Origin of the sequence: Gordonia sp. UCD-TK1 (assembly GCF_001691435.1) — a bacterium.
Taxonomy (GTDB): Bacteria; Actinomycetota; Actinomycetes; order Mycobacteriales; family Mycobacteriaceae; genus Gordonia; species Gordonia hongkongensis.
Genome location: NZ_LZMP01000014.1, coordinates 1 through 94,711 on the forward strand (window position 1 = coordinate 1; position 94,711 = coordinate 94,711).

The following is a 94,711-nucleotide window of genomic DNA, read 5'->3' on the forward strand; positions in this document are numbered from 1 at the left end:
CGACCACCGACGCGACCACCTCGCGTAGCGAACCGGTGCGACGATGCACGTCACGCTGCCGCTGATAGCTCGCGCCCTGGGCGATGATGCGCTCGACGCCGGCCAGCTCGTCGACGCAATCGAGTTCGCGCGCAATCGGTTCGAGACGTTCGAGCAGAGCGGTGAGGTCCTCGGTCACGAGTTTCTCGGTGCAGTCGGAGTCGAGGATGACGATGGCGTCGAGTCCGTAGCGGGCTGCCCGCCATTTGTTCTCCTGGACGAGCCAGGGCGCCATCGTCGGCAGCTTCTCGCCCGCCGAGAACCGCCGGTCCAGGTCGACGACCAGGCAGTGGATGAGTGCCACGATCGCCGACAGCTCGCCGAGGTTGGTCATGCCGTCGCACACGCGGACCTCGATGGTCCCCAGATGCGGGGAAGGCCGGATGTCCCAGCGGATCTCGTTGAGATGGTCGATGATCCCGGTCGTCTTCTGGTCTGCGACGAAAGCCTCGAACTGCTCCCAGGTCTCGAACTGGAACGGCAGCCCGGCGGTCGGGAGTTGCTGGAACATCATGGCGCGATTGCTCGCGTATCCGGTGTCCTGACCGGCCCACATCGGCGACGACGAGGACAGTGCGAGCAGGTGCGGATAGTAGTTCAGGAGCGCGTCGAGAACGGGTAACACCTTGTCGCGGTGGCTGATCCCGACGTGGACGTGCACGCCCCAGATCAGCATCTGCCGCCCCCACCACTGGGTGCGCTCGATCAGCTCCGCGTATCGGTGACCCTCGGTGAGCAGTTGGGTCGAGTACTCCGCGAACGGATGCGTACCGGCGCCGTACAGATCGACGCCGAGGTCCTCGGTCAGCCCCCGCACCACGCCGAGCGTGCCCGTGAGGTCGGCGATCGCCTCGCCCGCGGTCCGGCAGATGCCGGTCACCAACTCGACGGTGTTGCGCAGCAGCTCCTTGTGGATTCTGCCCGCGAAGTCGGGATGGTGTTCGCCGACGGCGGCGAAGAGCGCCGCCGCCGAGTTCGACAGATCGCCGGTTCCCTTGTCGGTCAGGGCGAACTCCCATTCGACCCCGAGGGTGGGGGTCGGTGACCCGTCGAACTCGATCGGTGTCATGTGCTCAGGTGGCGTCGGACGGCGCCAGAACCCCTAGCTCTCCTCTTCGATGACACCGCACGCGATGCGTGCGCCGGCGTCGCCGGTCCGCAGGGTGTCGGGGTTCGGGCCGCCCGGGTACTTGTCAGCCGGGATGTTCCCGAAGTTGTCGGGCTTCTCGTGGATCATGATCGACTTGCCGATCAGCTGCTGGATGGTCACCGCGTCGGTCGTGGTGACCGTCCGGCCGGTGTGGTCCTCGAGGATGTTGATCGAGATCAGATCTCCGCTCGAGGGATGATCGGTGTTGCCGTCCACCTGCAGATGTCCGCCCGCTGAGGTGAACGCCTGCGAGCCGCCGGCGCCCGCGTCACAGGTGCCGGTCTCGTGGATGTGCATGCCGTGGAACCCGGCCGGCAGCTCACCGGCGGTGACGCGCACGTTGATGGTGACCGGCTCGGCGGTTTCGGTGGCCGCGGTGAAGGTTGCTTGGCCCACGACCTCGCCGGAGGTGTCCTTGATCTCGGCGACGGCGATCTGGCCGCTGGGCTCGCCGTCGACGTCGTCCTCGGCGCCCGGCGGGAGCGGCGCATCGCTGACGACGGGCGGCGTCGTGCCCGGGACGTCCGTGGGTTCCTGGTCGGGGCTGCACCCGGCCAGTGTCACGCCGATCAGTCCTGCGGAGAACAACGCGGCGAGAGCGCGGGGCGCGGCGAGTGTGGAACGTCCGGACATGTCACTCCTTGGTTGGCGGACAGTGGTTTTCGGTAATTCTCGGTTCAGCTGCTTCGTGATTCAGAGGTTCGCGGCTCGGCCCGGGTCATGCGCCGCTGACCGCGGTCACCACGACCACCGGGATGCCGCCGCGGCACCGGGTGAACGAGGCCGGCCGCTCCTCGACCGCGACCTGGCCGCCGAGTGCCTCGGCGACCTCGTCGGCCTGGGCCTTGTCCGTGTCGTCCTCGTGGAAGACCGTGTTCTCGCTGAACCCGCCCGCGGTGTAGTTGCCGGGCTCCGCCATCTGGTAACCCCTGGCCTCCAGCAGATCGGTGACGTCCGAGGCGAGGCCCGCGACCTGGCCGGCGTTGATCACGCAGAGCCGCTTGTCGGTCGACGCCGCACTCGTCGACGCCGGCGTCGACGTGGGCGACGAACTCACGGTCGTCGCGGCCTCGGTCGTCGGGGCGTCGTTCCCGGCGGTCGCCGCGGAATGCCAGCCGAGGCCGATGAAGACCACGGCGACTGCGAAGAGCATCATCGCCCCCGCACGAAGCGGCAGGCGATTGGGCTCACGATCTGCATTCATCACCGACGACCTTAACGCACCGCGCGAGGGCGACCGGGTTCAGCGTCTCAGGTGATCTCGAAGCCCAGACGGCGCGCCGCACGGGCCTTCTGACGGGTCGCGCGCAGGCGCCGGAGCCGCTTGACGAGCATCGGATCGGCCGCGAGCGCCTCCGGCCGGTCGACCAGCGCGTTGAGCACCTGGTAGTACCGGGTCGCCGACAAACCGAACAGCTCTTTGATCGCTTCTTCCTTGGCGCCGGCGTACTTCCACCACTGGCGCTCGAACGCGAGGATGTCGTGTTCGCGGCGGGTCAGACCGTCCGCACCGACCTCGTGCGGATCGACCGGCCGGCCGGCCGCCCCGGCCTCTGCGTCCTGGCCGGGGGTGGTTTGATCGCCCTGTTTCTGGCTACGCGCAGCTGCGCCGTCCATCTCACTCCCTCAGATACCAGTCGACGACCTCACACCACCGCTGACGTGCACCTATTCGCGACGCGACGCGGGCGCGGACGTCTCCTCACGGAGACGAATGACAGCGGTGTGGTTCGCAGCCAATCTAACCACGGCGGGCCGGTCCGATCGCGGTGTGACTCGCCACGGCGCGCATCACGACCATTCCGTCGGACGGCGGCCACTGTTAGGCTGCCCTCACCCATCCCCGTCCGGGATGGGTCGAGGCGGGGGACAGAGATGACGACGGTCGGGATGACGACAACCGGATCCGGGGTGGCGAGGACCCGGCGAGCAGTGTTGGGAGCCATCGCGGCGCTGGCCTCCACGGCCGCCGGCGCGACCGCGGCACTCGCCGCGCCCGCTGCCGCCGCGCCCGCCGAGCGCGTCGTGGTCATCGTGCCCGGCCAGCAGCTCTACGCCGGCAACGCACAGAACGAGGAGACGTTCCGTCCGCTGGCCGAGGCGATCCGCGCCGACGGGAACACCGTGGTGTACGCGCACGCCGGGGGACGCGACGTGGCGTCCGACGCCCGGCTGATCCAGCGGACGATCGCACCTTTCGCCGGCACCGCGAAGTCGATCGGGCTCGTCACCCACAGTGCGGGCGGGCTCGGCGCCCGGCACTACCTGAAGTTCCTCGGCGGGTCCGACGTCGTCGACGAGTACGTCGCGATCGGGACCGCCCAGTACGGCTCGCCCGGCGGTTGCGCGCAGCCGCGCGACGGCGGTTACGACACCTGCATGTACGCCGACGCGGTCACCGAGCTCAACCGTGGTCCCGACGCCCCCGGCCCCACCCGGTACTCGGTGGTGCAGAGCGACGGCGAATGGACCGACGGTCGCCTCGACGGAACCGCACAGTGCCGCGCATACTCCCCCGTCCCCCTGGCGAACACCGGGTACGACCACGTCATCGAGATGCGCGACCCGACGATCATCGCCAACGTGCGGACGTCGCTGCGCGGGTCGTGCGCGGGCTCGGTGGTGACCGAGCCGGTCGACAGCTTCGACTGGCAGTCGACGCTGTTCCCCGGCATTCCCGGCCCTGCCGGTGACGCCATCCGCGACGCCGTACCCGGCGTCGTTCCTGCGCCCTGAGCAGCGCTAAGGTGATCGCCATGGCGATTCTCCCGATCTGCATCGTGGGCGAGCCGGTCCTGCACCAGCCGACCACTCCGGTCCCCCTCGACGCGGACGGCCGTCCGTCCGATGAGGTCGTCGGCCTCATCGACGACATGTACGAGACCATGGACGCCGCCCACGGTGTGGGCCTGGCCGCCAATCAGGTGGGCGTCGGGTCCCGGGTGTTCGTCTACGACTGCCCCGACGGCGACCGCTCGGCGGCCCGCCGCCGCGGCGAGGTCATCAACCCGGTCCTCGAGACCTCCGAGATCCCCGAGACCATGCCGGATCCCGACGACAACGACGAGGGATGCCTGTCGGTGCCGGGTGAGCAGTTCCCCACCGGCCGTGCCGACTGGGCCCGCGTCACCGGCACCGACCGGACCGGCGCCGAGGTCGTCATCGAGGGCCAGGGGTTCTTCGCCCGGATGCTCCAGCACGAGGTCGGCCACCTCGACGGCTTCCTCTACGTCGACGTGCTCGTGGGGCGCAACGCCCGGGCCGCGAAGAAGGCGATCAAACGCAACAAGTGGGGGGTCCCCGGTCTGACGTGGACGCCCGGCGAGGTCGCCGACCCGTTCGGGCACGACGACGACTGATCTCGCTTCCGCGTGGAGGTCTCATTGTCGGGTGCCGTCGCGGGCGACCGCGTCGTCGTTCGCTATCTGCTGGGCGATGCGACCCCCGCCGATTGGCGGGGAGATCCCGCGGCCGCCCGGTCGGACGTGACGGGCGTCCTGCTCGACGACTCCGACCCGCTGCGGATACGACGCGACGACGAGGAGTTGTCGATCCCGTTCGCGGCGATCACCTCGGTCCGTCTGTTGTCCGCGAAACCGGTGCGCAACAGCGAGATCCGCGCGCTCGAGCACGCCGTCGCCCTCGCCTGGCCCGGTGTCGAGACGGAGTGGGTCGACGGCTGGCTCCTGCGGGCCGGTCACGGATTCAGCAGACGCGCCAACTCGGCTGTGCCCCTGGCACGCCACGCACGTCCCGACGCCGCGACCCTGCGACATATCGGTGAGTGGTACGCCGACCGCGGCCTCCCTCCGCTCCTCGCCTCCCCGGATCGCCTCATCCCGTCGGGCTCCGTTCCCGGAGACCCCGGGGTCGAGGTACAGATGCTGACCGCCGACCTGCCGGGGCTCCGCGCGCGCACCGGCGAGATGCACGGACGGACAGTACAACTCGATCCGCAACCGGACACCCGCTGGTTGAGCGCATACGCCGGTGGGCGCCCGTCGCGCGGACTCGACACCGTGGCCGGCGTCGTGACCGCCGGGGACGGCCCGATGACCTTCGCGACCGTCGACGACGCAGCAGCGATCGGGCGGGGTTCGGTGACCGAGTCGCCGGACGGACACCGGTGGCTGGGGTTGACCGCGCTGTGGACCGACCCGGGCCGGCGCGGGGGCGGGCTCTCCTCCGCGGTGGTCGCGGCGCTGACGGCGTGGGGGGTCGAGCAGGGCGCCGACTCGGTCTACCTGCAGGTCGAGTCCACCAACCGGTTGGCCGGATCGTGGTATCGCCGCCTGGGTTTCGGGCTGCATCACACCTATCGCTATGTGACACCGCACGTGCCGGCCGCGTCGGAGGACATCCGATGAGGATCGCCACCTGGAACGTCAACTCGATCCGCGCCCGGTCCGAGTCCGTCGTCGCCTGGGCGGAGAGCGCCGGCGTCGACGTGCTCGCGATGCAGGAGACCAAGTGTCACGACGACGCGTTCCCGCTGATGAGTTTCCTCGCCGCCGGTTACGACGTCGCGCACGTCGGGCAAGGCGCCTACAACGGTGTCGCGATCGCCTCACGGGTCGGGCTCGACGAGGTCGAGATCTCCTTCGACGGCGTACCGACGCACCCGGTCGACGGCCAGCCGATCCGGGAGGCGCGGTCGATCTCCGCGCGCTGCAACGGTGTTCGCGTCTGGAGTCTCTATGTACCCAACGGCAGGACACCCGACGACCCGCACTACACCTACAAGCTCGCCTGGCTCGACGCGCTGCGGAATCACATCACCCTGCGGCTGGCCCACGACCCCGCCGCGGACATGATGCTCGCCGGCGACTGGAACGTCGCCCAGACCGACGACGACGTGTGGGATCGCGAGTACTTCGAGGGACGCACACACGTGACCCCACCCGAACGCGCCGCAGTGCAGGGGTTCCTGGAGGCCGGCCTCGTCGACTCGGCCCTTCCGTACGCCCCGGGGTACACCTTCTGGGACTACACCCAGCTGCGGTTCCCCCGGAACGAGGGCATGCGCATCGACTACGCGTTCTGCTCGCCCGCTCTCGACACCCGCATCATGGGCGCCGTCGTCGATCGTGCCGCGCGAAAAGCGAAGGGCGCCAGCGATCACGCCCCGGTGGTCTTCGACATCGCCGACTGACCGCGGCTGCGCAACACAACTACTCCCTCAGGTGCGAACCTCCCCATGCTCCCTGAGGTGCGAGGAGCGATAGCGACGAGCCACGAAGGGCGCGGCGAGATGCGTCGCGAGGCCCTTCGAGGCTCGCTTCGCTCGCACCTCAGGGAGCAGGGGCGCCGTCAGGCGAACGACTTCCCGACGATCCAGTAGGCCTGCGACTTCACCGACTTCTTGGGAATCCCATAATCGTTCCTGAACAATCCGGCGACCGTGCGGGTGCTCGTGGAATCGAGTGCAACCCAACCGAAGTGGTCGGCGGCGTCGAAGGCGGCGGATCGGACCGCGTCGACGAGGGCCGCGCCGTCGCGCTCACGCGGAAGCCAGTGCACCGTATCCTGCGCGCGGGCGCGCAGCGGCAGCGACCTGTCGCTCTCGTGCTGATACTCGAACCAGATCGTCGCACCCGCCCCGGAGTCGCCGAGCGAGTCCAGCAGCGAGTTGATCGCCGGTAGCGAGGCGGTGTCACCGGCGACGAGCCATCCCGCCGGCGCGGGGTCGGGGATCGCGAACTTCGAGCCCATCAGGGTCGCGCCGATGGCGTCACCCACATGTGCGTCCTGAGCCCATCGGGCGGCGGTGCCGTCGTGGATCGCGAACTCGATGTCGAAGGTGTCCGTCGCCGGGTCGGGATCGACGAGCGTGTAACCGCGCTGATGCAGCTTGCCACCGTCGGCGAACCAGAGGCGCACCCACATGGTCGGGTGGATCGCGGAACCGGTGAGGAGCCCGCCACCGTGGAAACGCAGTCGCAGATAGTGATCCGTCACCGCCTCTTTGCCGGTGAGGGTGAAGGTGAAGTCGTCACCGCCAAGGATCTTCATGACGGCGCCCTGCCAGCCGCGCCCCGTCGTGGATACTTCGCTCATGTCTGAACCTCTCTACAGTGCCTCCCCGGCCCGGGGTCCGGGCCGGGGAGACACTGTCATTCTCGTGACCGTCGGCATGACACGACGCACCACGGAAAACCGGACCTACTGGAAGGTGCCGTTCTCGACCATCTGACGGGTCTCGAGGCGACGGATCTTGCCGGATGTGGTGCGCGGCACCGAGTCCGGCGCGACGAAGATGACCTCGGCGGGCATGATCCCGCACGCCGACGCGACCTCGGAGTTGACCTCTGCACGCGCCTGGTCGGGATCGGACCCCTTGTACTCGGCGAGGATCACCAGGCCCGGCCGGGCCGAACCCTCCCCCCGCGCCATGGCGACGACGCCGCCGCGACGCACACCGGCGACTTCGGCGGCCGCGCGCTCGATCTCGATCGGGAACAGGTTGCGGCCCGCGACGATGATGACCTCCTTGGCCCGGCCGCAGATCACCAGCCGATCGTCGATCAGGTAACCGAGGTCGCCGGTCGAGAACCATTCGCCCGCACCGAGATCGGCGTCGCCCAGGTAGCCGCGCATCATCGACGCGCCGCGGATCTCCACGTGTCCGACGTTGCGCCCGTCGATGACCGGGACGTCGACATTCGGCTCGACGATGCGAACCTGCATGCCGCCCAGCGGCTTACCGAGGATCGCGTACCGGCGGCGAATGGGCTCGCCACCGCCGGGCGGGGTCACGGTGACCTCGTCGTAGTGCACCCCCTCGCCGACCGCGGGCATCGTCACCGCGCAGGCGGATTCGGCCATACCGTAGGCGGGTGCCGCGGCGGAACGATCGAATCCGAACGGCGCGGTCGCCTCGAGGAACTTGTCGAAGGCATCGGCGTCGATCGGCTCACCGCCGCTGATCGCGACGCGCAGGTGTGAGAGGTCGATGTCGCGCAGCAGTTTGCCGTAGCGGCCGAGGATGTCGTAGGCGAAGTTCGGCGCCGCGGTGACGGTCGTCTTGGTCTCGGTGAGCCACTGCATCCACTTGAAGGGCGCCGCCGCGAAGGCGGTGTTCGGCACGATGTAGGCGGGGATGCCGGTGGTCATCCCGGCGAGCAGGAACATCAGACCCATGTCGTGGTAGAGCGGCAGCCAGCTGAACCCGGTGTCGCGGGTGCGGTGGAGGCCGAGCCGGCTGACCAGTTCGATGGCGTTCGAGTAGACGGCCGAGGCCGTCAGGGCGACGGTCTTGGGGTCTCCGGTCGATCCGGCGGTTCCCTGGAGGACGGCGATGGTGTTGCCGTTGACGTTACGGGCGACGAAGTCGGTGGTGTCGGCGCCGAGGCCGTACTCGCCCACTCGCGCGATGTGCAGCCGTCCCTCGACCTTCGACAGCAGGTCGAGCTGGGCTCCGCTGCCGAGGACGGTGCCGACGCCGATCGACACGTACCGGTGGTAGGTGTTCTGCGCCCATCGCTCCTCGTCGGCCCCCCGGATGGGGCCCGGCAGGATGGTGACCGGAACACCGGCGAGCCACGCGCCCTGGATGGCGGCGATCAGGTCCACCGTGGGGTCCCCGATGAGGCCGAGCGCCTGCGGCTCGTGCAGTTCGCTGTCGGCCAGCAACTGGACCGCGATCTGCTCCGCGCGGGCATGGACCTCGCGCCACGGCGCCGTCATCCACTCGCCGGTGTCGGAGTCCAGGACGGACAGACTCGTATCCCCCGCCAGCATCGCCTCACGAACGGTGGCCGCCAACGCATTGGTCGAGCCCGCTTCCTCCAGGATCACGCTGTTCTGCGACATTCTCGTTTCCCGTTCTCGCCAGCACCTGGCGTCGGTCGTCTGATCGTCTTCCGGTCGTGTGAGCGACCGAGTGGTCATACCGCGGGTCGTCCCCGACCGCTGGTCTCGGCGAACACAACTGCTCGCACCATTTGGGTAGGGTAGCCTAATCTTTCTCGGACACAAGACCCCGAGTCTGTCATCGCGACTACGTGATCCGCGTCATCCGATGAGACCAATACGTGAAACTTAGGCTAACCTAATTCGCGTCGGCTCGCGGGGCCCTCGCCGACATTGCCCAGAGATTGGGCGGAGCGGTTAGTTAGTATAACCTACCCTAAGTGCGGGTTCCCCGGACTGAGTAAACATCTCACCGAACTGCGAGAGGCACGCCGGCTGATGGCCACGAATTCCCAGACCACGGATCTTGTCACCGCGGCCGACATCGTCGCCGAGGTGTCCGAGGCCCTCGGCCTGACGCCCGAGTCGATAGACCCGGAGCAGGACCTCATCGCCCAGGGACTCGACTCGCTGCGGATGATGCGACTGGCCGGCACCTGGCGCAAACGCGGCCTCGACGTCGACTTCGCCCGCCTCGCCGCACAACCCACGGTCACGGCCTGGGCGGCACTTCTGCGCTCCTCGGCCGGTCGGCCGAGCGACGCGAACCCGGCCGGTGCCGGCGCGGCCGCCGCCGCGACTTCGGACATCCGCGACCAGGTGGCCACGGCGCTCGGCGTGACCCCCGAGTCGATCGACCCCGAGCAGGACCTCATCGCACAGGGACTCGACTCGCTGCGGATGATGCGACTGGCCGGCACCTGGCGCAAACGCGGCCTCGACGTCGACTTCGCCCGCCTCGCCGCGCAACCGACCATCACCGCGTGGGCGGCGTTGCTGGGCGGCACGCCCGCGCCGACCACCGACGACCTCGCACCTTCGTCATCGGAACCGACCGAAGGACCGTTCCCCCTCGCTCCGATGCAGCACGCCTACTGGATCGGCAGGTCGGACAGCCACGCGTTCGGCAATGTCGCCGCTCACCTCTACATCGAGTTCGACGGTTCCGACGTCGACCGCGACCGCTTCACCTCGGCGATGGCCGCGCTGCTGGAACGCCACCCGATGCTGCGCGTCCGAGTGCTTCCCGACGGCACCCAGGAGATCGGCCCGGCACACCCCGAAGCCATTGCGGTGCACGACCTTCGGGAACACTCACCGGAGACGGTCGAGCAGGTCCTGGCGGCCCGCCGCGCGGACGGCACCCACCGCGCCCTGCCGGTCGACGAGGGAGCGGTGATCCGCGCCGAACTGAGTCTGCTGCCGGGGAACTCGACCCGTGTCCATCTCGACGTCGACATGATCGCCGCCGACGCGATGAGCTACCGCGTCCTCGTCGACGACTTCGCTCGCCTGTACCGCGGCGAGTCCCTGCCGGAACTCGGCGTCACCTTCGCGACGATCACCGCGGATCGCACGTCGCGGGAGATCCGCGACGACGACGTGACCTGGTGGCGCGAAAGGATTCCCACACTCCCCGGCCCGCCCGAACTCCCGCTCGACGAACGTGCGATGCGCGGCGATGTCGAACCGCACAGCGTCCGCCTCCACCATTCGGTGTCCGCGTCGGACTGGAAGCGACTCGAGGAGCACGCGCACCGGCGCGGCGTCACCCCCGCGGCCGCGGTGGCCGCAGTCTTCGCCGAAGCCGTCGGAACACATTCGGCCACACCGCGATTCCTGCTCACGGTACCGTTGTTCGATCGTCCACAGGTCCATCCGGACGTCGAGAGGGTGGTGGGCGACTTCACGTCGTCGATCCTCGTGGGCGTCGACCTGAGCGAGCCGGCGACGCTCGCCGAACGTGCGCGATCGATGCGGGCATCGATGCACGAGGCCGCCGCGCACGGTTCGATGAACGGACTGGACGTGCTTCGCGAACTGAGTCGCCACCGCGGCGAACCGGTGGTCTCGCCGATCGTGTTCACCAGCGCGCTGGGACTGGGAGACCTCTTCTCGCAACAGGCAACCGACGTGCTGGGTGATCCGTCGTGGATCGTCTCGCAGGGCCCTCAGGTACTGCTCGACGCACAGGTGACCGAGGTGGCCGGCGGACTGCTCCTCAACTGGGACGTCCGTGCCTCCGACCTCGAACTCACCACCGCACGTTCGATGTTCGACCACTATGTCCGTCTGCTCGGGCTCCTCGTCGACGGTGAGTGGGATGTGCCCGCGCCGGCTCCGATCACGGCCGAGGTTCGAGCACAGCGTCTTTCGGTGGAGAGTCCGCTCCCGGCCACCGACACCTTCGACGGCACCCTGCACGGAACCTTCTTCGCCCGCGCCGCCGAGCGTGCCGGGGCACCGGCAGTCGTGTCCGACGCACGCATCTGGACCCACGCCGAATTGGCCGACAAGGCCCGCCGAGTCGCCGGAGCCCTGGTCGCAGCCGGGGTCACACCGGGTGACACGGTCGTCGTGCACCTCCCCAAGGGCGGCGACCAGGTCGTCGCCGCACTCGGAGTGCTCGCCGCCGGCGCGGCCTACGTCCCGATCGCCCCCACCCAGCCCCGGGCGCGCCGCGAGCGCATCGTCGACGTCGCCACCCCGGCCGCAATTCTCACCTCCGAACCCGCCGCCTGGACCTCTGCCGAAGCCACCGTGCTCGAGGTGAACGACGCCCGACGCACCGATCCGGTCGACCCGGTCGCGATCGGCGGCGACGCCCTCGCCTACGTCCTGTTCACCTCGGGCTCCACCGGATTGCCCAAGGGCGTCCAGGTTCCGCACCGGGCCGCGGTCGCCACGATCACCGACCTCGTCGACCGGTATGCGATCGGAGCCGACGATCGCAGCCTGCAGGTGTCCTCGCTGGAGTTCGACCTCTCGGTCTTCGACATCTTCGGCCTCCTCGCCGTCGGCGGCGCCGTCGTCGTGCCCGGCGACGACGAGCAGACCAAGGTCGACGACTGGGCGCGGCTGCTCACCCAGCACTCGGTGAGCGTGCTCAACTGCGTGCCGTCGATCCTCGGCATGCTCCTCGATCTCAACCCCCTGCCCGCGTCGCTACGGATGATCATCATGGGCGGCGACAAGGTCGACGTGTCGCTGCTCGAGCGTGTCGGGGCACAGCTGCCCGATTGTCGCGTGGCCGGCCTCGGCGGGACCACCGAGACGGCGATCCATTCCACCATCTGCGAAGCGGATGCCGTCCCGGCCGGAATGGCGTTCGTGCCGTACGGGATTCCGCTCCGCGGCGTCCGCTGCCGGGTCGTCGACGACGCCGGCCGCGACCGTCCCGACCTCGTGCCAGGTGAACTGTGGATCGGCGGAGCCGGCGTCGCCGACGGTTACCGCGGCGACCCGGAGCGCACCGCTGATCGTTTCGTCGAGCACGAGGGACAGCGTTGGTACCGCACCGGCGATCTCGCGCGCTACCTTCCGGGTGGCTTCCTCGACTTCCTGGGCCGCGCCGACCACATGGTGAAGATCCGCGGGTACCGCGTCGAACTCGGTGAGGTCGAGGCCGGGTTGCTGGGTCTGACCGGGGTGGGCTCGGCCGTCGCCTGGTCCGACGGTCGCGACCTGCGTGCCGCGGTGGTACTCACCGACGGATCGACCGAGGACGACGCCGACCTGCGCGCCCGGTTGTCGGAAGCCCTTCCACCGCACATGGTCCCGCGGTCCATCACGGTCCTGGACCGGTTCCCGCTGACGCCGAACGGCAAGCATGACCGCAAGGCCATCGCCGCCGGCGTCCGGTCCGACGACGACGCCGTCGAGGCGGTCGCGCCGCGCGGCCCGGTCGAAGAGGCCCTCACCCTGATCTTCGGCGAGGTCCTGCCGACCCCGCCCGGGAACGTCACCGAGGACTTCATCTCCCTAGGCGGCGATTCCGTCCAGGCCACCCGGGTGGTCGCACTGACGCGCCAGTGGCTCGACGCACCCGGCCTCTCGGTCGCCGACATCTTCTCCCGGCGGACGATCGCGGGGCTCGCCGGACGGCTCACCGAACTCGGCGGGGAACGCGCTGAGTTCGTGGCACAGACCTTCCTCGACGTCCTGCAACTCACCGACGAACAGGTGGAGGCCGAGATCGCGCGCGGCTGACCGCATCCGGCACCTTCTCCGGCACACCAACCGACCACCTCCAGAGCAAAGGCATCATGACCATTTCCTCCGCCCCGACCTACGACCTGGCCTCGGTCGACCTCGACGACGTATCGCACGCCGCGACGGTCCACGGATGGCTCACCCATCCCAAGGCCAAGTACTGGGACATGCTCGACAGCTCGGTTGCCGACGTGGAGAAGATGATTCGCGAGTCGGCCGAGGCCACCGCCGGCACGCCCCACGGAATGCGCCTGGGCTACCACGACGGGCGCCCGCAGTTCCTGTTTGAGCTCTACGACCCGGCCACCAGCGAACTCGCCGATCCCGCCAGCGGTTACGTACCCGCCGACGGTGACATCGGCATGCACCTGCTGGTCGCCCACGCCGAACAGTCGCTGCCGGGCTTCACCGGCGCGGTGATGTTGCACATCATGCGGACCGCGATCCTGGAGGTCGGCGCCGCGCGCGTCGTCGTCGAGCCCGACGTCCGCAACAAGGCCGTGCACCGCCTCAACGCGAGTGTCGGCTTCCGCGTCGACGGCGACTACCCCGTCGGGAACAAGACCGCGCACCTGAGCTACTGCACCCGAGCCGACTTCCTCGAGGTGACCGACAACGGCAAGTCCGTCGGACCCGTCGAGGTCACGGACCTGGGGGCGTAGATCGTTGACTCTCCAGGACATCGGGACCACTCCGGGATTCGCGACGCGCACGGCCGGGGGGTCGGGTGCGCGAAGCCATCGCCAGACGTATCACACCAGGATCGCGAAGAAGATCCTCGCCGAGTTCTCCCACGAGCGGGCACTCGCCCCGGTGGCGAGTGGCGACGGGTACGTCGTCTCCTCCGCCGACGGCCGCACCGACTACTACTTCCGCGCCGACCGACTCGCCCTGGACAGCTGGGCGATCGACGAGTCGACGCTGCGTCGTGTGCGCGACGGCGCCGAACTCCCAGTCGACGCGGTGGCGATGATCGTCGACCTCGCCCCGTTCCTGGGGATCGGTCCCCAGGCGCTGCCGGAGTACCTCGAGGAGTTCATCAACACCCTGACGATCAGCGCCGACCGTCCGGACGAACGACGCATCCCGGCAACGGATCTCGCTCACGCCGACTTCCAGACCATCGAGGCGACGATGACGGAGGGGCACCCGTGCATCGTCGCCAACGCCGGCCGTCTTGGTTTCAGCGCGGACGACATCGAGCGCTACGCCCCCGAGGTGGGCAACCACTTCAGGCTCGTCTGGCTCGCCGTCCGTCGCGAGGACTGTGACGTCGCCACGGTCAGCGACGTCGACTACGGCGCGCTGCTCCTCGACGAGCTCGGACCCGAGACGCTGTCCGACTTCGGGGACGCCCTGCGCGAAGTCGGTTGCGACCCGGCCGATTACCGGTACCTCCCGGTGCATCCCTGGCAGTGGGTCGAGAAAGTACGCAAGCTCTACTCCGCCGACATCGCCGACCAGCGCATCGTCGAGGTCGGCACGAGCCCCGACCTCTATCAGGCACAGCAGTCGATCCGCACGGTGTTCAACGCGACCACCCCGACCCGCAACTACGTCAAGGTCGCACTGTCGATCGTGAACATGGGTTTCACACGCGGGATGTCGGCCGACTACATGCGGACGACGCCGCTGATCAACAACTGGGTCCGTGGACTCGTCGCCGACGACCAGTACCTCGCGGCGATCGGCTTCGAGATGATCTTCGAGGTCGCGGCGATCGGTTACCGCAGCCCGACGTTCACGCCGATCACGCAGCCGGGGTCGGAGTACCGCAAGATCCTGTCCGCGCTGTGGCGACAGAGCCCGGTGCCGCTGGCAGCCGCCGACGAGCAACTGTCGACCATGGCCGCGCTGCTTCACATCGACCACCTGGGGGAGCCACTGGTCGGCGCGTTCATCGACCGTTCGGGTGTCCCCGCGACCGAGTGGATCCGTCGCTACCTGCGCACCTATCTACATCCCATCGCCTACCTGCTCTACCGATACGAGCTGAAGTTCTCGCCGCACGGGGAGAACCTCATCCTCGTTCTCGCCGAGGGCATCCCGGTGCGAGCGATCCTCAAGGACATCGGCGAGGAGGTCTCGGTGTTCGGCGAGGCGGACGGACTCCCGGAGAGCTGCGCCCGCGTCCGGACCACCGGACCGGACGAGATCCGCAACCTGGGTGTGCTGTCGGACGTCTTCGACGACTTCCTGCGTCCACTCGCCGAGATCCTGCACACGCACGGCATCATCGGCGACGACGAGTTCTGGTCGCTGGTGGCCGAGAGCCTGCGTGAGTTCGTCGCGGCCCACCCCGATCTGGAAGACAGGTTCGCTCGCTGGGATCTGTTCGCACCGGAGTTCGGGGCGGTGCACATGAACGGGCTGCAACTGCGCAACAACAAGCGCATGGTCGACATCGAGGACTCCTACGCATCGCTGATCGACGCGGGTCACCGGCTCGTCAATCCGATTGCGCCGCCGAGGGACCGGTGAGGGAGATGACCACCACCCGCACCCACGCACCCGACGACGCGGAGATCCTGCGTGATGGCCACGGCATCCCGCACGTCCTCGCCTCGACGCCGCGCGGCGCACTGTACGGACAGGGCCGGGCATGCGGCGAGGACCGGCGCTGGCAGATCGAGTTCATGCGGCTGCGCGCCGAGGGACGTACCGCCGAGGTCTTCGGGGCCGGCTGCGTCGAATGGGACACCTTCGCCCGCCGCGCCCAGCTCGACGTGGCGGCGAAACGCATCTTCGACGCATCGTCCACCCGGACCCGCGAGCTCGTCACCGCCTACGCCGACGGCGTGAACAGCACCCTCGGCGACCTCCAGAAGTACTCTGCTGCATTGGAACTCGAGGCGTTGGCGCATCGCCCGCTGCCGTGGCGGCCGTGGACGCCGATCTCGGTGTTCATCATGCACCACGTGCTCTTCGGGCGGTTCACCACCAAACTCTTCCGCCTGCACGCCTGCCTCACGCTCGGTCTGGATGCGCTGCGGTTCTGGGACTTCGAGACGCGGGAGACCGACCCCACGGTGCCCGCGATGCCCGATGAGGCGTTCCTGGAGGAGATCCTCGCGATCACCCGCCCGGCGTCGCCCGAGCAACCCGCCCCGGCGGTGGACCTCGGCGATCCGATGTCGGGCAGCAACGCCTGGGGTGTGTCCGCCGAGCGGAGCTCGACCGGTGCACCCATCGTCGCCGGCGACCCGCATCGATTCCTCGAACTGCCGGGCATCTATCAGCAGTTCCACCTCGCCTCGACCGGTCCGCACGAAGCATTCGACATGGCCGGGTTCGCCTTTGCCGGCGTCCCGGGAGTCCCGCACTTCTGTCAGGGCGACGACATCGCCTGGGGCACGACGAATGCCATGGGTGACTATCAGGATCTGTACCTCGAGCGATTGACGCGCGACGAGGCCGGCACGCTCCTGGTCGAGGTACCGGGCGGCGGGCGGGTGCCGGCCGGGGTGAGCACCGAGACGATCCTCGTCCGGGATGCCGAACCCGTTGCCGTGCAGCTCCTCACCACCCCGAACGGTGCCGTCGTCTTCGGCGGCCCCGACGAGTCGTTCGCGATGAGCATCCGGTCCCCGCTGCTCACCGAAGAGGTCACCTTCGACGCGCCGATCGACCTCCTCTTCGCGCACACCGTCGCCGATGTCGAAGCAGCCCTGACGAAGTGGGTCGAGCCGGTCAACCGCGCGGTCGTCGCCCACGCCGACGGCACCGTCGCCACCCACGTGGCCGGCCGGGTGCCGGTCCGCGCGCCCGAGAACTACTGGTTGCCGGTCCCGGGCTGGGACGAGCGCTACCAGTGGCGCGGATACGAGACGGGTTCGCTCCGTGACCCCGCCTTCGACGCGACCCTCCGCTCCCTGAGGAACCCGGAGCTCGCGGAGGCCACCCCCCGCTCCCTGAGGAGCCCGGAGCTTGCGGAGGGCGTCTCGAAGGGTCCCGCCTTCACCGTCACCGCCAACCAGCGGATGTCCGATGTGCCTGCGTTGCAGCCGCTCACGAGTGAGTGCGTCGAACCGTTCCGTGCCGACCGGATCACCGCGCGGCTCGACGGTCTCAATTCGGTGAGTCCGGCGGATTGCGCCGAGATCCACACCGATGTCAGGCTCGAGCAGGCGTCCGTCGTCCAGGAGTTGCTGTCACGCGTACGCGGCGCCGACGCCGAAGCCGAGGGCATCCGGGAGCGCCTAGTGGCGTGGGACCGGTCGATGACCGCCGACAGCACCGACGCGTACCTCTATGCCGAGTTCCGTACCCAGTTGGTCCTCGGGGTCGCGAGTACCGACGTGCTCGCGCCGCTGCGCGGGCCGCACGGGTTCCCGGCGGTGTTCCAGCCGTGGTTCGTGCCCGAGCCCCGTCTCGCGACCGCGCTGACCTCCGTCGTCGCCAACACGGCGGGGATCGGCATCGACATCGAGGCCGTGGCGGTCGCCGCCCTCGATGCCGTGGTGGCCCGGATCGGGACCTTCGGTTCGACGCCCACGTGGGGCAGCGTCCATCGCCTGGCACCGATCCACGGATTCGACCTGGTCGGCGCGTCGCCGCAGCACCCGGATCTGTTCGCCAACCTTCGTCCGACTCCCCTGCCCCTGGCGGGGGACGCCGAGTGCGTCTTCGCCAACGCCGCGGCGGTCGGCACCCACCTGTGCATCACGGGTGCCGCCGCACGCTACGTGTGGGACCTCGCCGACCGCGGGGCGAGCCGCTGGATCGTCCCGCTGGGCGTGAGCGGTGATCCCCGTTCCGATCACTTCCAGGACCAGGCGCCGCGGTGGGCGGCGGGCGAGCTGATCGAGGTCGTCCGCGATTGGGATGTGTTGCGTGGCACGACCGCAGCAGCGTCGACGCCGTCCACCGCCACATCGACCGAGAGGGAGCCATGCCCGCGTTGACCGAAGCGCGACTGACGCTCTTGCGTCGTCGAATCGCGCAGACCGGCGAACCCGCCCGCACGGCCGCAGCTGACGAACCAAGGACCTCCGTGCCGTTCGGCGAGTTCGGCACTGCCGAACGGCGGATGTGGCGGATCTACGACCTGGATCCGGAATCGGTGTCGCACAACATCGGACTCGTCCTGCAGTTCGGCGGGACGCGAACGCTCCGATCGGTCGTCGACTCCGCCGAACTACTCGTCGAGCGCTTCGGGGTCCTGAGATCGGTGGTCGAGGTCGACAACGAGGGCACGCCGCGTCGCCGCGTCGTGTCGCACGCGGGATCGTGGGACGCATCGGGCACGGTGTGGACCTGGGGCCTGCCGGACGCGGAGGCAACCGGACCCGTCGACGATGCCGACGCGATCGCGACCTCGCTGACCCGCACGCCATTCGATCTGACGTCGGATGTGCCGCTCCGGCTTCGGGTCTCGGGTTCGGACGGCGACGTCACGATGATCCTCGTCGTCCACCATCTCGCCGTCGACGACACCTCATGGCCGCTGCTGCTGGGCACCCTGGTCTCGGGTTCGTGGCCCGGGGACGTCACCGCCGACTCCCGCCCGGTCACACCCGATTCCGCGGCCGTCGCGGCGGCCGCCGACGACGCGGTGCGCCACGCCCTCACGACCTGGGCCGCCGAGGACGTCCGCTATCCGCTCAGCGGCGAGTTGCCCACCGAGAGTGCCGCCGACAGTTGGCTCTCGCCGATGGACGACCGCGACGGCATCAAGGTCGCCGCCCCGGTTGCGGCCGACTCGCTGGCCGCTTTCGGCCGAGTCGCCCAGACCGTCGGGGCCACCCCGAACGCGTTGCTGATCGGCGTGTGTTCGCTGGCCGCGTATGCCCTGACCGGCGCCGCCGATCACGTCCTGGTGGTGCCGGCCGACAACCGTCGTCGGACGCAGTCACCCCAGAACGTCGGATACTGCGGCAACATCATCCCGATGCGGTTCCGCATCGACCCCGACGCCACCGTCGAGCAGGCTCTCCGGGACGCGGGCGCAGTCATCTACCGATCGATGGAACACTCCGGCACCGACTTCGGGCCGATCCTCACCGCGTTGCGACAGCAAGGCGGCCGTTTTCCCGTCATCGAGATCATGGCGTCGGTCCGGCCCGCACCGCTGCGCGGGATCCCGCAACCCGCCGACGCCCCGGTCACCTGCCGGTCGGTGTTCAACGGGATCGCCAACTACCCGCTCTCGATCGCCTTCGAGGCCGACGACGAGAGCACCCGCGTCGAGGTCGACCACCAACCGGGGATCGTCCCCGACACGGTGGCCGACCGCGCCACCGCAGTACTCACCGCACTCGTCGATCTGATTCCGACGTCGTTGCACCAGAACGTCTCCGCACTCGTCGAAACCCTCGCCGAGAGCGCACCACAGAAGGGCAGCGCCGGATGACCGGCCTGCCACCGCGCCACCGCGCACCAGAGTCAACAGGGGGGAACTCAGTGTCCGAAGACCGCCAGTCCGTATGGGGTGCCTCGCGATTCGCCCGTCCCGGCGATGGCTGGGCCGACGTCGGGCGCGGCTTGGCCGAGGTCGCGGCCGCGGTCGGCGACGATCACCACGGCGCCCCGCTGCCGAGCGGTGACCCCGTCGCGGTGCTCGGCGGGGTGACGGCACTACTCGGCCCGCACGGAGTCCCGGAGAACGGGATCGGCGAATCCGAGGCGCTCACCCGGCTCGCCCGCCTGGTGGCCGAGTTCGGACTGGACCTCACCCATCCGATGGCCGCGGCGCATCTGCAACCCGCTCCGCTGTCGGTCGCGGTCGCCGCCGACGCCCTGGCCTCGGCCACCAATGCCTCACTCGACACCTACGATTCCGGCCCGGCCACGCTGGCGCTCGAGACCTGGACCGTCCAGTCGCTGGCTCGTATGGCCGGGTTCGGCGAACATGCCGGCGGTGTCTTCAGTCCCGGTGGATCGATCTCGAATCTGCTGGCGCTCATGATCGCTCGCGACCACACCGCTGCCCGACGGGGCATCGACGTGCGGCACGACGGCGTCGGCGCGTTGCACCGCCCGGCCGTCTTCTGCTCGCGCGTGGCGCACTTCTCGGTCCACCGTGCCTGTGCGGCACTGGGATTGGGCGAAACCGCAGTCATTCCGGTCGAGGTCGACTCGCATCACCGGATGATCCCAGAGGCACTGGAGACGGCCATCCGCGAGGCCGGCGCGGCGACACCGCTGGCGATCGTCGCCACCGCGGGTACCACCGACTTCGGTACCATCGACCCGCTCGGGGAGATCGCCGACATCGCCGAGCGGCACGAGATCTGGATGCACGTCGACGCCGCCTACGGTTTCGGCTCGCTGTTCTCCGACCGCCTCGCCGGTCTGCTCACCGGCGTCGAACGCGCCGACTCGGTCACCCTCGACCTGCACAAGGTCGGTTGGCAGCCGGCGGCCGCGAGCCTCATGCTGCTGTCCGACGCCGATCGCTTCGTGTCCCTGAACCGTTCGGTGGCCTACCTCAACCCCGACGACGACGTGGAGGCCGGGTACAGCGGCCTCCTGGGTCAGACACTGCAGACGACGCGACGGCCCGACGTCCTCAAGGTCGCGGCGACCCTGCTCGCCTACGGACGCCGCACTCTGGGTGACATGCTCGACAAGTGCAACGACCTCGCGGTGTACGCCGAACAGCGAATCGCCACCGAACTGCAGCTCGAGCTCATCGCGCCGGTCACGCTGACCACCGTCGTGTTCCGGTATCGGTGCACCGATCTCGACGCGGTCAACGGCGAACTGCGGCGTCGGTTGATCGCCGACGGCAAGGCACTCATCGGCCGTACCCAGGTCCGGGTGCCCGGTGAGGAAGAGCCCCAGACCTGCCTGAAGCTGACCCTCCTCAACCCGGAGACCTCGGAGAGCGACATCGACGAGCTGTTCGACGAACTGTTGCGCGTCGCGCTCGAGGTGGAGTCGGAAGGCACCGCCGCACCCGGCGCGGAAGTCCACAGTGAAGAAATGGTGAGAGTGTCCGAATGACCCCAGAAGAGAAGACCACTGTTGAGAATGTAGACGTACTCGCGATCGGTTGCGGCCCATTCAATCTGGGCCTCGCCGCGCTCGCCTCGACGCTCGACGACGTGAACCTCCTGGTCGTCGACTCGCGAGACGAGTTCCGGTGGCATCCGGGCCTGATGTTCGACGACGCCACCCTCCAGGTGAGCTTCCTGTCGGACCTGGTGACGCTCGTCGACCCGACCCATCCGCTGTCGTTCCTGAACTACATGGCCGACATCGATCGCATGTACCGGTTCCTGGTACGCGAGGACTTCTTCCCGACCCGCATCGAGTACGAGGCCTACCTGCTCTGGTGCGTGTCCCGGCTCGACTCGCTCCGGTGGGGCACCACCGTCGACGAGGTGGCCTGGGACTCCGAGGCCGACGCGTTCCGAGTCACCGTGCACACCGGCACCACCTCCTCGACGGTCATCGCACGACACGTGGTGGTCGGCATCGGCACCGAACCGTTCGTCCCGCAGGCACTCTCGTCGGACTCGCCCGCGGTGGTCCACAGCTCCGACTACCTGTTCAACCAGGAGAAGGCGCTCGCCGCCGACACCGTCACGGTCATCGGCTCCGGCCAGTCGGGTGCCGAGATCGTCATCGATCTGCTGGAATCGAACCTACGCGGCGGCCCCGCGGTCCGATGGTGGACGCGCACACCATGGTTCGCGCCGCTGGACTTCACGAAGCTCTCGCTGGAGATGACCACGCCGGCCTACATGGACTACTTCCACAGCCTTCCCGAGGCCGCACGGGATCGGGTTCGCCCGCAGCACTGGCAGTTCCACAAGGGCATCTCCACCGACACCCTGGAGCGCCTGCACGACCTGCTGTACCGGCGCCAGTTGCAGGACAAGCTCAACCCGGTGCAGCTGCGGATCTCGGTCGATGTCGAAGGCATCGACACCCTCGCCGACGGCAAGCTCCGGGTCCGCGGCCGTCACCTCGACACCGGCTCCGAGCTGGCCCACACCACCGACATGGTCATCGCCAGTACCGGCTACCAGGCCCGCAGGGCGGACTTCCTGGCCCCGATCGAGTCTGCGCTGCACCGGGATTCGCGCGGACGCCTGGTCATCGGCGCCAACCACGAGATCGAGACCGACGACGCCCTGACCAACCGGATCTTCGTCGCCAATGCCGAGGAGCACGCGCACGGCGTCTCGGCCCCGAACCTCGACATCGGCGCGGTCCGCAACGCACGCATCCTGAACACCGTGCTGGGCCGCGAGGCCTACCGCCTGCCCAGGCACACCGCGTTCACCAGTTTCGGCGCGTCGGACGACGACGACATCGTCGCGCCGTAACCCGCTAGCCGGCTCACGGCCCGATTCGCCACGTGCGGCTCGGGCCGTTGTCGTTGTTGCGAAGTGGCTTCGACACGGCTCCTCGCTGCGCTCGTCGCCTGCTCAACCAGCGGTGGGCCCCCGCTCCCTGAGGAGCCCACGGCGACGGGCACCCCCTGCTCCCTGAGGTGCGAGGAGCGCAAGCGACGAGCCACGAAGGGCCTGGTGAGACACGTTGCGAAGCCCTTCGTGGCTCGCTTCGCTCGCACCTCAGGGAGCAGAGATGTGGATGCTGAGAGTGTTCTTTCGTAGTCCACGACGGCCGCGAGGCCGCAGATACTGAGGTGCGAGGAGCGATAGCGACGAGCCACGAAGGGTCCGGTGCCCCCGAAAACCAACTCGCCCTCCGCATTCCGCGGAGGGCGAGTTCGTTCCAGACCGAGCTCAGTTGGACGCCGCGGCGAACGACGGCTTCAGCAGGTCGAGGACGTACGGGATCGAGTTCGGCGTCGGCGCGTTGAGACCCGTGATCTGCGACTGGGTCATGAACGTGACGGCGTTGTCCTTGACCGCCTTCAGGTTCTTGTACCCGGGCAGCGACTTCAGGGTCTCCGCCTGCTCGGGGGTGGCCGTGGCCACGACGAGCACGTCGGCGTCGAGCATCGGGATGTTCTCGGTGCTCAGCCCGAACCGCGGCTGGCCGGTCCGCTGGTACTCGGCGACCAGCTTGGGAGCCATCTTCATCCCGAGCGAGGTGAACAGCTTTCCGGCGCCGTCGTTCTCGTCACCGAGCACCGACAGCTGGTCGTTGCCGTACATGAACGCGAACGCGTAGGTCTTACCCTTCAGATCCGGGTACTCCTGCGCCACCGCCGCGATCTTCGCGTTGGTGTCGTCGATGATCGACTTCGCCTTCTCCGGGTCGTGCAGCACGGTGCCCATCACCGTGACCATGTCCTGCCAGGGATCGATCTCCTGGTCGCTGATGGCGTTGACCGTCGGGGCCAGCTTCGAGATCTGCTGGAACTCCGGACTGTCCGAGGCGAAGCCGGGTGCGAAGATCAGGTCCGGGTTCAGCTTGGCGATGGTCGTCGCGTCGTCGCCCTTGGTGGGGTCGACGAACGTCGCGTCGGCCAGCTTCTCGCCGTACCACGGCTGCATCTCGCCGGTCGCCGACTTCGAGTAGTCGTAGTACCCGACCGGCGTCTCACCGAACGACAGCACGACGTCGGTCCATTGGTCTCCCAGGGTCACGATCCGTTCCGGGGTGTCCGGGATCGTCACCGACCGGCCGTCCGGCAAGTTGAGTTGAACGGTGCCACCGGCGGATTCGTCATCCGAGCTCGAGCAACCGGCCAGCAGGCCCGCGAACAGGAGTGCACTCGCGGCGAGTGCGCCCAGGCGTGGTCGTGAAATCACGTGAAGATCCCCCAATGGGTTGTCGGTGTCGTCCGGCGGACCGGACCGTGTCACCCCGCGCGGTCAGAGCGAGCAGGGCAGCAGGACGAATCCCGCGATGGTGCAGACGCTTCGGTTGGAGAGCTTCCACTTGTTGCCGCTCCACACGAACGTCATCGAGCGATTCTGGCTACCGCGGCCGACCACGCTGATCTGCAGCGGAGCGGTCAGCGTGTTGCCGCTGACCTGGACGGGTCCCACCATCTGGTAGCTGAGCCCGACATTGCCGTAGGTCGTGATCGCGCGGGCGACGAGGTCGATCTGACGGAGCGCACGCTCACCGCCCTCGAGTTCGGCGGCGCGTGCGGCGCGGCTGCCGTTGGAGTTCRTGACGATGCGGACTTTGGTGTTGAGCTGTCCGGGCGTCAGCGCGGCCGGGCCGGCGGCAACGCTCTGCTGCGGGGCGGCCGTGGTGCCCGGCGCGGGAGCAGGTGCGGGGGCCGCACCCGGAGCCGGCGCGGCTCCTTCACCGGGAGGACCGACCGGTCCACCGATCGCTCCGCCGCCTTCGGGCACGTTCTCCGTCGGGGCCGCCGCCGGCGCTCCGGCCGGTGCGCCGGCGGGTGCGGGCTGACCCGGGACGGGCTGCTGGCCGGCAATGCCCTGCTGGGGCAGCGCGGTCTGCGCGGCACCGAGGTTGACGACGGTCGGCTGTGCGGCGGTGGCGGAGTCGTTGCGCTCGCTGACCACGATGCCCACCACGCCGATCGTCACGACGATCGCGGAGATGATGGCAGCGATGCCTGCCGACGCCAGGACGGTCGGGACGCTGACCCCGCCCGATCGGCTAGACGAACCGGTGTCCGACTCGCGGTGATCGACCCCCGAGTAGTAATCGGCCCCGGCCGGGTCCTGGTAGTTGACGTCGTTGCTCATGTTGTTCTTTCTCCGTGTATGTCTTCGCCCCCGCCGGGCCGACGGCCACCTGTATATTGCAGCCCTCGGACCCCGGATTACAAGGCAAGCCTAAGCTCGCACCCCCGTCAGGTCGACGGGAGGGCCTCCTGAAGTACTTCGTCGAGCGCGGACACGAATCGTTCGGCGTATCCGGGTAGCGCCTGCGCGTCGGTGACGACGCCGAACGTGGTGGTGTGTCCGAGGATCAGGGTCGTCACCGACAGTGAGTAGCCCGCGAGCGGCGACAACGGTGTCAGGGTGACGATCGAACGCCCCAGCACCGACCGGACCCGCGAGAACCCGGGGTTGATGCCGATGTGGATGTCGGGGTGCATGTGGGACATCGACGCGTTCACGATCGCGCGTTGCAGACCCCACAGCGGGGCGCGCGGCAGATCGTCGGCGGCGGCCAGGTACAGCTCCGGCTTGCGCGTTGCTATCGTCTCGAGTTCGCTTCGCGCACGGCCGATCTGACGCGACAGATCAGGCTCGTTGCCGAGCAGGTTGAGGAGCGCCACGGACACCGCGTTGCCGGTGTGCCGGAACTCGTCGTCGAGGGTCACGGGCAGTGTCACGCGGACGACGTCGGCCTGTGGGGACGCGGGCGGGTTGAGGCTGATCGCCCGGCCGATGGCGGCGAGGAGGAACTCGTGAACGGTCGCGCCATTGCCCTTGGCAGCCTTGCGCAGCGTCCGGGTCGACGCGGACAACAGGGCGTACTCGCGCTCGCCCGACTTCGTCAGTGCGGGCCAGGCCCTTTTCTTGCCACCGCCCGCCGCGTGCTGGTCGCCATAGGCGGCCTTCGCCTCTTTGAGTTCCTCGGGATCGATGCCGCTGATCCGGAAGCGCGGGCTGGTGGCAAATCGCTCGAACTCCGCGAGATCGTCGGGCTCCCCGTCCGCGAGGAGGGCGGCGAAGGCCGCCCCCGCGATGCCGTCGGAGATGCTGTGGTGCACCCGGAGCAGGACCCACTGTCCGACACCTTCGGCACCCGCCGACGGCGTGAACAGGGTGATGTCCCAGAACGGGCGCGGACGCGGCAGCGGCGACTCGAGCAGTTTCGTCACCCGTCGCTGGAGATGGGCGCGGTCGGTGAACCCGAACTCGGTCACGTGCTCGCCGGCATCCCAGCTGTCGTCGGCGAGCACCACTTCGGGCTTGCGCCAGCGGCCGTTGCGGATGCCCAGCCGGAAGATCTCGAACAGCCCGGCCCGCTCCCGGACCCGCGTCCGCACCTCGTCGAGGCCGAGCAACGCCCCGTCGCTCTCGAGCTGCAGGATCATCGACCAGTGCATGGGCGCACTGTCTTTGTCCATGTGCAGGTAGGTGTGGTCGGGCGGCGCGAGTTCGGTGACACGCGCGTCGGCCGGTGCCTGGCTGGCTGGGCTGTTCATGGGATGACCGCCTGGGTGAGAGGGACGATGGCTCGAGCGCTTCAGGACACCGGCGAGCCGGTGCCGTGGAGTTCGGAGTCGACGAACATGGCCTGGTACCGCTCGGTGTCGGGTTTCATCGCCGCCGCGACCAGTTCCCACAGCACCTCGTCGGTGCCGCCGCCGACGCGGGCCAGTTTCATGTCCCGCCACCAGCGACCGATCGGGGATCCGGTCTCGAGGTAACCGATCCCGCCGAAGATGTGCAGGCACTCCGACGCGACCTCTTCCCCGAGGTTGGCGGCGGTGGCCTTCAGCGCCGCGGCGGTGCGCAGGTTGATCTTGCCCTCCGCGGCGACTCCGGCCAGCGAGTAGCGCAGGACGTCGACCCTGGCCTGCAGATCGGCGACGCACAGCCGGAGCGCCTGATGGTCGTAGAGCTTCTTGCCGAACTGGGTGCGCTCCACCATCCGGGCGAGTGTCACGCCGATCATCACGTCGCACGCGGCGGCGATCTGGGCGGCCACCGAGTACCGCTCGTGCGCCAACCCCCAGCTGATGATCGCCAGGCCCGTCCCCGGCCGGGCGATCATCGCCTCGTCGGGAATCCAGGCGTCGATGGTCACCGGCGCGGTGTCGAGGGGCCCGGCGCCGAGTTTCGCATATGGCTTCCCCACCGTCACCGACTCGATCGGGACGGCGGCCAACGCTACGTTGCCGCCCACGTCGGGACCGTCGTCGACGCCCCGGCAGACCACGAACACGTGGTCCGCGATCGGCGAGAGAGACACGAACTTCTTGTGCCCGACGACGCGGAACCCGCCGTTCTCCGGGAGGATCCGGGTCTCGGAGTTCTGTAGATCCGACCCGCCCTGCTCCTCGGATGCCCCGATGCACAGCACGGTCTCGGCGGTCAGGGCGCGCTGGGCCAGGTTTTTGAGGTAGTCGTTGCGGCCGAAGCGGCGGAGGATGGCGATGGCCGAATCGTGCAGGCTCACACCCACTCCGATGGCCGCGGAACCCAGCGCGCCGAGATGTGCGCCGAGGGCGAAATGGTCGTGGAGGTCGGTGACCTTGCGGTCCTCCCACTTGCGGACGAAGACGCCCTCGGCACCGAGGTGTTCGAGCAGGGGCCGCGGGAATCGGTGATCCCGCTCGGCCTGCGCCGTCCATGCCGTCACCTGGTCGTCGAACGCGGCGTCGAGCAGTTCGGCGTACGTCTGCACTGGGGTCTCCACAGTCATGTCGGGTCCGGGTCCTCTCAGGCCGGGGTGCCGGCCTTCGACCGGATGAGGTCCTCGAGGTCGCCGACGGTCTTGGACTCGAAGAGCTCCCGTTCCGACAGCTTCACGCCGAGACGCTCTTCGATCGCCACCACGCCGATGGCGAACGCCACCGAGTCCAGCCCGAGGTCGTCGATCAGCTTCGAGTCGCGGCTGATGTCGCCGAGCGCGAGGTCGAGGTCCTCTTCGAGGATGCCGCGCAGGGCTTCGGTGATGTGGTCGGACATGTGCTGGCTCCTGGGGTGGGGATGTTCGGTCGAAAGTATCGGTCGGTCAGCGCGGGACCACGTACGGGGCGACGCTGGCCAGCTTCTCGCAGGTCTCGGTGAACTCGCGCTCCGGCGTGGACTGGGCGACGATCCCGGCACCGGCACGCAGCCACGCGCCTTGCCCGGACGAGAAGATGGTGCGCAGGGCCAGGGTCGCCTCGAGCTCGCCCATCGATGACGCGGTGAGGATCGCGCCGGAGTACAGGCCGCGGCGTCGGGGCTCGAGACGGTCGATCGCCTCCACGGCCGGGGTCTTGGGGATGCCCGACGCGGTGATCGACGGGAACACCACCTCGAGTGCGCGCCAGGGGGTTTCGTGGTCGGCGAGGGTCCCGCGCACGGTCGAGGCCAGATGCTGGACGCTCCCGCGCTCACGAACCTCCATGAACTCACTCACGGCCGTGGTGTCCGCAGTGGCGATCGAGGAGATCTCGTCGAAGCACGCACGTACCGACATGGCATGCTCGGCGATCTCCTTGGCATCCGAGAGCAGGTCGGCGCGGGCCGCCGCGTCCTGCTCCGCCGAGATCCCGAAAGCCCTTGTGCCGGCCAGTGGTTCGGTGACCACGGTCCGGTCGTCGTGCACCGCGACGACGAGTTCGGGACTGAACCCGGCCGCCTGCAGGTCACCGAGCGAGAGCAGGTAGCTCCGGGCGGGGTTGTTGTCGGCACGGCCGCGGGCGTAGGTGGCGGGGATGTCGACGTCGAACGGGATGTCGACGGCGCGCGAGAGGATCACCTTCTGGTACCGGCCGGCTTCGATCTCGGCGACAGCCGTGGCCACACGGCCGCGGTAGTCGTCCGGGTCGGACTGCACGTCCACCGGCCGTGACTCGACGGAAACGGTTGCTCGCGAAGCGATCTCGAGGAGACGACCGGCACGCTCGGCGTCGAGCGACCCGGTGTCGACCCCGTCGGCATCGACGGTCGCCTCGAACTCGGGAACGATGAGGTGCGCCAGCACCGTGTCCTCGGGAACGCGCTCGAGTATGCCGTGATAGGGCGCGCAGAAGTCGAAACCGACCCAGCCGTAGACGCGCCAGTCGGGAATCGACAGCGACGCGGTCGCGGCGGCGAGCGCATCGGCGGGGTCGCCATGCCAGGACGTCGTCGTGCGGTCGCCCTGATCGTCGACGATGACCTCACTGCGTGTGATCACCACGCGGGCGCGGACACCCGCCGCGAAGGTCCAGCGCCGGTCACGCTCGTAGACGACATGGTCGCCGAATTCGCCGGAGCCGGCCCAGGCGGCCGTGATCCGCGCGGCGTCGGACTCGCTCAGCGGCGAGGCCGGCGCGAGCAGGTCGACGAACTGCGCGGCGTGCGATTCGGTTGTCAGCGACATGTCCTTCGTTCCTCCGGTCGTGATGCACTCGAGCACCGATGATCATAGGGAATCTTAGGGCAGCCTAATCAAACAATCCCCCGCGGGTCGACAGCCGACCTCCCGCCCTGCATCGACCGGTAAGGTTACCCTATCCTGCCTGTGTTTGAATGAACTCATGCCGACGCATCTCGACCCCGCGACCGATCTGCTCGACGGTTTCGCTCCCCACACCGACGCACAGGCACAGAAGTACCGCGACGCCGGCGTCTTCCTCGACCGCCCGTTGTTCGCCGGCCTCGATCTGGCCGCCGAGCGAACTCCCGACTCCCCTGCGCTGACCGATGCCTCCACCGACGGGCCGCGCACGCTCACCTATGCCGAGTTCCGCGACGCCACCCTCCGTCGTGCCGCCGGTTTCGTCGCGGCCGGACTGCGGCCGACGCAACGGGTCGTGTTGCAGCTGAACAACTCCCTCGACTTCGCGGTCACCCTGTACGGCCTCCTACGCGCGGGTGTCGTGCCGGTGATGACGCTGCCCGCGCACCGGATCACCGAGATCGCCCATCTCGCAGCCGGTGCCGGCGCGGTCGCCTACATCGGTGAGGACGGCCGCCGGGGGTTCGACTACCGCGAGCTCGCGACCGAACTTCAGTCACGGGTGCCCGACGTCGCGCAGGTCTTCATCTCCGGCGAACCGGGTCGATTCACACCGCTCCCCGACGCCGACCCCGCCTCGGTCGAGCTCCCGGCCGCCCCCGACGCCGGTCTACCCGCCCTGTTCCTCGTATCGGGGGGCACCACCGGACTGCCGAAACTCATCGCGCGCACGCACGACGACTACGACCTCAACGCCCGGCTGTCCGCGGACGTCGCCGGCCTCACCGCCGACGACACCTACCTCGTCGCCCTGCCGGCCGCGCACAACTTTCCGCTGTGCTGCCCGGGAATCCTGGGCGTCTTCGGTGCGGGCGGCCACGTCGTCCTCGCCGACAACCCCAGCCCGGACAACACTTTCGACCTCATCGAGCGGCACCGCGTCACGGTGACCGCGCTCGTCCCCGCGCTCGCTCAACTCTGGTGCGCGGCGACCGAGTGGGAGCCGGCGGACATCAGCTCCCTGCGCCTGCTGCAGGTGGGCGGCGCCAAACTGGCCCAGTCCGACGCCGTCGCCCTCGACGCGGCCCTCGGCCCCGTCGTCCAGCAGGTCTTCGGCATGGCCGAGGGGCTGATCTGCTACACCCGTCTCGATGAACCACGCGACCTGGTCCACCAGGTGCAGGGTTCGCCGATGTCGGAACTCGACGAGGTGCGGGTGGTCGACGAGGACGGCGCCGACGTCCCCGACGGCACAGAAGGTGAATTGCTGGTACGCGGCCCGTACACGATCCGCGGCTACTACCGCGCCGCTRCCCACAACGAGAAGTCCTTCACACCGGACGGGTTCTACCGGTCCGGGGACAAGGTCACCCGGCTGCCGTCGGGGCACCTGGCCGTGACCGGCCGCATCAAGGACACCATCGTGCGCGCCGGGGAGAACGTCGCCGCCGACGACGTCGAGGAGAACCTCCTCGCCCACGATTCGGTCCGGCAGGTCGCGGTGGTCGGCCTCCCCGACGACGCACTCGGCGAGAAGATCTGCGCCGCCGTGGTCCTCTCGCACGAACACCCGGCGGGCCGGCCGCTCGAGCTGGCGACGATCCGTACGTTCCTCGCCGAACGCGGTCTCGCGTCCTTCAAACTGCCCGACGTGGTCCGCGTCGTGACCACCCTGCCGGTCACCGCGGTCGGCAAGATCGACAAGAAGGTGCTTCGAGAGACGCTGCTGGCCCCACCGACCGGCTGAGGTCCCCCCGCTCCCTGAGGTGCGAGGAGCGAAAGCCACCGGGCCGAGCAAGCGACGAAGGAGCGCGTCGAGGTCTACGAGCCTCGAAGGGCCTGGTGACGCAGCGCAGGAACCAGCCACCCTCACACCGGGGCGAGCGGCACGATCCCGGGATGGCTGTCGAGGTAGCGCTTGGTGAACGTGCACACCGGCCGGAGGCGGGCACCCTGTTCGCGGGTGTAGTGCACGGCGCTACGGGTGAGTCGCGTGGCGAGTCCGTGTCCGCTGTATTCGTCGTAGAGCACGGTGTGCAGCACGGTGATGGTGGTCTGACCGTCCGCCGACTCGGTCGAATAACCGAGCACGCCGACCAGGTCGCCGGCGACCCAGAGTTCGAATCGGTCGCGGTCGGGATTGTGTACCACCTGCGAGATTTGTTGCAGGATGGACTTCGCCGACTGTGGTGGTCGCTGACGATGCTTGCGTAGCACCCGACCCTCCTCACCTCGTGATCGCGGACATCGGATCACCGGCGCGTACCTGCCACACGCGACAGCGCCACCCCTGTGATCCGGGTCACACGGTACCTTACGGAACCGTAACTGCCGACCCCGATCGTGTGATCGTCGCAAATCGATACGGTCTTCCCCACCCGCACGACCCGACCGGACGATGCGATGTAGGGTGGCGGACGCACGACAACTACACACCGCGGGGGCTCTCACGATGACCGAGGGCTGAGATGGCGACGGGCGGTCGCCGACCGCTCGAACCTGTCCGGGTAATGCCGGCGTAGGGAGACCAGCCATGGGCACACGTGTATCCACCACCCGCAACAGCAGCGCACCCGCCGATTCCGGGTTCCTGACCCTCGGCCCGATCGAGGGCAGCGCCAAGCACTACCTCGCCGTCGACGACCTGCGTGTGCCGCAGCGTCGAATCCAGCTCACCAACGGCGAACACCTCGACGTCTACGACACCTCCGGCCCCTACACCGATACGGCGGCGCACATCGACGTCGAGAAGGGCCTCACCCCCACCCGCGACAGCTGGCATCGGCCCGACCCGATCGACGGCGCGAGCACCCAGCTGGCCTGGGCGCGTGCCGGCATCATCACCGACGAGATGCGGTTCATCGCCGCCCGGGAGGGCGTCGACGCCGAACTGGTCCGGTCGGAGGTCGCCATCGGCCGCGCGGTCATCCCGGCCAACCACCGCCACCCCGAGTCCGAACCGATGATCATAGGCAAGAACTTCGCGGTGAAAGTCAATGCGAACATCGGTAATTCGGCGGTGCGCAGCTCGATCTCCGACGAGGTCGAGAAGATGGTGTGGGCCACCCGCTGGGGCGCCGACACGATCATGGATCTCTCGACCGGCGCCGACATCCACACCACCCGCGAGTGGATCATGCGTAACTCGCCGGTCCCCGTGGGGACGGTTCCGATCTACCAGGCGCTGGAGAAGGTCAACGGCGATCCCGCCTCGCTGACCTGGGAACTGTATCGCGACACCGTCATCGAGCAGGCGGAGCAGGGCGTCGATTATATGACCGTCCATGCCGGTGTCCTGCTGCGCTACGTTCCGCTGACCGCGAAGCGGGTGACGGGCATCGTCTCGCGCGGCGGTTCGATCATGGCGGCCTGGTGTCTCGCGCACCACCGGGAGTCGTTCCTGTACACGCACTTCGACGAGTTGTGCGAGATCTTCCGCCGCTACGACATCACGTTCTCCCTCGGCGACGGCTTGCGCCCCGGATCGATCGCCGACGCGAACGACGAGGCCCAGTTCGCCGAACTCCGCACTCTCGGCGAGCTGACCGCGATCGCCAAATCGCATGGTGTGCAGGTCATGATCGAAGGCCCCGGGCACGTCCCGATGCACAAGATCGCCGAGAACGTGCGCCTGGAGGAGGAGCTGTGCGAGGAGGCCCCCTTCTACACCCTGGGTCCGCTCGCCACCGACATCGCGCCGGCCTACGACCACATCACCTCGGCCATCGGCGCGGCGATGATCGCTCAGGCCGGCACCGCGATGCTGTGCTACGTGACTCCGAAAGAGCATCTAGGACTTCCGGACCGCGACGACGTCAAGGTCGGCGTGATCACGTACAAGATCGCGGCGCACTCGGCCGACCTGGCCAAAGGCCACCCGCGGGCACAGGAACGCGACGACGCACTGAGCAAGGCGCGCTTCGAGTTCCGCTGGACCGACCAGTTCAATCTCGCCCTCGACCCCGACACCGCGCGCGCATACCACGACGAGACGCTACCCGCCGAGCCCGCGAAGACCGCCCACTTCTGCTCGATGTGCGGACCCAAGTTCTGCTCGATGCGGATCTCGGCGGACGTCCGCGCCTACGCCGAGGAGCACGGTCTCGTCACCGCGGACGACATCGACCGGACTATCGCCGAGGGCATGGCCGCGAAGTCGGCCGAGTTCGCCGAGGCCGGTAACCGCGTGTACCTCCCGCTCCAGACGACCGGCGGCGCCTGATGCGCACAGACGACGCACGACGACGCACAGTCGACGCGAATCAGCGCACGGTCGACGAACAGGCCTACACGGGACTCCCGCTGTCACCGCCCGGAACGGCCCCGGTACGGGTCCTGACGATCGCGGGTTCGGACTCCGGCGGGGGCGCGGGAATACAGGCAGACATGCGCACCTTCGCCCTGCTCGGGGTGCACGGGTGTGTCGCGGTGACCGCGGTGACGGTCCAGAACTCGGTGGGCGTGAGCGGGTTCGAGGAGATCTCACCGCAGACCGTGGCGGCGCAGATCGACTCCGTGTCCGGTGACATCGGTGTGGCCGCGGCGAAGACCGGGATGCTCGCGTCGGCGCCCATCATCGAGGCCATCGTCGAGCAGTGCCGCACGAGCGGTATCGGCCGGGACACATCCGTTCCGCTGGTGGTCGATCCGGTGTGCGCGTCGATGCACGGCAACCAGCTGCTCGCCGACTCGGCACTCGACACCCTGCGGCACAGCCTGTTTCCCCTCGCGACGGTGGTGACCCCGAACCTGGACGAGGTTCGCCTGATCACCGGGATCGAGGTCACCGATACCGCGTCGCAACGCGACGCGGCCAGGGCGCTGCTCGATCTCGGGCCGCGCTGGGCGCTGGTGAAAGGCGGGCACCTACGAAGCTCGGACCACTCCCCCGATCTGCTCTACGACGGCCACCGGTTCATCGAGCTCAGCCACGAACGCATCGACACCCCGCATGACCACGGCGCCGGCGACACCCTCGCCGCCGCGATCGCATGCGCGCTGGCCCACGGGCACGACGTTCCCGCGGCGGTCGGCTTCGGCAAGGACTGGGTGACCCGCTGCCTGGCCGCTGCGTATCCACTGGGCGCCGGCCACGGTCCGGTCAATCCGCTGTGGCGTGTGGGCGTCGGGTCGGCGGACTGACGCGACGCCGGTTCCGAACCCGAGAAACAGACAACGCTCCCCGACGGCGACCGGCGCCATCGGGGAGCGTTGTCTGTGTCGAGGGACCGTCAGGCGGTTCCGCTGAGGGCCTTGCTCTTCAAGTGCTCGAACTCCTGGGGTGTGATCGCGCCCGAGTCGAGCAGGTTCTTCGCGTCGGCGATCTGCTGGGTCGGCGAGGTGCCTGCGACGGACCGGATGTACTCGTCGGACGCCTGCTTGGCCTCGCTGTAGGCCTCACGCTGACGCTCGGCCATCCCCTTGCCCTTGGCGAGCAGGTACACGATGGCGGTGAGGTACGGGAGGAAGATCAAGAAGACAATCCAGGCCGCCTTCTGCCAGCCCGACGCGGCCTTGTCCCGGAACAGGTCGCTGATGATGTGCCACAGGACGATCAGGTAGGCCACGAACGCGAAGATGACGATCGTGTACCAGATGAAGTCCCAGAATGAATCCCACATCGGAGTGTCTCCCTTGTCTAGAAGAAATCGGCGAGTTCAGAGCCGAGCACATGAACCGTTATGAAGCATTACACAGCACCGACCTCGACACCGTGACGAACTGGAAAGATGTTCGTGAAATCGTGTGAAAAGACCATTGCGGGCGCAATTCCTCCGATTTCGCCCCGCACGATCACAACTTCGCGAAGGGCGACATGGAATCTCACCCGGTAGGTATCGAGAAGGTCGAGCTCGGTCTCGACACGTTCGGGGACATCACCGCCGAACCCGACGGCACATTGCGCTCGGGGTCGCAGACCCTGCGCGATCTGCTCGAGCAGGCCATCCTCGCCGACACGGTCGGCGTCGACTTCCTCGGTGTCGGTGAGCATCACCGGGACGACTACGCGGTGTCGGCACCCGAGGTCGTACTCGGCGCCATCGCGGCGCGCACCACCCGGATGCGTCTCGGTTCGGCCGTCACCGTCCTGAGTTCCGATGATCCGATCCGCGTGTTCCAGCGGTTCTCGACAGTCGATGCGTTGTCGTCGGGTCGTGCCGAGGTGATCCTCGGGCGCGGGTCGTTCACCGAGTCGTTTCCGCTGTTCGGTTTCGACCTCTCCGATTACGAGGAACTGTTCAGCGACAAGCTGGCCCTGTTCGCCGAACTGCGCACCGGCCGACCGGTCTCCTGGTCGGGTTCCACGCGCAGTCCTCTGCAGTCCCAGACGGTCTACCCCGAACTCGAGAACCCGCCCCTGCCGACGTGGATCGCGGTCGGCGGCAGCCCGGAGTCGGTGGTACGTGCCGCGTCGTACGGTCTGCCGCTCATGCTCGCGATCATCGGCGGCGACCCACTGCGCTTCAAGCCGTACGTCGATCTCTATCACCGCGCCCTGCGCGAGATGGACAAACCGCTGATGCCCGTCGGCGTGCACTCACCGGGACATGTCGCCGACACCGACGCGCAGGCACGCGACGACCTGTGGCCGCACTACCGCGAGTACGTCGGGCGCATCGGTCGCGAACGCGGCTGGCCGCCGCCGACCCGCATCGAGTTCGAGCGGTCGACCGGACCCGGCGGCTCGCTCTACGTCGGGTCGCCCGACACCGTCGCCCGCAAGATCGCGTCGACCGTCCAAGCACTGGGACTGAGCCGATTCGACCTGAAGTACTCGCACGGGACACTCGGCCACGCCGAGCTCATGCGCAGTGTCGAGCTCTATGGGACGCAGGTCATCCCGCGGGTGCGCGAACTGCTCAGCGTCGGGTCAGGGTGAGCTGGAAGTCGCCCGCGGGATCGGTCCACGCCGACACGACGGACAGTCCGGCCGACTCGAGTTCTTCCGCGAGCGCCCCCGGCTGGAACTTGGTGCTGATCTCGGTGTGGATCTCGGTTCCCGCGGGCACCCGCCACGATCGGCCCAGCACACCGAAGTACGCGTCGACGTCCCGCCGGGCGCGAAGCCACATCTCGACGCGGTGCTCGCCCGGATTCCAGCGGGCGATGTGTTCGAAGTCGTCGGCGTAGAGCCCGCGAGCGTCGAGGCCGGCACGGAGCACCTCGATCATGTTCCGGTTGAAATCGGCGGTCACACCGGCACTGTCGTCGTAGGCGGCGACGAGCCGCCCGGTGTCCTTGACGAGGTCGGTACCGAGGAGGAAGTAGTCACCCGGAGACAACGAGCCGACCATCGAACGATAGAACTCCGCGCGCGCAGCAGGATCGAAGTTGCCAATCGTGCCACCGAGGAACACCGCGAGGCGCGGGCCGTCGGCGGGCGGGAGATCCAGGTCGGGCTCGGTGAAGTCGGCGACCACGGGGACGACGTCGATCCCGGGATAGTCGACGGCGAGCACTTCGGCTGTCGTCGTGAGCATCTCGGTGCTGACGTCGACGGGGACGTAGGTCGGACGCTCACCGTCGGCGGCCGCGTCCACGAAGGCGTCGAGCAGCAGACGCGTCTTGGTCGATGTGCCCGAGCCCAGTTCGACGATGACGTCGGCACGGGTCGTCGAGGCGATCTCGGCCGACCGCGCGCGCAGGATCGCGGTCTCGCGGCGGGTGGGATAGTACTCGGGCAGACGGGTGATCTCGTCGAAGAGCTTGCTGCCGCGCTCGTCGTACAACCACTTCGTCGGGAGGACCGGCGGTTGCTGCCACAATCCCGAGAGTGCGTCTGCGGCAAGGCCCCCGATGGCCGTCTCCCCGGTGGTCGCCGTCACCGGGGTGTCGCTGTCGAGGCTCATCGGGCCAGCCGGAGTCCCGAGAAGACCCAGCGCGACGGCGCCGGGAAGAAGTTCCGGTACGTCAGTCGTTCGTGACCCACAGGCGTCACCGCGCTCGCCCCGCGCAGCACATGCTGGTCGGACATGAACTTGCCGTTGTATTCACCCACCGCGCCGTTGGCGGGCACGAAGCCGGGATAGGGCAGGTACGCACTGGCCGTCCACTCCCACACATCCCCGATCATCGCCGCACCGACGCGGCCGGGATGACATCGGTCCGGGTCGAGCAGGGCCCCGCGCTCGGTACCCAGTGAGCCGGCAGCGATCTCCCACTCGAATTCGGTGGGCAGCCGGGCCCCCGCCCAGCGGGCGTAGGCGTCGGCCTCGTAGAACGAGACGTGCAGGACGGGCTCGTCGGGCACGATCCGCCGCCGGCCGGACAGGGTGTACGTCGTCCAGTCCGACGGGTCGGTGGAGCGCGCACCCGTTTCGTCGCGCCAGTATCCCGGTGCGTCCCATCCGGTCTGGCGGATGGTCGCCCACCCGTCGGACAACCAGAATTCGGCGCGCCGGTAACCGTCGTCGGCCATGAACTCCAGCCAGTCGGCGTTGGTGACCGCGCGGTCGGCTATCTCGAAGTCCTCGAGATACACCCGGTGCCGGGGGCCCTCGTTGTCGTAGGAGAATCCGCTGCCCAACGCGCCGATCTCGTTGACGCCGCCCTCGAACTGCCGCCAGCCCAACGCTTTCGCGATGCCCGGTTCGTCGGGTTCGCGATCGATGTACACCGGCCCGAACGTATTGGTGGAGAAGAGATGCTTGATGTCCATGAGCAGCAGCTCTTGGTGCTGCTGTTCGTGATTGAAGCCGAGTTCGACGAGTTCGAGTGCGGCCTCGTCGAGGTCGCCGCGCTCGAGGAGATCCACCATCGCGGCGTCGACATGCTCGCGGTAGCGGGTCACATCGCGGACACCCGGCCGCGTGACGAGACCGCGATCAGGTCGTGGATGCCGTTCTCCCACAGCCTCGTAGTAGCTGTTGAACAGGTACCGGAACGTGTCGTCGTAGACCTTGTACGCGGGGTCACGCCGCAGGATGAACTCCTCGAAGAACCAGGTGACGTGCGCCCGGTGCCATTTCGCCGGGCTCGCCTCGGTCATCGACTGCGGTGTCTGGTCCTCGGGCGAAAGCCGTTCGGACAGCGTGTCGGTCAGGGCGCGGACGTCGAGGTAGCGACGCGCGACATCGGTGACGACACCGTTCGCCGGCGGGCTCTCGGCGGACCGGGTGTCTGTGGACTGGGGACGAACCGACGGTTCGGTGATGCTCACTGGATAACCTCCCGTGGCAAAGCCTGGAGCGGCCGGCGACGACTTCGCCGATCTCCGCATCCATCGTCATGACGCTTGCCGTTCCTGTCAACGCACAGGCTCTTATCGGCCTCGACGTGTCGTCGTCAACTCGGGGTTGACGCGATCGACTCGTCAACCTACGGTTGACGCATGCCCCAGAATTCAGTCACCATCCGTCTCGACGACCTGATCCATGCCATCCGCAAGGTCCACGACGACCCGCTGGACCAACTCTCCGACGCGGTGGTCGCCGCGCAGCACCTGGGCGACATCGCCGACAGCCTGATCGGTCACTTCGTCGACCAGGCCCGCCGCTCGGGAGCATCGTGGACCGCGATCGGCACCAGCATGGGCGTGAGCAAACAGGCCGCTCAAAAGCGGTTCGTCGACCGCGTGTCGTCCGCGGGCGAGAACGATGCACCCGGCGCGGACAACCCGTTCTCGCGTTTCACGCCCCGGGCCGCGAACGTACTGATGGCCGCGAACGCGGCAGCGGCCGCGGGCCGTGCCGAGCACGTGACCCCGGCCCACATCGCGCAGGCCCTCACGGCCGAACCGAAGTCCCTCGTGTTCCATGTGCTGCGGGACTCCGGCGTCGACGCCGACGCCTGGCGTGCGGCCATCGCGCCGCTGCTCCCGGCACCGCGGGACATCGCCGACGACGAAGCAACGAGCGTGGTGCCCTACGACGACGCGTCGAAGTCGGTCTTGGAGTCGACTGTCGGCGCCGCCCTCGATCTCGGGCACAACTACATCGGCACGGAGCATCTCCTGCTCGGCTTCTTCGCCGATGGCACGCTTGCCGAGGCGATGAGCGGGCTGGGCCTCACGGCCGATGCCGTCCGCTCGACCATCGTCGCGACGCTGGCGCAGGTATTGGAGCAGCCCGGCGCCGGGAGCGAAGCGAGCGGGCCGAATCAAACCGGCGCCGGGAGCGAAGCGAGCGGGCCGAATCAAACCGGCGCCGGGAGCGAAGCGAGCGGGCCGGGTCAGACCGACTAGTCCGAATCGGAGATGTAGTGCACCGCAGCCTCTTCCGCGGAGGCCCCGGCGCCGTCGATCCCGGCGTCCTCGGCGACGGCGTCCGACTCGGTGTCGATACCAGATCCGGCATCCGGGGCGATGAGACGTCCGGCGCGGCGGTCGCCGACCTCGTCGTCTTCCTCGAACTCCTCGTCACGGTCGGAATCGTGTGCGCGCCAATCGGTCCGCGCACGTTCCTCGGCAGTGATCTCGTCGAGCGGATCGACCGCTCCGACGTCGGGCTCCTCCTCGGCCAGCCGCTCGTCGAGCGTCTCGCCCTCGGCCTGTTCCCGGGAGGTCAGCCCGTGGACGGCACCCTTGGGGACATAGTCGGGCGGTGAGTACCCCTCGTCGAGGACGTCGTCGACGCCGCGGTCGTCCAGAGTGTCCTCCGGCTGCAGTTGGTCGTCCTCGTCCAGGCTGTACTCGCCGTCCGAACCCTCCGGGGTGCTACCGATGTCGTCCTTCATCCTTGCCACGATGCCAGCCCGCCGGGAGTCCCGCCAGGACGACCCGACGGCGCGACGTGGCCGACCGCTGTCGGTCGCGCTCACCCGGTTCGGCCGAATCGCCGGTGCCGTCGTGCCGGATCGGCGACAATGTCGAGGGTGATCGAGGAAATGCAGGCCGAGGCCCGGGCGCTGCTCTCGGCCGGTGAATACGACCACGCGCTGGCCGAGTTCTCCGTGCTCCGCGAGATCAGATCGCGCCGCGAGGGACCGTATTCGGTGATGTACCTGTCCAATCTGCACGACTGCGTCCGCTGCATGTCCCATCTCATGCTGTGGTCCGACGCCAGCCACCTGTGTCGTGAACTGCACGGCAAGTACGTGCGCACGCACGGGCGCGCCGAAGCCGACACGGTCGACGTCGCGAAGCACTGGGCTTGGGCGCTCGTGCACCTGCACGACTATCCGCCGGCCGTCCGGTTGTACCTGCTGACCGCCGACGCGCTCTGGAAGTCCGATCCCGCCCAGGCGCAACGTCTGCTCGGCGCGGCGGTGGTCCATCGGCACGACACCGATCCCCTCGCGCTGATCTCGCCGGGGCTCATCGACGGTGTCGGACTCCGTCACGCCGACGAGGAGCGAGAACTGCTCACGCGCCTGGTCGATAGGTTGGCCGATGGTGGCGGCGCTCCGGCGAGCGCGGCCACCATCGACGGTCTGGCTCTGGTGTGAGCCGTCAGACGACGTCTCGGCGTCGCCGTCGCATGATGTAGCTGTCGGCGCCCATCCGGCCGGCCGACGTGTAGCCGACGGCCAGCAGGCCCGCGATCAGCGCGAGCGGCCACTCGTAACCGCCGTCCATGTTCCAGAACCCGGCGTCCCAGTGCACGAACACGATCGCGCCGATCATGTCGGCGATCAGCAGGGTCGCGACGATCGGCAGCAGCAGTCCGAGGATCAGCAGGATGCCGCCGATCAGCTCGACCCATGTCGCGTAGTACGCGGCGAGCTCTGGGTAGGGGATGTCCATGCCGGCCGGGCCGAATGCCGCCTTGGTGGCGTCCATACCCTGGGTGACCAGCTTCTGCCACCCGTGGGCGATGAAGATGATGCCGAGTATCAGGCGCGCGAGAAACTGCGCCACACTACCGAATCCGCTCATTCCGCACTCCTCGAATCGATCGGGCGGGCCGGCTGTGCCGCCGCCAGGTACTCTCTCAGTGTCCGGGACAGCATCGCCCCGTCGCGGGTGAACAGCCGAATCGAGACGTCACCACCGAACCGCAACCGCTTCGTGACCGGTCGCAGCGCGTCGCCGACGCGACTCGTCGAGGCGCGCCGCCGCACGTCAGCCCGCCGGGGCAGAACGGAGTAGGAGTCGAGAGTGCCGGGAAAGTCTGGGCTGGGTTCACGTGGCAACTCCGGGCAACCCGTGCTGGGGGCACCCGCCGACGTCCTCGACACATATCTGCCCGACAACGGCAATCTGGGCTACCGGATCTCTCGATACGATCTGGAACTCGAGTACAAGGTGTCGAGCAACCGCCTCGAGGGCACCGCGATCCTGACCGCGACGTCGTACGCCGAGCTCAAGCGTTTCACCCTCGACCTGGCGAGCTCGCTGTCGGTGCAACGGGTGTCGGTCAACGACAAGCGCGCCCGCTACTCGCATCGTCGGCACAAGCTGACCATCACCCCCGACACTCCACTCCCCCCGGGCGGGGCGATGACCGTCACCGTCCGGTACCACGGCAGTCCGCATCCGATCCGCGGCCCGTGGGGTGAGGTCGGTTGGGAGGAACTGACCGACGGCTCGCTCTGCGCGAACCAGCCCAACGGGGCGGCGTCGTGGTTCCCCTGTGACGACCACCCGAGCGCCAAGGCGCCGTATCGGATCTCGATCACCACCGACAGCCCGTATCACGCGCTCGCCAACGGCGTCCTGGAGTCCAAGCGGGTCCGCGCCGCGCAGACCACCTGGGTCTACGAGCAGGTGGAACCGATGCCCACCTACCTGGCGTCGATCCAGATCGGTCAGTACAAGCAGATCTCGTTGGCGTCCAAACCGATTCCGGTCTCGGGCCTCGTCCCCTCGCGACTCGAGGAGAACTTCGGGGTCGATTTCGGTCAGCAGACCGAGATGATGGCGGCGTTCGTCGAGATGTTCGGGCCGTATCCGTTCCCGCAGTACACCGTCGTGGTCACCGACGACGAACTCGAGATCCCCATCGAGGCACAGAGTTTCTCCACCTTCGGGGCCAATCACTGCGACGGTAGCCGGCACGCGGAGCGGTTGATCGCCCACGAGCTCGCGCATCAGTGGTTCGGCAACTCGGTGACCGCGGCCCGCTGGCGCGACATCTGGCTCCACGAGGGTTTCGCCTGTTACGCCGAATGGCTGTGGAGTCAGCACTCGGGCGGCCGCAGCGCCGACGAATGGGCGCGTCACTACTACGCGAAACTCGAATCGTCGCCGGTGCGTGTGCCACTCGCCGATCCCGGTCCGCGCAAGATGTTCGACGACTGGATCTACAAACGCGGCGCACTCACCCTGCACGCCCTGCGGCTGACCATCGGTGACGGCGACTTCTTCGCGCTGCTGCAGCGGTGGACCGACAAGTATCGGTACGGCTCGGTGACCACCGAGGACTTCATGGCGCTCGCCGCCACCCACTCGTCGAAACCGCTCAAGGATCTCTGGGACGACTGGCTGTTCACGCCCGAGCTGCCGCCGTTCCCGGGTCCTTCCTGAACCGTTCGATGACGACCGATCCGACGACGCCGGGTCCGGACGCCGGTTCGGCCAGTCCGCCAGGCGACACCGACGCACGGTCACTGGGCCGAGTCACGATGGCGACGATCGTCGCGGCCGCGTCGGGGTATGTCGTCCTGCTCTTGGCGGCCAGGCATCTCGGGGCCGTCGGTTACGGCGTGTTCGCCGTGTTCTGGGCTGCCTACGGCCTGGTGACCGGGGCGCAGAACGGGCAACTGCAGGAGACGACGCGGGCGGTCCGGACCGCCGCATCGGAGGGGCTCGCCCGGTCGCGCCCGTTGCTGGTCAATGCGGGCATCGGGCTCGGCCTGGCCGTTCTGGTCGTCGCGACGTCACCGTTGTGGAGCTCACGGGTGTTCACCGCGGATCGCGGCCTGTCGGTGCTGCTGCTCGCCGTCGGCGTGGCGAGCTTCGCGGTGTACGCGCACCTGTGCGGAGCGTTGTCGGGGCGGCTGGACTGGTCGTCGTTCGCGGTGCTGCTGTCGGTCGACGCGCTGATCCGGCTCGCTGGTGCCGGTGTCGCGGTCGCGGCCGGCTGGGGCGTCACCGCGTTCCTGGTCGTCACCGTCGTCGGGTCGGTGTCGTGGTGCCTGCTGCTCGTGGTGTCGGCCTCGGCCCGCCGTGCCATCGGCGTCGCCGGCGACGTCGCGCCCCGACGTCTGACGGGCAACACCCTGACCGCGATGGCCGCCGCCGCCGCGAGCGCCGTCCTCGTCATGGGTTTTCCCGTTCTCATCAACCTGACCACCGACCTGCGTGGCGGCCCCGACGCCGACGACGTCCGGACTATCGGCGCGCTGATCCTCGCCGTCACCCTGACCCGCGCACCACTACTGGTGCCGCTCAACAGCTTTCAGGGTGTGCTGATCTCGAGGTTCGTCGACCGCCGGGACCACCGCCTCGCCGCGCTGGGTGCTCCCCTCGGGATCATCGCCGCGGTCGGTGGCGTCGGGGTGACGGCCGCGTGGCTGGTGGGCCCGTGGTTGCTGCGATCGGTGTTCGGCGCCGACTTCGATCTCGACGGTGTGGTCGTGGCGATGCTGACGCTCGGCGCGACGTGCCTGGCGCTGCTGACGGTGACCGGCGCCGCSGCGATCGCCGCGGGCGCCCACCGCTGGTACGCGGCCGGATGGTGGGTGTCGACCCTGGTCGCGATCGCGATGTTGTTGCTGCCGCTCGACGTCGCGACCCGGACCTGCGTCGCCCTCGTCGTGGGACCGCTGGTCGGCCTCGGCGTACATCTCGTCGGGGTGCTGCGGGCCTGACCCTTCGTGACGCTCGCAAGCTCGCTCCTCAGGGAGCATGGGGTCGGCTCGCAAGCTCGCTCCTTAGGGAGCAAGGTTTTTCGCCGGCCCTAGCCGCAACACTGAGGTGCGAGGCTGTAGACCCCTGCTCCCTGAGGTGCGAGGAGCGTTAGCGACGAGCCACGAAGGGTTTGGCAACACGTCTCACCAGGCCCTTCGAGGCTCGTCGCTTGCGCTCCTCACACCTCAGGGAGCAGGGGTTATGGGCTTCATTCGGATTAGGGAGCGAACTGAGGCACTCGCTCCGGGCGCATTCGCGGCTAGTCGGCGGACGAACCCCGCAGCCGGCCGAGGCCCGCCCCGACGCGAGCCGAGAGGTGGTTCAGCCTCGACGTCGCGTGCCACCTGGCGGCGCGTGCCGCCTTCGGCCAGCCGTGCGCCTCGCAACGCTGCGCTTCGTCGGCGAAGAATCGGTTCTCCTCGGCGAACCGCCGACCGTCGACGGCCTGCACGGAACTCACCGAGGCGCGGTGCCTGCGGTAGGCGAAGACCACCTCGGGGTCGTAGACCAGTGACCCGCCGGCGCTCGCCAAATCGACGAGGAGTGCGAGATCGAGGACGATCTCGAGTCCGGGCCGGAACCCGACCTCGCGCACGGCGGCGGTCCGCCACAACAGGGACGGAAAGTAGGTCCAGTTGCCGTGGTACAGCGAGGTGGCCAGCTGTTCCCCGGACAGCACGGTCGCCCGCGGCGGCGCGAGAACCGACTTGATCCGGTCACCGAGCGGCGTGACCGGTTGTCCGTTCTCGTCGATGACGTCGACGCCGGGCGCGATGACCGCGGCGTCGGGATGGTGGCGGGCCATCGTACGGACGGTGGCGAGGTAGGCACGGTGCATCACGTCGTCGCACCCCATGACCACGAACCAGTCGGCGGTGACCAGCTCGACGCAGCGCCGGAAGTTCCCGTTCACTCCGAGGTTGGTCTCGTTGCGGAGGTACCGGACCCGGGCGTCACCGAGCGACTCCAGCCAGTGCCGCGGCGTCGGATCCGGGTAGCAGTCGTCGACGACGACGAGCCGGAGGTCCGGGTCGTCTTGGTCGAGCACACTGGTGACGGCTTGCCGGAACTGGGCGACGTCGCCGTAGAACGGCATCATCACGTCGATCGTCACCGCACAAGACTAACCAGGTCCGATCACCACGCGGCCCCCGAGGCGTGCCGGGCGGCAGACCCCGCGCGGAAGCGGGTTAGGGTTGTTGACCATGGCCGACCCCAGTACCAACGCCGACGTGTGGCTGGTGGTACCCGTTTTCAACGAGGGCCAGGTGATCCGCGAGGTGGCGGCCAAGGCCCGCGAGACGTTTCCCAACATCGTCTGCGTCGACGACGGCAGCTCGGACAACTCGGCCGAGGAGATCCGGGCCGCCGGGGTGCATCTGGTTCGGCACCCGGTGAACCTCGGTCAGGGCGCCGCGATCCAGACCGGCGTAGAGTACGCGCGTCGCCGGCCGGGGGCACGGTTCTTCGTGACCTTCGACGCCGACGGACAGCACCGGGTCGACGACGTGTCGGCCATGATCGAGCGCTTACGACGCGAGCCGGTCGACATCATCGTCGGGACCCGCTTCGCCGACGGTCGCAGCGAATCGGTTCCGATCCTGCGCCGGATGGCGTTGCGTACCATCGTGTTCCTGAGCCCGCGCACCCGTCGCCTCGGACTGTCCGACGCGCACAACGGACTTCGGGCGTTCAACAAGACCGTGGCCGATCAGCTCGACCTGCTCATGAGCGGGATGAGCCACGCGTCGGAGTTCATCGCGCTCATCGATCACCACCGGTGGCGGGTGGCCGAACAACCGGTGACGATCCTCTATACCGACTACTCGCGGGCGAAGGGACAGTCGCTGATCAACGGGGTCAACATCGTCGCCGATGGCCTGTTCCACACCCGGATGAGGAAGTGATGCCACGATGATCTGGTTCCAGATCTTCGCGATCCTGGGTCTGGTCGCGCTCGTCGGGTTCTTCGTGGTGAACCGGGGCACGGCCCGCGCGTCGGCAGGCGTGAAGCTGCTGTTCGTCGCGTTCATCGGCTTCGGCCTCTACGCGATGCTGCGGCAGGACGACGTCACATGGGTGGCCAACAAGATCGGCATCCAACGCGGCCTCGACCTGGTCCTGTTCCTTCTGGTCATCGCGTTCGCGTTCACGACGGTGTCGACGTATCTGCGGTTCCGCGACCTGGAGGTCAAGTACGCGCGGCTGGCCCGCGCGATCGCGCTGCAGGACGCGGAGCGCGAGAACCATTCCGGAACGGGCGACTAGCTCCGGACCGTCATCGACTGCGCCGCGGCCCTCGCCGACTCCAGCCGATTGTTCGTACCATCGGCGGCGGAACGGCTTTCGGCCGCGGCCACCTGGAACATGGTGGCGACGATGGAGGCGTACAACACCAGCTCACCGAAGTTGCCTAGCCAGAGAACCGACATGCCCGCGGCCGCGGTGACCAGCATCGTCACCGAGCCGAGCAACAGCCAGAGCGACCGCACCTGACGCCACGCGGTCATCCCGATCGCGACGAGGATCAGCACGGTGCCCAGTGCGGGGACCGGCGGGCCGGCAGCGGCGGCGTTGGCGTACCGCAGCGCATCACCGTCGGTCGCCGGCGTCAGCTCCAGCGCCACGAAGCACTCGACGATCCCGACGACCACCAATGCGGCGACGAGAACGGCCCCGACCACGACCACCGGGCGACTCCACCGCACCCCCAGACGCCAGGCGAGCACGGCCGCGGCGACAACGATCAGCGGAGTCATCAGCCCGTGAATCCAGAAGCGCGGCAGGTTGATCGCGTACAGGAGGTCACCGAAGCCGACCATCCGGCCTACGGCAACTGCCACGTTGTCGAATGTCAGTGCCACGCCGAGCAGGACCACCAACCAGGTGACGGCCCCGCCCGACCGCCTCAGGCGGAACGCACACGCCGTCAACGCGATCATCCCCAGCCCTATCGCGGCCATGATCGCCGAGTTTCCGATCACTCCAGTGAGCATTAGCTCGCCACCTCCCATCGCTCAGCTTACTGAACGATTCGGAGCCGTCACCCTCGCGGACTGCCCTCCCGGACGCAGTTTCGCCAACCCCTTGCGTCTACGTATACATCTACATATAGTTATCGCATGCCCAACAAGACCATCTACGTCTCCGACGAGGACCTCAAAGTCCTCGAACGCGCCCAACAGGTGTCGGGAGGCAATCTCTCCGGCGCAGTCGTCGAGGCACTGCGTGCGTACGTGCGGGCGGCCGACTACCGCGACGCCGGCTACGACGAGGTCGTCCTGCGCGACGGTCCCGACGGAGTGCGTCGTAAACGGTTCTTCGGCAGAGTCCTCGCCGAGGAGACCGAGTACGACGAAACCACCGGCAATGCAACCAAATTGACCGCCTACGAAGGGCGGACCGGAAAGATCGTCCTCGCGGTCCACCACGTCGACTGGGCGAACTACGGGGTGACACATCGCCAGAAGACCGGTAACTGGCTGAAAGATCTGACCGGCGTTCCCAGTGTCCGCAGCCTGTTCACCGCCGACCTACCCGACTGGGGTGACTACCGCGTCGACATCGTCGACTCTCCCGACCAGCTCAAACCGCTTGTCCCCGAACGCTTCTACGCACGTACCGCCGCCGCCCTCCGACCCGAGGTCGAAGACCTGGACGTGTGAACCCCACCCGACCGCACCGCTAGAACCACCGAGTACTTCCCGGCGACGTCCATCAGGGACGGTCGTCTACCCACATATGCATATATGCGCATGAGTTTATTTATTGATCCATCAACCACTGGGAGCACGATCATGACAACAACCGCCATCCGCGCCACCGGACTCACGAAGTCCTTCGGCGACCACACCGTCCTCGACGGTATCGATCTCGACGTACCGGCGGGCACGGTGTTCGCCCTGCTCGGACCCAACGGCTCCGGGAAGACGACCACCGTGAGGATTCTGTCCACGTTGTCGCAACAGGACGCTGGTGAGGTGGAGGTCGCCGGACTCGATCCGCGGACCGACCGCGCCGAGATCTGCGCGCAGATCGGCCTGACCGGGCAGTTCGCCGCCGTCGACACGTTGCTGACCGGGCGGGAGAACCTCACCATGGTCGCCCGCCTGCGACATCTCTCGAAAGCGGCGACCCGCGAACGGGTCGACCGGTTGCTGCGCGACTTCGACCTCACCGACGCCGCGGACCGTCGGGTCGCCGAATACTCCGGCGGTATGACCAGGCGCCTCGACCTGGCCATGACGTTGGTGGGCGAACCGTCGATCATCTTTCTCGACGAGCCGACGACCGGACTCGATCCACGGTCCCGCCGCGCGGTCTGGGACACCGTCCGCGGTCTCGTCGCCGGCGGCACCACCATCTTCCTCACCACGCAGTACCTCGAGGAAGCGGATCACCTCGCGGACCGGATCGCTGTGCTCGACTGCGGCCGCATCGTGGCCGAGGGGACGGCGGCCGAACTGAAGCGTCTCGTGCCGGGCGGATACATCCGGATCGACTTCACGAACGCCGACGACCTCGAACGGGCGCGGTCGCAGTTCCCCTCGGCGGTCGACACCCCGGGCGAGAACACCCTCGCCGTCCCCGGTGGCGCCGGGATCGGCGCTGTCCGCGGCGTGCTCGCCACCCTCGACGACGCCCGGATCGACGCTGCCGGGATCTCGGTCCACACACCGGATCTCGACGACGTCTTCCTCACCATCACCGGCCGCACCGCCGCTACCACCGCCAACTAGGAGAAGTCATGACCACCACGCTCGACCACACCCTGTCCGACTCCGCGGTGATGGTGCGCCGCAACCTGATCCGGCTACGGCGATACCCCACCATGATGTTCTCCACGATTGCGATGCCGGTCGTGATCCTGCTGATGATGACCTATTTCTTCGGCGGTGCCATCGAGAGCGCTTTCGCCGCGGACGGACCGCTAGAAGGCAAGTACATCAACTATCTTCTCCCCGGCCTACTGCTCTTCGTGCCGTCGTTCCTGACGGTGGCGGTTGCGGTCTCGGTCAATCAGGACGTCACCGAGGGCATCATCAATCGGTTGCGATCACTGGCCACTCCGCCGACAGCGATCCTGGCCGGACACTTCGTCGGCGCCCTCATCCAAGGTGTGGTCGCGGTCTGCTTCCTGCTCGCGGTCGCGTTCGCGATGGGCTTCCGTGCCGACGCAAGCCTTCTCGACTGGTTCGCGGCCGGCGGATTGCTCCTGCTACTGACCGCCGGCCTCGTGTGGATCGCGGTTGCCATGGGCGTCGTCGCGCCGAATCCGGAGAGTGCGAGCAACATGCCGCTGCCGCTGCTGTTCCTGCCCTATCTGGGCAGTGGGCTGGTCCCGACCGACAGCATGCCCAACGGTGTCCGCCAGTTCGCCGAGTACCAGCCGTTCAGTCCCATCGCCGACACGCTGCGCGGACTCCTCATGGGTCTCGACATCAGTGATCGCTGGCCGTGGGCGCTGGGATGGTGCGTGGTGTTCCTGGTGGTCGGCTACTTCTGGGCGGTCACCGCGTTTCGGCGATCCACTACCGGCTGACGCTCCCCGCCCCGCGACGTGTACGGCTCGCGCCGTGCACGTTTCGGCGTTCGCGCCTCAATCCCGCAGCGAACCCAGGAAGTCGGCCACCTCGTCGTGGTTCGGCAGCAGACCCGACTCACGCGCCTCGGTGAGCCCCGGTGCCGCGGTGTCCTTCGGCGAGAGTTCGAACTCCAGCGGTGAACCGTTCCGGGCGTGCGTCGGCCATTCGATACCCAGTTCCGGATCGAGCGGGTTGATGCCGTGTTCACCCGTCGGGTTGTATCCGGTGGAGCAGAGGTAGGTCACGGTCGAGTTGTCGGCGAGCGCGCAGAATGCGTGGCCGAGACCCTCGGACAGGTAGACCGCACGACGATCCACGTCGTCGAGCAAGACGGTGTCGTAGGTACAGAAAGTGGGTGAGCCGACGCGGATGTCGACGATGACGTCGAGAATCGCGCCGGTGGGGCAGGTGACGTATTTCGCCTGTCCGGGCGGGACGTCGGCGAAGTGCACGCCGCGCAGCACGCCGGCCGCGGACACCGAGAGGTTCACCTGCGCGAGGTCGAAGCGGTGGCCGATGGTCTCGGCGATCACGTCGGCCTTGAACGCCTCGGCGAACAACCCACGGGCATCGCCGTGTTGGACCGGGGTGAACTCCCACGCTCCGTCGATGGCGAGCGGGCGGACCTTCATGCGGACACCTTTCCCAGAGTCGGTCGTCGGATATGCGCCTCGGGGGCGGCGCTTAGAAACCCTTGCCCCGCTGCAACAGTTCGAGCAGGTAGTCACCGTAACCCGACTTGCGGAGTTTGTCGGCACGAGCCCGCAACTCCTCGTCGGAGAGATAGCCTTGCCGCCACGCGATCTCTTCTGGGACAGCGATTTTGAGCCCCTGGCGTTGTTCGACGGTGCGGACGAAGTTGCCGGCGTCGAGGAGGCTGTCGAACGTGCCGGTGTCGAGCCACGCCGTGCCGCGCGGCAGGACGGTGACCGACAGTTTGCCGCGGTCGAGGTAGTGGGCGTTGACGTCGGTGATCTCGTACTCGCCGCGGGAGCTGGGGCGCAGATTGCGGGCGATGTCGACGACATCGTTGTCGTAGAAGTACAGACCGGGCACCGCGAAGTTCGACTTCGGTTGTGCCGGTTTCTCTTCCAGCGAGATAGCGGTGCCGTCGGCATCGAAGTCGACCACGCCGTAGGCCTCCGGGTTGGCGACCCAGTAGGCGAACACCGCACCGCCGTCGACGTTCTCGAAACCCTGCAACCGGCTGCCGAGTCCGGGGCCGTAGAAGATGTTGTCGCCGAGGACGAGAGCCACCGAGTCTGTACCGATGTGGTCGGCGCCGAGGACAAAGGCCTGCGCGAGTCCGTCCGGGGATGGCTGGGTCTTGTAGGTGAGGTCGATGCCGAACTGGTCGCCGTTGCCGAGCAGGTTCTCGAAGGCCGGGGCGTCGTGCGGGGTGGTGATGATCAGGATGTCGCGGATCCCGGCCAGCATGAGCGTCGAGAGCGGGTAATAGATCATCGGCTTGTCGTAGACCGGGACGAGTTGCTTGCTCACCCCCTGCGTGATGGGGTGCAGCCGCGTGCCCGTACCGCCGGCCAGGATGATCCCTTTCATGGCGATCAGGGTAATGCCCGCGACGGCACGCGAGTCGCACCGCTGCGCTCACCCGAGGCGAGCAGGTCGGCTCCTCGGTAGAGTGACTGCGACCATCGACCTCGACGAAAGGCGCCGCGCGTGCGTGTTCTCGTGACCGGGGGTGCCGGGTTCATCGGCGCCAACTTCGTGCTGCGCACACTGGCCACCCGCCCCGACGTCTCGATCCGGGTCCTGGACAAACTGACCTACGCCGCCAACCCCGACACCCTCGCCCCGGTCGCCGATCGCGTCGAACTCGTCGAGGGCGACATCACCGACGCCGCCCTGGTCGGCCGACTCGTCGCCGACGCAGACCTCGTCGTGCACTTCGCCGCCGAATCCCACAACGACAACTCCCTGGCCGACCCGTCGGCGTTCGTCTCCACCAACCTCGTGGGCACCTACACCCTGCTCGAAGCCGTCCGCGCCCACCAGGTGCGCTACCACCACATCAGCACCGACGAGGTCTACGGCGACCTCGATCTCGACGACCCCGCCCGCTTCACCGAACAGACCGCCTACAACCCGTCGAGCCCCTACTCCTCGACCAAAGCCGGCAGCGACCTGCTCGTGCGCGCCTGGGTCCGCTCCTTCGGCGTGGCCGCCACCATCTCCAACTGCTCCAACAACTACGGCCCGTACCAGCACATCGAGAAGTTCATCCCCCGCCAGATCACCAACGTGCTCTCCGGGGTGCGCCCCAAGCTCTACGGCGACGGCCGCAACGTCCGGGACTGGATCCACGTCGACGACCACAACGACGCCGTGTGGACCATCATCGACCGCGGCCAGATCGGCGAGACCTACCTCATCGGCGCCGACGGCGAGGTCGACAACCGCACCGTGGTGGAAACCATCCTCGAACTCCTCGACCAGCCCGCCGACGCCTTCGACTTCGTCACCGACCGCCCCGGCCACGACCGCCGCTACGCCATCGACTCCACCCGCCTGCGCACCGAACTCGGCTGGACCCCCAACTACCTCGACTTCCGCGCCGGCCTCGCCGCCACCATCGACTGGTACCGCGACCACCCCGGCTGGTGGCAACCCGCCAAAGAAGCCGTCGAACAGAAGTACGCCACCACCGAACGCGTCACCGGCTGACCGGCACCTCCGCTGATCGAGCCGGCCCTCCACTAATTGACCCGCCCCCTCCGCTGGTTAAGCCGGCCCCTCCGCTGGTTGACCCGCCCCCCGCTGGTTGAGCCGGCCCTCCCGCTGGTTGAGCCGGCCCTCCCGCTGGTTGACCCGCCACTCCCCTGGTTGAGCCGCCACTCCGCTGGTTGACCTGGCCCCTCCGCTAATTAATTAGCCCCTCCGCTGGTGACCCGGCCCCTCCACTGGTTGACCCGCACCCTCCGCTGGTTGAGCCGGCCCCGAGCGAAGCGAGGCGCCGAGTCGAAGCCACCTGGTGACCTCCATGCAGTCCACTTGGCCCATTCCCAGGGTCGCCGCTTACGGTGGTCGTCATGCGCGTACTCGTGAGCGGAGGAGCGGGCTACATCGGCTCGCACACCGTCATCCAATTGGTCTCGGCCGGACACGACGTCGTCATCGTCGACGATTTCAGCAACGCCAAGCCGGCCGTCGTCGGCCGGCTCGAGGCACTGACCGACCGTTCCATCCCCGTCCACGCCTTCGACCTCGCCGACGTCGACAAGACCGAACACTTCTTCGCCCACGAGGACATCGACGCGGTCATCCACTTCGCGGGGTTCAAGGCGGTAGGCGAGTCGGTGGCCAAGCCGCTCGACTATTACCAGAACAACCTCGGCACCACGTTCGCCCTGCTCCGCGCGATGGAGCGCCACGACGTGCACACGCTGGTGTTCTCGTCGTCGGCAACGGTCTACGGCGCCGAGCCACAGTTGCCGATGACCGAGGACCTACCCACGTCGGCGACCAACCCGTACGGCTGGACCAAGGTGATGATCGAGCAGATCCTGCGCGATGTCGCCGCCAGTTCGGACGTGTGGCGCATCGCGGCACTGCGGTACTTCAATCCGGTGGGCGCGCATCCGAGCGGGCAGATCGGCGAGGACCCGTCGGGCATTCCGAACAACCTGATGCCGTTCGTCGCGCAGGTCGCGGTCGGCCGGCGCGAGAAGCTGGCGGTCTTCGGCAACGACTACGACACCCCCGACGGCACCGGCGTGCGCGACTACATCCACGTCGACGACCTGGCCGCCGGCCACGTCGCGGCCCTCGACCGCATCAGCACCGGCGAGACCGGCATGTCGACCTGGAATCTCGGTACGGGGCAAGGTGTTTCCGTCTTGGAGGTCGTGCACGCGTTCGAGAAGGCCAGTGGGCGCCCCATCCCCTACGAGGTCGCCCCGCGGCGGGCCGGCGACATCGCCGCGTCCTACGCCGATCCGACCCGGGCGAACGACGACCTGAACTGGCACGCCGCCAAGACAATCGACGACATGTGCGCCGACACCTGGCGCTGGCAGTCGGGCAACCCGAAGGGCTACCCGGACGCCTGACTCGAACCGGCAGGTCCTCGGGCCGGCGCGTGCGGATCGTCGGGATCGACGATCGAGTCGGTGACCCAGCCGATGTAGCGCCGCGCCGAACTGTCCACCACGTCCCGGGCGTTCTCGGCCACGACGACACCGAACGCGTCGTAGAGCCGGTCGAACCGAAGTTCGTTCACCCGGTCGACGATGTGGCGGACGAGCCGCGGTGACAGCGGGATCATGTTCGGGTAGCTGCGCATGAAGGTCACCATGCCGGGTTGCATCACGCCCTTGATGGTGTCGCCGGTCAGCACCGCACCCCGGCCGTCGGCGGCGTCGGGAAGGTGTAGCACCGCGCTGCCGGGGAAATGACCGCCGCACTGGACGAGTCGCACCCCGCCGAGGACTTCGGTGGTGTCCGACCAGAAGCGCACGACGGGGTCGGGTCGGGTGACCCATCGCCGGTCGGAGTCGTTGTAGTACACCGGAACTCGACCGAATCGATGACTGAGCGAGACGCTCGCGCCCACCAGATGGGGGTGACTCGCGGCGATGGCGGCGACCCCGCCGTGCTGCTCCAGCCAGTCGACGAGGGACGGCCCGAGGAAACCCGGCGGTTCCCAGAGGATGTTCCCGTCGGGAGTCGTGACGAGCAGGGCACGCTGCCCGATCCCGACGGAGGGCTGCACCGACAGCGCGGTCAGACCGGGCTCCAGTTCGTGGGCGGTCAGCGCGTTGTCGGCGGTCTCGTCGAGGCGGGTCCAGCTGGGCCCGCTGACCGGAAGCCACTGCCGGTCGTCGTCGCAGATCGGGCACATCGCGGGCGGCGTCTCGCCCGGCGGGAACTCGTTGGCGCAGAACACACACATCCAGGGCCGCATGTCCCGACGCTAGCCCGTGCCCGTGCGTCGAACGGGGTGAATCGCCGCTCCGCTCCGTAAGGAGCGAGACGCGGCCCCACTGCTCCCGAGGAGCGAGACGCGGCCCCACTGCTCCCTAATCCTAAAGAAGCGACCCCATTGCTCCCTGAGGTGTGAGGAGCGATAGCGACGAGCCACGAAGGGCCTGGTGAGACACGTTGCGGAGCCCTTCGTGGCTCGCTTCGCTCGCACCTCAGGGAGCATGAGTTCAGTCGCCCAGGATTGGTCTTTCGTGGCCCACGACCGCCGGGCCGCAGTTACTGAGGAGCGGAGACACTCAGGGCGCGGGCGGCGGCGGGTAGACGAGGTCGTTGACGCGGTAGACCACCGCGTCGCCGCGGCGGAACACCTCGGTCAATCCGGGAGCGCCGTTCTGACGCAACGCCAGGAAGGGGTCGCCCTGGTGACCACGGGCGGGGTCGGGCATGCCGCGCTGGAACTCCCAGTAACTCGGCGGCGAGTCGATCACGTAGTGCACGTTCATGTCTCGCACGATCTGGTCGATGTCCGGGTCGGCGCCGATCTCCGACACACCCCAGAACAGGTCGCGCTGCCGCTCGGAGAACTCGTTGGCCCGGTAGAAGGGGAACATCGGGGTGACCCCGGTGACCGGGTACAGCCAGCCGGTGCCCTGGTCGAGGTTGTTGAGGACGAGGACGTCCTGGGCGTCGGGTTGCGCGGCGAGCCACTCGTAGGCGGCGAGATCGTCGGGCCCGACATACTTGCCGCCCCGCTCCTTCGACGCGATCTGCGCGTTCGGCGGATAACGCACGACGGCGGCGCCGGCGATCAGCCCCAGCAACACCACGTATGTCGCGGCCACCACCCAGCGCGCCTTCCCCGAAGTCGCCTCGGCCTTCTCCTGACCGTCGGCCGGTTCCGACGCCACGCGGCGTCGGACCAGACCTGCGACGCCGAGCGCGAGAACCCCGATCGCGACGCCGGCCGCCGCGGCCGAGAGGATCGCGACCACGAACGTGAGCCGGTGGGGTGAGTTGTAGAAGTAGCCGCCGATCGCCCCGAGCGGGTACGACAGCGGCCCTAGGGACACCATCGCGTTGGCGGTCACCAGGGCGAACACGAACCATGCGACCAGTCCGGCCCAGCATCGCAGCCGTACGAGCGCGATCAGCCCGAGCAGGGTGACGACGATCAGCGGCCACACCGGGAAGTGGTCGAGCTCAAGCGGGATCGTCCCGTTGAACGCGCCCTTGACGAGCCCGTCGAGGACGCCGATCGTCTCCTCACGGAAGTCGAAGAACGGGAGTTCGTTGGTGTCGGCGACCCGGATGGTGCCCAGGATGACGGGTGCGATGAGGACCAGCGTCACCACCGCCGTGACGGCCAGCGTCGCGAGATCGCGCAGGCGACCGGCGACCGGACGCCACAGACCCTCGCACAGCCACCAGAGGCCGACGATCACGCCGACGACGATCAGGCCGGAGGGGTGGGTGGCGGTCACACCGGCCACGGCCAGCGCGGCCGGCAGCACACGCGATCTGTCCGACACCACGCTCATCACGAGTACGGCGGCGACCGGCGCCAGGCTCACGCCGACCGCGTTCGGCACCGAGGTCAGCTGGACCTCGACGTAGGGCAGGGACGGGAACAGCGCGCTCAGCGCACCCGCGGTACCGGCGATGAGAGCCGACGAGTCGACGTCGTAGCGGTGCCGCGCGAACCAGTAGGCCAGCGACGCGACACCGAGCGGAACGGTGATCGCCAGCACGGCGGGCGAATACGTGTTGTAGAGCTCGACCGGGTCGGCACCGGTCAGCGGGAACAGCAACGCACCCAGCGCATGCCAGGTGTTCGGGTAGTAGTTGAACCCCTGGGTGTCGTAGTTCATCAGCTCGCCCATCCTCATGGCCGAGCCGACGCCCGTCTCGTGGATCCAGCGCAGCGAACTGGCGTGCCACAACGAATCCCACACCTGCGAGATGTTGCCGAGACCGGCGAATGCGGTCGTCGCGATCGGCCGGATACAGGTGACGGCGATGACGAGTCCACCGAGTCCGAGCCCGGCGGCGACGCGCACCATCGCGGTCCGTCCCACGCGGGATTCGCCGTCGGCGTCGGGTACCGGCGCCAGCCGCTGACCCCACCGGGTGAGCAGCAGTGCCGAGTAGACCCAGGCACCGCCGACCGCGAAGACCAGACCCACCAGGGCCGAGACGGCATTCCACTCGAAGCCGACGACGGAGTACAGCACCGTCAGGATCGAGACCAGGGCGAACGTGATGGGTGGACCGGCGGCCAGCGCGACCGGCCACGGGAGGTTCATCCGTCGGCCGACGAACGAGCCGGGCAGGATGAGCACGAGCGCGGTCACGACGACGACCCATGCTCCCAGCATCATCGTCTGCGCCTTTCCACACTCACCCGCTGCACTCCCCGTCGCACCGCGGTGTCACTGCGCGGTGCCTGATCAAACTCTCAGCAGGTTACCGGGTGGTCGATCGACGACGCGTCACCGTGTGCGGGCGGCCCCGGCGGCCGAGCCCGCCATCGCGGCGGTACCGGGTTCGTCGACGGGCGCACCGTGGCGACGATGTCCGAGGAGAGCGACGATCAGGCTCATCATTGCGGCGACGGCGCCGAAGCCGAACATGACCGGGTAGGTGATCGCCGGCCAGCTCTCCGAGATCCAGGCCAGAACCGCCGGAACCCCGAAGCCGAGGTAGGTCACGCCGTAGAACACGGCGGTGAGACCGGCGAGGTCATCGGGTCCGGCGATGCGCTGCACCTCCAGCAGGCCGACGATCATCGCCATGCCGTATCCGCAGCCGAGCAGCGTCGACGCCAGGAGCGCGACCCATACGGTCAGCACGTGTGCCGCCACGGCTGCGAGGACCATTCCGACCACGAGCACCACGAAGGCGACGATGACACCGCGGAGACTCCCGGGCCGGTCGATCCGCCGACCCAACGACTGGATGCCGAAACCGGCGGACAGGCCGAGGACGCAGCACAGGCCGGCGAACGCGATCGGCGCTCCCGCGGTACGGGCGGACATGAGGGCGGGGACGATCGCGTAACCCGATGCGGCGGCACCGAAAATCCAGGGCGCCAGTGGCAGCACGACGAACAGGAAACGACGATGGCCCGCGGACGGGATGCGCAGGTCGTTACGCAGACGCCCCGGCGAGTCTTGTCTGGGACGCGTCTCCGGCACCAGCACGATCAGGTTCGCCGCGACGACCGCGACGGCGATGTTGATCAGGTACGGCAGCACATGCGGCCACGGCCCCCACTGCGCGAGCACCCCGGCCACCCCGGCGCCGACGCCGAAGCCGGCGGTGAGACTCATGGCCGCGCGACCGGCGCCGGCACCCGTCCGCGCACCGTCTCGGTCCGAGAGTTCCTTGATCCAGCTCCCGCCCACGGCCATCGAGAGACCCAGCGCGATGCCGCTGCACACCCGCCCGGCGGTCAGCAGTGCCACCGACTCCGAGCCCGCGGCCAGCAGTCCCGAGCCGACCGCCGCGAACAGCGGGGCGGGCAGCATGAGTGGCCGTCGGCCCAGCCGATCCGACAACGGGCCGCCGATCAGCAGGGCGGGCACGATGCCCAGGACGTAGGCGAAGAGCAACGCGTCGACGACGACCGGCGACATGTCGGTGATCTGCCGGTACATGACCAGCAGCGGCGTGAATTCGTTGCCGCCCCACGCGGTGGCGAACACGGCGAGCGCGACGGCGGGCCATCCGAAGCGCGCGCGGTCGGCGCTCATGCCGGTGCCCCGGGGAGGTCGTGCCCGGGTAGATCGTGAACCGCGACGAGGTGGCCGGCGAGCAGGGTGTCGAAACGTTCGGCGTCGGCGGACTCGATCGCGTCGAGGAGCGCGCGGTGGTCGTCGAGGATTCGTGCCGCGACACTCGCGTCCCGGTGCACCGACGCCGTCGTCATCCGTCGATGCCGCTCCCCGAGCGTGGTGTAGAAGCCGGACAGCAATGCGTTGTCGCCGGCGGCGGCGATGAGCTGATGGAACTCGGCGTCGATGCGGGAGAACTCCCGGATGTCCGAGGCGTCGGACCGTCGATGGGCGTCGAGGTTGGCGCGCAGACTCCGCACGAGTCCGGCCACCGCGCCCGGCCGGCCCACGACCGCACGCACCGCGTGCCGTTCGAGGAGCAGGCGCGCGTCCACGACGTCGCGGATCTCGCGCTCACCGATGGGGACCACGAGGGCTCCCCGTTTCGGGTAGAGACGCATCCAGCCTTCCGTCTCCAACCGCAGGAACGCCTCGCGCACCGGCGTACGGCTCACCGAGCACTTCGCGGCGATCTCACCCTCGCTGATCAGCTCACCGCCGGCGATCGCGTTTGTGAGAATTTGCTCTTTGACCTCGACATATACCCGCTCAGCAGCGGATTCGGAGGTCGCATGCAACATAGACACAAGTTGTACCTTATCAATGATCATTGGACACTTCACCTGGGCCGACCCACCTTCCGGAACGATCCCAGACGGTGAGACACTTAATCCGGCCGTAACGAGCGTCACCCCGCTCGCACGAGCCCGGCCCGCGTCCGCTGAGCCCACCTGCTCGCGTCGATGCGGATCACTTCTAGCTCGCGGGCAGCGTGGCCGGCGAGACGATGCAACCCGCATTTCGCGGCTTTTCAGGAGGACCCGTGACGAGCACGGAGGACACACGTATGGGTGAGACCCCCTACACCGAACCCACGATCGCCGACCACCCCATCACCGACGAAGAGATCTTCTTGGCCCACGTCGGCGGCAAGCTCTCGGTGGAGCTGCGCGCACCCATCGACACCCAGCGCGACCTGTCGATCGCCTACACCCCGGGTGTGGCCCAGGTGTCGCGTGCGATCGACACCGATGCGACCCTGGTGAACAAGTACACCTGGACCGATCGCCTGGTCGCAGTGGTGAGCGACGGCTCGGCGGTCCTCGGACTCGGCGACATCGGCCCCCGCGCCTCGCTGCCGGTCATGGAGGGCAAGTCCGCACTGTTCCGCAGCTTCGCCGGACTCAACTCGATCCCCATCGTTCTCGACACCCAGGATCCCGACGAGATCGTCGAGACCCTCATCCGACTCCGCCCGAGCTTCGGCGCCGTGAACCTCGAGGACATCTCCGCGCCGCGCTGCTTCGAGATCGAGCGCCGCGTCATCGAGGCCCTCGACTGCCCGGTCATGCACGACGACCAGCACGGCACCGCGATCGTCGTCCTCGCCGCCCTCAAGGGCGCGACGACCCACCTCGGCCGCGATCTCGCCGGCCTGAAGGTCGTGATCTCCGGCGCCGGTGCCGCGGGTGTCGCGTGCGCGAACATCCTTCTGGCAGTGGGCATCTCCGATGTCGTCGTGTTGGATTCCAAGGGCATCGTGTCTGCGGGACGTGACGGCCTGAACGAGTCGAAGAGCGAACTGGCGTCACGCACCAACCCGCGCGGGCTGACCGGTGGCGCGGTCGAGGCGCTCGCGGGCGCGGATGTGTTCATCGGTGTGTCGGCCGGTCTGATCCCTGAAGAGCTCATCGCGTCGATGAACGACGATTCGATCGTCTTCGCCCTGTCGAACCCCGACCCGGAGATCCATCCGGAGGCCGCCGCGAAGTACGCGGCGATCGTCGCGACCGGACGCAGCGACTTCCCGAACCAGATCAACAACGTCCTCGCCTTCCCCGGCGTCTTCAAAGGTGCGCTCGACGCCGGTGCACGACGCATCAGCGAGGGCATGAAAATCGCTGCGGCCGAAGCCATCTTCTCGGTCGTCGCCGACGACCTGCGCGCCGACCGCATCGTGCCCAGCCCGCTCGACGACCGGGTCGCCCCGGCGGTGGCGGCAGCCGTCGCCGACGTCGCCCGCGCCGAGGGGCACTGCTCGTAGGCGCTACGTCCCACCCGAGACTGAAAACCACCCTCTGGCGGGCTACTGACAGCTATCTGTCGGTGGTTCGCCTCTGGAGGGTGGTTTTCGGTACCTCGGCGTCGCTCACCACCCCATGAGTTCCGCCGACTCCTCGGCGATGGCCGGGCCGAGGGTCATCCCGCGGCCTCCGGGGCCGGTGACCGCCCACACCCCGTCCCCGATGGACTCGCGGCACACGATGCGATGGGGCTCGGTGCACTGGCTGTAGACGCCGGCCCAGCGGCGCTGGATCTTTGGCAGCGGCCGCCCGAGCAGCCCCTCCGTCACCTCGACGAGATGGGCGTAGGGGTCCTCGTCGACGTCGAAGGTGAACGGTTCGGCGTACTCGTGGGTGTCGCCGATGGTCAGCCCACCGTGCAGGCGCTGCACGCACAGCAGCTGCATCCCGTGGTCGGCGGCGACCGGTCGCTGCGGTTCGGTGCGCCGAAGTTCCTCGAGGGCGGGGCCCGCGAAGCCCGGGTAGTAGCGGAGGCTGTCGCCGTCGGCGATCGAAGTGGTGAGACGTTGCCCGAGTGGTGCCGTCTGCATCATCTGCAATCGGACCCGACGGACCGGCAGCTCGCCGAAGATCTCGCGGAGCAGTCCGCGATGAGTTGCGCCGGGGCACAACACGACACAGTCGCCTGCGTGAACGGCCCCGGTGTCATCACGAACCGAGGTGCCGGTGATCGCGCGCGCCTCGACGCCCGGAACGAAGGTGTATCGACCCGATCGCTCCAAGCGGAATCGCAAGGCGGGCATCGCCTGTCGGGACTCCACAGCGGCGTCGGACGCGCAGTACAGTCCGGCGAGGTAGTTCCCCTGTAGCGCAGGGTTCTTCTCCGCGACCTCGATCCGGCGCAACAGGGAGAATCCCCGACGCTGCGCGTCGTCGCGGGCGAGCACCTCTTCGGCGACGGCGAGTTCAGCCTCGGTACGTAACAGGGTGATCGAGCCGTTCGCCCGGAAGCCGACCTTCGGGACCTGGGTGCCGATCTGCTCCCAGAGGATGCGGGAGCGCAGCGCGATCTCCAGTTCGGGAGCGGATCGCCCCGAGACCCACACCAATCCGAAGTTGCGGACGGTGGCGTCCCGCGCGCCGAGTTCACGATCCAGATGGATCACCTCGTGTCCACGTTCGACGGCCATCCAGGCGTGTGCGGTTCCGATGATCCCAGCACCGACGATGATCACGCGCATGCGTTCTGTACTCCTCTGTCGAAAGAGTTGTCGTTCATGGTGATACGGCGACGCGCAGCGCAGCACCCGGCGCCGGCTGCAGGGCGCGCTCGATGTGTTCGAGCGGGATCGGCGGGGTCACCAGCTCCGACCAAGGATGACGGTCGACGGTTCGCGCCAGGAAGTCGACGGCCTGCTGTAGATGACGTGGCTCGTAGTTGTGGACGCCGGTGATCGTCCACCAGCGTCGGACCACCTGCTCCGGGTCGATGTCGAGCAACGGGCCCGGGGTGACCGAACCGGCCAGCACGAGCGTCCCGGCGACGTCCAGCCGGGTGAGTCCCCGACGGATGAAATCCGACGAGCCGGTGAAATCGAGTACGACGTCGACGTTCTCGCCGTCGTCGGGCCGCGCCCCGAATCCGGTGGCCTGCTCCACGCGCGCCCGGTCCCAGTCGGCGATCAGGACGTCGGCGCCGCGGTCGGCACACACCGCCGCTGCGGTCGTCCCCAGCATTCCCGCTCCACCGACGAGGACGCGGCGCCCGGCCACCTCCCCGGCACGCTCGGCGACCGCCATCACGGTGGCGGTGGCGCAGGCCGCTGGGGCGGCCACTACATCGTCGAGAGCGTCGGGAACACCGACCGACGTGGTGCCCGCGGGCAGCAAGATGTGGGTGGCGTAACCCCCGGACAGCGGCCAATCACCGTCGAACGGTTCATGTCCGACCTTGCGCACCCGCCGGCACTTGGCGGTGACGCCGCGTCGGCACCGATCGCACTCACCGCACGAGACCGTGACCGACCAGACGACGCGATCCCCTACGCGGGCGGTCGCTCCCGCGCCGGCGTCGACCACCTCACCCACCGCCTCGTGTCCGAGTACGGAGGGGCAGGGCGACTCTCGGCGTCCGGTCACGGTGTGCAGGTCGCTGCCGCACACCGTGGCCAGTCGTACTCGGACGAGCAACTCGCCACGACCAACTGCAGGAAAGGGCATTTCGACGATGTCGATCCGATCGCCCCGCCAGACGGCAGTACGGGTCAGACGAGTCGTGAGCGTATCCAACCGGACAACCTCTCGATGGTGTAGACGATGACGAAGATGACGAGCACGATGGCCCCGGCGACCTCGAAGTCGAGCGTGCGGATCGATTCGAAGAGCAGGAAGCCGATTCCGCCGGCGCCGACGATGCCGAGCACCGTGGACGTGCGGATGTTGACGTCGAGCAGGTACAGGCCAGAGCCGACGATCGACGGCATGGCCTGCGGAATCACCGTGGCGAACAGGGTTCTCCACCACCCGCAACCAACCGCGCGGGCGGCCTCGACGGGCCCCGGGTCGATCTCCTCCACGGAGTCGGCGACGAGTTTGGCGAGGAAGCCGATGGAACCGATTGCCAGGGCGCAGGTTCCGGCCACCGGACCCAGTCCCAGCGCGGCGACGAACACCACGGCCAGGATGAGTTCCGGCACGGCCCGGACGACGAGAATCCAGGCCCGCGCGGCCCAGTAGACGATTGCGTGCGGGGTCACGTTGCGAGCGGCGAGGATTCCGACCGGGATCGACAACACGGCGCCGATGGCCGTCGACACCACGCCGATCGCGACGGTCTGGAACGCGGCGTCGAACAGGTCCGCCCCGAGCGTGCCGAAGTCGGGCGGGATCATCCGGCCGAACACCTCGACGGCCGGGGGTATCCACGCGATCAGCGCCCACGGCGTGATCTCCAGGACCACCATCGCGGCAACCGTCGCGGCGACAACCAGCACTCCGAAGGCGGTCCGGACGGCGCGTTCCAGACCGGGCCGCATGGGCGACGGCGTCAGCAGCACGCGGCGGATTCCGATGGCCAGCAACTCCATCGCGGCGATGATCACGAGAATGACCAGCACGATGCCGAGGGCTCGCGGATAGATCAGACCACGGAGCGCGTCCTGCAGTGCGAAACCGATTCCGCCCGCGCCGACGAACCCGAGCACGACCGACATCCGGAGGTTGATGTCGATGCGGTACACGAACGCACCGATCCACGCCGGGACACATTGCGGTACGACCGCATTGACCATCTCGCGGACATAGCCGACGCCCGTGCTGCGCACCGCTTCGCGCGGCCCCTCGTCGACCTGCTCGATCGCGTCCGCGAACAGCTTGCCGAGCATGCCGATCGAATGCAACGCCAGGGCCAGGATGCCCGGCAGCACACCGATACCCAGAGCACGCACAAACAAGACCGCGAACAGGAGGTCGGGCATCGCTTGGCAGAACGTGATGATGGCCCGCGCCACCGCTTGGACCGCAGGATGCGGACTGGTGTTGCGAGCGGCCAGGAACGCCAGCGGCACCGACGCGATCGCGGCGAGCACGGTACCAAGTACCGCCATCAGCAGAGTCTCCAACGCCAGCACGCTGATCCGGCCGGGATCACCGAGCCGAGGTGGCAGCATCCGCTCGATGAGCGCAACGATGTCCTCGATCCCGTAGATCAGTGTTCCCGGCGCGAAGTCGATCCACCACGCGCAGATCAGCGTCGCGACAAGGCCTCCGACCGCGATGCCGGGCAGGACCGCGCGGTTCCACCCGGGTCGCTTCCGGGCTGATGGGTCCGCCCGCGGTCGATCGAGCAGCGGGGTGTTCATCGGCGTCGCGCCGCGTTCGTCGACGCCGACACCGGGTCGACGCGTCGGTAGACGTCCATCACCTCGTCGCGGTCCAATCCGACCGTGGAGCGATCCAGAACCTTGTGCCCACTGCGCAATCCGACGATGCGGTGCGCCCACCCGAGGGCCAGGTCCACCTGGTGCAGGGTGCAGAGGATGGTGAGCTTCTCCTCGACGCACACCTGGAACAGCAGATCCATGACGACGCCGGCGTTCTCCGGGTCGAGGGAGGCCACCGGTTCGTCGGCGAGCAGGAGCGTCGGTTTCTGCATCAGCGTGCGTGCGATGGCGACGCGCTGCTGCTGCCCGCCGGAGAGGGTGTCGGCGCGACGGTCGGCGAGGTCGGCGAGACCGACACGGTCGAGGTGCTCGAGCGCCTCCTGGCGCATGTGCTTCGGGTACGTGAGCGCACCGTAGCGCGGGCACCGGAGTCGGCCGAGCCCGCCGAGCAGGACGTTCTCGAGACAGCTGATCCGGCCGACGAGGTTGAAGTGCTGGAAGACGAACCCGACGTCGCGTCGTACAGCCCGCATCTCGGTACGTCCGGCACGATCGACCCGGTGCCCCACGACGTCGACGACGCCGGACGTCGCGGGATGCAGTCCGTTCAGGCAGCGCAGGAAGGTCGACTTCCCGGACCCGGAAAGGCCAAGGAGCACCACGAGTTCGCTGCGGTGGACGTCGAGCGACACGTCGTCGACCGCCACGGTGTCGCCGAACCGCTTGGTCAGTCCGTCGACGTGGACGACGAGGTCGTCGCCGGCCACCGGTGGATGTGCGGTCATCAGCTCGCACACTTCTCGGACTTGGTGACCTCGCAGACGTGCCGCACGCCGGCGTAGTCCTCGTCGGAGGCAGGCACGACACCCCACGCACGCTCGTCGGTGATGAGGCACTCGTCGCCGGAGCAGAAGCCCGCGGCTTCCATCGACTCCTTGTTGACCTGCTCGGTGAACACCTTGGTGAGCGTGTCGATGGCTTCGGGGCCCAGCGGATTGTTCGCCGCGAACACCGATCCCGCGATCATCTCCGACTTCCAGACCGTCTTCAGCTGTCCTTGCTGGAGGTCGCCCTTCTCGATGAGGGTCTTGTCGACCATCGAGTCGAAGGCGAATCCGGCTTCGCAGTCACCGGACGCCACCGACAGCGCCGACGCGTCGTGTCCACCGGCGTAGATCGGGGTGACGCCCGCGGCGAGGTCGGTCTCGGTGCCGGACTTGATCACCCCCGCTTCGATGAGACCGGCGCTCGGGTAGAGGAAGCCGGAGGTGGACCCGGGGTCGACGAAACAGACCGTCTTGCCGGCGAAGTCGTCGATGCTGTTGACGGACGCGTTGTCGGCCTTGGCGATTCCGTAGGACTGGTATCCCGGTTCCGCACCCTTCTCCGACGCCACTGCTCCGATCGGGGTGATGTCGGCCCCGTTGAGGCCGGCGACGACGTAGGCGAAGGGACCGAAGAAGGCGAGGTCGACGTTGTCGGCGATCATCCCCTCGACGACGCCGGCATAGTCGGAGGCCTGGACGAACTCGACCTTCGACCCGGTTTCCTGTTCGATCACCTTGATGACCGGGTCGTAGCTGGCCTTGAGATCGGAGGAGTTCTCGGCCGGGATCGCGGCGAGGGTGAGAGTTTCAGGAAAACCGTTGTCATTGACCGCTTCCGAATCGCCACCGGAACATCCGGCGAGAACGAGGGCGGCGGTGAGGGCGAGCGGAGATCTACGGTTCTTCATCGGAGACGACCTTTCGGGGCGTGACGGGGGCGGGATGTGGAGTGGATCAGGGGGCGGTGATCAGAGCGGGGAGATCGGCGACCGACGTGAGCACCCGATCGGCACCCGCGGCACGCAGGGTGTGCTCGTCGTGGGCACCGGTGAGCACGCCCACGGACAGACCGGCGCGGGCGCGTCGTGCGGTGTCGATGTCGCTCGACGTGTCGCCGACGACGACGACGTTGGCCATGTCGTCGACCTGGGCGGTGAGAGCGGCGGCCAGCACGAGGTCCGGGTAGGGGCGACCGCGCAGGCCGGCGGTGGGCGCGAGGACCTGGTCGACGACCGCGGCCCACCCCAGTGAGTCGAGAATTCGTTGCTGGGTGGCCGGACTGAACCCGGTGGTGAACGCGGTGGCGATCCCGCGCGATCGCAGGTCCGCGAACGTCTCCGCCGCTCCCGGGATCGGGTCGACCCCGTCGTCGATCAGTTCTCCGTAGGCCTCTTCGAACGCTTCGTTTGCCCGTCGGGCCGCGTCGTCGGAGCCGAGAAGCGCGCGGAACACTGCGATCTTGGACTGCCCCATCGTGTCGAGGACGTAGGTGCGGGCGCGGTCGCGCTCGTCGCCCTGGTCGGGAATGCCGACCGCGGTCGCGGCCACCTCGAACGCCTGGGTGACGAGCCCGTCGTCGACGATCGTGGTGCCGGCCATGTCGAAGACGACGAGTTGGACGGACGAGGTGCCATCGTGTGGGGTGGTTGTGCTCGCAAGATCCGAAGCAGGCTCAGTGAAGTCATCGGTTGTACGCATGAGCCCACTCTCGCGTTTGGTATAGACCAATTCGGGTGTCTGACCCCAACGCCAGGTGAACACTCGGTTGCCACTTGGTCTAGACCATTATTTGCTATGTTGGTCGCATGACCCTGTCCGAGCAACCGCGCGTTCTCAAGCACCAGGTGGTCAGGTCCCGGCTGGAGGAACTCCTTCAAGACCTCGTCGAGGGTGATCCCTTTCCCGCGGAACGCGATCTCGCCGAGAGCTTCTCGGTGTCACGCGAGACCATCCGACAAGCACTTCGAGAGCTGTTGCTCGACGGCAAAATCGAGCGCCGGGGTCGGATGACGGTGGTCGCGGGTCCCAAGATCCGACAACCGTTGTCGATCGGTTCGTACACCGAGGCGGCCCGCGAGCGCGGGATGGAGACCAGTCGCATCCTGGTGGGATGGACGAACCTGACGGCCGACGCGGTGCTCGCCGAACGCCTGGCGATCGCCGTCGGCGACCCGGTCATCCAGCTCGAGCGTGTCTTCACGACCGACAGGGTGCGCGTCGCGCTGGAACGGACACGCCTGCCGGCCTTCCGGTACCCCGATCTCGAACGCGACTTCGAGGTGACCTCGTCGTTGTATGCCGAATTCCGTAGGCGCGGGGTGCGTTTCGGGCGTACCGAGGACACCATCGAGACGACGTTGCCCGACGCGCGTGAGGCCGCTCTGCTCAACGTCGACGCTCGTACGCCGATGTTCTTGCTGAACCGCTTGTCCTACGACAAGGACGACGTCCCCATCGAGTATCGGCGTTCGCTGTACCGGGGCGACCGGATGGCGTTCACGCAGACGATGTACGCCGACTGATCAGTAGTTCTGGTCCTGCCAGGTGCACAGGCACACCTCGTTGCCCTCGGCGTCGGCGAGGACCCAGAAGGCCGGGGCGTACTCGTCGGTGAGGAGTTGGCCGCCGGCGGTGATGGCCGACTGCAGCCGCTCGTGTAGTTCGTCGGTCGGGATCCACAGGTCGACGTGCATCCTGCTCCGCTGGGGACGAGGTTCGTCCATCTGCTGGAACCAAACGCTGGGTAGGCGCCCAGCCGGATCGACGAGGTCGACAGGTTCGCGATCGGCCGCGTCGCCGTAGCCCAGGACGGCTTTCCAGAAGGGCCTGATGGCCGGGATGTCGAGGGCGTCGATGGCGAGGTTGAACTGGGTGACGGGCGCGGACACCGGCTCGAGGCCGAGGTCGGCGGCGATGCCCGTGATCCGGTTCGCCAGCGCGACATCGGCTTCCGTGAGCTGGTGCGCGCTGTGCGTGGTGAGCACGAGATGCACCGTGCCGTAACGCAGATCGATGTCGGGGTGGTGGTTCGCCTCTTCGGCGGCGTCGATGATCTTGGCGACGAACTCGCCGCCCCGCACCATCGATCCGGTGTTGTAGGCGGCGGCGAGTCTGTCGGCGATGACACGCCAGGGATCGGCGACCATCTCGGCGGCCTCGGCGGTGGTGAGCGGTGAGCGAGTGGACCCGGTCATGTCGCCCCATGCTGCCCCGTTCCGGTGGATTGCGAAAGGGGGCGCGCCTCAGTGCCTCTTGGTGGTCGCCGCGGCCAAGGTCGCGATCGCCTGGTGCGTCGCCGGGAGGAACCCGCGGCGCGCCTCCTGGTCCAGGGGGGTGCCGGCGCCGATGACGGGGTCGTAGTCGAGTCCGATCACTCCGCCGACCGCACCGGACACCACGTTGACCAGCATGTCGGCGAGTCCGTCCTGATGGGTGGCCGGTAGTTGGGAGGAGATGACGACGATCGTCTTCTCCAGCACCCCGGCCCGGTCCCATTCGGTGAAGACGACCCGGGCGCGGTTGAGTAAGTCGGGTCTCGCGGCGATGACGAGCACCGGGGTGAGGTTCGGGAGGTCGTCTTCGGCGAGTTCGGGCAGCAACGTGAGCGGATGCGCACCGGCGTCGACGACGGGAACCGCGCCCTGCCGCCACGTCTCGACGACGGCGTCGGTGACCGTCGCCTCCTCGGGCGGAAGCCACAGACCCGTGCCCGACGCCGTGCGCAACAGTTCGGGGTTACCCGACCCGCGGAGCCGCAGCTCGATGTCGCAGTCGTTGCCCGACGCGTCCACCCACCACGAGAGCAGCCCGAGCGTCGACGACGCCCGATGCTCCGCGAGCAGCGCCGAAACAACCGACGTGCCAACGCCTCCCGCTGTCCCGCACACGACGACGGCCCGCTCGGCCCAGGCCTGCGGGTCGCCGTCGCGTGGTGTGGTCGGGTTGGTCATGTGGATTCAGGGAACGAGCATGTAGATGGTCGAACCGTAGCCGGAAGGGACTCGAACAGGACTATTGGGCGAAAACCCACCGAACCCAAGGCTGACTGGACCTGAGCCGGTGTTGATCTCCCAAACCTTCTTCTCGCCCGGACGCGGGCCGAACGTTGCGGTAACCCATTTTTCCAGGTTGTAACCCCGCACGCTGGTGTAGTAGTTCCCAAACAGCACTCGGCAATTCGGATTACGCTTCCAACTCGCCCCAGCCCCGGTGAACCCGTGCGACCGCACCGTGACCCTGACTACACCCCGCTTACCCTTCGGCGCATCCACAGTCGCGTTGACCGCACCCCGGCAGTAGGAGTGGTCGCCGAATATCCCGAAGTTGTAGCCGGTAGTCGAAACTTGGGGAATCGGAGCCGCGGACGCCTGACCGACGCCCGCCATGCACAAGGCGCCAACGATAAGTCCGACAAAAATAGTCGCGAGTAATCGCTTCATTTGATCCCTCTTTACCTTCTGCGGGCGCTCAGTTACGGGACCAACAGGTAGAAACCCGCCCCGTATGACTGGGGTGAGGCGATCGGGCTGTTAGCCGAGTAGGCAGTTACGCCGAATACGACCACACCCGAACCCGTATGAACGTCCCAAGTCTTGCTCTCACCGCGTCGCGGCCCGAAGCCAGCTCTTACCCACTTCTGAATGTTGAGTCCTCGACCGCTTGTGTACGTTGTCGCGAAGAGGACTCGACACCTCGGATTCTTCCTCCATCCCGGGCCGTCGCCTGTGAACCCGTGCGACCGTGCAGTTACTCGAACCACGCCGGGCTTCCCTGCCGGCGCATCGAGACCGATGTTGACAGCTCCGCGGCAGAAGGAGTGGTCACCAAAGGTGCCGAAATTGTTCCCGGTCGTTGATAGCTGGGGAATAGGGGCTGCGGTTGAGTGACCACCGCCAGCAACCGTAGCGATACTTGCCAAGACAAGCACGACCATAAAGACCATGAGTTTATTCATTCGTCCCTCACTATTCGATTCGGATCAAAAATTGGAAGTGGCCCCGCGTCGGTGCGCCACCCATCTGTGAGCACGCACCGAATATCTTGTCGGCGCGGTGCGGCGTACTAGATCGTCAGTTTTCGCTGGGTTCGTCAAGGAACCAGCATGTAGTACGACACGCCCACCGACTGCCTCAGACGAATCGGGTTGTTACGGGCATACGTCGACACCAGAAACTCGACCACTCCCGACCCAGTCCTGACCTCGTGAACCACCTTCTGCCCACGCCTCGGACCAAAATTGGCATTGAAGAAGTTCCATTGCGCGTACCCAATCGCACTGGTGTGCACCGTGCCGACCAACAGCTTGCACACCGGATTCCGCTTCCAACTCGGCCCCTGGCCGGTAAATCCGCGAGACGTGAGCGAGACGCGGACAACTCCCGGCTCCCTGGGCGCTGCGGTGAGACTGACGTGTAGTACACCGTTGCAGAATGAATGGTTGCCCACCGTAGCAAATTGGTTGCCGCTGACCGAGATTCTCTGCAGTTCGGGCGCCGCGTTGACATCTCCTGGACCAGCGATCACCCCGGTCAGCGCTGCTACAGCCACCGTCAGTGCAACTGCAATACGTCTTGACATCAGAAACTCAACTCACTTCGTAAGCTACGGGACCAACATGTAGTGCGACACTCCGTAGGACTGCATGACGCGAACGGGGTTGTTGCGCGCATACGAGACGGCCTGGAACTGAACAAGACCGGACCCGGTCCTGATGTCGTGGACCACCTTCTGTCCGCGGCGCGGTCCAAAATCGGCGTTAAAGAAGTTCCATTTGGCATACGCCTCGATGCTCGTATGCACTGTGCCGATCAGAAGCTTGCACACCGGCTTCCGCTTCCAACTCGGACCGTTTCCTGTGAAGCCAGAAGACGTGAGGGTGACCCGGACGACCCCGGGCTTGGATGGGGCGGCAGTCAAGCCCACGTGCAGGACTCCTCTGCAGTAGGAATGATCACCAAAGGTTCCCATGGTGTCGCCGGTAATACCTATGCGTGGCAACTGTGGTGCAGCATCGCTTTTCCCAACTCCGACGACAACACCCGCGGACACGACGACAAGGCCGATCACTACACACAACAGACGTTTCATATTCAAAGGCCCTTGTTCTCAGTGATGTTCGGCTGAAGAGTTGCCAACCTCAGCCGGCCACAAGACGTCACTTCCAGGGACCGCGTTCTTCAGGCTGTCGGACTGTGCGCGAGTCCAGTCGCGTACCGACTTCTCAGTCTGCGGGCCGAACACTACATAGGGTGACCGAGCTTGCGCTCCCGACCATTTGAAGGTCGAAGCCCCTATTCTTGCGTCAACGTCGCCACGATGGTTGACGACATAGTCGACGGCTGGCAACCCCGCGCTGCGCGCGCGATCTGCTGTCAGGTGGAATTCAAACTGATTCGGCCCATCAGGCTGCGGGAGCGCGTGCCGTGGACCGTTCTGATTCCATGGCTCATCCGGGTTCGCGCCGGGGTCACCCGCGCCAAGCGCATACGCGAGGGCTCCGCCAGCAGTCCCACCGATGGCGAAACCGACTATTGCGCCTGCAGCGCCAGCCCCGGCACCTCCAACCCCGGCACCGATTAGTGCACCTACACCCGTCTGAAACGGCTGCGGCGGGAACGCGGAGCCGATCAACGCCCCGACTCCCGCACCAACTCCCGCGCCCACAACCGCCGACGGAATACCAAGCGCGACAGCACCAGCCGTACCACCGGCCATGACACCGATGATCGTGGCGGCAGCACGACGCGTCGCCTCGTCCTCAGGAACACCAGCAGAGATCAAACCTTGCGCGATCTTCGCCTCACCATAGGCCGACCACGCATTGATCGAGTTCACATCACGCTTCGACATCCCCTCCGGAATGTCGGTGACGAAGTTGCCCACACGGATCTTCTCCGGCGGCGGCGCGATCGGCCGAACCGGCGGAGCAACCCGCGGAGCCACCCGATTGTTGATCAACGGAGTGTAGGGCTCGTCATACGAATACGACCCAGGCGCGGTGTACGCCTGATAAGGCGCCTCCACCGGCGGCCCCGGAATACTGCCCGGCCCCGGAACCACGACCGGCTCGACCGTGGCCTCAGCACCGGCACCACCATCCGGCGACACATCGCTCGGACTCGTGCCACCCTGCCCCGGCGCCGTGTCACCCGGACTCGTGCCCCCCTGCTCCGGCACCGCAAACGCCGCTCCCGCGCCCGCAGTGATCGACACCGCGACCACCGCCGACGTCACCGACAGCAATGGACCACTCGGCACCCGACGCTTCCGATGCCGACCCCGACTATGACTCATTACTCGACTACCTCTCTGGTGCGCCCACGGCGGGCGAGATCTCACTCAACTGATCGAATGGACTGGATGTAGGACTTGCCGCCGATGGTCGTCGTGCGGATGACCTGGCGGTAGGTGATGGGCGCCGCGTCGGGCTGCAGTTCGGTGAGCACCACCGAGTACTCGCCCGGGCCGCGCTCGGCGACCGTCAGACAGTGCCGGGTACCGAGTGGACGCTGATTGATGTACTGCTGCATCACGTACTCAGAGGCCACCGCGCCCGGCGCCGCGACCGCCCGTGCCGCCCTTGCCGAGCGCAGAACGTAATAGGCGTGGTTGAAGGCGCGGATCGCGCCGGCGCCGGACTCTTGGTTACCGGCATCGTCGCCGTCGGACACCGTCGTCCCCGCCCCCACCGGGCGTTGCGTACAGGCGGGCTCGCTCGCCACGGCGGACGTGGATGGCAACAGCGAATCAGAGGCGTCAGCGGTGGACGTCGATGCCGTCGTCGATTCGGGCTCGCCGCCGCGCGTCAGGACCACACCCAAGGCTGTGGCGACAATCACAAGAATCGCTGCTGCCGCACCTGCGATTCGCAGTGGTGAACCGAAACGTGCGGGCTTCTCACCGCGTGCGGCCGATCCGCTCTTCCGCTTCGCACGGACCGACTTCTCCGCCTCCGCCAGGAACGCGTCGAGCTCCGACGCCGGGCGAGGCGCGACGACCTGCGGTGCGGCGACCGCCGGCCGAATCGGCTCCTCGAGCTGTGGAACTGGACGCTCGAGAACCGCCACCGCGGACGGCTGCGAGGCAACCTGAGCTGGGCCGACGGAGCGGTATCGGGCCAGGTGAGCGGCGAGATCGGCGGCTGGCGTCGCGCCGGAAGCGGGCGACGGCGGGACGTCGGGGAACCACAGTGCGGAAGCGCGCGGCGGCACCAAAGATCCCTCCCCCCGGCCGGTGATCATGTCGTCGTGAAGTTGCGCTCAACGACGGCACGACGCAGGGGGTCCCCCGATGACGTCGGCATATGCCGTCGCTGACCTCGGGACACCCTACAACAGCTCTCAGGACCTTCTCAGCTGTCATCCACAGGGGTGACAGGCGATCCTGCGCTGCGAATTCATGCACACAGATGTCGCGCTGACTAGGGTCGCGAGTGTGCTTCTCACGGCCGCAGTCGCCCGCGGGGTCGCGGACGGAACCGTCGACCTCGCCTTCCGGCGATGGGGCCATCCGCGCATTCATCCCGGCTCGAGCTTCATCGCGCTGACTCACGTCATCGAGGTGACGTCCCTGGAACGCGTCGACCCCGAGCGGATCACGCGCGAGGAGGCGCGGCGCGCGGGATACGGCGATGCCGACGCCGTCCGGGCCGCCCTCTGCGTCAACGTCCACAATCCGACCTACCGCATCGGACTGCAGTGCATCGGCGAGGACCCACGGATCGCCCTGCGCGCCGACGATGATCTGGCGGACGCGGACGTGGACGAGATCCGAACCCGCCTCGACCGGATGGACTCCCGGTCCAAGATCGGGCCGTGGACCCGAGAAACCCTCGACCTCATCGCGCGCCGCCCGGGCGTGGTGTCGACCGACCTCGCGGCTGAACTCGGCACCGACCGAGCAGGATTGAAGCAGGACATCACCAAGCTCAAGAAGCTCGGGCTGACCGACAGCCTCGTCGTCGGGTACGAACTGTCGCCGCGCGGCGTCGAGTTCCGGCGTCGCGACCGCGACTGAGGTCACCGAACATCCGACGGCGACGTGTCGACGTGGGCATCATCAAGTTCATGCCCAGCGCACACCCGGCCCGTCACCTGCTGCGCGCCAAGGATCTCGCGGACGTGCGATTCGCCGAGCCGCTGACGGTCGACGACATGGCCGCCGCGGCGAAACTGTCCCGCGCCCACTTCTCGCGGGCCTTCGCAGCCGCATACGGACAGTCGCCACACGCGTATCTGCAGACTCGACGACTGGAACGGGCAGCGGCCATGCTGCGAACGACAGACCGTACCGTCGCCGACATCTGCATGGCGGCGGGTCTTTCCAGTGTCGGTTCGTTCACCACGAGCTTCACTCGCGCATTCGGCAAGACGCCGACCGCATATCGGGATTCGTTCCCACCCGCTTCCACGTACGCACAGATACCGGCGTGCGTTCTGCGCGTCTACTCGCGCCCGGCGCCGACGAGCCGGACCGAGCAATCCCCGGAAAGGGAAGCAACACGCGACGAGGCCAGGTGAGGACAGCACACGGGGAGAAGACCTCGACGGCCGCAGCGACTTACGTTGATCTCACACCGCAACATCCCTCAAGCGAAGGAAGACAACATGATTCGCATCGCCAGCGTCGAGTTCACCGAGACACCCGAAGAACGGCCGTACGGCATCGACGCGGGTTTCCGCGACCCGTCGGGAAACAGTGTTCGCCTGACGCAACTGGCCGAGGTACTCGCCTAGACCGCCCGGCGTTCCGGCAATCGCGGGTCGCGTCGCCGCGTCGTCGGCGACAATCCGACCATGAACAGCATCCGATCCGGAGTCACGGCGGCTGTGCTCGCGCTAGCCGCCGCAGGTTTGTGCCTCGTGGCCGGAAGCGCGAACGCCGCGCCGTTCCCGGTGATCACGGATGCGCCGACCGCCATCGCCACTCGCTACCTGAGTCCGGCATCGGAGTCGCCCGCCGGCGCCAACCGCTTCGGCTGCCGCGACCGGGACGGACGCAATCCGGTCGTGCTATTGCACGCGACCGCCATGAACCAGAGCGCCAACTGGGCGTATCTCGCGCCGACCCTGGCCAACGCGGGGTACTGCGTGTTCAGCCTGACCTACGGCCAGACGAGCTGGAGCGGCAACACCGGCGGCCTGGGCAACAAGGAGCAGTCCGCCCGTGTGGTCCCGGCTTTCGTCGGACGGGTTCTGGCTGCCACCGGTGCCCAGAAGGTCGATGTCGTCGGCCACAGCCAGGGCGGCGCGATCGCACAGCTCGTCACCCAATTGCCCGGACGCGCCGAACAGGTGGGCACGATCGTCGGGCTGTCCGCGTCGAACCGGGGATACTCCCGCGTCGGGTCGATCACCGACCGCCTACCGGCCCGTGCCCCCGGTCAGAGCTACTGGGGTCCGACGCATCGCTCGATCCGATACGTGAACCTCGCGACGCGATTCGACGAGATCTCGACGCCGTACACCGTGACCTTGATGCCGCCCGGCCCCAACATCACCAACACGGTGATCCAGGACGTGTGCCCGGCGTCGAAGATCGGTCACGTCGGGATGGCCTACTCCCCGACCGTCGCTGCGCTCGTCCGCAACGCACTCGATCCGCAGCGTCGGGTGCCGGTCGTCTGCGGTTCCGACTTCCCGGGTTGACCTGGGCCCTCTGGCTTCGACGACCCGAGTTTTGTTCGATCCCCGACCCTCGCTAGACTCGTCTGCGCTGCCTCGCGTAGCACGCCGCCCTAGCTCAGTCGGTAGAGCAATTCACTCGTAATGAATAGGTCAGGGGTTCGATTCCCCTGGGCGGCTCCATCTCCTCCCGGCCACTCATGCCTCGGTTCTGGCCCACCCCTGCGTCGTCAGAAATCCGCCGCGCGGCCGCCTCGACGCACTGACCGCAGGCCGTTTAGTTCACTCGTTCAACCAGGAACAGGCGGGCGTGTGGCAGCCCCGCGGTGCGCGACCCCCGTCGACCGACCCTGCGAACGCAGCCCTAAGCACCATTGGAACAATAGAGGCCACTCCGACTGTTCCTTATTTTATCTATCTCCGTCTCTGTATAACATAGGCCATACAGGCCACCCCGCTTTTGCGTATGGATGCGGAGATAGATCAAGTGTCATACAGAACGCTCAAGTCCGTCTTCCACCAGCGCGATCAAGTCGGCGCCGACGCTGAGGAACGGGTCCGACGCGAGTCTCCCGCCGCCCTCCGCTGGGACTTGATGATCGGCGAGTACCCGATGTTCGCGCTGCTGACCCCCGAGATCGCAGTGCTGATCGAACGAATCATGAGCTTTGAGCCGAAGATTCAGTCCGAGTGGAAAGATCTGCCAGGACGAGCACGGACCCACTATCTCCATCGCATGGTCATCGACGAAATCCAAGCGACCAACGAGATCGAACAGGTCCGTTCGACCCGACAGGAGATCGGTGCTGCGATCAGGGCCGTCCGGGCGCGACAACCCATCGAAAACAAGCGCTTCGCGGAGATGGCGCGTCTTTACCTCGACATCGGCAACGACGAGGCCGAAAGTCCGCATACGCTGGACGACATCCGGGCTGTCTACGACGCGGTGACCGCGGGAGAGATCCGTGATGAAGACGCTCCCGATGGGCGGCTGTTCCGGCAGGGACCGGTATCGATCGAATCCGGGACCAAGATCGTGCATACCGGAGTCGTGCCCGAGTCAGCGATCGACGCAGCGCTCACCCTGATGCTGAGCCAGGCGCGCGACGATTCGGTCCCCCAACTCATCAGGGCCGTGGCTGCGCACTTCATCTTCGAGTACACGCACCCGTTCTACGACGGCAACGGCCGAACCGGGCGCTACCTTCTCGCACTCGACCTCCGACAGGTGATCGCTCCGTACGCGAGCCTCGCGCTGTCGGCGACCGTCGCCGACAACAAGGACCGTTACTATCGCGCGTTCGCGGACGTGGAGAATCCACTGAATCGCGGGGATCTGACGCCTTTCTTGATCAGAATGTTGGAGATCATCGCCGAGGCACAACATCGGCTGCTGCTCGACCTCTCCGAACGTCGGCAGAAGATCGAGGCGCTCAGGGCACGCCTTCGCGATCTGGTTGATGACGAACAGTTTCCGCTCAGCGTAGGGCTCGACCGCGAGTCGTCACCGCCGATAAGTCCTGACGACTTCGGCGCGATCTTGTACACCCTCGGCCAGGCCTACTACTTCGATGTGAACCGCGCCGTCCGATCGAACACCCTGGCCGACGTGCTGGGAAGATCCAGTCAGTTCGTCCGACCGCGACTCCAGCTCTTGGACGACGCCGGGATCATCGAGACCGTCACGAGGAAACCGCTGCGTTTCCGGCTCACCCAGCGGGTGGCCGCGCTGCTGGATCTGGAAGGACCGTGATCTCCAGTAGCTGACCCTCCGAGTAGATGTCCCGATTTGTGTCATTCAGACGACAGCGAGCAGCCCGCTCGTCGTCTAATATCTGATCGACAAAGAGGGGGCCCAGGGGTGGCAGGATATCGGCGCGGCACGCGACGCGCCGTCGAGAACGACGGCGTCGGTCCTCTTCGACGACCCTCGGGCCTCTCCAACGCCTCTCTCACCCTCGGCGCGCTCTCGCTGGCCACCGTCATCCCGACCGCGGTCGCATCGATCAACGTGACCACCCTGGTCCACGCTCTCGCCGCGCCGGACACCGTCCAGGTGGCCACCGAATCGAGCACCGGGTGGAGCCAACCGATCCCGTTGGCGCCGGGCGCCGGCGGCCCCGCCGCCCCGTCCGCCGCTGCGACACCGACCGGCGGGCCGGCTGACCCCACGACACGCGACCTGTCTTCCACGGGTACACCGAGAACGCTGGTCATCGACTTTCCGCACTCGGTCGGCCCCATCATCGCCGGCGGTCCCCGAACCCGCGCAGTGCTGTCGACGGAGCTCGACAACGAGCTCAAAGAACGTGCGGTGCAACAGAACCTGGCGGTCATGACTGTCATCGCCGGACTCGACGCGAACAGTCCGTTCGTCGTCTACACCGGCGACGCCCAGGGCTCCGGTGGGCCCGGCGCGCCCGGCGTACCCGAGGGCGGCACCAGCCTGACTCCTCCCCCGCCGGGTACCGACGGTCCGGTCATCGTGCTGGTGTCGGATCCGCGTGGACCGTGGAGCATTCGAGTCTGGCTGGAGACCATCCCACTTGTCTCGGCACTCCTGAAGTCGATCGGATGGAAGGTCGACCCGCCCCGGACGGACCGCCCTGTCGAGACGCCACGTCCCGACGTCGGCACGGGCGGCGAGCCGGAGGTCACCGAACCACCACGCGGCCGGCCCATCGAGCCGACCACCGACCGTGGCGACACCACATCCGACGCCGGAGCCGATGCCGAGACGCCCGGGGACACTGCCGAAACACGGGACGTGGGCCGGGAAACCCTGCGGGACATCGTGGTCGACGATGACCAGGACTTGCCGAGCGAGTCCTCCGATGTCGACGACGACGGGGACACCGGATCGGACTCAGGCGAAATGGTTGACGACGGTCCGTCCGAGGGTTCGGGCAACTCCCGATCCGACTCGTCGAGCGGTGACAACTCCGGTGCGGGCGACGACAGGGATTCTTCCGACCGCAGTGGTTCCGGCAGCGAATCCTCGGAATCAGCCGCCTAATCCGTCGTCGTGGATCAGCGGCTCAACCGAACACGGACGCCAGTGGTGCTGCCGAATCGGGCGACAACGGCGACGTCAGCATCACCGGCCCCTGCGCCATGAAACGTGGAGTCGCACCATGATGTTCGTCAGCCGCGTGCACGGTGAACGGATGGACCACGTAGACGTCACCGGGACTGCCAGTCGCATAGGAGACGCGACGCTCGCGACTCGCGGCGTCGAGTAGCGGACCGGCGTCGAAGGGGCTCATCCCGTCGTTGTCGAGAACCGTGACAGCGTCGAGATGTGACCCCACCCGGATGCGTGTCGGTGCGTCGGACGGCCCGACCTCGGAGAGCAGGGTCAGGATCAGCACGGTGTGGGGCCGCCGACTCACCACCCACGTTCCGTCCTCGCGCGGTGTGTTGGCGTCGATGTGCCACCCGCGGTCATCGACCGTCGGCGGCAGCGGGAAGCGGACCGGTATGTTGCCCAGGGCGCCGCGCGGTGTCCAACCGCCGACGCCACAGATCGCATCGAGCGCCTCGGTCAGCTCCGGACTGTTCGCGAGCAACCCGAATGGGCCGGCTCCCACCATGTCCGACGCCCAGCGCACCGGATCGGTCCAGGCGTCCGGGTCGTCCTCGGACAATCCCAGCTGAGCCCACAGCCCCGCCCGCGCCCGGTCCGCAGCCTCGCGCAGCGACGGACGCTCGATCTTGAGGAAGCCGTCTGCGCTGAACCTGTCGACGTCGATCACCGTCGCAGCCTCCCACCATCGGGCGTCTCCCGCGAGCGATTTTCGCCGCACCGCGGGCGACAGATCACCAAGCGTCGAGAAGCTCACGGCCGCAAGACCTCTGGAATCGACTACCGGAGAGCTTGGTCGATCAGGACTTCGGCGGCGGCACGTGCATCGTCGGCGGCACGCGCCGAGCCCGCGATCGCCGCCGTGGTCTGGGCCCCCTCGGCGAGGATGGACAGCTGCGCGCCGAGGCCGTCGGGGCCTCCCAACTCCGCCACCAGACCCGCGACGTAACGCTGGAAATCAGCTTTCTGCGCACGGACCGCGGCGGCGACCGAGGGCATCTCGGCCCCGAGTTCGCCGTAGGCGTTGATGAACGCGCACCCGCGGAACTCGTCGGTGCCGAACCACTGGAACAAGAAGTCGAACACGGCGAGCAGCCTCTCCCGCGGCGACGACAGACCCTCCGCACACGCGGCGATCCCGCTGTTCCACTGCCGGGTCCGATCGTCGAGCACCGCGAGGATCAAGGCCTCCTTCGACGGGAACATCGAGTAGATCTTCTTCAGCGACACCCCCGCCGCATCGCGGACCTTGTCCATCCCCACCGCGTGGACCCCGTGCGCGTTGAACAGCTGGTCAGCGGCACGGACCACCTGCTCGCGCGGGTCCACGTCGTCGGTCACCTCGATCTCCTCTACTGCCGGTTCCCGGCTGGGGGTTGCGCGGGGAACGATCGTTCTCTAGTGTAGCAATCACCGGCGAGAACGACCGTTCTCCCGCCCGCCGCATCGATTCCGATCCCGATCGGGTCGCCTCAACAGAGAGAAGTGATCGCAATGGGCTACATCAAAGTCGGCACCGAGAACTCCACCGACGTCGAGCTGTACTACGAAGATCACGGCACCGGCCAGGCCGTCGTGCTGATCCACGGCTATCCGCTCGACGGGAACAGCTGGGAACTGCAGGCGCGCGAGCTCATCGACGCCGGCTACCGCGTGATCACCTATGACCGTCGCGGGTTCGGGAAGTCGAGCAAGGTCGGCACCGGCTACCACTACGACACCTTCGCCGCGGACCTGAACACCGTCCTGGAGACGCTCGACCTCCGCGACGTCATCCTCGTCGGATTCTCCATGGGCACCGGCGAACTCGCCCGCTACGCCAAGAACCACGGCACCGACCGGGTCGCGAAGTTCGCGTTCCTGGCGTCGCTCGAACCGTTCCTGGTGAAGACCGACGACAATCCCGAAGGCGTCGACCGGTCCGTCTTCGACGGTATCGCGGCGGCCGCCAAGGAGAACCGCTACGCCTGGTACACGCAGTTCTACAAGGACTTCTACAACCTCGACGACAACCTCGGCACCCGCATCACCCAGGAGGTCGTCGACGCGAACTGGAACACCGCGGTCGGCAGCGCGCCGGTCGCCGCCTACTCGGTCGTCCCCGCCTGGATCGAGGACTTCCGCGAAGATGTTGCCGCAGTGCGCGACTCGGGCAAGCCGACCCTGATCCTGCACGGCACGGCCGACAACATCCTGCCGATCGATGCCACTGGTCGCCGCTTCCACCAGGCCGTTCCGGAGGCCGAGTACGTCGAGGTCCCCGATGCGCCGCACGGCCTGCTGTGGACTCACGCCGCCGAGGTGAACGAGGCGCTGCTGGGGTTCGTTCAGAAGTGAGCGCCCCGGGGTGAGTTCAGCAGTGAGCACACCCGCGTGACAGCAGGACGGCCGCCGGATGAATTCTCCATCCGGCGGCCGTTTGCCGTCTGCTTCCCTACCGCGACTCGCCCTCGACCGGCGCCGAATCGTCGGCACTCTCGTCGGACGTCTCGGCATCCTTGTTGTCAGCGAGGGGGTCGTAGCCGGGAACACCCTCGAGCACCGTCAGTTCCTGATCGATGGCGGCCGAGACGGCCTTGGCATCTTCCTTGATCTTGCGGATGAAGTCCGACATCGCTCGCTCCTCGCTCATCGTCCGGCCGCGGCACGCGACCGTGACGTCATGATAGGTCGAGGCCCGCGTCACCCTCCGGCGATCGGAGTCCGGGCGCGACCGATCAGTCCCGGAACATGTCCGCGTACGACGACGACAGCGCCGGGTAGTAGGCGTCCCAGTCGACCTCGGCGACGCCACGGCCGGCCTCGGCCGCCACCAAGCGGTCCAGGTAGTACTCCCATCCCGGGCCCACGTTCTCGGCCATGTCGGCCCGTGGCAGTCCCTGCGCGAAGGTCAGTGTCGTCGTTCCGTGGGCTTCCGCCAGGTCCAGTTCCAGCCGCCACACGTCCTCATTCCCGTCCTGGGCCGGGGACTTCGATTCGACGACCAGCCGGCGCGGCGGATCGCATTCCAGGATCGTGAATCGCTCCGGCTCCACGTCGTCGCCCTCGGCGGTCATCCGGAAGTCGACGAACCCGTCGACGGGGTCGCCCGCCCATGTTCCGATCCAGCGTTCGAGGCGCGCGGGTTCGGTGATCGCCGCCCATACGGCGTCGGCCGGCGCCGAAAAACTCCGTTCGAGCACCACGTGCGGCACGCCGGCCCGCACCTCTCGACGGCCCGTGGCCGTGATGTCCGCAGTCATCCTGTCTCCTTGTGTCGTCTGCCTGAATCGGGCTGTGCAAGAGGGGAGTCCGCGGATTCCTCGTCGACGAACTCGCGCACGGTACGTCGCACCTCGAGGTCGAGCGCGTCGAGATGACGCTCGTCGAATCTCGGCTGCACGCCGTCCGAGTCCACGCCGTCCGAGTCCACGGCGTGCGAGCCCGCAACCGCCGAGTCCACCGCGTCGAGCCACGCCCGGACCCCGGCCAGCGCGCCGGACGCCAGCTCGTAGTGCCGCTCCCGGCCGTGGTCGACGGCCGTCGTCACGCCAGCTTCGCCGAGCACACGAAGGTGACGCGAGATCGCCGGCCGGCTGATCGGATGGTCGGCCGCGAGATCGACGACGCGCGCCGACCCGCGAGCGAGCCGCTCGATCAGCGCACGACGCACCGGGTCGGCGATCGCCTCGAAGTCGTCCACGCCCTATTGGTAACACACGAGTTACCAATAGGGAAGGGTGAAGCTGTCTACGCCCCGACCGGGCGCGCGAGTGCGAGTCCGATCCGCGCGACCATGTCGTCGACGGCGAACTTCGGCTTCACGTTCATGTCGAGGGCCTCCCGGCACGCGAGCACGGCTTCGACGCACTGCAGCAGCTGCTCGGGCTTGGCGTAGCCGGCGAGCGGGTTCGCGAGGTCGTCGGCCTTGTCCGGATGCATCGCGGTGACCTGGGCGCCCACGCCGACGACGAGCGCGTCGCGGAACAGCGCGGCGAGATCGACCAGAGCACGGTCGAGGACGTCGCGTCCGACCCGGGTCGCCCTCGACTTCTGCCGCTTCTCCAGTTCCTTGAGCGCGCCGGCACTTCCGCGCGGCATCCGCGCGGTGCCCTTGCCCGTGCCGCCCGCCCCGAGCGCGGTCTTCATCTCCTCGGTCTCGGCCGCGTCTAGCTCGGCACTGATCGCCTTGGCGGCCTCATCGGCCGACCGAACGAGCTCCTCGGCAGCGGCATAGGCGGTCGAGTCGCGGGCGGCGGCACGCGCCAGCCCGAGCGCCTTCTCGCGTTGCGTGCGCGCTTCGGGATCCGTCGCCAGCCGACGCGCGCGCCCGATGTGGCCGCCACACACCGACGCCGCCCACCGAGCCTGCTCCGGATCGAGACCGTCGCGCTCGACGAGCACCCGCTCGATGTCGGCGGTCGTCGGCGTCACCAGTGCGATGTGCCGGCAGCGCGACCGCAGGGTCACCGAGATGTCCTCGGGATCGACCGACGGCGCGCACAGCAGGAACACCGTGCGTGACGGCGGCTCCTCGACGACCTTCAGCAGCGCGTTCGCGGCCTGCTCGGTGAGCCGGTCGGCGTCCTCGACGATGACGATCTGCCAGCGTCCCGTGCCCGGCCGGCGCGCGGCGGCCTGCACGATGTCCCGCATCGCGCCGACGGCGAGGCTCAACCCCTCCGGCACGACGTGGCGGACGTCGGCGTGGGTCTTCGCCATCACCGTGACGCACGCCCGGCATTCACCACAACCGACGTTCGTGGCGTCGGGCGCCTGACACTGGAGAGCCGCGGCGAAGCACTGCGCGGCCACCGACCGACCGCTGCCCGGTGGTCCGGTGAACAGCCACGAGTGGGTCATCGACGCCCGCGACCACCCCGCATCGACGGCCGGGATCTCGTCGTCGGCGAGGAACAGATCGTCAGACGCACCCGCGTCGAGCCTCGCCGCGAGAGCACGCGCTGCCCGGGCGGCGGCCCGCAGATCGTCGGCGATGGCCTCTTGCCCGGTCAGCCGATCGAAGACATTTGTCACAGCAACACCCTAATCCGCAGTTCGGACACGCCTGAGGCGCGGAACCGTGTTTAACGATTGCAAGCAGCCAGCTACCGTAGTCTCCGTGGTTCAACAACGGTCGCGGTGGTCAAAGGGCCTGCATCTGGCCCGATGGCTGATTCATACGCCGTGGCCCATTCTCGCGCTGGACATGCTGCGGGCGAACCTCGTCGGTGCACTGTTCACCTTCGCGTTCCTGCGCTTCGGCATGCCGATCCAGGATTCGATCAGCCTCGACGAGATCACCGCGCTGAACCAGGTCATCTTCGCTGCCTACTTGTTGATCGCGATGGTCATCGGCGGCTTCGCCAGCATCCAGCTCTCGCTACCGGTGCTCATCTGGCATCGGCGTCGCACCCGACTCGACAACGAGGCCGCACGACGCCGCGCCCTCGCGCTACCGATGTTGCTGACCGCGGTGAACGCCGCACTGTGGGTCGTGGGCGGCACGCTGTTCACGTTCGTCAACCTGACCGTCTCGTCGAAGAACGCCTTCATCGTCGCGATCGCCAGCACGATCGGCGCGATGGTCACGTGTGCGCTCAGCTACATGCAGGCGGAGAAGGTCATGCGGCCGATCACGGTCGCGGCGATGGCCAACAATCCCGACAACGCCATCGCGCCCAGTGTCACCACCCGCATCACCGCGTTCTGGGTGATCAGCGTGGTCGCCCCGATGCTGGTGATCATCGGGATGATCGTGCTGCACCGGCTCGGCATCATCGAGGCCGACTCCACCGGCCTGGAGCGGCCGATCCTGTGGATGGCGATCTCGGCGCTCGCGTTCAGCGTGATCGCGATCGTGCGCGTTGTCGCCGCCATCAACGACCCGATCAAGCAGCTGCGGCGCGCACAGTCCAAGGTCAGCGAGGGCGACCTCAACGTCGCGGTGAAGATCTACGACGGCAGTGATCTCGGCCTGCTGCAGGCCGGATTCAACGACATGGTCGCCGACCTGCGCGAACGCCAGCAGCTGCGCAACCTGTTCGGCCGCTACGTCGGCGAGGACGTCGCGCGGCGGGCCATCGAGACCGGCACCGAACTCGGTGGCGAGGAACGCTACGTCGGCGTCCTGTTCGTCGACATCGTCGGCTCGACGCGCCTGGCGGTGAATCGGCCGCCCCGCGAGATCGTCGAACTGCTCAACGAGTTCTTCCGGGTCGTCGTCGGCGTGGTCGGTCGCCACGGCGGGTTCGTCAACAAATTCCAGGGCGACGCCGCGCTCGCCATCTTCGGTGCGCCGCTCGACCTCGACGACTTCGCCGGCCGCGCGCTTGCCTCCGCGCGTGAGCTGCGGGCCGAGCTCTACGAGACCCTGGGTGACACCGACATCGGCATCGGGGTGTCGGCCGGCAAGGCCATCGCCGGCCACATCGGCGCCGAACAGCGACTCGAGTACACGGTCATCGGCGACCCGGTCAACGAGGCGGCCCGCCTCACCGAGCTCGCGAAGGACGAACCCACCCGCGTCCTCGGGTCCGCTCGCGCGGTGTTCCTGGCGTCTCACGAGGAAGCCGAGCATTGGGAGATCGGCGAGGGCGTCGAACTCCGCGGCCGCGGGATCGAGACGCTCCTCGCGCGCCCGCACCTCGAGCCGGACCGGCGGGACTGAGCTCCCCCCCTCCCCTGCCCCCTGAGGTGCGAGCAGGGACTCGCCGTCGCTTGCCCCAGCGATTAGCGATTATTGAGCGCTCTTACTCGGCGTCCGGCGTCGCCTTCTTGGCCGCCGTCTTCTTGGCGGTCGACTTCTTGGCTGCGGTCTTCTTCGCCGTCGTCTTCTTGGCTGCGGTCTTCTTCGCCGCCGTCTTCTTGGCCGCTGCCTTCTTGGCGGGGGCCTTCTTCGCCGCCGCCTTCTTCGTGGTCTTCTTGGCAGCCTTCTTGGCCGGGCCACGAGCCCGACGATCGGCGAGCAACTCCATCGCGCGCTCCGGCGTGATCGAGGCGACCTCGTCGCCCTTGCGCAGGCTGGCGTTGGTCTCGCCGTCGGTCACGTACGGTCCGAACCGACCGTCCTTGATGACCATCGGCTTGCCGCTGACCTCGTCGTCCTTGCCGAGCTCACGCAGCGGCGGCGCGGCGGCCTGACGACCGCGACGCTTGGGCTCCGAGTAGATCTTCAGCGCCTCGTCGAGGGTGATCTCGAAGAGCTGCTCCTCGGTGCCGAGGGACCGCGAGTCCGAGCCCTTCTTGAGATACGGGCCGTACCGGCCGTTCTGCGCGGTGATCTCGTCGCCCGACTCCGGGTCTACGCCGACGACGCGCGGCAGCGACAGCAGCTTCAGCGCGTCCTCGAGCGTGACCGTCGAGATGTCCATCGTCTTGAACAGCGAGCCCGTACGCGGCTTGGGACCGGCCTTCTTCGCCGCCTTCTTCGCGGTCTTCTTCGCCGCCGGCTTCGTCTTGGTGGCCGTGCCCCCGCCGGGCGAGTCGAGCGGGACGACGTCGCCGTCGGCGGTGTCCGAACCTCCGGTGCCGCCGCCCGACCCGCCGTCACGCGGCGTCGGGCCCGCGGGAATGGTTGCGGGCGTGTCCCCGTCGTCGTCATCGTCGTCCGACGGCAGGACCTCGGTCACGTACGGACCGAAACGTCCTTCCTTGGCGACGATCTCGTGACCGGTGACGGGGTCCGTACCGAGCGAACGTCCCTCTTGCGGTGTCGCGAAGAGCTTTTCGGCAACCGCGAGGGTCAACTCGTCCGGGGTGATGTCGGCGGGCAGGTTGGCGCGCTGCAGATCCTCTTCCGCACCGTCCGCGGCGACATTGCGCTCGAGATACGGCCCGTATCGGCCGACCCGCACATAGATCGGGCGGCCCTCTTCGTCGTTGAACAGACGGATGGAGTTGACCTGCCGCGCGTCGATCTCCTCGAGATTGACACCGACGAGCTTCTTCAGACCGCCGTATTGCGCGATTGCCGAGTGGGCGGAACGGGTTTCACCGTCGGCACCGGAATGGTCGTCGCCGAAGTAGAACTCCGACAACCACTTCGTGCGGTTCTCGTTGCCCGTTGCGATCTGATCGAGGTCGTCTTCGAGGGTCGCGGTGAAGTCGTAGTCGACGAGGCTCTCAAAGTACGCCTCCAGCAGACCGACGACCGCGAACGCGATCCACGACGGCACCAGGGCGTTGCCCTTCTTGACCACGTACCCGCGGTCCTGAATGGTGCCGATGATCGACGCATACGTCGACGGTCGGCCGATCCCGAGTTCCTCGAGCACCTTCACCAGCGACGCCTCGGTGAAGCGCGCCGGCGGGTTGGTGGAGTGACCGTCTGCGGTCAGGTCGGTGGCCGTCAGCGACTGCCCCTCGGTGAGCTGCGGCAACCGGTTCTCGGCGTCGTCGGCCTGGCCGCCGCTGAGCTCGTCGACCGTCTCCACGTAGGCCGACAGGAAGCCCGGGAAGGTGATCGTGCGACCTGACGCGGCGAAGGTGCAGCGCTCTCCTGACGACGCGGTGCCGGCGATACGCAGGCTCAGCGTGGTGCCCTTGGCGTCGGCCATCTGCGACGCGACCGTGCGCTGCCAGATCAGTTCGTACAGGCGGAACTCATCGGCCTCGAGCTGCCCGGCCACCTGGCCGGGGGTACGGAAGGTCTCACCGGCGGGTCGGATCGCCTCGTGTGCTTCCTGGGCGTTCTTGACCTTGCGGGTGTACTGGCGCGGCGTCGGGTGGACGAAGTTGTCGCCGTAGAGCTCGCGGGCCTGGGCGCGGGCGGCGTTGATCGCCGACTCGCTGAGGCTCGTCGAGTCGGTACGCATGTAGGTGATGAAGCCGTTCTCGTACAACCGCTGCGCGATCCGCATCGTGCGGTCGGAGGTGAACCGCAACTTGCGGCCGGCCTCCTGCTGCAGCGTCGAGGTCATGAACGGCGCGTACGGACGGCGCGTGTAGGGCTTCTCCTCGACCGAGGTGACGGTCATCCCCGCACCTCGCAGGCCGGTGGCCAGACTCTCGGCGCGGTCGGCGTCGAGCACGATGACGCCGTCGGACCTCTTCAGGACACCCGTCGACTCGAAGTCGCGTCCCGTGGCGACCCGGGCTTCGTCGACGTTGACCAGCCGCGCCTTGAAGGTCTGCGGATTGGAGCTGTCCGCACTCTCCGCGCTCGCGTCCATCGTCGCGGAGATGTCCCAGTACTCGGCCGACACGAACGCCATGCGCTCGCGCTCCCGTTCGACGATGATGCGCGTCGCCACCGACTGCACACGGCCCGCAGACAGCTTCGGCATGACCTTCTTCCACAGCACCGGCGACACCTCGTAGCCGTAGAGGCGGTCGAGGATGCGTCGGGTCTCCTGCGCGTCGACGAGGTCGATGTCGAGGTCACGCGGGTTCTCGGCAGCCGCCCGGATGGCCGGCTCGGTGATCTCGTGGAACACCATGCGCTTGACGGGGATCTTCGGCTTGAGCGTCTCGAGGAGATGCCAGGCGATCGCCTCCCCCTCACGGTCACCGTCGGTGGCGAGGTAGAGCTCGTCGACGTCCTTCATCAGCGACTTGAGTTCGCTGACGGTCGACTTCTTGTCAGGCGACACCACGTACAGCGGCTCGAAGTTCTCGTCGACGTTCACGCCGAGACGTGCCCAGGACTGCCCCTTGTACTTGGCCGGCACGTCGGCGGCACCGCGCGGGAGGTCGCGGATGTGCCCTCGGGAGGACTCCACCACATAGTTCGCCCCCAGGTACCCGGCGATCTTGCGGGCCTTGGTCGGGGACTCGACGATCACGAGGCGTCGAATACCCCTGTTCGAGCGGGATGCGGTGCTGGTCTCTGCCACCGGGGCGTCCTTCGGTTGACTGGGTGGAGAACGTTCCTGCGTGTCAGTTCAGGTGTGTTCGATGGGTTTGTACCTTATGTATAGCGCCGTTTGCACATCTGAATTCCGTCTCGGACCCGGCGAGGTGACCGATCCGACACCGTTCCGACCCGTTGTAGCAGCTCAACGGCTCCAATGCGGGATGACTAATGCTCGTCGACCGGAGGCCAGTCGGCGACGGCCTCGGCACAGGGCGGGACGCCGACGTACTCGTGCAACCGGGACAGGCGCCGGTGGCCTGCGATCCGCAGGGCCGGGGAATGCCCGCGCGTACCGACGAGGGTTGGTGCGATGCCGACCCGCATCAGCGCCGTGGCGAGTGCCGCGTGCGACTCCGGAGCGTGGGGATCCAATCCGAGCTGGTAGCGGCCGGCATCCGAGTGACCGGCGGCGATCACCCACAGGCGCAGGGCCCGGAAACTCGGAACCCAGCCGGGGGGCATCGCCTTGACCGCTCCCGCGGACCAGGCCGCGTGCAGGGGATCGAGTTCATGGCAGGGCGCGGTCCGGGCCAGCGGCGTGCCCTCGTCCGAGACCGTCGACTCGGCTTCGAGGCCGGCCGCACGCATCTCGACGACGATCTGCTCTGCCCGCCAGCGGTCGGCGACCACGATCGAGACCCGCGTACCGGTTTCGGAGCGGACGGCCTGTCCGTGCGCCGCGAGCAGCCCCGCGAGGTCGGCGTACGCGGGCTGTTCGGTCTCCGCGGAGAAAAACGACAACTGGCCCACGATTCGAGACTAGTGCTGTGTCTCGGAAATAGGTGGGCGGTTCAGGTGGCGCGTTCGCGACGCGCGGAGCGCTGCGGAACGGGAGCCAGACAACAAACCGCTCCCGCCTCGACGAATCGAAACGGGAGCGGTGGTTTGCCCCGACTGCTTGGTGCAGTCACACGCGGGTCTTCTCAGACAGCGCGGACGCCGGTGGCCTGCGGCCCCTTGGTGCCCTGACCGACCTCGAACTCGACCCGCTGGTTCTCCTCGAGGGTGCGGAAACCGGATCCCTGGATCTCGGAATAGTGGACGAACACGTCGTCGGAACCCTCATCAGGCGCGATGAAGCCGAAGCCCTTTTCCGCGTTGAACCACTTCACAGTTCCCTGTGCCATTCTTGCAATCCTTTACATATCAACTGTCGCGACACGATGGGTCATCGTGTCGTGGCCGGTCGACCGCCATACCTCAAAGAGCCCCGCGAAGATCTGCATCGATCCGCCAAACTAACCTCAGTACCACGGCTGCAACATGCTTGTCGCCCACCGGGCGGTGGGTCGCGAAAGCTGCGGCCGGAACCAGTCAATCATGTTCGGCCCCCCAGCGATAGTCACACGAACCAAAGTGAGTCAAAACCTCGTCAAACTTCAGACCAACGACACCAGCCGGTAACATCGACGCAGGTCGGAGACCCGTCGCTGCAACACTATTTCGAAGAGTTCTCACCAGAAGATGCAGTACTCCACATTCGGGACAGGCCTGTTGGCCCGCACCCTCGCGGGGTCCGACGCCGACCCCTCCCCGCTCACCCACCTCTCGGTAATCCCATCGCGCTCACCATCTTTCGACGCCTGGCCGGAGTGGGTGCCGCAGCCCCTGATCGACGCCTACGCCGACAACGGCATCGAGAAGGTGTGGACTCACCAGGCGCGCGCGGCCGACGCCGCATTCCGCGGCAATCATGTGGCTATTTGCACCGGGACCGCATCGGGCAAATCGATGTCGTATCAAATGCCCATTCTCACTTCTTTTCTGAACGAAAAGAATGCGACCGCGTTATACCTCGCGCCGACAAAAGCTCTCGGGGCCGACCAGATCCGGGCAGTGTCCTCGATCATAGCCGGGCGACCGGAGTTCGGGCACCTCCAGCCGTGCGCATACGACGGCGACACCGACCCCGAGATCCGGCAGTGGGCGCGCGCCCATTCGCGCTGGATCTTCACCAACCCCGACATGCTGCACATCGGCATCCTGTCCCATCACCACCGATGGCGTCAGTTCTTCCGGCATCTGCGGTTCATCGTCGTCGACGAATGTCACCACTACCGAGGCGTGTTCGGGTCTCACACCGCCCTGGTGATGCGGCGTCTGCTGCGGATCGCGCGGGCCGCCGGTGCCGATCCGGTCGTCATCGGCGCGAGTGCGACGGTCGCCGAACCGGCCGAGGCGCTGGGCCGGTTGATCGGTGAACCGGCCGTCGCGGTGACCGAGGACGCATCTCCCCGCGGGGAGCGGACCGTCGCCCTCTGGGAGCCCGATTTCCTGCCGGTGGTCACCGGCGAGAACGGTGCACCCGTCCGACGCTCGGCCGGCGCTGAATCCGCCCGACTGCTGGCCGATTTCGTGGTGGAAGGTGCTCGTACACTGTGTTTCGCCCGGAGCCGGCGGGGCGTCGAACTGACCGCACTCAGCGCACGACACCTGTTGTCACAGAGCGCCCCCGAGCTCGAGTCCCGGATCGGCGCGTACCGGGCGGGATACCTGGCCGACGATCGGCGACGTCTGGAGAAGGCCATCTCCGACGGCGAACTGCTGGGCGTGGCCACCACCAATGCGCTCGAACTCGGCGTGGACATCAGCGGACTCGACGCCGTGATCGTCAGCGGGTACCCCGGAACGGTCGCCTCGTTCTGGCAGCAGGCCGGGCGCGCGGGACGCCAGCGCGAGTCCGGCGACTCACTCGTCGTGCTCGTCGCCCGCGACGACCCGCTCGACACCTACCTCGTGCATCATCCGGAGTCACTCCTCGGCAAACCCGTCGAGGCCACGGTCACCGACCCCGCCAACCCGTACATCCTCGGTCCGCACCTGCTGTGCGCCGCCATGGAGAAACCGCTGTCGGACAGCGAGATCGACGCCTGGAACGCCCGCGACGTGGCGCAGGACCTGGCCGCCGACGGCCTGCTGCGCAAACGTAAGTCCGGCTGGTACGTCACGGCCGGAACCGAACCCCACGCCGACGTCGACATCCGCGGCGGCATCGGCGGGCAGGTCCTGATCGTCGACACCACGACGTCGCAGCTGCTCGGTACCGTCAACACCGGCCGGGCCATGTCGACGGTGCACCCCGGCGCCGTCCACATTCACCAGGGCGAGACCTATCTCGTCGACGAGCTCGATCTCGACGACGGTCTCGCGCTGGCGCATCCGGAGGACCCGGACTGGACGACGTCGGCGCGGGAGACGACGGACATCAGCATCACCGCGACGCTCGCGAGCCGGCGATTCGGCCCGCTGACGGTCGCATTCGTGGAGGTCGACGTCACCCATCAGGTCGTCGGTTACCTGCGCACGTTGCGCACCGGAGAGGTGCTCGACGCCGTCGAGCTCGACATGCCCGAGCAGACGCTGAGCACCCGAGCCGTGATGTACACCCTCACACCGGAGGCACTCGCCGACGCCGGTGTCGACGAGACCCGGTTGCCGGGTTCGTTGCACGCCGCGGAACACGCGGCCATCGGCCTCCTCCCTCTCGTTGCGACCTGCGACAGGTGGGACATCGGCGGACTCTCGACCGACCTCCACCCGGACACCGGTCTGCCGACGGTCTTCGTCTACGACGGGTACATGGGCGGTGCCGGTTTCGCCGAACGCGGGCATTCGGCGTTCCTGACCTGGATCGACGCCACCCGAGACGCCGTGGCCAGCTGCGGTTGTGAGAGCGGTTGCCCATCCTGCGTGCAGAGTCCCAAATGCGGCAACGGTAACGATCCGCTCGACAAGAATGGCGCAGTAGCCGTCCTGGATCTTCTCCGTCGGGAATACTTGGCCCATGCATGACGAGGCATCCGACCGGGGGACCCACACGTATCGTCAGGTCACCCGACCCTCTCGTGCCTTCTTCCTGCTCGCCCGCCCGACGCAGAACACCGACCAGTTGCCGTCGTCCATCGGCGAGCGCGACGTGTTCTTCTCCGAAGACGAGGCGCTCGACGCACTGGACCTCCACTACGCCTGGTGCGCGGCCCGTTCCGGAGGTTTCACCGATGTCGTGACCACGGCACAGTGGTATCTGCAGACGGCGATGGTCGGTCCGCGGGTCACCGCCTCCCTCGGTGAGGTCTATCTGGCGTCCACCGATGCCCACTCCGGTGAAACCTGGGCAGCAGCAGGCGGTTTCCTCACCGAGGGGGAACTCATCCACTGGTCGTCGTTCGTCCGGGCCGCCCGATCGTGGATTCCGCTGAACACCGGGACCGATGCGCTCGAACTCGCCTATCGCGGCGACACCGACGTGCACTTCCACCAATTGTGGTTCGCGCCCATGCAGTCCATCCGGGTGTACCCCAAGCGGATCTCCGTCGAATCCGACGGTCTCGGGTAGGGCCGCCCTTCGGCACGGGGTCAGTCCACCGGTCCCGCGCGCGCCTGGGCGGTGGCGTCGCTCGTCCCGAAGCTCCCGAGTGCCACCGGCACCCGAACCGTCACCACCACATCGTCTCCGGCGGTACGGCACTCCACGAGCTCGGCCCCCGAGTCCTGTCGGCGGCTCAGATCTCGTGCCGCCGCGCATGGATTCGGCTCACCCGCGGCATGCTCGATCGCCGCGGCCAGAGCGGACAGATCGGCCGCCGACTGGGCGCGGTGGCGGGCGAGCACCGCTGCCCCGACATAGATCACCATCACGAGAACCGCAGCCAGCGCCGCGATCACGAATGCGCCCAACACCGTTGCGTGACCGTCGTCGTCGGCGATCAGCCCACGACGGCGCGTCATGGCCCCACCCCCGGCGCGAACACCACCTGATCCGCACCTGTCGGCTCCTTGGCCGCGACCGCCCGGGCCGACACCGTGAGACCCGGCAGCATCGCCACACCCGATCGGACCTCGACCACGACGACCCGATCGTCCGCATCCGAGATCGACACGCGCGCACCGTCTCCGACCAGCCGTTGCGCGACCTCGCGCCCCGAAGCATCACCCGCAGCGGACAGGCGAGCCACCTCGCGCGCCGCATCGGTACAGCGGATCTGGGTGGTCACCGCGGCGACCGCACCCACGGCGATGAGCACCATGACGACGATCGCGGCGATCGCGTACGCGGCCTCGACCGTCACCATGCCTGATTCGTCGGCGAGCAGGCGTCGCAGCCACTTTCGGCGGTTCATCAACCGACCGAGGTGTTGAGCGCCTTTCCGATGATGCCCGTCAGGGCACTCACGATGTTGTCACCGGTGACCACCGTGTAGAGGATCGCCCCGAACGCCGCCGCGGCGATGGTGCCGATCGCATACTCCGCAGTGGACATGCCTTCCTCGTCGGTCATCAGGCGCGTCATGTGCGCGCCGAGACGTCCGATCACATCGCTTCGATCGTGCGGCGCCGCGGCCTGGGTGGCGTCGTGGGTCCGGAACATGGTGCGTGACATGGTCTCTCCTGGGAGTCGATGGAACCGAGTGAACGGTGTTGCACGTACTTGGACGCAGCGCGTCGCCGTTCGGATCCCTCGGATTTGCCGACCATGCCGTTCCGGCGCAAACCCGGACGATCGTCAGTTACGAGGTCGACCACACCCCGAGTTCGTTGCCGCTGGGATCGGTGAAGTGGAACCTACGACCACCGGGGAAAGCATAGGGGCCGTTCACGATCTCGCCACCCGCCGCGCGCACCCGCTCCACTGAGGCGTCGAGATCGTCGGAGTAGAGCAGCACCAGGGGACCACCGCGTACGGCCGCGACCTCGCTCGTCGCGAGACCCCCGACCTCGGGCAGGTCCGGGCCGCCCGGATTCGCGATTCCCGCGTATGCGGGACCGTAGTCGTTGAACTGCCAGCCGAACGCAGCCGCGTAGAACGCCTGCGCCGCGGCCGAGTCGGTGACGGTGAGTTCGATGTAGTCGATGGCATGGTGTCGGTGCCCGGAGTCGGTCATGGAGAACATTCTGCGTCGTCGCACCGACAGATACGTCAGATCGAACCCAGAACCGACGAGGCGAGCCCGACGACGACCGGGACGATCCCGAGACAGATGAACGCGGGCAGGAAGCACAGTCCGAGCGGGCCGCTGATCGCGACACCGGCCCGTTCGGCGGCGGCGAGTGCGTCGTCGTGCGCCCGGCGTCGAACATCATCGGCGAGTTCGGCGAGACCGCCCGCCAGCGACGAGCCGGCCCGCGCCGACCGGCGCGCCATCGCGGCGAGTGCATCGAGATGGTCGTCGGACGTCTCGCCGTCCGGTCCGTCGAGCAGGGCCGACCATGCCGCGTCCGGATCGGCGCCCAGCTGCAGCAGGTCGGCGACGTGAGCGAGGGGCGCCGCCATCGACGCCGGCGCGCGTTCGG

90 protein-coding genes, 1 tRNA gene, 1 pseudogene and 1 riboswitch are annotated in these 94,711 nt (G+C 67.7%); of the genes and pseudogenes, 39 read left to right on the forward strand and 53 right to left on the reverse strand.

What is annotated here, in order from left to right; translation table 11 throughout:
• From A9310_RS09985 to A9310_RS10000, 4 genes are all read right to left on the reverse strand, one after another.
• The coding region (locus tag A9310_RS09985; RefSeq protein ID WP_065630468.1) for a glutamate--cysteine ligase at positions 1 to 1,108 on the reverse strand (1,108 nt) is incomplete at its 3' end.
• 33 nt (positions 1,109 to 1,141) lie between these two features.
• A complete protein-coding gene (locus A9310_RS09990; RefSeq protein ID WP_065630469.1) occupies positions 1,142 to 1,822 on the reverse strand; it encodes a superoxide dismutase family protein in 681 nt (226 codons plus the stop codon).
• Between the two features lie 85 nt (positions 1,823 to 1,907).
• The gene (locus A9310_RS09995) at positions 1,908 to 2,393 is read right to left on the reverse strand and encodes a LytR C-terminal domain-containing protein (protein WP_065630470.1); all 486 of its coding nucleotides are present in this window, start codon (positions 2,391 to 2,393) and stop codon (positions 1,908 to 1,910) included.
• Positions 2,394 to 2,440: 47 nt separating this feature from the next.
• The gene (locus A9310_RS10000) at positions 2,441 to 2,806 is read right to left on the reverse strand and encodes a DUF3263 domain-containing protein (protein ID WP_065630471.1); all 366 of its coding nucleotides are present in this window, start codon (positions 2,804 to 2,806) and stop codon (positions 2,441 to 2,443) included.
• 273 nt (positions 2,807 to 3,079) lie between these two features.
• Here A9310_RS10000 and A9310_RS10005 point away from each other — a divergent pair, with 273 nt between their 5' ends.
• From A9310_RS10005 to A9310_RS10020, 4 genes are read left to right on the forward strand one after another with little or no spacing between them, the layout of a single operon-like run.
• Positions 3,080 to 3,925 carry a triacylglycerol lipase gene (locus A9310_RS10005; protein WP_065630536.1) on the forward strand — a complete coding sequence of 282 codons (846 nt, stop codon included), beginning with the start codon at positions 3,080 to 3,082 and terminating at the stop codon, positions 3,923 to 3,925.
• A 20-nt stretch (positions 3,926 to 3,945) separates the two neighbouring features.
• Complete coding sequence (locus A9310_RS10010; protein WP_065630537.1) at positions 3,946 to 4,548, forward strand: peptide deformylase; 603 nt, start codon at positions 3,946 to 3,948, stop codon at positions 4,546 to 4,548.
• A gap of 24 nt (positions 4,549 to 4,572) precedes the next feature.
• Positions 4,573 to 5,556, forward strand: coding sequence for a GNAT family N-acetyltransferase (locus tag A9310_RS10015; protein ID WP_254661217.1), 984 nt, complete (start codon positions 4,573 to 4,575; stop codon positions 5,554 to 5,556).
• The gene (locus A9310_RS10020) at positions 5,553 to 6,341 is read left to right on the forward strand and encodes an exodeoxyribonuclease III (protein ID WP_065630473.1); all 789 of its coding nucleotides are present in this window, start codon (positions 5,553 to 5,555) and stop codon (positions 6,339 to 6,341) included. Before A9310_RS10015 ends, A9310_RS10020 begins: the two co-directional genes overlap by 4 nt.
• A 158-nt stretch (positions 6,342 to 6,499) precedes the next feature.
• Here the strand turns inward: A9310_RS10020 and A9310_RS10025 are convergent, their stop codons facing one another.
• Both A9310_RS10025 and mbtM read right to left on the reverse strand, forming a co-directional pair.
• Positions 6,500 to 7,246: a siderophore-interacting protein gene (locus tag A9310_RS10025; RefSeq protein WP_065630474.1), complete on the reverse strand. Its 747-nt coding sequence runs from the start codon at positions 7,244 to 7,246 to the stop codon at positions 6,500 to 6,502.
• 105 nt (positions 7,247 to 7,351) lie between these two features.
• On the reverse strand, positions 7,352 to 9,001 hold the full coding sequence (mbtM, locus tag A9310_RS10030) for a long-chain-fatty acid--ACP ligase MbtM (RefSeq protein WP_065630475.1): 1,650 nt from the start codon (positions 8,999 to 9,001) through the stop codon (positions 7,352 to 7,354).
• A gap of 378 nt (positions 9,002 to 9,379) precedes the next feature.
• Between mbtM and A9310_RS10035 the strand changes: the two genes are divergently transcribed.
• Genes A9310_RS10035 through A9310_RS10065 form a run of 7 tightly spaced genes read left to right on the forward strand, consistent with a single transcriptional unit; the run spans position 9,380 to position 22,371 of the window.
• Positions 9,380 to 13,090, forward strand: coding sequence for a non-ribosomal peptide synthetase (locus A9310_RS10035; RefSeq protein ID WP_065630476.1), 3,711 nt, complete (start codon positions 9,380 to 9,382; stop codon positions 13,088 to 13,090).
• A gap of 56 nt (positions 13,091 to 13,146) precedes the next feature.
• Entirely contained in the window at positions 13,147 to 13,755 is a 609-nt protein-coding gene (locus tag A9310_RS10040) for a GNAT family N-acetyltransferase (RefSeq protein WP_065630477.1), read from the forward strand.
• A gap of 4 nt (positions 13,756 to 13,759) precedes the next feature.
• A complete protein-coding gene (locus A9310_RS10045; RefSeq protein ID WP_065630478.1) occupies positions 13,760 to 15,574 on the forward strand; it encodes an IucA/IucC family siderophore biosynthesis protein in 1,815 nt (604 codons plus the stop codon).
• 5 nt (positions 15,575 to 15,579) lie between these two features.
• Positions 15,580 to 17,997: a penicillin acylase family protein gene (locus tag A9310_RS10050; RefSeq protein WP_065630479.1), complete on the forward strand. Its 2,418-nt coding sequence runs from the start codon at positions 15,580 to 15,582 to the stop codon at positions 17,995 to 17,997.
• On the forward strand, positions 17,985 to 19,445 hold the full coding sequence (locus A9310_RS10055) for a condensation domain-containing protein (protein ID WP_065630480.1): 1,461 nt from the start codon (positions 17,985 to 17,987) through the stop codon (positions 19,443 to 19,445). Before A9310_RS10050 ends, A9310_RS10055 begins: the two co-directional genes overlap by 13 nt.
• Before the next feature lie 50 nt (positions 19,446 to 19,495).
• Positions 19,496 to 21,040 (forward strand): pyridoxal-dependent decarboxylase, encoded by a 1,545-nt coding sequence (locus A9310_RS10060; protein WP_065630481.1) that lies wholly within the window; start codon positions 19,496 to 19,498, stop codon positions 21,038 to 21,040.
• Positions 21,037 to 22,371, forward strand: a complete 1,335-nt coding sequence (locus A9310_RS10065) for a lysine N(6)-hydroxylase/L-ornithine N(5)-oxygenase family protein (protein WP_065630482.1) — start codon at positions 21,037 to 21,039, stop codon at positions 22,369 to 22,371. Before A9310_RS10060 ends, A9310_RS10065 begins: the two co-directional genes overlap by 4 nt.
• Before the next feature lie 423 nt (positions 22,372 to 22,794).
• Here the strand turns inward: A9310_RS10065 and A9310_RS10070 are convergent, their stop codons facing one another.
• The 6 genes from A9310_RS10070 to A9310_RS10095 all read right to left on the reverse strand — a co-directional run bounded on the left by A9310_RS10070 (position 22,795) and on the right by A9310_RS10095 (position 28,975).
• Positions 22,795 to 23,769, reverse strand: a complete 975-nt coding sequence (locus A9310_RS10070; RefSeq protein WP_058251432.1) for an ABC transporter substrate-binding protein — start codon at positions 23,767 to 23,769, stop codon at positions 22,795 to 22,797.
• Between the two features lie 63 nt (positions 23,770 to 23,832).
• Positions 23,833 to 24,684 carry a hypothetical protein gene (locus A9310_RS10075; RefSeq protein WP_065630483.1) on the reverse strand — a complete coding sequence of 284 codons (852 nt, stop codon included), beginning with the start codon at positions 24,682 to 24,684 and terminating at the stop codon, positions 23,833 to 23,835.
• 107 nt (positions 24,685 to 24,791) lie between these two features.
• The gene (locus tag A9310_RS10080) at positions 24,792 to 26,099 is read right to left on the reverse strand and encodes a wax ester/triacylglycerol synthase domain-containing protein (RefSeq protein WP_065630484.1); all 1,308 of its coding nucleotides are present in this window, start codon (positions 26,097 to 26,099) and stop codon (positions 24,792 to 24,794) included.
• A gap of 41 nt (positions 26,100 to 26,140) precedes the next feature.
• Positions 26,141 to 27,322, reverse strand: a complete 1,182-nt coding sequence (locus A9310_RS10085; protein WP_065630485.1) for an acyl-CoA dehydrogenase family protein — start codon at positions 27,320 to 27,322, stop codon at positions 26,141 to 26,143.
• Between the two features lie 17 nt (positions 27,323 to 27,339).
• Positions 27,340 to 27,588 (reverse strand): acyl carrier protein, encoded by a 249-nt coding sequence (locus tag A9310_RS10090; RefSeq protein ID WP_058251371.1) that lies wholly within the window; start codon positions 27,586 to 27,588, stop codon positions 27,340 to 27,342.
• A 46-nt stretch (positions 27,589 to 27,634) separates the two neighbouring features.
• A complete protein-coding gene (locus tag A9310_RS10095; RefSeq protein ID WP_065630538.1) occupies positions 27,635 to 28,975 on the reverse strand; it encodes a salicylate synthase in 1,341 nt (446 codons plus the stop codon).
• A 157-nt stretch (positions 28,976 to 29,132) separates the two neighbouring features.
• Between A9310_RS10095 and A9310_RS10100 the strand changes: the two genes are divergently transcribed.
• Entirely contained in the window at positions 29,133 to 30,800 is a 1,668-nt protein-coding gene (locus A9310_RS10100) for a (2,3-dihydroxybenzoyl)adenylate synthase (RefSeq protein ID WP_065630539.1), read from the forward strand.
• Between the two features lie 122 nt (positions 30,801 to 30,922).
• On the opposite strand, the gene A9310_RS10105 is transcribed toward A9310_RS10100, so the two are convergent.
• On the reverse strand, positions 30,923 to 31,270 hold the full coding sequence (locus A9310_RS10105; protein WP_065630486.1) for a GNAT family N-acetyltransferase: 348 nt from the start codon (positions 31,268 to 31,270) through the stop codon (positions 30,923 to 30,925).
• Between the two features lie 219 nt (positions 31,271 to 31,489).
• A riboswitch (TPP riboswitch) is annotated at positions 31,490 to 31,579 on the forward strand.
• A gap of 7 nt (positions 31,580 to 31,586) precedes the next feature.
• On the opposite strand from A9310_RS10105, the gene thiC reads away from it, so the two are divergent.
• Complete coding sequence (gene thiC / locus A9310_RS10110) at positions 31,587 to 33,275, forward strand: phosphomethylpyrimidine synthase ThiC (RefSeq protein WP_065630487.1); 1,689 nt, start codon at positions 31,587 to 31,589, stop codon at positions 33,273 to 33,275.
• Positions 33,275 to 34,195 carry a bifunctional hydroxymethylpyrimidine kinase/phosphomethylpyrimidine kinase gene (gene thiD, locus A9310_RS10115; protein WP_083207331.1) on the forward strand — a complete coding sequence of 307 codons (921 nt, stop codon included), beginning with the start codon at positions 33,275 to 33,277 and terminating at the stop codon, positions 34,193 to 34,195. Before thiC ends, thiD begins: the two co-directional genes overlap by 1 nt.
• A gap of 89 nt (positions 34,196 to 34,284) precedes the next feature.
• Here the strand turns inward: thiD and A9310_RS10120 are convergent, their stop codons facing one another.
• On the reverse strand, positions 34,285 to 34,674 hold the full coding sequence (locus tag A9310_RS10120; protein WP_065630488.1) for an SHOCT domain-containing protein: 390 nt from the start codon (positions 34,672 to 34,674) through the stop codon (positions 34,285 to 34,287).
• Between the two features lie 194 nt (positions 34,675 to 34,868).
• Here A9310_RS10120 and A9310_RS10125 point away from each other — a divergent pair, with 194 nt between their 5' ends.
• Positions 34,869 to 35,933, forward strand: coding sequence for an LLM class flavin-dependent oxidoreductase (locus A9310_RS10125; RefSeq protein ID WP_065630489.1), 1,065 nt, complete (start codon positions 34,869 to 34,871; stop codon positions 35,931 to 35,933).
• Here A9310_RS10125 and egtD read toward each other — a convergent pair.
• The gene (gene egtD / locus A9310_RS10130) at positions 35,914 to 36,903 is read right to left on the reverse strand and encodes an L-histidine N(alpha)-methyltransferase (protein ID WP_065630490.1); all 990 of its coding nucleotides are present in this window, start codon (positions 36,901 to 36,903) and stop codon (positions 35,914 to 35,916) included. The genes A9310_RS10125 and egtD overlap by 20 nt on opposite strands.
• Positions 36,900 to 38,213, reverse strand: coding sequence for an ergothioneine biosynthesis protein EgtB (gene egtB / locus A9310_RS10135; protein ID WP_065630491.1), 1,314 nt, complete (start codon positions 38,211 to 38,213; stop codon positions 36,900 to 36,902). Before egtB ends, egtD begins: the two co-directional genes overlap by 4 nt.
• A gap of 171 nt (positions 38,214 to 38,384) precedes the next feature.
• Here egtB and A9310_RS10140 point away from each other — a divergent pair, with 171 nt between their 5' ends.
• Positions 38,385 to 39,236, forward strand: coding sequence for a Clp protease N-terminal domain-containing protein (locus tag A9310_RS10140; RefSeq protein ID WP_083207332.1), 852 nt, complete (start codon positions 38,385 to 38,387; stop codon positions 39,234 to 39,236).
• Here A9310_RS10140 and A9310_RS10145 read toward each other — a convergent pair.
• Positions 39,233 to 39,727 (reverse strand): DUF5709 domain-containing protein, encoded by a 495-nt coding sequence (locus tag A9310_RS10145; protein WP_065630492.1) that lies wholly within the window; start codon positions 39,725 to 39,727, stop codon positions 39,233 to 39,235. The genes A9310_RS10140 and A9310_RS10145 overlap by 4 nt on opposite strands.
• 129 nt (positions 39,728 to 39,856) lie before the next feature.
• On the opposite strand from A9310_RS10145, the gene A9310_RS10150 reads away from it, so the two are divergent.
• On the forward strand, positions 39,857 to 40,438 hold the full coding sequence (locus A9310_RS10150) for a hypothetical protein (protein WP_175401114.1): 582 nt from the start codon (positions 39,857 to 39,859) through the stop codon (positions 40,436 to 40,438).
• Positions 40,439 to 40,442: 4 nt separating this feature from the next.
• On the opposite strand, the gene A9310_RS10155 is transcribed toward A9310_RS10150, so the two are convergent.
• On the reverse strand, positions 40,443 to 40,868 hold the full coding sequence (locus tag A9310_RS10155) for a DoxX family protein (RefSeq protein ID WP_058251379.1): 426 nt from the start codon (positions 40,866 to 40,868) through the stop codon (positions 40,443 to 40,445).
• A gap of 222 nt (positions 40,869 to 41,090) precedes the next feature.
• Here A9310_RS10155 and A9310_RS10165 point away from each other — a divergent pair, with 222 nt between their 5' ends.
• Positions 41,091 to 42,458 carry a M1 family metallopeptidase gene (locus A9310_RS10165; RefSeq protein ID WP_065630494.1) on the forward strand — a complete coding sequence of 456 codons (1,368 nt, stop codon included), beginning with the start codon at positions 41,091 to 41,093 and terminating at the stop codon, positions 42,456 to 42,458.
• 8 nt (positions 42,459 to 42,466) lie between these two features.
• Positions 42,467 to 43,744: a polysaccharide biosynthesis protein gene (locus tag A9310_RS10170; protein WP_065630495.1), complete on the forward strand. Its 1,278-nt coding sequence runs from the start codon at positions 42,467 to 42,469 to the stop codon at positions 43,742 to 43,744.
• A gap of 299 nt (positions 43,745 to 44,043) precedes the next feature.
• On the opposite strand, the gene A9310_RS10175 is transcribed toward A9310_RS10170, so the two are convergent.
• Positions 44,044 to 44,898 (reverse strand): glycosyltransferase family 2 protein, encoded by an 855-nt coding sequence (locus A9310_RS10175; RefSeq protein ID WP_065630496.1) that lies wholly within the window; start codon positions 44,896 to 44,898, stop codon positions 44,044 to 44,046.
• Positions 44,899 to 44,989: 91 nt separating this feature from the next.
• Between A9310_RS10175 and A9310_RS10180 the strand changes: the two genes are divergently transcribed.
• Together A9310_RS10180 and A9310_RS10185 are read left to right on the forward strand one after the other, a co-directional pair.
• A complete protein-coding gene (locus A9310_RS10180; protein ID WP_065630497.1) occupies positions 44,990 to 45,691 on the forward strand; it encodes a glycosyltransferase family 2 protein in 702 nt (233 codons plus the stop codon).
• 7 nt (positions 45,692 to 45,698) lie between these two features.
• Positions 45,699 to 46,052 carry a DUF2304 domain-containing protein gene (locus A9310_RS10185; protein ID WP_065630498.1) on the forward strand — a complete coding sequence of 118 codons (354 nt, stop codon included), beginning with the start codon at positions 45,699 to 45,701 and terminating at the stop codon, positions 46,050 to 46,052.
• On the opposite strand, the gene A9310_RS10190 is transcribed toward A9310_RS10185, so the two are convergent.
• Positions 46,049 to 46,780, reverse strand: a complete 732-nt coding sequence (locus tag A9310_RS10190; RefSeq protein WP_254661218.1) for a hypothetical protein — start codon at positions 46,778 to 46,780, stop codon at positions 46,049 to 46,051. The genes A9310_RS10185 and A9310_RS10190 overlap by 4 nt on opposite strands.
• A 126-nt stretch (positions 46,781 to 46,906) precedes the next feature.
• Here A9310_RS10190 and A9310_RS10195 point away from each other — a divergent pair, with 126 nt between their 5' ends.
• The 3 genes from A9310_RS10195 to A9310_RS10205 all read left to right on the forward strand — a co-directional run bounded on the left by A9310_RS10195 (position 46,907) and on the right by A9310_RS10205 (position 49,326).
• The gene (locus A9310_RS10195; protein WP_065630500.1) at positions 46,907 to 47,449 is read left to right on the forward strand and encodes an EXLDI protein; all 543 of its coding nucleotides are present in this window, start codon (positions 46,907 to 46,909) and stop codon (positions 47,447 to 47,449) included.
• A 132-nt stretch (positions 47,450 to 47,581) separates the two neighbouring features.
• On the forward strand, positions 47,582 to 48,523 hold the full coding sequence (locus A9310_RS10200) for an ABC transporter ATP-binding protein (protein ID WP_065630501.1): 942 nt from the start codon (positions 47,582 to 47,584) through the stop codon (positions 48,521 to 48,523).
• Between the two features lie 8 nt (positions 48,524 to 48,531).
• Positions 48,532 to 49,326: an ABC transporter permease gene (locus tag A9310_RS10205; protein ID WP_065630502.1), complete on the forward strand. Its 795-nt coding sequence runs from the start codon at positions 48,532 to 48,534 to the stop codon at positions 49,324 to 49,326.
• Between the two features lie 57 nt (positions 49,327 to 49,383).
• Here the strand turns inward: A9310_RS10205 and A9310_RS10210 are convergent, their stop codons facing one another.
• Both A9310_RS10210 and rfbA read right to left on the reverse strand, forming a co-directional pair.
• A complete protein-coding gene (locus tag A9310_RS10210) occupies positions 49,384 to 50,001 on the reverse strand; it encodes a dTDP-4-dehydrorhamnose 3,5-epimerase family protein (protein WP_065630503.1) in 618 nt (205 codons plus the stop codon).
• Positions 50,002 to 50,053: 52 nt separating this feature from the next.
• Entirely contained in the window at positions 50,054 to 50,929 is an 876-nt protein-coding gene (gene rfbA, locus A9310_RS10215) for a glucose-1-phosphate thymidylyltransferase RfbA (RefSeq protein ID WP_065630504.1), read from the reverse strand.
• A gap of 120 nt (positions 50,930 to 51,049) precedes the next feature.
• Here rfbA and rfbB point away from each other — a divergent pair, with 120 nt between their 5' ends.
• The gene (rfbB, locus tag A9310_RS10220) at positions 51,050 to 52,054 is read left to right on the forward strand and encodes a dTDP-glucose 4,6-dehydratase (protein WP_065630505.1); all 1,005 of its coding nucleotides are present in this window, start codon (positions 51,050 to 51,052) and stop codon (positions 52,052 to 52,054) included.
• Between the two features lie 365 nt (positions 52,055 to 52,419).
• Positions 52,420 to 53,439, forward strand: coding sequence for a UDP-glucose 4-epimerase GalE (gene galE / locus A9310_RS10225; protein ID WP_065630506.1), 1,020 nt, complete (start codon positions 52,420 to 52,422; stop codon positions 53,437 to 53,439).
• Here galE and A9310_RS10230 read toward each other — a convergent pair.
• The 4 genes from A9310_RS10230 to A9310_RS10245 form a co-directional block, all read right to left on the reverse strand.
• Positions 53,424 to 54,293, reverse strand: coding sequence for a hydrolase (locus A9310_RS10230; RefSeq protein ID WP_065630507.1), 870 nt, complete (start codon positions 54,291 to 54,293; stop codon positions 53,424 to 53,426). The genes galE and A9310_RS10230 overlap by 16 nt on opposite strands.
• A 316-nt stretch (positions 54,294 to 54,609) precedes the next feature.
• Positions 54,610 to 56,691: a DUF6541 family protein gene (locus A9310_RS10235; protein WP_065630508.1), complete on the reverse strand. Its 2,082-nt coding sequence runs from the start codon at positions 56,689 to 56,691 to the stop codon at positions 54,610 to 54,612.
• Positions 56,692 to 56,802: 111 nt separating this feature from the next.
• Positions 56,803 to 58,065, reverse strand: coding sequence for an MFS transporter (locus A9310_RS10240; protein WP_065630509.1), 1,263 nt, complete (start codon positions 58,063 to 58,065; stop codon positions 56,803 to 56,805).
• Entirely contained in the window at positions 58,062 to 58,727 is a 666-nt protein-coding gene (locus tag A9310_RS10245) for a GntR family transcriptional regulator (RefSeq protein ID WP_065630510.1), read from the reverse strand. Before A9310_RS10245 ends, A9310_RS10240 begins: the two co-directional genes overlap by 4 nt.
• 266 nt (positions 58,728 to 58,993) lie before the next feature.
• Between A9310_RS10245 and A9310_RS10250 the strand changes: the two genes are divergently transcribed.
• Positions 58,994 to 60,190, forward strand: a complete 1,197-nt coding sequence (locus A9310_RS10250; RefSeq protein WP_058251397.1) for an NADP-dependent malic enzyme — start codon at positions 58,994 to 58,996, stop codon at positions 60,188 to 60,190.
• A gap of 105 nt (positions 60,191 to 60,295) precedes the next feature.
• On the opposite strand, the gene A9310_RS10255 is transcribed toward A9310_RS10250, so the two are convergent.
• From A9310_RS10255 to A9310_RS10280, 6 genes are read right to left on the reverse strand one after another with little or no spacing between them, the layout of a single operon-like run.
• Entirely contained in the window at positions 60,296 to 61,411 is a 1,116-nt protein-coding gene (locus A9310_RS10255; RefSeq protein WP_065630511.1) for a TIGR03364 family FAD-dependent oxidoreductase, read from the reverse strand.
• A gap of 34 nt (positions 61,412 to 61,445) precedes the next feature.
• Positions 61,446 to 62,459, reverse strand: coding sequence for a zinc-binding dehydrogenase (locus A9310_RS10260; RefSeq protein WP_065630512.1), 1,014 nt, complete (start codon positions 62,457 to 62,459; stop codon positions 61,446 to 61,448).
• Positions 62,435 to 64,030 (reverse strand): phosphonate ABC transporter, permease protein PhnE, encoded by a 1,596-nt coding sequence (gene phnE / locus A9310_RS10265; protein WP_065630513.1) that lies wholly within the window; start codon positions 64,028 to 64,030, stop codon positions 62,435 to 62,437. The genes A9310_RS10260 and phnE overlap by 25 nt, the downstream gene beginning before the upstream one ends.
• Complete coding sequence (phnC, locus tag A9310_RS10270; protein WP_065630542.1) at positions 64,027 to 64,836, reverse strand: phosphonate ABC transporter ATP-binding protein; 810 nt, start codon at positions 64,834 to 64,836, stop codon at positions 64,027 to 64,029. The genes phnE and phnC overlap by 4 nt, the downstream gene beginning before the upstream one ends.
• A complete protein-coding gene (locus A9310_RS10275; protein WP_065630514.1) occupies positions 64,836 to 65,786 on the reverse strand; it encodes a phosphate/phosphite/phosphonate ABC transporter substrate-binding protein in 951 nt (316 codons plus the stop codon). The genes phnC and A9310_RS10275 overlap by 1 nt, the downstream gene beginning before the upstream one ends.
• A gap of 46 nt (positions 65,787 to 65,832) precedes the next feature.
• Positions 65,833 to 66,576 (reverse strand): phosphonatase-like hydrolase, encoded by a 744-nt coding sequence (locus A9310_RS10280; RefSeq protein WP_065630515.1) that lies wholly within the window; start codon positions 66,574 to 66,576, stop codon positions 65,833 to 65,835.
• A gap of 107 nt (positions 66,577 to 66,683) precedes the next feature.
• Here A9310_RS10280 and A9310_RS10285 point away from each other — a divergent pair, with 107 nt between their 5' ends.
• Entirely contained in the window at positions 66,684 to 67,400 is a 717-nt protein-coding gene (locus A9310_RS10285) for a GntR family transcriptional regulator (RefSeq protein ID WP_065630516.1), read from the forward strand.
• Here the strand turns inward: A9310_RS10285 and A9310_RS10290 are convergent, their stop codons facing one another.
• The 7 genes from A9310_RS10290 to A9310_RS10315 form a co-directional block, all read right to left on the reverse strand.
• Positions 67,401 to 68,072 carry a VOC family protein gene (locus A9310_RS10290; protein ID WP_058251398.1) on the reverse strand — a complete coding sequence of 224 codons (672 nt, stop codon included), beginning with the start codon at positions 68,070 to 68,072 and terminating at the stop codon, positions 67,401 to 67,403.
• Between the two features lie 48 nt (positions 68,073 to 68,120).
• Entirely contained in the window at positions 68,121 to 68,828 is a 708-nt protein-coding gene (locus A9310_RS10295; RefSeq protein WP_065630517.1) for a hypothetical protein, read from the reverse strand.
• 6 nt (positions 68,829 to 68,834) lie between these two features.
• Positions 68,835 to 69,317, reverse strand: coding sequence for an enoyl-CoA hydratase (locus A9310_RS25100; RefSeq protein ID WP_083207333.1), 483 nt, complete (start codon positions 69,315 to 69,317; stop codon positions 68,835 to 68,837).
• A 649-nt stretch (positions 69,318 to 69,966) separates the two neighbouring features.
• Complete coding sequence (locus A9310_RS25555; RefSeq protein WP_065630518.1) at positions 69,967 to 70,455, reverse strand: hypothetical protein; 489 nt, start codon at positions 70,453 to 70,455, stop codon at positions 69,967 to 69,969.
• A 24-nt stretch (positions 70,456 to 70,479) separates the two neighbouring features.
• Complete coding sequence (locus A9310_RS25560; RefSeq protein ID WP_065630519.1) at positions 70,480 to 70,965, reverse strand: hypothetical protein; 486 nt, start codon at positions 70,963 to 70,965, stop codon at positions 70,480 to 70,482.
• Positions 70,966 to 70,983: 18 nt separating this feature from the next.
• On the reverse strand, positions 70,984 to 72,171 hold the full coding sequence (locus tag A9310_RS25120) for a hypothetical protein (RefSeq protein WP_254661219.1): 1,188 nt from the start codon (positions 72,169 to 72,171) through the stop codon (positions 70,984 to 70,986).
• 41 nt (positions 72,172 to 72,212) lie between these two features.
• Entirely contained in the window at positions 72,213 to 73,088 is an 876-nt protein-coding gene (locus A9310_RS10315; protein WP_254661220.1) for a hypothetical protein, read from the reverse strand.
• A gap of 223 nt (positions 73,089 to 73,311) precedes the next feature.
• On the opposite strand from A9310_RS10315, the gene A9310_RS10320 reads away from it, so the two are divergent.
• From A9310_RS10320 to A9310_RS10345, 7 genes and pseudogenes are all read left to right on the forward strand, one after another.
• Positions 73,312 to 73,893 (forward strand): hypothetical protein, encoded by a 582-nt coding sequence (locus A9310_RS10320; RefSeq protein ID WP_065630521.1) that lies wholly within the window; start codon positions 73,312 to 73,314, stop codon positions 73,891 to 73,893.
• 50 nt (positions 73,894 to 73,943) lie between these two features.
• On the forward strand, positions 73,944 to 74,396 hold the full coding sequence (locus A9310_RS10325) for a helix-turn-helix domain-containing protein (protein WP_065630544.1): 453 nt from the start codon (positions 73,944 to 73,946) through the stop codon (positions 74,394 to 74,396).
• Between the two features lie 105 nt (positions 74,397 to 74,501).
• A pseudogene (locus A9310_RS25125) lies at positions 74,502 to 74,612 on the forward strand (VOC family protein); the annotation flags it as partial.
• Positions 74,613 to 74,672: 60 nt separating this feature from the next.
• Positions 74,673 to 75,524 carry a triacylglycerol lipase gene (locus tag A9310_RS10330; protein ID WP_065630522.1) on the forward strand — a complete coding sequence of 284 codons (852 nt, stop codon included), beginning with the start codon at positions 74,673 to 74,675 and terminating at the stop codon, positions 75,522 to 75,524.
• Positions 75,525 to 75,607: 83 nt separating this feature from the next.
• A tRNA-Thr gene (locus A9310_RS10335) sits at positions 75,608 to 75,683 on the forward strand.
• A 430-nt stretch (positions 75,684 to 76,113) separates the two neighbouring features.
• Positions 76,114 to 77,253 (forward strand): Fic family protein, encoded by a 1,140-nt coding sequence (locus A9310_RS10340; RefSeq protein ID WP_254661221.1) that lies wholly within the window; start codon positions 76,114 to 76,116, stop codon positions 77,251 to 77,253.
• A gap of 108 nt (positions 77,254 to 77,361) precedes the next feature.
• Positions 77,362 to 78,516 carry a hypothetical protein gene (locus A9310_RS10345; RefSeq protein WP_065630524.1) on the forward strand — a complete coding sequence of 385 codons (1,155 nt, stop codon included), beginning with the start codon at positions 77,362 to 77,364 and terminating at the stop codon, positions 78,514 to 78,516.
• 22 nt (positions 78,517 to 78,538) lie between these two features.
• Here the strand turns inward: A9310_RS10345 and A9310_RS10350 are convergent, their stop codons facing one another.
• Together A9310_RS10350 and A9310_RS10355 are read right to left on the reverse strand one after the other, a co-directional pair.
• Positions 78,539 to 79,255: a mitomycin antibiotics/polyketide fumonisin biosynthesis protein gene (locus A9310_RS10350; protein ID WP_065630545.1), complete on the reverse strand. Its 717-nt coding sequence runs from the start codon at positions 79,253 to 79,255 to the stop codon at positions 78,539 to 78,541.
• Positions 79,256 to 79,365: 110 nt separating this feature from the next.
• Positions 79,366 to 79,932 carry a TetR/AcrR family transcriptional regulator gene (locus tag A9310_RS10355; protein WP_139104576.1) on the reverse strand — a complete coding sequence of 189 codons (567 nt, stop codon included), beginning with the start codon at positions 79,930 to 79,932 and terminating at the stop codon, positions 79,366 to 79,368.
• A gap of 147 nt (positions 79,933 to 80,079) precedes the next feature.
• On the opposite strand from A9310_RS10355, the gene A9310_RS10360 reads away from it, so the two are divergent.
• Positions 80,080 to 80,922: an alpha/beta fold hydrolase gene (locus tag A9310_RS10360; RefSeq protein ID WP_065630546.1), complete on the forward strand. Its 843-nt coding sequence runs from the start codon at positions 80,080 to 80,082 to the stop codon at positions 80,920 to 80,922.
• 97 nt (positions 80,923 to 81,019) lie between these two features.
• On the opposite strand, the gene A9310_RS10365 is transcribed toward A9310_RS10360, so the two are convergent.
• The 4 genes from A9310_RS10365 to A9310_RS10380 all read right to left on the reverse strand — a co-directional run bounded on the left by A9310_RS10365 (position 81,020) and on the right by A9310_RS10380 (position 83,601).
• A complete protein-coding gene (locus A9310_RS10365; protein ID WP_065630547.1) occupies positions 81,020 to 81,199 on the reverse strand; it encodes a hypothetical protein in 180 nt (59 codons plus the stop codon).
• 103 nt (positions 81,200 to 81,302) lie between these two features.
• Positions 81,303 to 81,827, reverse strand: coding sequence for an SRPBCC family protein (locus tag A9310_RS10370; protein WP_065630526.1), 525 nt, complete (start codon positions 81,825 to 81,827; stop codon positions 81,303 to 81,305).
• A complete protein-coding gene (locus tag A9310_RS10375; RefSeq protein WP_065630527.1) occupies positions 81,824 to 82,267 on the reverse strand; it encodes a helix-turn-helix transcriptional regulator in 444 nt (147 codons plus the stop codon). The genes A9310_RS10370 and A9310_RS10375 overlap by 4 nt, the downstream gene beginning before the upstream one ends.
• Before the next feature lie 47 nt (positions 82,268 to 82,314).
• Complete coding sequence (locus tag A9310_RS10380; protein ID WP_065630528.1) at positions 82,315 to 83,601, reverse strand: DNA polymerase III subunit delta'; 1,287 nt, start codon at positions 83,599 to 83,601, stop codon at positions 82,315 to 82,317.
• Positions 83,602 to 83,773: 172 nt separating this feature from the next.
• Here A9310_RS10380 and A9310_RS10385 point away from each other — a divergent pair, with 172 nt between their 5' ends.
• Positions 83,774 to 85,234: an adenylate/guanylate cyclase domain-containing protein gene (locus A9310_RS10385; protein WP_083207337.1), complete on the forward strand. Its 1,461-nt coding sequence runs from the start codon at positions 83,774 to 83,776 to the stop codon at positions 85,232 to 85,234.
• Positions 85,235 to 85,316: 82 nt separating this feature from the next.
• On the opposite strand, the gene topA is transcribed toward A9310_RS10385, so the two are convergent.
• The 3 genes from topA to A9310_RS10400 form a co-directional block, all read right to left on the reverse strand.
• Positions 85,317 to 88,400, reverse strand: coding sequence for a type I DNA topoisomerase (topA, locus tag A9310_RS10390; protein WP_065630530.1), 3,084 nt, complete (start codon positions 88,398 to 88,400; stop codon positions 85,317 to 85,319).
• 185 nt (positions 88,401 to 88,585) lie between these two features.
• Positions 88,586 to 89,170: a hypothetical protein gene (locus tag A9310_RS10395; protein ID WP_065630531.1), complete on the reverse strand. Its 585-nt coding sequence runs from the start codon at positions 89,168 to 89,170 to the stop codon at positions 88,586 to 88,588.
• A gap of 173 nt (positions 89,171 to 89,343) precedes the next feature.
• A complete protein-coding gene (locus A9310_RS10400; protein WP_004022110.1) occupies positions 89,344 to 89,547 on the reverse strand; it encodes a cold-shock protein in 204 nt (67 codons plus the stop codon).
• Positions 89,548 to 89,884: 337 nt separating this feature from the next.
• Here A9310_RS10400 and A9310_RS10405 point away from each other — a divergent pair, with 337 nt between their 5' ends.
• Positions 89,885 to 92,212 carry a DEAD/DEAH box helicase gene (locus tag A9310_RS10405; protein ID WP_065630532.1) on the forward strand — a complete coding sequence of 776 codons (2,328 nt, stop codon included), beginning with the start codon at positions 89,885 to 89,887 and terminating at the stop codon, positions 92,210 to 92,212.
• Entirely contained in the window at positions 92,205 to 92,756 is a 552-nt protein-coding gene (locus A9310_RS10410) for a hypothetical protein (RefSeq protein ID WP_065630533.1), read from the forward strand. The genes A9310_RS10405 and A9310_RS10410 overlap by 8 nt, the downstream gene beginning before the upstream one ends.
• Before the next feature lie 20 nt (positions 92,757 to 92,776).
• Here A9310_RS10410 and A9310_RS10415 read toward each other — a convergent pair whose 3' ends face one another.
• The 5 genes from A9310_RS10415 to A9310_RS10435 all read right to left on the reverse strand — a co-directional run.
• Positions 92,777 to 93,148 (reverse strand): Rv3654c family TadE-like protein, encoded by a 372-nt coding sequence (locus tag A9310_RS10415; protein WP_065630534.1) that lies wholly within the window; start codon positions 93,146 to 93,148, stop codon positions 92,777 to 92,779.
• Entirely contained in the window at positions 93,145 to 93,540 is a 396-nt protein-coding gene (locus A9310_RS10420) for a TadE family type IV pilus minor pilin (protein ID WP_065630535.1), read from the reverse strand. The genes A9310_RS10415 and A9310_RS10420 overlap by 4 nt, the downstream gene beginning before the upstream one ends.
• A complete protein-coding gene (locus A9310_RS10425) occupies positions 93,540 to 93,800 on the reverse strand; it encodes a DUF4244 domain-containing protein (RefSeq protein ID WP_078111772.1) in 261 nt (86 codons plus the stop codon). Before A9310_RS10425 ends, A9310_RS10420 begins: the two co-directional genes overlap by 1 nt.
• A gap of 127 nt (positions 93,801 to 93,927) precedes the next feature.
• The gene (locus A9310_RS10430) at positions 93,928 to 94,302 is read right to left on the reverse strand and encodes a VOC family protein (RefSeq protein ID WP_065630549.1); all 375 of its coding nucleotides are present in this window, start codon (positions 94,300 to 94,302) and stop codon (positions 93,928 to 93,930) included.
• A gap of 35 nt (positions 94,303 to 94,337) precedes the next feature.
• On the reverse strand, positions 94,338 to 94,711 hold a 374-nt coding region (locus tag A9310_RS10435), incomplete at its 5' end, for a type II secretion system F family protein (RefSeq protein WP_175401115.1).

Coding starts and splice junctions, on each gene's coding strand:
- A9310_RS10400 (WP_004022110.1), bottom strand. CDS start 89,547: ATGGCACAGGGAACTGTGAAGTGGTTCAACGCGGAAAAGGGCTTCGGC.
- A9310_RS10065 (WP_065630482.1), top strand. CDS start 21,037: ATGACCCCAGAAGAGAAGACCACTGTTGAGAATGTAGACGTACTCGCG.
- A9310_RS10185 (WP_065630498.1), top strand. CDS start 45,699: ATGATCTGGTTCCAGATCTTCGCGATCCTGGGTCTGGTCGCGCTCGTC.
- A9310_RS10080 (WP_065630484.1), bottom strand. CDS start 26,099: ATGAACAGCCCAGCCAGCCAGGCACCGGCCGACGCGCGTGTCACCGAA.
- A9310_RS10230 (WP_065630507.1), bottom strand. CDS start 54,293: ATGCGGCCCTGGATGTGTGTGTTCTGCGCCAACGAGTTCCCGCCGGGC.
- A9310_RS09995 (WP_065630470.1), bottom strand. CDS start 2,393: ATGAATGCAGATCGTGAGCCCAATCGCCTGCCGCTTCGTGCGGGGGCG.
- A9310_RS10235 (WP_065630508.1), bottom strand. CDS start 56,691: ATGATGCTGGGAGCATGGGTCGTCGTCGTGACCGCGCTCGTGCTCATC.
- A9310_RS10025 (WP_065630474.1), bottom strand. CDS start 7,246: ATGAGCGAAGTATCCACGACGGGGCGCGGCTGGCAGGGCGCCGTCATG.
- A9310_RS10010 (WP_065630537.1), top strand. CDS start 3,946: ATGGCGATTCTCCCGATCTGCATCGTGGGCGAGCCGGTCCTGCACCAG.
- galE (WP_065630506.1), top strand. CDS start 52,420: ATGCGCGTACTCGTGAGCGGAGGAGCGGGCTACATCGGCTCGCACACC.
- A9310_RS10415 (WP_065630534.1), bottom strand. CDS start 93,148: ATGACGCGCCGTCGTGGGCTGATCGCCGACGACGACGGTCACGCAACG.
- A9310_RS10145 (WP_065630492.1), bottom strand. CDS start 39,727: ATGAAGGACGACATCGGTAGCACCCCGGAGGGTTCGGACGGCGAGTAC.
- A9310_RS10125 (WP_065630489.1), top strand. CDS start 34,869: ATGGAATCTCACCCGGTAGGTATCGAGAAGGTCGAGCTCGGTCTCGAC.
- A9310_RS10410 (WP_065630533.1), top strand. CDS start 92,205: ATGCATGACGAGGCATCCGACCGGGGGACCCACACGTATCGTCAGGTC.
- A9310_RS10250 (WP_058251397.1), top strand. CDS start 58,994: ATGGGTGAGACCCCCTACACCGAACCCACGATCGCCGACCACCCCATC.
- A9310_RS10180 (WP_065630497.1), top strand. CDS start 44,990: ATGGCCGACCCCAGTACCAACGCCGACGTGTGGCTGGTGGTACCCGTT.
- A9310_RS10190 (WP_254661218.1), bottom strand. CDS start 46,780: ATGCTCACTGGAGTGATCGGAAACTCGGCGATCATGGCCGCGATAGGG.
- A9310_RS25555 (WP_065630518.1), bottom strand. CDS start 70,455: ATGTCAAGACGTATTGCAGTTGCACTGACGGTGGCTGTAGCAGCGCTG.
- A9310_RS10330 (WP_065630522.1), top strand. CDS start 74,673: ATGAACAGCATCCGATCCGGAGTCACGGCGGCTGTGCTCGCGCTAGCC.
- A9310_RS10285 (WP_065630516.1), top strand. CDS start 66,684: ATGACCCTGTCCGAGCAACCGCGCGTTCTCAAGCACCAGGTGGTCAGG.
- A9310_RS10205 (WP_065630502.1), top strand. CDS start 48,532: ATGACCACCACGCTCGACCACACCCTGTCCGACTCCGCGGTGATGGTG.
- A9310_RS10420 (WP_065630535.1), bottom strand. CDS start 93,540: ATGAACCGCCGAAAGTGGCTGCGACGCCTGCTCGCCGACGAATCAGGC.
- A9310_RS10325 (WP_065630544.1), top strand. CDS start 73,944: ATGCCCAGCGCACACCCGGCCCGTCACCTGCTGCGCGCCAAGGATCTC.
- A9310_RS10290 (WP_058251398.1), bottom strand. CDS start 68,072: ATGACCGGGTCCACTCGCTCACCGCTCACCACCGCCGAGGCCGCCGAG.
- A9310_RS10055 (WP_065630480.1), top strand. CDS start 17,985: ATGCCCGCGTTGACCGAAGCGCGACTGACGCTCTTGCGTCGTCGAATC.
- thiC (WP_065630487.1), top strand. CDS start 31,587: ATGGGCACACGTGTATCCACCACCCGCAACAGCAGCGCACCCGCCGAT.
- A9310_RS10255 (WP_065630511.1), bottom strand. CDS start 61,411: ATGCGCGTGATCATCGTCGGTGCTGGGATCATCGGAACCGCACACGCC.
- A9310_RS10155 (WP_058251379.1), bottom strand. CDS start 40,868: ATGAGCGGATTCGGTAGTGTGGCGCAGTTTCTCGCGCGCCTGATACTC.
- A9310_RS10370 (WP_065630526.1), bottom strand. CDS start 81,827: ATGACTGCGGACATCACGGCCACGGGCCGTCGAGAGGTGCGGGCCGGC.
- A9310_RS10240 (WP_065630509.1), bottom strand. CDS start 58,065: ATGAGCGCCGACCGCGCGCGCTTCGGATGGCCCGCCGTCGCGCTCGCC.
- A9310_RS10200 (WP_065630501.1), top strand. CDS start 47,582: ATGACAACAACCGCCATCCGCGCCACCGGACTCACGAAGTCCTTCGGC.
- A9310_RS25100 (WP_083207333.1), bottom strand. CDS start 69,317: ATGAAGCGATTACTCGCGACTATTTTTGTCGGACTTATCGTTGGCGCC.
- A9310_RS10210 (WP_065630503.1), bottom strand. CDS start 50,001: ATGAAGGTCCGCCCGCTCGCCATCGACGGAGCGTGGGAGTTCACCCCG.
- A9310_RS09990 (WP_065630469.1), bottom strand. CDS start 1,822: ATGTCCGGACGTTCCACACTCGCCGCGCCCCGCGCTCTCGCCGCGTTG.
- A9310_RS10035 (WP_065630476.1), top strand. CDS start 9,380: ATGGCCACGAATTCCCAGACCACGGATCTTGTCACCGCGGCCGACATC.
- A9310_RS10195 (WP_065630500.1), top strand. CDS start 46,907: ATGCCCAACAAGACCATCTACGTCTCCGACGAGGACCTCAAAGTCCTC.
- A9310_RS10360 (WP_065630546.1), top strand. CDS start 80,080: ATGGGCTACATCAAAGTCGGCACCGAGAACTCCACCGACGTCGAGCTG.
- A9310_RS10425 (WP_078111772.1), bottom strand. CDS start 93,800: ATGTCACGCACCATGTTCCGGACCCACGACGCCACCCAGGCCGCGGCG.
- A9310_RS10365 (WP_065630547.1), bottom strand. CDS start 81,199: ATGTCGGACTTCATCCGCAAGATCAAGGAAGATGCCAAGGCCGTCTCG.
- A9310_RS10040 (WP_065630477.1), top strand. CDS start 13,147: ATGACCATTTCCTCCGCCCCGACCTACGACCTGGCCTCGGTCGACCTC.
- A9310_RS10000 (WP_065630471.1), bottom strand. CDS start 2,806: ATGGACGGCGCAGCTGCGCGTAGCCAGAAACAGGGCGATCAAACCACC.
- A9310_RS10295 (WP_065630517.1), bottom strand. CDS start 68,828: ATGACCAACCCGACCACACCACGCGACGGCGACCCGCAGGCCTGGGCC.
- A9310_RS10140 (WP_083207332.1), top strand. CDS start 38,385: ATGCCCCAGAATTCAGTCACCATCCGTCTCGACGACCTGATCCATGCC.
- A9310_RS10150 (WP_175401114.1), top strand. CDS start 39,857: ATGTCGAGGGTGATCGAGGAAATGCAGGCCGAGGCCCGGGCGCTGCTC.
- A9310_RS10095 (WP_065630538.1), bottom strand. CDS start 28,975: ATGTCGCTGACAACCGAATCGCACGCCGCGCAGTTCGTCGACCTGCTC.
- A9310_RS10050 (WP_065630479.1), top strand. CDS start 15,580: ATGACCACCACCCGCACCCACGCACCCGACGACGCGGAGATCCTGCGT.
- A9310_RS10245 (WP_065630510.1), bottom strand. CDS start 58,727: ATGTTGCATGCGACCTCCGAATCCGCTGCTGAGCGGGTATATGTCGAG.
- A9310_RS10430 (WP_065630549.1), bottom strand. CDS start 94,302: ATGACCGACTCCGGGCACCGACACCATGCCATCGACTACATCGAACTC.
- rfbA (WP_065630504.1), bottom strand. CDS start 50,929: ATGAAAGGGATCATCCTGGCCGGCGGTACGGGCACGCGGCTGCACCCC.
- phnC (WP_065630542.1), bottom strand. CDS start 64,836: ATGACCGCACATCCACCGGTGGCCGGCGACGACCTCGTCGTCCACGTC.
- egtD (WP_065630490.1), bottom strand. CDS start 36,903: ATGAGCCTCGACAGCGACACCCCGGTGACGGCGACCACCGGGGAGACG.
- A9310_RS10275 (WP_065630514.1), bottom strand. CDS start 65,786: ATGAAGAACCGTAGATCTCCGCTCGCCCTCACCGCCGCCCTCGTTCTC.
- thiD (WP_083207331.1), top strand. CDS start 33,275: ATGCGCACAGACGACGCACGACGACGCACAGTCGACGCGAATCAGCGC.
- phnE (WP_065630513.1), bottom strand. CDS start 64,030: ATGAACACCCCGCTGCTCGATCGACCGCGGGCGGACCCATCAGCCCGG.
- A9310_RS10280 (WP_065630515.1), bottom strand. CDS start 66,576: ATGCGTACAACCGATGACTTCACTGAGCCTGCTTCGGATCTTGCGAGC.
- A9310_RS25120 (WP_254661219.1), bottom strand. CDS start 72,171: ATGAGTCATAGTCGGGGTCGGCATCGGAAGCGTCGGGTGCCGAGTGGT.
- A9310_RS10020 (WP_065630473.1), top strand. CDS start 5,553: ATGAGGATCGCCACCTGGAACGTCAACTCGATCCGCGCCCGGTCCGAG.
- A9310_RS10005 (WP_065630536.1), top strand. CDS start 3,080: ATGACGACAACCGGATCCGGGGTGGCGAGGACCCGGCGAGCAGTGTTG.
- A9310_RS10340 (WP_254661221.1), top strand. CDS start 76,114: ATGTTCGCGCTGCTGACCCCCGAGATCGCAGTGCTGATCGAACGAATC.
- A9310_RS10385 (WP_083207337.1), top strand. CDS start 83,774: ATGCTGCGGGCGAACCTCGTCGGTGCACTGTTCACCTTCGCGTTCCTG.
- A9310_RS10405 (WP_065630532.1), top strand. CDS start 89,885: ATGCAGTACTCCACATTCGGGACAGGCCTGTTGGCCCGCACCCTCGCG.
- A9310_RS10090 (WP_058251371.1), bottom strand. CDS start 27,588: ATGTCCGACCACATCACCGAAGCCCTGCGCGGCATCCTCGAAGAGGAC.
- A9310_RS10120 (WP_065630488.1), bottom strand. CDS start 34,674: ATGTGGGATTCATTCTGGGACTTCATCTGGTACACGATCGTCATCTTC.
- mbtM (WP_065630475.1), bottom strand. CDS start 9,001: ATGTCGCAGAACAGCGTGATCCTGGAGGAAGCGGGCTCGACCAATGCG.
- A9310_RS10085 (WP_065630485.1), bottom strand. CDS start 27,322: ATGACTGTGGAGACCCCAGTGCAGACGTACGCCGAACTGCTCGACGCC.
- A9310_RS25560 (WP_065630519.1), bottom strand. CDS start 70,965: ATGAAACGTCTGTTGTGTGTAGTGATCGGCCTTGTCGTCGTGTCCGCG.